At 67.7% G+C, this 110265-nt stretch carries 112 protein-coding genes (2 of these 112 running past the window's edge); 71 read left to right on the top strand and 41 right to left on the bottom strand.

Translation table 11 applies throughout. The features are described from left to right. The 7 genes from IB257_RS13990 to IB257_RS13960 all read left to right on the top strand — a co-directional run. Window positions 1-35, top strand: partial view of an SDR family NAD(P)-dependent oxidoreductase gene (locus IB257_RS13990; RefSeq protein ID WP_054452248.1) — the 3' portion only. Its footprint begins 727 nt before the window's first position; only the last 35 of its 762 coding nucleotides appear in the window; its start codon lies beyond the left edge, outside the window; the stop codon is at window positions 33-35. A 14-nt stretch (window positions 36-49) separates the two neighbouring features. After that, window positions 50-1273 (top strand): acyl-CoA dehydrogenase family protein, encoded by a 1224-nt coding sequence (locus IB257_RS13985; protein ID WP_192354011.1) that lies wholly within the window; start codon window positions 50-52, stop codon window positions 1271-1273. Next, complete coding sequence (locus IB257_RS13980) at window positions 1270-2313, top strand: phosphotransferase (protein ID WP_192492441.1); 1044 nt, start codon at window positions 1270-1272, stop codon at window positions 2311-2313. Before IB257_RS13985 ends, IB257_RS13980 begins: the two co-directional genes overlap by 4 nt. A gap of 124 nt (window positions 2314-2437) precedes the next feature. Continuing rightward, window positions 2438-2902: a GNAT family N-acetyltransferase gene (locus IB257_RS13975; RefSeq protein WP_054451612.1), complete on the top strand. Its 465-nt coding sequence runs from the start codon at window positions 2438-2440 to the stop codon at window positions 2900-2902. A 100-nt stretch (window positions 2903-3002) separates the two neighbouring features. Next, window positions 3003-3371 carry a hypothetical protein gene (locus IB257_RS13970; RefSeq protein WP_054451613.1) on the top strand — a complete coding sequence of 123 codons (369 nt, stop codon included), beginning with the start codon at window positions 3003-3005 and terminating at the stop codon, window positions 3369-3371. A 30-nt stretch (window positions 3372-3401) separates the two neighbouring features. After that, entirely contained in the window at window positions 3402-3914 is a 513-nt protein-coding gene (locus tag IB257_RS13965; protein ID WP_054451614.1) for an RNA polymerase sigma factor, read from the top strand. Between the two features lies 1 nt (window position 3915). Then, complete coding sequence (locus IB257_RS13960) at window positions 3916-4731, top strand: anti-sigma factor (protein WP_192492440.1); 816 nt, start codon at window positions 3916-3918, stop codon at window positions 4729-4731. Here the strand turns inward: IB257_RS13960 and IB257_RS13955 are convergent. The 3 genes from IB257_RS13955 to atzF are packed head-to-tail and all read right to left on the bottom strand — an operon-like array spanning window position 4728 to window position 10975. Next, on the bottom strand, window positions 4728-5477 hold the full coding sequence (locus IB257_RS13955; protein ID WP_119449228.1) for a GntR family transcriptional regulator: 750 nt from the start codon (window positions 5475-5477) through the stop codon (window positions 4728-4730). The two genes, IB257_RS13960 and IB257_RS13955, sit on opposite strands and share 4 nt — an antisense overlap. 2 nt (window positions 5478-5479) lie before the next feature. Next, the gene (uca, locus tag IB257_RS13950; RefSeq protein ID WP_192492439.1) at window positions 5480-9112 is read right to left on the bottom strand and encodes an urea carboxylase; all 3633 of its coding nucleotides are present in this window, start codon (window positions 9110-9112) and stop codon (window positions 5480-5482) included. A gap of 42 nt (window positions 9113-9154) precedes the next feature. Continuing rightward, window positions 9155-10975, bottom strand: coding sequence for an allophanate hydrolase (gene atzF / locus IB257_RS13945; protein WP_192492438.1), 1821 nt, complete (start codon window positions 10973-10975; stop codon window positions 9155-9157). Between the two features lie 367 nt (window positions 10976-11342). Between atzF and urtA the strand changes: the two genes are divergently transcribed. The 10 genes from urtA to IB257_RS13895 all read left to right on the top strand — a co-directional run bounded on the left by urtA (window position 11343) and on the right by IB257_RS13895 (window position 22528). Next, on the top strand, window positions 11343-12596 hold the full coding sequence (gene urtA / locus IB257_RS13940; RefSeq protein ID WP_054451619.1) for an urea ABC transporter substrate-binding protein: 1254 nt from the start codon (window positions 11343-11345) through the stop codon (window positions 12594-12596). 20 nt (window positions 12597-12616) lie between these two features. Further along, a complete protein-coding gene (gene urtB / locus IB257_RS13935) occupies window positions 12617-14248 on the top strand; it encodes an urea ABC transporter permease subunit UrtB (protein WP_175164442.1) in 1632 nt (543 codons plus the stop codon). After that, entirely contained in the window at window positions 14245-15372 is a 1128-nt protein-coding gene (gene urtC / locus IB257_RS13930; protein ID WP_175164444.1) for an urea ABC transporter permease subunit UrtC, read from the top strand. The genes urtB and urtC overlap by 4 nt, the downstream gene beginning before the upstream one ends. After that, window positions 15369-16208 carry an urea ABC transporter ATP-binding protein UrtD gene (gene urtD, locus IB257_RS13925; RefSeq protein WP_054451622.1) on the top strand — a complete coding sequence of 280 codons (840 nt, stop codon included), beginning with the start codon at window positions 15369-15371 and terminating at the stop codon, window positions 16206-16208. The genes urtC and urtD overlap by 4 nt, the downstream gene beginning before the upstream one ends. A 1-nt stretch (window position 16209) precedes the next feature. Continuing rightward, window positions 16210-16908, top strand: coding sequence for an urea ABC transporter ATP-binding subunit UrtE (urtE, locus tag IB257_RS13920; RefSeq protein ID WP_175212488.1), 699 nt, complete (start codon window positions 16210-16212; stop codon window positions 16906-16908). A gap of 75 nt (window positions 16909-16983) precedes the next feature. Then, window positions 16984-17397 (top strand): DUF2946 domain-containing protein, encoded by a 414-nt coding sequence (locus IB257_RS13915; RefSeq protein WP_119449222.1) that lies wholly within the window; start codon window positions 16984-16986, stop codon window positions 17395-17397. A 185-nt stretch (window positions 17398-17582) separates the two neighbouring features. After that, window positions 17583-19784, top strand: a complete 2202-nt coding sequence (locus IB257_RS13910; RefSeq protein ID WP_054451625.1) for a TonB-dependent siderophore receptor — start codon at window positions 17583-17585, stop codon at window positions 19782-19784. Window positions 19785-19807: 23 nt separating this feature from the next. Next, window positions 19808-21337 (top strand): PepSY-associated TM helix domain-containing protein, encoded by a 1530-nt coding sequence (locus IB257_RS13905; RefSeq protein WP_192492437.1) that lies wholly within the window; start codon window positions 19808-19810, stop codon window positions 21335-21337. Between the two features lie 65 nt (window positions 21338-21402). Further along, the gene (gene arsC / locus IB257_RS13900) at window positions 21403-21831 is read left to right on the top strand and encodes an arsenate reductase (glutaredoxin) (protein WP_192492436.1); all 429 of its coding nucleotides are present in this window, start codon (window positions 21403-21405) and stop codon (window positions 21829-21831) included. Between the two features lie 91 nt (window positions 21832-21922). Next, entirely contained in the window at window positions 21923-22528 is a 606-nt protein-coding gene (locus IB257_RS13895; RefSeq protein WP_054451628.1) for a phosphatase PAP2 family protein, read from the top strand. A gap of 13 nt (window positions 22529-22541) precedes the next feature. Here the strand turns inward: IB257_RS13895 and IB257_RS13890 are convergent, their stop codons facing one another. The 4 genes from IB257_RS13890 to ogt all read right to left on the bottom strand — a co-directional run bounded on the left by IB257_RS13890 (window position 22542) and on the right by ogt (window position 26494). Beyond that, window positions 22542-23522 carry a tripartite tricarboxylate transporter substrate binding protein gene (locus IB257_RS13890; RefSeq protein ID WP_119451784.1) on the bottom strand — a complete coding sequence of 327 codons (981 nt, stop codon included), beginning with the start codon at window positions 23520-23522 and terminating at the stop codon, window positions 22542-22544. Between the two features lie 97 nt (window positions 23523-23619). After that, a complete protein-coding gene (locus IB257_RS13885) occupies window positions 23620-24705 on the bottom strand; it encodes a tartrate dehydrogenase (RefSeq protein WP_054451630.1) in 1086 nt (361 codons plus the stop codon). A gap of 201 nt (window positions 24706-24906) precedes the next feature. Further along, on the bottom strand, window positions 24907-25872 hold the full coding sequence (locus IB257_RS13880) for a DUF3829 domain-containing protein (RefSeq protein ID WP_054451631.1): 966 nt from the start codon (window positions 25870-25872) through the stop codon (window positions 24907-24909). A 73-nt stretch (window positions 25873-25945) separates the two neighbouring features. Continuing rightward, window positions 25946-26494 carry a methylated-DNA--[protein]-cysteine S-methyltransferase gene (gene ogt / locus IB257_RS13875; protein ID WP_082400780.1) on the bottom strand — a complete coding sequence of 183 codons (549 nt, stop codon included), beginning with the start codon at window positions 26492-26494 and terminating at the stop codon, window positions 25946-25948. Window positions 26495-26640: 146 nt separating this feature from the next. Between ogt and IB257_RS13870 the strand changes: the two genes are divergently transcribed. Beyond that, entirely contained in the window at window positions 26641-28086 is a 1446-nt protein-coding gene (locus tag IB257_RS13870; protein WP_054451632.1) for an AlkA N-terminal domain-containing protein, read from the top strand. Window positions 28087-28099: 13 nt separating this feature from the next. On the opposite strand, the gene IB257_RS13865 is transcribed toward IB257_RS13870, so the two are convergent. The 9 genes from IB257_RS13865 to IB257_RS13825 form a co-directional block, all read right to left on the bottom strand. After that, a complete protein-coding gene (locus IB257_RS13865) occupies window positions 28100-29005 on the bottom strand; it encodes a LysR family transcriptional regulator (protein ID WP_054451633.1) in 906 nt (301 codons plus the stop codon). 47 nt (window positions 29006-29052) lie between these two features. Next, the gene (locus IB257_RS13860; protein ID WP_054451634.1) at window positions 29053-29535 is read right to left on the bottom strand and encodes a YajQ family cyclic di-GMP-binding protein; all 483 of its coding nucleotides are present in this window, start codon (window positions 29533-29535) and stop codon (window positions 29053-29055) included. Window positions 29536-29614: 79 nt separating this feature from the next. After that, the gene (locus tag IB257_RS13855) at window positions 29615-30403 is read right to left on the bottom strand and encodes a heme ABC transporter ATP-binding protein (RefSeq protein WP_054451635.1); all 789 of its coding nucleotides are present in this window, start codon (window positions 30401-30403) and stop codon (window positions 29615-29617) included. Further along, window positions 30400-31344, bottom strand: coding sequence for an iron ABC transporter permease (locus IB257_RS13850; RefSeq protein WP_119451788.1), 945 nt, complete (start codon window positions 31342-31344; stop codon window positions 30400-30402). Before IB257_RS13850 ends, IB257_RS13855 begins: the two co-directional genes overlap by 4 nt. 37 nt (window positions 31345-31381) lie before the next feature. Then, the gene (locus tag IB257_RS13845; protein WP_175164005.1) at window positions 31382-32215 is read right to left on the bottom strand and encodes a hemin ABC transporter substrate-binding protein; all 834 of its coding nucleotides are present in this window, start codon (window positions 32213-32215) and stop codon (window positions 31382-31384) included. 18 nt (window positions 32216-32233) lie between these two features. Beyond that, on the bottom strand, window positions 32234-33280 hold the full coding sequence (locus IB257_RS13840) for a hemin-degrading factor (protein ID WP_125471911.1): 1047 nt from the start codon (window positions 33278-33280) through the stop codon (window positions 32234-32236). A 79-nt stretch (window positions 33281-33359) separates the two neighbouring features. Continuing rightward, window positions 33360-35912: a TonB-dependent receptor gene (locus IB257_RS13835; protein ID WP_225588901.1), complete on the bottom strand. Its 2553-nt coding sequence runs from the start codon at window positions 35910-35912 to the stop codon at window positions 33360-33362. 175 nt (window positions 35913-36087) lie between these two features. Continuing rightward, window positions 36088-37101, bottom strand: coding sequence for a FecR domain-containing protein (locus tag IB257_RS13830; RefSeq protein ID WP_192353999.1), 1014 nt, complete (start codon window positions 37099-37101; stop codon window positions 36088-36090). Next, window positions 37080-37589 (bottom strand): sigma-70 family RNA polymerase sigma factor, encoded by a 510-nt coding sequence (locus IB257_RS13825; protein WP_054451641.1) that lies wholly within the window; start codon window positions 37587-37589, stop codon window positions 37080-37082. Before IB257_RS13825 ends, IB257_RS13830 begins: the two co-directional genes overlap by 22 nt. Before the next feature lie 136 nt (window positions 37590-37725). Here IB257_RS13825 and IB257_RS13820 point away from each other — a divergent pair, with 136 nt between their 5' ends. Both IB257_RS13820 and IB257_RS13815 read left to right on the top strand, forming a co-directional pair. Continuing rightward, complete coding sequence (locus tag IB257_RS13820) at window positions 37726-38193, top strand: CopD family protein (RefSeq protein WP_054451642.1); 468 nt, start codon at window positions 37726-37728, stop codon at window positions 38191-38193. A 143-nt stretch (window positions 38194-38336) separates the two neighbouring features. Beyond that, window positions 38337-39197 (top strand): hypothetical protein, encoded by an 861-nt coding sequence (locus IB257_RS13815; protein ID WP_192492435.1) that lies wholly within the window; start codon window positions 38337-38339, stop codon window positions 39195-39197. On the opposite strand, the gene IB257_RS13810 is transcribed toward IB257_RS13815, so the two are convergent. Continuing rightward, entirely contained in the window at window positions 39194-40150 is a 957-nt protein-coding gene (locus IB257_RS13810) for a LysR family transcriptional regulator (protein WP_054452252.1), read from the bottom strand. The genes IB257_RS13815 and IB257_RS13810 overlap by 4 nt on opposite strands. 162 nt (window positions 40151-40312) lie before the next feature. Between IB257_RS13810 and IB257_RS13805 the strand changes: the two genes are divergently transcribed. From IB257_RS13805 to IB257_RS13790, 4 genes are all read left to right on the top strand, one after another. Beyond that, window positions 40313-41326, top strand: a complete 1014-nt coding sequence (locus tag IB257_RS13805; RefSeq protein ID WP_192492434.1) for a tripartite tricarboxylate transporter substrate binding protein — start codon at window positions 40313-40315, stop codon at window positions 41324-41326. Continuing rightward, entirely contained in the window at window positions 41323-42294 is a 972-nt protein-coding gene (locus IB257_RS13800) for a hypothetical protein (protein WP_192492433.1), read from the top strand. Before IB257_RS13805 ends, IB257_RS13800 begins: the two co-directional genes overlap by 4 nt. A 76-nt stretch (window positions 42295-42370) precedes the next feature. Further along, on the top strand, window positions 42371-43063 hold the full coding sequence (locus tag IB257_RS13795) for a YafY family protein (RefSeq protein WP_054451644.1): 693 nt from the start codon (window positions 42371-42373) through the stop codon (window positions 43061-43063). A gap of 78 nt (window positions 43064-43141) precedes the next feature. Next, complete coding sequence (locus IB257_RS13790; RefSeq protein ID WP_054451645.1) at window positions 43142-43555, top strand: VOC family protein; 414 nt, start codon at window positions 43142-43144, stop codon at window positions 43553-43555. A gap of 68 nt (window positions 43556-43623) precedes the next feature. Here the strand turns inward: IB257_RS13790 and IB257_RS13785 are convergent, their stop codons facing one another. Continuing rightward, window positions 43624-45030: an amino acid permease gene (locus tag IB257_RS13785; protein WP_054451646.1), complete on the bottom strand. Its 1407-nt coding sequence runs from the start codon at window positions 45028-45030 to the stop codon at window positions 43624-43626. Window positions 45031-45107: 77 nt separating this feature from the next. Further along, on the bottom strand, window positions 45108-46358 hold the full coding sequence (gene kynU, locus IB257_RS13780) for a kynureninase (protein ID WP_054451647.1): 1251 nt from the start codon (window positions 46356-46358) through the stop codon (window positions 45108-45110). 138 nt (window positions 46359-46496) lie between these two features. On the opposite strand from kynU, the gene IB257_RS13775 reads away from it, so the two are divergent. Next, a complete protein-coding gene (locus IB257_RS13775; RefSeq protein WP_054452258.1) occupies window positions 46497-46970 on the top strand; it encodes an Lrp/AsnC family transcriptional regulator in 474 nt (157 codons plus the stop codon). A gap of 19 nt (window positions 46971-46989) precedes the next feature. Here IB257_RS13775 and IB257_RS13770 read toward each other — a convergent pair whose 3' ends face one another. Beyond that, entirely contained in the window at window positions 46990-47619 is a 630-nt protein-coding gene (locus tag IB257_RS13770; protein ID WP_192492432.1) for a hemolysin III family protein, read from the bottom strand. Between the two features lie 85 nt (window positions 47620-47704). Beyond that, window positions 47705-48790, bottom strand: coding sequence for a P1 family peptidase (locus tag IB257_RS13765; protein ID WP_217472147.1), 1086 nt, complete (start codon window positions 48788-48790; stop codon window positions 47705-47707). A gap of 194 nt (window positions 48791-48984) precedes the next feature. Between IB257_RS13765 and IB257_RS13760 the strand changes: the two genes are divergently transcribed. From IB257_RS13760 to IB257_RS13750, 3 genes are all read left to right on the top strand, one after another. Continuing rightward, window positions 48985-49767, top strand: coding sequence for an amino acid ABC transporter substrate-binding protein (locus tag IB257_RS13760; protein ID WP_013395870.1), 783 nt, complete (start codon window positions 48985-48987; stop codon window positions 49765-49767). Between the two features lie 84 nt (window positions 49768-49851). Further along, window positions 49852-50532: an ABC transporter permease subunit gene (locus tag IB257_RS13755; RefSeq protein ID WP_054452260.1), complete on the top strand. Its 681-nt coding sequence runs from the start codon at window positions 49852-49854 to the stop codon at window positions 50530-50532. Further along, window positions 50529-51284, top strand: a complete 756-nt coding sequence (locus IB257_RS13750; RefSeq protein ID WP_054451650.1) for an amino acid ABC transporter ATP-binding protein — start codon at window positions 50529-50531, stop codon at window positions 51282-51284. Before IB257_RS13755 ends, IB257_RS13750 begins: the two co-directional genes overlap by 4 nt. Before the next feature lie 6 nt (window positions 51285-51290). On the opposite strand, the gene IB257_RS13745 is transcribed toward IB257_RS13750, so the two are convergent. After that, window positions 51291-51974 carry a murein hydrolase activator EnvC gene (locus IB257_RS13745; protein ID WP_054451651.1) on the bottom strand — a complete coding sequence of 228 codons (684 nt, stop codon included), beginning with the start codon at window positions 51972-51974 and terminating at the stop codon, window positions 51291-51293. Between the two features lie 207 nt (window positions 51975-52181). On the opposite strand from IB257_RS13745, the gene IB257_RS13740 reads away from it, so the two are divergent. The 11 genes from IB257_RS13740 (at window position 52182) to IB257_RS13690 (ending at window position 61337) form a co-directional block, all read left to right on the top strand. Next, window positions 52182-52607, top strand: coding sequence for a DUF2946 family protein (locus IB257_RS13740; RefSeq protein WP_175212497.1), 426 nt, complete (start codon window positions 52182-52184; stop codon window positions 52605-52607). A gap of 61 nt (window positions 52608-52668) precedes the next feature. Continuing rightward, window positions 52669-53292, top strand: coding sequence for an SCO family protein (locus tag IB257_RS13735; protein WP_054451653.1), 624 nt, complete (start codon window positions 52669-52671; stop codon window positions 53290-53292). Window positions 53293-53322: 30 nt separating this feature from the next. After that, on the top strand, window positions 53323-53817 hold the full coding sequence (locus IB257_RS13730; protein WP_054451654.1) for a copper chaperone PCu(A)C: 495 nt from the start codon (window positions 53323-53325) through the stop codon (window positions 53815-53817). A gap of 245 nt (window positions 53818-54062) precedes the next feature. Next, window positions 54063-54422, top strand: a complete 360-nt coding sequence (locus tag IB257_RS13725) for a DUF4148 domain-containing protein (RefSeq protein WP_054451655.1) — start codon at window positions 54063-54065, stop codon at window positions 54420-54422. A gap of 237 nt (window positions 54423-54659) precedes the next feature. Then, a complete protein-coding gene (locus IB257_RS13720; RefSeq protein WP_054451656.1) occupies window positions 54660-55862 on the top strand; it encodes an ATP-binding protein in 1203 nt (400 codons plus the stop codon). Between the two features lie 5 nt (window positions 55863-55867). Continuing rightward, entirely contained in the window at window positions 55868-56419 is a 552-nt protein-coding gene (locus IB257_RS13715) for a response regulator transcription factor (RefSeq protein ID WP_042794894.1), read from the top strand. A 258-nt stretch (window positions 56420-56677) separates the two neighbouring features. Further along, entirely contained in the window at window positions 56678-57586 is a 909-nt protein-coding gene (cyoA, locus tag IB257_RS13710) for a ubiquinol oxidase subunit II (RefSeq protein ID WP_054451657.1), read from the top strand. A 2-nt stretch (window positions 57587-57588) separates the two neighbouring features. Next, window positions 57589-59565, top strand: coding sequence for a cytochrome o ubiquinol oxidase subunit I (cyoB, locus tag IB257_RS13705; RefSeq protein ID WP_054451658.1), 1977 nt, complete (start codon window positions 57589-57591; stop codon window positions 59563-59565). Window positions 59566-59568: 3 nt separating this feature from the next. Then, window positions 59569-60183, top strand: a complete 615-nt coding sequence (gene cyoC / locus IB257_RS13700) for a cytochrome o ubiquinol oxidase subunit III (RefSeq protein ID WP_042794897.1) — start codon at window positions 59569-59571, stop codon at window positions 60181-60183. Next, complete coding sequence (gene cyoD, locus IB257_RS13695) at window positions 60183-60533, top strand: cytochrome o ubiquinol oxidase subunit IV (protein ID WP_054451659.1); 351 nt, start codon at window positions 60183-60185, stop codon at window positions 60531-60533. Before cyoC ends, cyoD begins: the two co-directional genes overlap by 1 nt. Before the next feature lie 171 nt (window positions 60534-60704). Next, complete coding sequence (locus IB257_RS13690) at window positions 60705-61337, top strand: nitrogen fixation protein NifQ (RefSeq protein WP_175212499.1); 633 nt, start codon at window positions 60705-60707, stop codon at window positions 61335-61337. A 9-nt stretch (window positions 61338-61346) separates the two neighbouring features. Here the strand turns inward: IB257_RS13690 and IB257_RS13685 are convergent, their stop codons facing one another. Continuing rightward, entirely contained in the window at window positions 61347-63446 is a 2100-nt protein-coding gene (locus tag IB257_RS13685; protein WP_192492550.1) for a TonB-dependent receptor, read from the bottom strand. A 78-nt stretch (window positions 63447-63524) separates the two neighbouring features. On the opposite strand from IB257_RS13685, the gene IB257_RS13680 reads away from it, so the two are divergent. The 3 genes from IB257_RS13680 to IB257_RS13670 all read left to right on the top strand — a co-directional run bounded on the left by IB257_RS13680 (window position 63525) and on the right by IB257_RS13670 (window position 65012). After that, a complete protein-coding gene (locus tag IB257_RS13680; RefSeq protein WP_059377677.1) occupies window positions 63525-63740 on the top strand; it encodes a SlyX family protein in 216 nt (71 codons plus the stop codon). Between the two features lie 297 nt (window positions 63741-64037). Continuing rightward, entirely contained in the window at window positions 64038-64394 is a 357-nt protein-coding gene (locus IB257_RS13675) for a DUF4148 domain-containing protein (protein ID WP_054451663.1), read from the top strand. Between the two features lie 237 nt (window positions 64395-64631). Next, entirely contained in the window at window positions 64632-65012 is a 381-nt protein-coding gene (locus IB257_RS13670; RefSeq protein ID WP_054451664.1) for a hypothetical protein, read from the top strand. Between the two features lie 112 nt (window positions 65013-65124). On the opposite strand, the gene IB257_RS13665 is transcribed toward IB257_RS13670, so the two are convergent. Next, window positions 65125-67425: an NADP-dependent malic enzyme gene (locus IB257_RS13665; RefSeq protein WP_054451665.1), complete on the bottom strand. Its 2301-nt coding sequence runs from the start codon at window positions 67423-67425 to the stop codon at window positions 65125-65127. A 107-nt stretch (window positions 67426-67532) separates the two neighbouring features. Here IB257_RS13665 and IB257_RS13660 point away from each other — a divergent pair, with 107 nt between their 5' ends. The 5 genes from IB257_RS13660 (at window position 67533) to IB257_RS13640 (ending at window position 71567) form a co-directional block, all read left to right on the top strand. Continuing rightward, a complete protein-coding gene (locus IB257_RS13660) occupies window positions 67533-68501 on the top strand; it encodes a LysR substrate-binding domain-containing protein (protein WP_054451666.1) in 969 nt (322 codons plus the stop codon). 104 nt (window positions 68502-68605) lie between these two features. Beyond that, window positions 68606-69154 (top strand): hypothetical protein, encoded by a 549-nt coding sequence (locus IB257_RS13655; RefSeq protein WP_125473827.1) that lies wholly within the window; start codon window positions 68606-68608, stop codon window positions 69152-69154. Continuing rightward, window positions 69151-69645, top strand: coding sequence for a hypothetical protein (locus tag IB257_RS13650; RefSeq protein WP_119451074.1), 495 nt, complete (start codon window positions 69151-69153; stop codon window positions 69643-69645). The genes IB257_RS13655 and IB257_RS13650 overlap by 4 nt, the downstream gene beginning before the upstream one ends. A gap of 83 nt (window positions 69646-69728) precedes the next feature. Next, window positions 69729-70535, top strand: coding sequence for an AraC family transcriptional regulator (locus IB257_RS13645; protein WP_192492431.1), 807 nt, complete (start codon window positions 69729-69731; stop codon window positions 70533-70535). Window positions 70536-70616: 81 nt separating this feature from the next. After that, on the top strand, window positions 70617-71567 hold the full coding sequence (locus IB257_RS13640; protein ID WP_192492430.1) for a DMT family transporter: 951 nt from the start codon (window positions 70617-70619) through the stop codon (window positions 71565-71567). Here the strand turns inward: IB257_RS13640 and IB257_RS13635 are convergent. After that, the gene (locus IB257_RS13635) at window positions 71554-72036 is read right to left on the bottom strand and encodes a MarR family winged helix-turn-helix transcriptional regulator (protein ID WP_054451670.1); all 483 of its coding nucleotides are present in this window, start codon (window positions 72034-72036) and stop codon (window positions 71554-71556) included. The genes IB257_RS13640 and IB257_RS13635 overlap by 14 nt on opposite strands. 130 nt (window positions 72037-72166) lie before the next feature. Here IB257_RS13635 and IB257_RS13630 point away from each other — a divergent pair, with 130 nt between their 5' ends. After that, complete coding sequence (locus tag IB257_RS13630) at window positions 72167-73570, top strand: MATE family efflux transporter (protein WP_192352675.1); 1404 nt, start codon at window positions 72167-72169, stop codon at window positions 73568-73570. Here the strand turns inward: IB257_RS13630 and IB257_RS13625 are convergent. Beyond that, window positions 73567-74466: a LysR family transcriptional regulator gene (locus tag IB257_RS13625; protein ID WP_192492429.1), complete on the bottom strand. Its 900-nt coding sequence runs from the start codon at window positions 74464-74466 to the stop codon at window positions 73567-73569. The two genes, IB257_RS13630 and IB257_RS13625, sit on opposite strands and share 4 nt — an antisense overlap. 123 nt (window positions 74467-74589) lie before the next feature. Here IB257_RS13625 and IB257_RS13620 point away from each other — a divergent pair, with 123 nt between their 5' ends. Both IB257_RS13620 and IB257_RS13615 read left to right on the top strand, forming a co-directional pair. After that, entirely contained in the window at window positions 74590-75003 is a 414-nt protein-coding gene (locus IB257_RS13620; RefSeq protein ID WP_054451673.1) for a sel1 repeat family protein, read from the top strand. Further along, entirely contained in the window at window positions 75000-75770 is a 771-nt protein-coding gene (locus IB257_RS13615) for a sulfite exporter TauE/SafE family protein (RefSeq protein WP_054451674.1), read from the top strand. Before IB257_RS13620 ends, IB257_RS13615 begins: the two co-directional genes overlap by 4 nt. A 21-nt stretch (window positions 75771-75791) precedes the next feature. On the opposite strand, the gene IB257_RS13610 is transcribed toward IB257_RS13615, so the two are convergent. Further along, on the bottom strand, window positions 75792-76607 hold the full coding sequence (locus tag IB257_RS13610; RefSeq protein ID WP_119451080.1) for an SDR family NAD(P)-dependent oxidoreductase: 816 nt from the start codon (window positions 76605-76607) through the stop codon (window positions 75792-75794). 182 nt (window positions 76608-76789) lie between these two features. After that, window positions 76790-76939 carry a hypothetical protein gene (locus IB257_RS13605; RefSeq protein ID WP_165867857.1) on the bottom strand — a complete coding sequence of 50 codons (150 nt, stop codon included), beginning with the start codon at window positions 76937-76939 and terminating at the stop codon, window positions 76790-76792. Window positions 76940-77185: 246 nt separating this feature from the next. Between IB257_RS13605 and IB257_RS13600 the strand changes: the two genes are divergently transcribed. Beyond that, entirely contained in the window at window positions 77186-77518 is a 333-nt protein-coding gene (locus tag IB257_RS13600; RefSeq protein ID WP_054451676.1) for a hypothetical protein, read from the top strand. Window positions 77519-77553: 35 nt separating this feature from the next. Here the strand turns inward: IB257_RS13600 and IB257_RS13595 are convergent, their stop codons facing one another. Both IB257_RS13595 and IB257_RS13590 read right to left on the bottom strand, forming a co-directional pair. Next, window positions 77554-78090 (bottom strand): GNAT family N-acetyltransferase, encoded by a 537-nt coding sequence (locus tag IB257_RS13595; protein WP_054451677.1) that lies wholly within the window; start codon window positions 78088-78090, stop codon window positions 77554-77556. A gap of 7 nt (window positions 78091-78097) precedes the next feature. Then, on the bottom strand, window positions 78098-78670 hold the full coding sequence (locus IB257_RS13590) for a helix-turn-helix domain-containing protein (RefSeq protein WP_054451678.1): 573 nt from the start codon (window positions 78668-78670) through the stop codon (window positions 78098-78100). A 99-nt stretch (window positions 78671-78769) separates the two neighbouring features. Between IB257_RS13590 and IB257_RS13585 the strand changes: the two genes are divergently transcribed. From IB257_RS13585 to IB257_RS13560, 6 genes are all read left to right on the top strand, one after another. Continuing rightward, complete coding sequence (locus IB257_RS13585) at window positions 78770-80314, top strand: phospholipase D family protein (RefSeq protein WP_119451081.1); 1545 nt, start codon at window positions 78770-78772, stop codon at window positions 80312-80314. A gap of 6 nt (window positions 80315-80320) precedes the next feature. Further along, entirely contained in the window at window positions 80321-80989 is a 669-nt protein-coding gene (alkB, locus tag IB257_RS13580) for a DNA oxidative demethylase AlkB (protein ID WP_119451082.1), read from the top strand. A gap of 88 nt (window positions 80990-81077) precedes the next feature. After that, a complete protein-coding gene (locus IB257_RS13575; protein WP_175160178.1) occupies window positions 81078-82070 on the top strand; it encodes a formylglycine-generating enzyme family protein in 993 nt (330 codons plus the stop codon). After that, window positions 82067-82861 carry an AraC family transcriptional regulator gene (locus IB257_RS13570; RefSeq protein WP_119451084.1) on the top strand — a complete coding sequence of 265 codons (795 nt, stop codon included), beginning with the start codon at window positions 82067-82069 and terminating at the stop codon, window positions 82859-82861. Before IB257_RS13575 ends, IB257_RS13570 begins: the two co-directional genes overlap by 4 nt. Then, window positions 82837-83325 (top strand): cupin domain-containing protein, encoded by a 489-nt coding sequence (locus tag IB257_RS13565; RefSeq protein ID WP_370540110.1) that lies wholly within the window; start codon window positions 82837-82839, stop codon window positions 83323-83325. Before IB257_RS13570 ends, IB257_RS13565 begins: the two co-directional genes overlap by 25 nt. A gap of 44 nt (window positions 83326-83369) precedes the next feature. Beyond that, window positions 83370-84116 (top strand): SDR family oxidoreductase, encoded by a 747-nt coding sequence (locus IB257_RS13560; RefSeq protein ID WP_054451682.1) that lies wholly within the window; start codon window positions 83370-83372, stop codon window positions 84114-84116. 7 nt (window positions 84117-84123) lie between these two features. Here IB257_RS13560 and IB257_RS13555 read toward each other — a convergent pair whose 3' ends face one another. Further along, window positions 84124-84645, bottom strand: coding sequence for an MgtC/SapB family protein (locus tag IB257_RS13555; RefSeq protein ID WP_054451683.1), 522 nt, complete (start codon window positions 84643-84645; stop codon window positions 84124-84126). Window positions 84646-84797: 152 nt separating this feature from the next. Here IB257_RS13555 and IB257_RS13550 point away from each other — a divergent pair, with 152 nt between their 5' ends. Further along, window positions 84798-85571: an SDR family oxidoreductase gene (locus IB257_RS13550; RefSeq protein WP_119449444.1), complete on the top strand. Its 774-nt coding sequence runs from the start codon at window positions 84798-84800 to the stop codon at window positions 85569-85571. 22 nt (window positions 85572-85593) lie between these two features. On the opposite strand, the gene IB257_RS13545 is transcribed toward IB257_RS13550, so the two are convergent. Further along, on the bottom strand, window positions 85594-86283 hold the full coding sequence (locus IB257_RS13545; protein ID WP_175160182.1) for an HAD family phosphatase: 690 nt from the start codon (window positions 86281-86283) through the stop codon (window positions 85594-85596). 265 nt (window positions 86284-86548) lie between these two features. On the opposite strand from IB257_RS13545, the gene acnA reads away from it, so the two are divergent. Together acnA and IB257_RS13535 are read left to right on the top strand one after the other, a co-directional pair. After that, window positions 86549-89182, top strand: a complete 2634-nt coding sequence (gene acnA / locus IB257_RS13540; protein WP_192492427.1) for an aconitate hydratase AcnA — start codon at window positions 86549-86551, stop codon at window positions 89180-89182. Next, window positions 89179-90075, top strand: coding sequence for a GntR family transcriptional regulator (locus tag IB257_RS13535; RefSeq protein ID WP_192492426.1), 897 nt, complete (start codon window positions 89179-89181; stop codon window positions 90073-90075). The genes acnA and IB257_RS13535 overlap by 4 nt, the downstream gene beginning before the upstream one ends. A gap of 6 nt (window positions 90076-90081) precedes the next feature. On the opposite strand, the gene IB257_RS13530 is transcribed toward IB257_RS13535, so the two are convergent. From IB257_RS13530 to IB257_RS13515, 4 genes are all read right to left on the bottom strand, one after another. Next, window positions 90082-92547, bottom strand: coding sequence for a TonB-dependent receptor (locus IB257_RS13530; RefSeq protein ID WP_175160189.1), 2466 nt, complete (start codon window positions 92545-92547; stop codon window positions 90082-90084). Between the two features lie 96 nt (window positions 92548-92643). Continuing rightward, on the bottom strand, window positions 92644-93633 hold the full coding sequence (locus tag IB257_RS13525; RefSeq protein ID WP_192492425.1) for a FecR domain-containing protein: 990 nt from the start codon (window positions 93631-93633) through the stop codon (window positions 92644-92646). Continuing rightward, entirely contained in the window at window positions 93603-94121 is a 519-nt protein-coding gene (locus tag IB257_RS13520; RefSeq protein ID WP_054451692.1) for a sigma-70 family RNA polymerase sigma factor, read from the bottom strand. Before IB257_RS13520 ends, IB257_RS13525 begins: the two co-directional genes overlap by 31 nt. 143 nt (window positions 94122-94264) lie before the next feature. Then, on the bottom strand, window positions 94265-94507 hold the full coding sequence (locus IB257_RS13515) for a hypothetical protein (RefSeq protein ID WP_054451693.1): 243 nt from the start codon (window positions 94505-94507) through the stop codon (window positions 94265-94267). Between the two features lie 246 nt (window positions 94508-94753). Between IB257_RS13515 and IB257_RS13510 the strand changes: the two genes are divergently transcribed. Beyond that, on the top strand, window positions 94754-96859 hold the full coding sequence (locus tag IB257_RS13510; protein ID WP_054451694.1) for a PTS sugar transporter subunit IIC/EAL domain-containing protein: 2106 nt from the start codon (window positions 94754-94756) through the stop codon (window positions 96857-96859). Here the strand turns inward: IB257_RS13510 and IB257_RS13505 are convergent. Further along, complete coding sequence (locus tag IB257_RS13505) at window positions 96852-97733, bottom strand: prohibitin family protein (protein ID WP_119449450.1); 882 nt, start codon at window positions 97731-97733, stop codon at window positions 96852-96854. The genes IB257_RS13510 and IB257_RS13505 overlap by 8 nt on opposite strands. 290 nt (window positions 97734-98023) lie before the next feature. Here IB257_RS13505 and IB257_RS13500 point away from each other — a divergent pair, with 290 nt between their 5' ends. The 3 genes from IB257_RS13500 (at window position 98024) to IB257_RS13490 (ending at window position 100030) form a co-directional block, all read left to right on the top strand. After that, complete coding sequence (locus IB257_RS13500; protein WP_175160193.1) at window positions 98024-98491, top strand: anti-virulence regulator CigR family protein; 468 nt, start codon at window positions 98024-98026, stop codon at window positions 98489-98491. A gap of 148 nt (window positions 98492-98639) precedes the next feature. Next, complete coding sequence (locus IB257_RS13495) at window positions 98640-99704, top strand: M4 family metallopeptidase (protein WP_054451697.1); 1065 nt, start codon at window positions 98640-98642, stop codon at window positions 99702-99704. Next, complete coding sequence (locus IB257_RS13490; protein WP_175180708.1) at window positions 99701-100030, top strand: protealysin inhibitor emfourin; 330 nt, start codon at window positions 99701-99703, stop codon at window positions 100028-100030. The genes IB257_RS13495 and IB257_RS13490 overlap by 4 nt, the downstream gene beginning before the upstream one ends. Here the strand turns inward: IB257_RS13490 and IB257_RS13485 are convergent. Beyond that, window positions 99954-101240: an MFS transporter gene (locus IB257_RS13485; protein WP_125473155.1), complete on the bottom strand. Its 1287-nt coding sequence runs from the start codon at window positions 101238-101240 to the stop codon at window positions 99954-99956. The two genes, IB257_RS13490 and IB257_RS13485, sit on opposite strands and share 77 nt — an antisense overlap. A gap of 82 nt (window positions 101241-101322) precedes the next feature. On the opposite strand from IB257_RS13485, the gene IB257_RS13480 reads away from it, so the two are divergent. After that, on the top strand, window positions 101323-102120 hold the full coding sequence (locus IB257_RS13480) for a helix-turn-helix domain-containing protein (RefSeq protein WP_054451700.1): 798 nt from the start codon (window positions 101323-101325) through the stop codon (window positions 102118-102120). Here IB257_RS13480 and IB257_RS13475 read toward each other — a convergent pair. Beyond that, window positions 102113-102490, bottom strand: a complete 378-nt coding sequence (locus IB257_RS13475) for a DUF4148 domain-containing protein (RefSeq protein WP_054451701.1) — start codon at window positions 102488-102490, stop codon at window positions 102113-102115. The genes IB257_RS13480 and IB257_RS13475 overlap by 8 nt on opposite strands. Before the next feature lie 270 nt (window positions 102491-102760). Here IB257_RS13475 and IB257_RS13470 point away from each other — a divergent pair, with 270 nt between their 5' ends. From IB257_RS13470 to IB257_RS13460, 3 genes are read left to right on the top strand one after another with little or no spacing between them, the layout of a single operon-like run. Further along, window positions 102761-104278, top strand: coding sequence for an MFS transporter (locus IB257_RS13470; protein ID WP_119449455.1), 1518 nt, complete (start codon window positions 102761-102763; stop codon window positions 104276-104278). A 15-nt stretch (window positions 104279-104293) separates the two neighbouring features. Beyond that, the gene (locus IB257_RS13465) at window positions 104294-105349 is read left to right on the top strand and encodes an HlyD family secretion protein (protein ID WP_082400784.1); all 1056 of its coding nucleotides are present in this window, start codon (window positions 104294-104296) and stop codon (window positions 105347-105349) included. Next, a complete protein-coding gene (locus IB257_RS13460; protein WP_175180707.1) occupies window positions 105346-106812 on the top strand; it encodes an efflux transporter outer membrane subunit in 1467 nt (488 codons plus the stop codon). The genes IB257_RS13465 and IB257_RS13460 overlap by 4 nt, the downstream gene beginning before the upstream one ends. Here the strand turns inward: IB257_RS13460 and tam are convergent. Together tam and IB257_RS13450 are read right to left on the bottom strand one after the other, a co-directional pair. Then, window positions 106787-107560, bottom strand: a complete 774-nt coding sequence (gene tam / locus IB257_RS13455) for a trans-aconitate 2-methyltransferase (protein WP_192492424.1) — start codon at window positions 107558-107560, stop codon at window positions 106787-106789. The two genes, IB257_RS13460 and tam, sit on opposite strands and share 26 nt — an antisense overlap. A 125-nt stretch (window positions 107561-107685) precedes the next feature. Next, window positions 107686-108684 carry a TerC family protein gene (locus tag IB257_RS13450; RefSeq protein ID WP_119449458.1) on the bottom strand — a complete coding sequence of 333 codons (999 nt, stop codon included), beginning with the start codon at window positions 108682-108684 and terminating at the stop codon, window positions 107686-107688. A gap of 107 nt (window positions 108685-108791) precedes the next feature. On the opposite strand from IB257_RS13450, the gene IB257_RS13445 reads away from it, so the two are divergent. From IB257_RS13445 to IB257_RS13435, 3 genes are all read left to right on the top strand, one after another. Continuing rightward, complete coding sequence (locus tag IB257_RS13445) at window positions 108792-109685, top strand: LysR family transcriptional regulator (protein WP_054452273.1); 894 nt, start codon at window positions 108792-108794, stop codon at window positions 109683-109685. Window positions 109686-109769: 84 nt separating this feature from the next. Beyond that, window positions 109770-110168 carry a hypothetical protein gene (locus IB257_RS13440; protein WP_054451706.1) on the top strand — a complete coding sequence of 133 codons (399 nt, stop codon included), beginning with the start codon at window positions 109770-109772 and terminating at the stop codon, window positions 110166-110168. Window positions 110169-110222: 54 nt separating this feature from the next. Beyond that, a protein-coding gene (locus tag IB257_RS13435) for a hypothetical protein (RefSeq protein WP_192492423.1) crosses the window boundary here: on the top strand, window positions 110223-110265 show its 5' end (the start). Its footprint extends 587 nt past the window's final position; 43 of the gene's 630 nt are visible here — the first part of the coding sequence; its start codon is at window positions 110223-110225; its stop codon lies off the right edge, out of view.

The raw sequence follows: 110265 nt of genomic DNA, 5'->3' as shown, positions 1-110265 counted from the left end.
TGGTGGACGGCGGACACCTCATTTCCACGCTTTGAATCCGGGACGCAATATGGACTTCAGCCTCACGCCAGAAATCGAAAGCTACCGCCTGCGCATCAAGGACTTTGTCGAGACGCACATCCTGCCGGTGGAGGCGGATCCGTCCTCCTACGACGAACACGAGAACATCCGCGAGGAAGTCCTGCAGCCGCTGCGCCGCCGCGCGCGCGAAGCCGGTCTGTGGGCCCTGCAGATGCCGCGCGAACGCGGCGGCCAGGGCCTGTCGCGCGTCGGCATGGCGGCCTGCTACGAGGAAATGAACGTGTCGATCTTCGGACCCGTGGTGTTCAACAGCGCGGCGCCCGACGACGGCAACATGATGGTGCTGGAAAAGGTCGCCACCGAGGCGCAGAAGGCGCGCTGGCTGCAACCCATCGTGGACGGCAAGGTGCGCTCCTCGTTCGCCATGACCGAACCGCATCCCGGCAGCGGCTCCGACCCTTCCATGATGCGCACCACCGCCACGCTGCAGGACGGCAAGTGGCGGGTGCATGGCAAGAAATGGTTCATCACCGGCGCCGGCGTGGCGCAGCACTTCATCCTGATGGCCAAGACCTCGGACGATCCGCGCAAGGGCCTGACGGCCTTTCTGTTCGACGCGGACCAGCCCGGCTGGCGCATCGAGCGGCGCATTCCCATCATGGGCCCGGAGGAACACGGCGGCCATTGCGAACTGGTGTTCGACGGACTGGAGATTCCTGACGAAAACCGCCTGCTCGGCGTGGGCGACGGTCTGAAGGTCACGCAGATCCGCCTGGGGCCCGCGCGGCTGACGCATTGCATGCGCTGGCTGGGGCTGGCCCGCCGCTCGCTGGCGATCGCGCGCGAGTACGTGGCGACCCGGCAGAGCTTCGGCACCGCGCTGGCCGAACGCGAAGGCGTGCAATGGATGCTGGGCGAATGCGCCATGGCGATCGAAATCGGCCGCCTGCTGACGATGCGCGCCGCGGTCGCCCTGGACCAGGGCAGCTACGCGCGCAAGGAAGTCTCGATGGCGAAGATCGTCGTCTCCGAAACGCTGCACAAGGCGGTAGACACCGCCATCCAGCTGACCGGCGCGCGCGGCTATTCACGCGATACGGCGCTGGCCTGGATCTACCGCTACGCGCGCCAGGCCCGGCTGGTCGACGGCGCCTCGGAAGTGCACAAGATGGTGCTGGCTCGGTACCTGATGGACGAAGGCGACGACTTCTGGCGTTGGCAGGCGCAGGACGCGGCCGGGGCGCAATCGTGACGGGCGCGGCGGCGGACGCCATCGACGGCCAGGACGCGCTGGCCGCCTACCTGGTGCGCGCAGGGTATGCGGGACGGGCGGAGGAAGTGGCGCTGCGCCGCCTGGCCGGCGGCCAATCGAATCCGACCTACGTCGTGACCACGGACAAAGGCCAGTACGTGCTGCGCAAGCAGCCCGCGGGCAAGCTGCTGCCCTCGGCGCACGCCATCGACCGGGAATTCCAGGTGATGCGGGCGCTGCAGCGCAGCGACGTGCCCGTGCCGCGCATGCTGGACTATTGCGCCGATGACAGCCTGCTCGGCACGCCCTTTTATCTGATGGACTACGTGCAGGGACGCAGCTTCGTCGACCCCGCCCTGCCGGGCCTCGCGCCGGCCGAGCGCGCCGCCATCTACGCGGAAACCAGCCGCGTGCTCGCGGCCCTGCATCAACTGGACTACGCGGCCCTGGGCCTGGAAAGCTATGGCCGTCCAGGCAACTACTACGCGCGCCAGATATCACGCTGGACGCGGCAATACCGCGAAAGCCGGCCGGCGGCCGACCTGCCCGCCATGGAAGCGCTGATCGACTGGCTGCCGCGCAACATTCCCGCCAGCGACGAAACGCGCCTGGTGCATGGCGATTTCAGGCTGGACAACCTGATCTTCCATCCCGCCGAACCCCGCGCGCTGGCCCTGCTGGACTGGGAGCTTTCGACGCTGGGGCACCCGCTGGCGGACCTGGCCTACTACAGCATGTGCTGGCGCGTATCGCCGCAGCTGTGGCGCGGCGTGGCCGGCTCCGACCTCGCCGCGCTGGGCATCCCCGGCGAGGACGAAGTCGTGGCCGCGTATTGCCGGGCGCGCGGGCTTGCGGGGGTGTCCGATTGGGGCTTTTATCTCGCCTACAGCTTCTTCCGCATGGCCGCCATCCTGCAAGGGGTTGCCGCGCGCGCCTCGGGCGGCAATGCCGCAGCCGACGACGCCCGGACCATGGGCGCCAAGGTGGAACCGCTGGCCGAGCTGGGATGGGAGTGCGCGCGCAACGGCAGCGCGGGTTGACGCAACGGCGTCAAGGAGCGGGCTGAAAGCGCCAGGCGGCGGACTGGCGTCCGCGGCGCAACCGCTCTATAACCTGATAATCGCGCCGGCGCGTCAGCCGGCCGCCCCCACTTCCCCCGCATCCATGACCCAGACCTGCTCCCTGGCGCTGCAACCCGCCACCGAAGACGACCTGCCCTTCCTGCTCACCCTGCGCAAGACCACCATGCAGGAACACCTGCAGCGCGCGGGCGCGCCCCTGGATGACGACCACCATCTGGCCCGCATCCGTTACCGTTTCGAGGACGCCCGCATCGTCTGGCTGGACGGCCGGCCCGCCGGCCTGTTCAAGCACGGCCGGGACCCGGCAGGCTGGCGCATCGTGCAGATCCAGATCGATCCCGCCTTCCAGGGCCGCGGGCTGGGCCGTCGCCTGCTGGAGGGCGTGCTGGACGAGGCCGACGCCGAGGGCGTCCCCGTCACCCTGAGCGTGCTCAAGGGCAACCCTGCCCGGCGCCTCTATGAAGCGCTGGGCTTCATCCCCGTGGAGGAAACCGACCTGGAATATGAAATGCGTCACGAACCCGGCGCGGTCCGGCCGGCCGGCTGACCCTTTGCAACTTCTTTCAGCCCGGCTGGAATAAAGCCGGGACCGGCAGCGTCTGTAGGGGGCAGTCTCCCACTTTCCCTATCTACGTACGAGGCACACCATGCGCAAACACATCGCCGCAGCCCTGGCCATCTCCGCCGCCGCCCTGTTTTCGGCCGGCGCCCAGGCCCAGGCCGTCAAGACCCAGGACGGCATGCTGGTCAACAGCGCCGGCATGACGCTTTACACCTTCGACAAGGATGCCGGCGGCAAGAGCGCCTGCAACGACCAGTGCGCCAAGATCTGGCCGCCCGTCATGGCCAGCGCCGACGCCAAGCCCATGGGCGACCTGACCGTCATCACCCGCGACGACGGCAGCAAGCAATGGGCCAGCAAGGGCAAGCCGCTGTACACCTATGCCAAGGACGCCAAGGCGGGCGACAAGACCGGCGACAACTTCAAGGAAGTCTGGCACGTTGCCAAGCCCTGATACGGTGTCCGCCATCACACGCAGCAACCCATGCGCGCCGAAGACGAAGCCCTGATCCTGGCCTGCATCCCCAGCCTGCGGCGCTATGCCCGCGGGCTGACGGGCGATCCCCACCGGGCCGACGACCTGGTCCAGGACACGCTGGAGCGCGCATGGAGCCGCTATTCGCGCTGGCAGCGGCGCGGCGAGCTGCGCGCCTGGATGTTCGGCATCATGCATAACCATTTCATCGACGGCGTGCGCGCCAGCAACCGGCGGGCCGAACAGACCGCCCCGGGCGAACTGCCCGACGCCCCGGTGCGCGCCACGCAGACAGACCACCTGGAGGTGCGCGACCTGGACCGCTGCCTGCAAGCCCTGCCCGCCGAACAGCGGGAAGTGCTGTTGCTGATATGCGTGGAAGACCTGTCCTATCAGGACACCGCCCGGATACTGGACGTGCCGATGGGCACGGTCATGTCGCGCCTGTCGCGCGCCCGCGAAAAACTGGGCGCGCTGATGCAGGCGCGCGACACCGTCAGCAAGCTCCATCGCGTGAAATGACATGAACGAGAAACGCCTCCATGCGGTGCCCGGCGCGGGCACCCCGATTACCGAAGCCGACCTGAATGCCTATGCGGACGGCCAGTTGCCGCCCACGCGCCGCGCCGAGGTCGAAGCATTCCTGGCCTCCCATCCGCAAGACCAGGCCCGCGTCGACGAATGGCGCGACCAACGGCGCCTGCTGCACGCCATGCTGGACCCGGTGCTGGACGAGCCGCTGCCGCTGCGCCTGCCCCTGGCGCGGCCCTCGAACCCCTGGCCCTGGCGGGCCCTGGCCGCCGGCGTGGCGATCGCCGCCATCAGCGCCAGCGCCGCCTGGATCACGCGCGGCGCCATGGACGCCCGCCAGCTGCAGGCCGCACTGGCGACCGCCGCGCCCGAACGCATTGCGGGCGGCTATGCCCAGCGCGCCGCCATCGCCCACGCGGTCTACGCGCCCGACATGGGCCGGCCCGTGGAAGTCGGCGCCGATAACGAAAAAGGCCTGGTGACCTGGCTGACCAAGCGCATGGGCGCGACCATGCGCCCGCCATCCCTGTCGCAGGCCGGCTATGAACTGGTGGGAGGTCGCCTGCTGCCCGGCGGCGCGGGACCGGTCGCGCTGTTCATGTACGGGGCGGCCGACGGCCAGCGCCTGACGCTGTACGTCACCCGCGAAGCCGCGGGCGGGCAGACGGCATTCCAGTTCACCCAGGAAGGCCCGGTGCGGGTGTTCTACTGGGTCGAAGGACAGTTCGGCTATGCGCTGTCCGGCGCAGTCAGCCGCGACGAGCTGCTGCGCGTGTCGCAGGAGGTCTACCAGCAGCTGCAGGGCTAGTCGGGCAGCGCCAGGCCCCGGCCGCCCGCGTGCTCGCGCGCCTGGTGCAGCATGTGCAGCGTAATCTTGCGCACCTCGGCGCGGCTCATGCCGATATGCGAACGCAGCATGCGCGTGGCCTCGTCGGCCCGCCGCGCCAGCACCGCGCGCAGGATGGCGGCGTGCTCATCATAAGTGGCGTCCACGCGGAAATCCTTGGTGAAGTCCAGCCGCCGCACGATGCGTATCTTCTCGGTCACGTCGCGATGGATCTGCGCCATTTCGGGATTGCCGGCAGCGGCCACCAGCGAACAATGAAAAGCCTCGTCCAGTTGCGCCACCAGCCGCCCGTCCAGAATGCGCTGGCGCGGCGGCGCCAGCCACACGTCCTTCAGCGCGCCCAGCATGCCTGCCTCGTCCATGTGCTCGCGCGCGCACAGCCGTTCCACCGCGGCCTGCTCCAGCACCACGCGCACGTCATACAGCGCCTCGAAGCGTTCGAAGTCGAAAGGCCGCACCTGCCAGCCGCTGCGCGGACGGGGCAGCACGTAGCCTTCGCGCTCCAGCCGCGCCAGTCCCAGCCGCACCGGCGTGCGGCTGACGCCCAGCCGCGCCGCCACCTCGGCCTCGGTGAAGCGCTCGCCCGGCAGCACGCGGAAGTCGAACAGGTCGTCTTTCAGCCGCTGATAGACCTGGTCGGCCAGCGAACCGGCCAAGGCCGGCGTCTGGCGGATGGCGGGAGCGGCCAGCGCGGATTCCAGGCGCATGGTCAGGCCACGGGGCAGGTCGCGTCTTCGGCCAGAACGATGAGCGGGTCGCCCGCGTTCACCGGTTTGCCCGGCACGCAGCGGATCGCGACCACGGTCCCCGACGCCGGCGCGATGACGGACAGCTCCATCTTCATGGCCTCGACCACCACCAGCGTGTCCCCCGCCGATACGCTCTGACCCACCTGCACCGGGATCTTCCAGACGTTGCCGCACATGTCGGCGCTGACCAGGCTTTCGCCTTCGCGCAAGGCCGCCTCGGCGTCGGGTTCGGGGTCGGCCGCAACTTGCTCCACCACCGCATCCTCGCTTTTCCACAAGGCCACTTCGGCGTCGAAGGCGCTCTTCTGGCGCGTCTGGAACGCGGCGATGCTGTCGGCCTCTTCCGCCAGGAAGCGCTGGTGCGCGGCAAAGTCGAACACCTCTTCCTCGATGCGGACCGTGGCCCGGCCTTCGCGGAAGTCTTCGCGCAAAGCATCGAGTTCGGCTTCCGTCACCGGATAGAAACGCACCTGGTCGAAAAAGCGCAGCAGCCAGGGCTTGCCGTCCTGGAACACCGGGTTCTTCAGGAATTTGTTCCAGATGGGCAAGGTGCGTCCGACCAGCTGATAGCCGCCAGGCGAATCCATGCCGTAGATGCACATGTAGACCCCCCCTATGCCTACCGTGCCTTCGGCGGTGTAGGTGCGGGCCGGGTTGTACTTGGAAGTCAGCAGGCGGTGGCGCGGATCTATCGGCACCGCGCAGGGCGCGCCCAGGTACACGTCGCCCAGGCCCATGATCAGATAGCTGGCGTCGAACACGATATCGCGGACCTGCTTGCGGCTGGCCAGGCCGTTGATGCGCCGGATGAAGTCCACATTGTTCGGCAGCCACGGCGCACTGGCGCGCACGGTTTCCTGGTAGCGCTGCACTGCGCCCAGCGTGGCCGAATCCTCGAACGCCATGGGCAGGTAGACCACGCGGGTAGGCACCTTGAGCGTGGCCACGTCGGCCAGGCCCGCCTCGATCCGCAACAGGCGTTCTATCAGCGCGCCCTGCAGGATGACGCGGCTGTCGTAGCGGATCTGCAGCGAGCGCACGCCCGGCGACAGCTCCAGCACGCCGGCGATGGGCTCGGCGTTGAGCGCCTCCATCAGCAGATGGATGCGCATGCGCAGCGCGAGGTCCAGCACGTTGTCGCCGTACTCCAACAGCAGGTAGCCATCGCCCGCCTGGCGGTAGGAAACCGAAGGGCGTGCGCCCTCGGCCGGCAGCGCCGCGATGATGGGTTCCGCCACGGTGGCCGGCGCCACAGCCCGCTCTGTCTGCGCGGGCGCCGCCAGTTCGGCCACGCAACGGTCCTGCGCCGCCTCCAGCGCCACCGCCTGCTGATAGTCGATGCGCACGAAGCGGATCCGGTCGCCCGGTTTGACCTGCCCGACCTTCCACAGTTCGGCGCGGGCGATGGTGACGGGGCAGACGAAGCCGCCCAGGCTGGGGCCGTCGCGCGTCAGGATCACGGGGCTGTCGCCGGTGAAGTTGATGCTGCCGATGGCGTATTCGCAATCGTGGATATTGGACGGATGCAGGCCCGCCTCGCCACCGTCCTCGCGCGCCCAAGTTGGTTTGGGGCCGATCAGGCGCACGCCCAGCCGGTTGGAGTTGTAGTGCACTTCCCAGTCCGCGGCGAAGAAGGCCTCAATGGCTTCGGGCCGGAAGAAATCCGGCGCGCCGTGCGGGCCGTAGAGCACGCCGATTTGCCAGGTGTTGCCATAGGCCGGAATCAGCGCGGCGGGCGCGGCCTGGGGTTCGGAAACAGGCGCGGCGGCATCGCTGACCAGTTCCGGCCGAATCCGCGGCAGCATGTCGCCCACGCGCAAGGTGCGGCCGGCATGGCCTCCAAACTGGCCCAACACGAAGGTGGAGCGGCTGCCCAGGTAGACCGGCACGTCCAGGCCGCCGCGCACCGCCAGATAGCTGCGGCAGCCCGACAGCGCGCGGCCGGTCGTCAGCACCTGGCCGGAACGCACGGCCACCGGCGTCCACATGGGCACGGGCTCGCCATCCAGGGTGGCGGCGCAGGCCGCTCCCGTCAGCGCCACGACGGCATCGCCGTGAAAGCGCAAGGTCGGGCCGACCAGCGTGGCCTCGATGCCCGCTGCGTCGGACGCGTTGCCGACGATGCGGTTGGCCATGCGGAAGGCATAGTCGTCCATCGGGCCCGAGGGCGGCACGCCGATGTCCCAGTAGCCCACCCGCCCAGGGTAGTCCTGCACGCTGGTGTAGGTGCCTGCCGCCAGCACCTCGATCGCCGCGGGCCGGTAGGCAAAGGTTTCAAGGAAGCGCGTGGACAGCTCGCCTGCGCGAAAACGCGCGTCATCCACGATCTGCCGCAGATAGTCCAGGTTCGTGGCAATGCCGTGCAGGCGCGTGTGCGCCAACGCGTGTGCCAGCTTGTCCAGCGCGGCCTCGCGCGTATCCGCATGCACGATCAGCTTGGCCAGCATGGGGTCGTAGAACGCCGGCACCTCGGTGCCGGTCGCGACCCAGCCGTCCACCCGCAGGCCTTCCGGAAAGAACACGTCGGTCAACACGCCAGGCGACGGCTGGAACTGGCGCAGCGGATCCTCGGCATACAGGCGCACCTCGATGGATGCGCCTTGCGGCGCGCGCGACATGGCGGCGTAATCCAGCGCTTCGCCCGCGGCCACGCGCAGCATGCATTCCACCAGGTCCAGCCCGGTGACGGCTTCCGTCACGGGATGCTCTACCTGCAAGCGGGTATTGACCTCCAGGAAATAGAAGCTGTCGCGCGCCGGGTCGTAGATGAATTCCACGGTGCCGGCGGAACGGTAGTTGACCGACTCGCCCAGCCGCACGGCGGCAGCGTGCAGCGCCTGGCGCGTGGCGGCGGGCAAAAGCGGCGCGGGCGTCTCTTCGATGACCTTCTGGTTGCGGCGCTGCACCGAGCAATCGCGCTCGCCCAGGGCCAGCACACGGCCGGCGCCGTCGCCGAAGATCTGCACCTCGACATGGCGCGCATTGTCGACGTAGCGCTCGATGAAGGCGCCGCCGTCGCTGAAGAAGTGCTCGCCCATGCGCTGTACGCTATCGAAGGCCGCAGTCAGCTCGGCCTCGTTGTCGCAGCGCGAAAGGCCGATGCCGCCGCCTCCCGCCGTGCTCTTTAGCATCACCGGATAGCCGATGCGCTCGGCCTGCGACAGCGCGGCGCCCAGACTGTCCAGCAGGCCCGTTCCCGGCGTCATCGGCACGCCGGCCTCCGCCGCCAGTTCGCGGGAACGGTGCTTCAGGCCGAACTCGCGGATCTGCAAGGGCGTAGGGCCGACGAACGCAATGCCCGCGTCTTCGCAGGCTTGCGCGAACTCGGCGCTTTCGGACAGGAAGCCGTAGCCGGGATAGATGGCTTGCGCGCCATGCTCGCGCGCGGCGGCCAGCAGCAGGTCCATGCGCAGGTAGCTGTCGGCGGCCTTTTCGCCGCCCAGAGCCACGGCCACGTCGGCCGCGCGCACGTGCGCGGCATTGCGGTCCGGGTCGGAGTAAACGGCCACGCTGCGGATGCCCAGCCGCTTGAGGGTGCGGATGGCGCGGACGGCGATCTCGCCGCGGTTGGCAATCAGAACGGTATCGAACACGGTGCGACTCCCTGGTGTCTTGCGGGTTATCGAAAGCGGAGATCAGGCCAGGCTGGCCAGGTAGGCGCGCCAGCCGCCGAACTCCGTGATGTCGCGCGCGCCCTCCAGGCCGCGCGGCTCGCAGATGAATCCCTTGACCTGGCGGCCGTCCGCCAGCTCCAGCGTGCCGATGCCCAGCGGCGCGGGGATCTCGGCCACGAAGGCGCCGAAGGCGGCCAGCGGTACGTCCCAGAGTTCGACCTCGATGGGCGCGCCGCTCGCGGACTTCACCAGTCCGGGCTTGGGAGGCGTGGTGTTGGCCAGGGCGTACAGGCGGTAATCGCCGGCCGTGCGCGCCGCTTCGACGAACACGGCGCGGCGCGAGGTCAGTTGGTGGTTCAGCGGCATGCCGCGCAGGTGCGCCCCCACGACCGACACGCGCACCGTGTCACGCGCGGGGAGGACCGCATGCTCGGCTGCGGGCAGCGGCGCACCGGTGGCGCCCAGCGGCAGCGCCAGACGCGCCTGCCACTGGCGTCCGAACTGCGCCAGCGCATGGTCCTGCCAAGCCATGCCGATCAGCGTGATGCCCGCGGGCAGGCCGTCGCCGCGCATGCCCGCCGGCAGCGCCAGCGCCGACAGGTCGGCCAGGTTCGTGAAGTTGGTGTAGATCCCCAATCTCGAGTTCAGCGTCACCGGATCGGCTTCGAGCTGGGCGATGGTGTAGATCGAGGGCGTAGTCGGCACCACCAGCGCATCAAAGCCCGCCAACGTCTGATGGATGTCGCGCGTCAGCTCGGCGCGCCGGTACTCGGCTTTGAACGCGTCCAGCGCGCTGTAGTTGGCGGCCTGTTCGACGATGCCGCGCACCACCGGATGGATGGCCTCGGGGTTCTGCTTCCACAACGCTTCCACGGCGGCAAAGCGCTCGGCCACCCAGGGCCCTTGGTACAGCAGCGCCGCCAGCTCGCTGAATGGCGTGAAGTCGATGGGTTCGACCGTTGCGCCGCTGGCCTTCAGGTCGCTCACGGCCTGATCGAACGCCGCCGCGGCCTGCGCATCGCCGAAAAATTCCAGCTGCGCGGGAATCGCCAGCCTGGGTTGCGCCGGCCAAGGATTTGCGCTCCCTACAGGCTGAGCGCGCGAATAGGGGTCGCGCGCGTCCCAACCCGCCGCGATGTCGGCTACCAGTTCGGCGTCGTCCACCGTCAGCGCGAACACCGACACGCAGTCCTGCGTGCGGCATGCCGGCACCACGCCTGCCGCGCTGAGCCGCCCCTTGGTGGGCTTGAGGCCCACGATGTTGTTGAACCCCGCCGGCACGCGGCCCGAGCCCGCAGTGTCGGTGCCCAACGAGAAAGCGGCCAGGCCGCGCGCCACCACGGAAGCCGAGCCCGAACTGGAGCCGCCGCTGACGTAGTCCGGATTGAACGTATTGGGCACCGCGCCCAGCGGCGAACGCGTGCCCACCAGTCCGGTGGCGAACTGGTCCAGGTTGGTCTTGCCCACCAGGATGGCGCCGGCCGCGCGCAGGCGGGCGACCACGGTCGCATCTTCCTCGGGCGTGTATGCGAATTCCGAGCAGGCCGCCGAGGTGGGCCAGCCGGCGGCGTCGATATTGTCCTTGATGGCAAACGGCACGCCGTAAAGCGGCAGCCGCGTCAGGTCGCCGTTGGCCGCTTCCAGCAGCCCTTGCAGAGCGTCGAGCTGCCGCGCCAGCATGGCGCCGTCCACGCGCTTGATCCAGGCATTGTCTGGCGCGTTGCCGCGTTCGGCCCAGGCGGCCAACAAGGTCTCGGGCGTGGCGCCCTCATTGCGATAGGCGGCCTGCCACTGCGCGATCGTCCAGGCGACGGGGCCTTTGTGCGTTGCTACGGCGTTCATGCTGGAATCCTTTCTTGTATACAAGTACGGATTCCCAAGCAATCGGCGTGCCATGTCGGACGCCGCCCCGCGCCTGCCCCGATTCCCTGCGGCAAGGGGCCGCCTGCGGCACGAAGCCATCGCCGCGGCGCCACATGCGCGCACCGCCAGCGGGCGGCGCGCGCACCCATGTTGTGCACGCGGCACCAGATCGGCCCGTGCCGCCTGGCGCGCCGTCATCCGTGGCGCGCCCTTCGTCTACCCCTTTCATATAGCGGACTGCACGTGCCCGCGCGGTTGGCATGCCTTTTGCTTTTAGGTCCTCGTTGTCGTGTGTTTTCAGATCGTTCTCGCCGGCACGGCCGGCACATTCCAATCAGGAGTCACCATGAAACGCAGACTAGCCCTTAAGCAACTGACCGCCGTGAGCCTGTTGGCCATGTCCGGATGGATGCCGCAGGTACTCGCCGCCGAGGACACCATCAAGGTCGGCATCCTGCATTCGCTGTCGGGCACGATGGCGATCTCGGAAACGTCGCTCAAGGACGTGGCCCTGATGACCATCGACGAGATCAACGCCAATGGCGGCGTGATGGGCAAGAAGCTCGAAGCCGTGGTGGTGGACCCGGCGTCGAACTGGCCGCTGTTTGCCGAGAAGTCGCGCCAGCTGCTGTCCCAGGACAAGGTGGCGGTTGTCTTCGGCTGCTGGACCTCGGTGTCGCGCAAGTCCGTGCTGCCGGTGTTCAAGGAACTCAACGGCCTGCTCTTCTACCCCGTGCAATACGAGGGCGAGGAGCTCGAGAAGAACGTGTTCTACACCGGCGCAGCGCCCAACCAGCAGGCCATACCCGCCGTCGAATACCTGATGAGCGAAGACGGCGGCGGCGCCAAGCGCTTCGTGCTGCTGGGCACCGACTACGTCTACCCGCGCACCACCAACAAGATCCTGCGCGCCTTCCTGCATTCCAAGGGCGTCAAGGACAGCGACATCGACGAGGTCTACACGCCTTTCGGCCATTCCGACTACCAGACCATCGTCGCCAACATCAAGAAGTTCGCCACGGGCGGCAAGACAGCCGTCATCTCCACCATCAATGGCGACTCCAACGTGCCCTTCTACAAGGAGCTGGGCAATGCCGGCCTGAAGGCCACCGACGTGCCGGTGGTGGCGTTCTCGGTGGGCGAAGAGGAATTGCGCGGCGTGGATACCAAGCCGCTGGTGGGCCACCTGGCCGCGTGGAACTACTTCCAGTCGGTCAAGAACCCGGTGAACGACGCCTTCATCCAGAAATGGAAGGCCTATGCCAAGGCCAAGAACCTGCCCAACGCGAATACGGTGGTGACCAACGACCCGATGGAAGCCACCTACATCGGCATCCATATGTGGAAGCAGGCGGTGGAGCAGGCCAAGACCACTGACGTGGACAAGGTGATCGCAGCCATGGGCGGCCAGAAATTCAACGCGCCCGACGGCTACACCATCGAGATGGACAAGACCAACCACCACCTGCACAAGCCGGTCTACATCGGCGAAATCAAGGCGGATGGCCAGTTCAGCGTGGTGTGGAAGAGCAAGGGTCCGATCCGCGCCCAGCCCTGGAGCCCGTACATCCCGGGCAACGAAGGCAAGCAAGGTCTCTAACGCACCGGGAACAAGCAGCCATGCGCATCGCGGCAATCGCACTCTACTTGCGTCGTTTCCTGCTGGCATGGCTGGTGTCCCTGCCGCTCGCGGCCGCCCCGGCGGCGGCAAGCGGCGTGGACCCGGCCTTGCTTGCGCCGCTGGCCGGCGACGACACGGACGCCAGGCTCCAGGCGATTGCCGCGCTGGGCCAGCTCCCCGAACCCGAGGCGGCAGCGGTGCTGCAGGCGCTGGGCGAGGACCGGCTCTACGCCGCCGATGACGGCCGCGTGCTGATCGGCAACGGCGGTGCGCGCGCCATCGATGCGGCGACGGGCGCCGCCGCCGAGCTGCCCCCAGGCGCAGGCGCCATCGGCATCAATAACCGCCTGCGGCGCGCCATCGAGGCGGCGCTGGCGGGTTCGCGCCTGTATTCCGAGCAGCCCGCCGAGCGCCTGGCTGCGGCGCGCCGTCTGCAGCAGACCGGAGACCCGGCGCGCCTGCCCATGCTGGAAAAGGCATTGGCGTCCGAAAAGAACGAAGCCGTACGCGACGCGCTGCTGATTGCGCAGGCCAACCTGGAATTGAAAAGCGGCGATCCCGCCAAGCGTCGCCATGCGGTCGAGGTGCTGGGCGCCACCCGCAACGCCGCATTCCGTCCCACCCTGGCCGCGCTGGCCGAGGAGCGCGACGGCGCCTATGCGGAACCCGACGCCGGCGTGCGTGAGGCCGCGGGCCACGCGCTCAAGCAGATCGACCGCCACCTGGCCACCATCGAATGGGCCGGCAACCTGTTCTACGGCATCAGCCTGGGCAGCGTGCTGCTGCTGGCGGCGCTGGGCCTGGCCATCACCTTCGGGTTGATGGGCGTCATCAACATGGCGCATGGCGAACTGCTGATGATAGGCGCCTATGTGACCTACGTAGTGCAGACGGCGTTCCGCGCCTGGCTGCCGGGCTGGCTGGACTGGTATGTGCTGGCCGCGTTGCCGCTGGCCTTCGCCGTGACGGCGCTGGTCGGCATGGCGCTGGAACGCACCGTCATACGCTGGCTCTATGGCCGGCCGCTGGAAACGCTGCTGGCCACCTGGGGCATCAGCCTGATCCTGATGCAGGGCGTGCGCACGCTGTTCGGCGCGCAGAACGTGGAGGTGAGCAATCCCGGCTGGATGTCCGGCGGCGTCACGGTACTGGGCGGACTGGTGCTGAGCTACAACCGCCTGGTCATCATCGGCTTCGCCTTCTTCGTGGTGTTCCTGGTCTGGGCGCTGCTGAACCATACCCGCCTGGGCCTGTTCGTGCGCGCCATCACGCAGAACCGCCGCATGGCCGACTGCGTGGGCGTGCCCACCGGCCGCGTCGACATGCTGGCCTTCGGCCTGGGCTCCGGCATCGCCGGGCTGGCTGGGGTGGCGCTGTCGCAGCTGGGCAACGTGGGGCCGGACCTGGGCCGCGGCTACATCGTCGATTCGTTCATGGTGGTGGTGCTGGGCGGCGTGGGCCAGCTCGCCGGCACCGTCATCGCCGCGCTGGGCCTGGGCGGCGTCAACAAGTTCCTGGAGCCCTATGCCGGAGCCGTCATGGCCAAGATCACCATCCTGGCGCTCATCGTGCTGTTCGTCCAAAAGCGGCCGCAAGGCCTGTTCGCCCCTCGCGGCCGGAGCGTCGAATGAAACAGAACGCGCTGACTGACCTGAATCTGCTGACCCGCCGCCCGCTGTACTCGGGGCGGGTGTGGGCGGCCCTGGCCGCGGCAGTGGCTCTCCTGGCGCTGCTGCCCTTGCTGAATCTCGCTTTCCCTCCCGGCCATGCGCTGCATGTGTCGGCCTATGCCGTGGCGCTGCTGGGCAAGTTCATGTGCTACGCAATGGCGGCGCTGGCGCTGGACCTGGTGTGGGGCTATGCGGGCATCCTGTCCTTGGGCCATGGCCTGTTCTTCGCGCTGGGCGGCTATGCGCACGGCATGTACCTGATGCGCGCCATCGGCCGCGACGGCGTCTACCAGAGCGACCTGCCCGACTTCATGGTGTTCCTGGACTGGAAGAGCTACCCCTGGTACTGGTCCTTTACCGAGCACTTCTGGTACGCCATGCTGCTGGTCGTGCTGGTGCCGGGCGTGCTGGCCTTCGTGTTCGGCTACTTCGCCTTCCGCTCGCGCATCAAGGGCGTGTACTTTTCCATCATCACGCAGGCGCTGACCTTCGCCGCGATGCTGCTCTTTTTCCGCAACGACACGGGCTTCGGCGGCAACAACGGTTTCACCGACTTCAAGCGCATCCTGGGTTTCGACATCACCGCGCCCGGCACGCGCGCCGCGCTGTACTGGATCACGCTGGCCGCGCTGGCAGGCGCGCTGGTCCTTGCGCGCGCGGTCACGCAGAGCAAACTGGGCCGCGTGCTCACCGCCGTGCGCGATGCCGAGAGCCGCCTGCGCTTCATCGGCTACGACCCGCTGGGCTTCAAGCTCTTCGTCTGGACCCTGTCCGCGGTGCTCTGCGGCATCGCTGGCGCGCTCTACGTGCCGCAGGTCGGCATCATCAACCCCAGCGAGATGTCCACAGAGACCTCGATTGAAATGGTGATCTGGGTCGCCACCGGCGGACGCGGCACGCTGGTCGGCCCCATCATCGGCGCGGGCGCCGTCAACGGCCTGAAGACCTGGTTCACCAGCGTGCTGCCGGAATTCTGGCTGTACGCGCTGGGCTTGATCTTCGTGCTGGTGACGCTGTTCCTGCCCACCGGCATCGTCGGCCTGGCGCGCCGCATCTGCGCCCGCATCCAGGGGAACAAGGCATGAGCAGCACGCACATCGAATCCGCCGCGCTCGACGGCGGCCCCAGCGGCGATGCCGGCTACGGCCGCGTCAGCCCCAAGGGCCTGGACACCAGCCACGGCGCCATCCTTTACCTGGAAGGCATCACGGTCAGCTTCGACGGCTTCAAGGCCTTGAACGACCTGACGCTGGACATAGGCGTGGGCGAACTGCGCTGCATCATCGGCCCCAACGGCGCTGGCAAGACCACCATGATGGACGTCATCACCGGCAAGACCCGGCCCACTTCGGGCACGGCCTACTTCGGCCAGAGCATAGACCTCACCACGCTGAACGAAGCGCAGATCGCGCATGCCGGCATCGGCCGCAAGTTCCAGCGGCCCACGGTGTTCGAGCAGCACAGCGTGTTCGAAAACCTGGAGCTGGCGATGAAGACCGACAAGCGCGTGCGGCCCACGCTGTTCGCGCGATTGAGCGGCGAACAGGCCGACAAGATCGGCGAGACGCTGGACCTGATCCGGTTGCGGCCCGAAGCGGCGTTGCCCGCGGGGCTGCTGTCGCACGGTCAGAAGCAGTGGCTGGAGATCGGCATGCTGCTGATGCAGGAGCCGCAATTGTTGCTGCTGGACGAGCCGGTGGCGGGCATGACCGATGCCGAGACCGAACGCACCGGCGAGCTGCTCAACGAATTGCGCGGACGCCATTCGCTGATGGTGGTGGAGCACGACATGGATTTCGTCAATCAGATCGCGGGCGACGGCAAGGTCACGGTGCTGCACGAAGGCTCGGTGCTGGCCGAAGGGCCGATGAGCAAGGTGCAGGCCGATCCGCGGGTCATCGAAGTCTATCTGGGGCGCTGAGATGCTGGACGTGAACACGATCGACCAATACTACGGCGGCAGCCATACGCTGCGCGGCGTGTCGCTGTCCGTGCGCCAGGGCGAATGCCTGGCGCTCTTGGGACGCAATGGCGTGGGCAAGACCACATTGCTCAAATGCGTGATGGGCGTGCTGCCGGTGACGCGCGGCGACATCGCCTTCGACGGCGCGGACGTCACGCGCCTGGCGCCGCACCAGCGCGCGGCGCGCGGCATGGCCTATGTACCCCAGGGCCGTGACATCTTCGCCCGCTTGACGGTGGAAGAGAACATCCTGATGGGCATGGCGACCAAGCCGGCGGCGCGCGCGCGCCGCATCAAGGAAGAGGTGTACGAGCTGTTCCCCGTGCTGCGGACCATGCTGTCGCGCCGCGGCGGCGACCTGTCCGGCGGACAGCAGCAACAGCTGGCCATCGCCCGCGCTCTGGTGGCCGAGCCCAAGCTCATCATCCTGGACGAGCCCACCGAAGGCATACAGCCGTCCATCATCAAGGACATCGCCCGAGTCATTCACATGCTGCGCCAGCGCGGCGACATCGCCATCCTGCTGTGCGAACAGTACTTCGACTTCGCTCGCGAACTGGCGGATCAGTTCGTGGTGCTGTCGCGCGGCGTCGTGGTGGCGCGCGGCGACCGCGACGCCATCGACGGCGAGGATGTGCGGCGGCATCTGTCGGTTTAGGGTCTGCGCCGGACCTCGATTATTCCTGGCAAACGCTGGACGGCAGCCCCATCTGCTCCGATATAATCGGGCGCCATGTGCTCCGCTGCCTACCTGACCCGCCCCGCCGTCTGGATCGCGCTCGTCGCGATCCTGTGGGCGTCGTTGGCGCCGTCGCTGGCGCATGCACTGAGCCTGTCTCCGGCCAGCCACAACGCCCATCGCATCAGCGTCGACTTCTGCACCAGCGAAGGCGCGGGGCAAGCATCCCTGACCCTGGAGGTGCCGGGCGGCAGCAATGACGGCACCCAGGCGGACGATCACGGCGACAGCCATCATTGCCCGCTTTGCCGCAACCCCAACGCTGACGTGGGCATTCTGCCCGCGCCCGTTCCCGTCGTGCCAGCCCCTCTCGGCCGCGCCATCACGTATCCGCCGCTGTTCTTCCTCGCGGCCCATCCTCTTCATGCCTGGAGCGCGGCCCAGCCGCGCGCACCGCCCGCGGTCTGAGCCGGCGCGCCCCGCCGCCTGACGGCGGCCGGTTTGCGTCCACCGCTGTTATCCCGCCGCCACGTTCCGTCCGCGCCTCCCGGCGCGCCCGGATGCGTGCCGTCATTCAGGCTCATGCGTCCCGGCCAGCCCCGCCCGCTTTGCGAGGGCCGCCGAGCGCGCGGGCCGGACCACCGGTTCCAGACATGAAGAAGACCACGACCTACACCCTGCTGCTGGGCGCGCTCGCCAGCGGCTCCGCCCAGGCCCTGACCACGGAACCCGCCGTGCCCACCCTGGCGCCCACCACCGTGCACGGCGCAGCCTCCGAAGAGCCCGCGCCCAACGGCCCCATCGACCTGAACGTGCGCGACAGCACGGGCAGCCGGCTGGGCCTGACCCTGCGTGAAACGCCAGCCAGCGTCACCGTGATCTCGCGCGAACAGATCGAGGCGCGCGGATCCTTGAATACGCAGGAGATCGCCCGCGGCATCCCCGGCGTGGACAACGCCTCGCCCCCAGGCAACGCGGGCGCGGTCAGCTACCGCGGATTCTCCGGCGGCCAGGTCTCGCAACTGTTTAACGGCATTTCCGTGCAGTACGACTCGATCGCGGCGCGGCCGGTGGATAGCTGGATCTACGACCGGGTCGAAGCGATCGGCGGTCCCTCCACCTTCCTGTTCGGCGCGGGCGCGGTCGGCGGCGCCATCAACTACGTCACCAAGCTGCCCGAACGCGACACCTTCTACGACGGCCAGCTGCGCGTGGGTTCGTTCGACAGCCGCCAACTGTCGGTGGGGCTGAACCAGCAACTGGCGGGCGAGCCCGGCGGCCGCGGCCACTATCTGCGCATCGATGCCAACACCGGCTCCAGCCACGGCTGGGTCGACGGCAACCATTCCCGCGCCAGCCAGGTGGCCGCCTCGCTACTGTCCGATCTGGGCGCCGACGTGACCCAGACCTTTGCCTTCGAGTACCAGCGCGAACAGGTGGACCGGCCCTACTGGGGCACGCCGCTGAAAACCGACGCCAACGGCGTGGTGCAAGGCACGGGCCGCATCCTGGATGGCACGCGCTTCAAGAACTACAACGTCAACGATGGCCTGTACGAGCAGTCGGTGCTGTGGGCGCGGTCCCTGACCGAATGGCGCGCCGGCTCCAATCTGACCTTCAAGAACACGCTCTACTACTATCGCGCCGAGCGCGATTACCGCAATCTGGAGAACTACCGCCTGAACGCGGGCAACAGCCTGGTGCTGCGTTCCGGAGCGCTGTTGCAACGGCACGAACAAAGCCTGATAGGCAACCGCGTCGAGGGCCTGTACCGCTCCACCCTGGCCGGCCTGCCCAGCGACTGGTCCTTCGGCGTGGACGTCAGCCAGAACAAGATCACGCGCTATCCGACCAGCCTGCCCGGCCAGGTCGACGCAGTGGATCCCTACGACTTTTCGGCCGGCGATTTCTACGACATCCCCGGCATGAAGCGCGGCCACGTCGCCGACCGCGACAACCGCATCCGCACGCTGGCGCTGACGATGGAGAACCGCACCACGGTGCTGCCGGGCGTGGCCATCGTGTCGGCATTGCGCAAGGACTTCATCGACATGGACCTGACCAATCGCCGCGCCGTCACCGCCGCCTCGCCCGCCAGCGCGCAGCGCAGCTACTCGCCGCTGACCGGACGGCTGGGCGTGAACTGGGAGCTGAGTCCGGAGGCCTCGCTGTACGCGCAGTACGCCACCGCGGCCGATCCTCCCTCGGGCATCCTGGCCACCGCCTCGTTCGCCGACGTGCTGAACAATGACAAGCTCACCACCGGCAGGCAGGCCGAGGTGGGCGGCAAGTTCAACTTCTGGGACGGCCGCGGTTCAGCCACCGTGGCGCTCTATGAGATCAAGCGCAAGAACATGGCGACCTCGGACCCCAACAATCCCGGCGTCAGCGTGCCCGTGGGCGCGCAATCGGCGCGCGGCATCGAGCTTGCCGGCGGCCTGCAGCTGACCTCCCAGCTATCCCTGCAGGGCAATGTCGCCTTCGTCGATCCCAAGTACGACGACTTCTCGCAGTCCGTGGGCGGCGTGGCGGTCTCGCGCAACGGCAACGTGCCCACCAACACTCCGCGCCGCCTGGCCAACGTCTGGCTGGACTATGCCTTCCTGCCCGACTGGACCGCCAGCATGGCCGCGCGCTACGTGGGCCGCATGTACGCGGATGCCGCCAACACCGTTTGGACGCCGTCCTACACCGTGTTCGACGCGGCGCTATCGCACCGGATCAACCGCAACCTCAGCGTGACGGCGCGCGTGCGCAACCTGACCGACAAGGTCTATGCCGCGAACGCGACGCCGACCATGTACTACCTGGGCGCGCCCCGCTCGTTCGAGCTCACCTTGCAGGCCCGCTTCTGAGCGGCGCGCCAGGACAGACCGCCATGAACACGACGCTACCCTCCTCCGCCCGCCATCGCGCCGGGCCGCCGCTGTCGGCGCGCGCCAAGCGCTGGCTGTACCTGATCCATCGCTGGGCGGGCATCGTGCTGTGCCTGTTCTTCGCCATGTGGTTCATCTCCGGCGTGGTGATGATGTACGTGGGCTATCCCAAGCTCACGCCGCAGGAACGCCTGACGCACTTGCCCGCGCTGGATTCCGGGGCGATCAGTGTCACACCCGCGCAGGCGCTGGCGGCGGCGGGAGCCAAGGACGCCGCCGGCATGGCGCTGGCCGCCGCCCGCGGCGGCGCGCCGGTCTACGTGATTCCCGGCGAGGCGCGCCGCGCGCCCAGGATGGTGGACGCCGCCAGCGGCGCTCTGTTGCCCCCGGCCGATGCCGCGACCGCGCTGGCCACGGCCCGTGCCTGGTCGGCAGGCCAGTATGCCGCCCGCTACCTGGGTACCGTGGACGAAGACGCCTACACCCATTCACGCGCGCTCGGCCCCGACCGGCCGCTGCACCGGGTGGACCTGGACGATCCCGCGCATACGCGGCTCTACATCTCGTCCGCCACGGGCATGGTGGTGCTGGACGCCACCCGCGCCGAACGCGTCTGGAACTACGCGGGCGCCTGGATCCACTGGCTGTATCCGTTCCGCGGCAATGCGTTGGACGGTTGGTGGCACGACATCGTGGTGTGGCTGTCGGTCGCAGGCGTGCTGCTGGCCGTGACGGGCACGGTGGTCGGCATCCTGCGCTGGCGCTTTTCGCGGCCCTATGCCAGCGGCAGCCGTTCGCCCTACCGCGAAAACATGATGCGCTGGCACCACCTGAGCGGCCTGCTGTTCGCGGCCATCACCATCACCTGGATCTTCAGCGGACTGATGTCGATGAATCCGTGGAAGCTGTTCAGCAGCGGAGCGCCGCCCTTGGCCCAGGGAGCCTATGCCGGCGCGCCGGGGAACACGCTGGCCACGCTCCGGGAACTGATCGCAGCCCTGCCCGCCGCCCCGCGCGAATTGCGCTGGGCCCGCGCCGACGGCCAGGACGTGGTGCTGGCGCGCAGCGCCGCAGGCGCCCCGCTGGTGCTGTCGGCCGGCAACGCGCAGCCCTACACGTTCGACCCGGCGGCCCTGCGCGCCGCCGCCGCCCGGCTGGTCCCCGGCGCCCGGCTCGCCAGCGCCGAAACGCTGCAGGCCTATGACTTCTATTACTACGCCCGCGACGAGCACGCGATGCTTGGCCATGTCGAGAAGCCGCTACCCGTATGGCGGCTGACCTATGACGATCCGCAGGCGACCTGGGTCTATCTGGACCCGCGCACGGGACAGATCGTGAGCCGGCAGGACAGCGGTTCGCGCACCAGCCGCTGGCTGTTTGCCTTTCTGCATAGCTGGGACTGGACCGGCCTCTTGTCGCGCCGTCCGCTGTGGGACGCCCTCCTGGTGTTCCTGAGCCTGGGCGGCGCGGCGCTCAGCCTGACCGGCGCGGTGATAGGCTGGCGGCGGCTGGGCAAGAAGCTGCGGGCCTGAAGCGCCGGCGCGGATGCACTATGCTCACAGCCTTGCATGACGATCTACCGGAAAGAGGAGCTTCCATGTCCGACGTAACCATCTATCACAACCCCAAGTGCGGCACCTCGCGCAACACCCTGGCCATGATCCGCAACGCCGGCATCGAACCGGAGGTCGTGCTGTACCTGGAAACGCCGCCCTCGCGCGCCACCTTGAAGGCACTCTTCAAGAAGGCCGGCGTCAGCGTGCGCGAGGCCCTGCGCGAGAAAGGCACGCCTTACCTGGAACTGGGCCTGGATGACGCTTCCCTCTCGGACGACGCGCTGCTGGACGCGATCGAGCAGCACCCCATCCTGCTGAACCGCCCCTTTGTCGTTACGCCGCTGGGCGCGCGCCTGTGCCGCCCGTCGGAACTGGTGCTGGACATCCTGCCCGCCCCGCAGCAAGGCGCCTTCGCCAAGGAAGACGGCGAAGCCGTGATCGACGCGCAGGGCAAACGCATCCAGAAGTAAAAGGACGCAGTCCGCGGCCTTTTGTAAGCGGACTGACGGCTGGGATCATTACCATCGCGGCAATCGTTTCATTACGCCGCGATGACAAGTCATGAATTCCCTTGAAAGCCTCAACCAGTCCCTTTTTCTCTCGATCAACGCCGACCCGGCCACTCCGGTTTGGCAGATCCACGCCGCCATGCTGGTGGCGAACCGGCTGATCCTGCTGGTGCCGGTCGTGTTGGCCGCCCTGTGGCTGTGGGGCGGCCGGCCGCAGCGCGAGGTCGCGCTGAAGGCGCTGGCCAGCATCGCCGTGGCGCTGTTCGCAAGCTACCTGTGCGGCGCGCTGTGGCCGCATGCGCGGCCCTTCGTCATCGGCCTGGGACACGCCTTCTTCCCGCACAAGGCGACGTCGTCGTTTCCCAGCAACCACACCATCATCATCGCCACGCTGGCGTTCGCGCTGATCTATGACCGGCGCTGGGCCGGCTGGGGCTGGCTGGCGCTGGCCGCGGCCGTGCTGGTGGGCGCTTCCCGCGTCTACCTGGGCGTGCATTTCCCGCTGGACATCCTGGGCGGACTCCTGCTGGCGCCGGTGGCCGCCGCGCTGACCGCAATGGCGTGGCGCCGCTGCGGCGAACCTCTAACGGGCCTGACGCAGGGGCTGTACCGCAAGGTCCTGGCCCTGCCGATCGCGCGCGGCTGGATCCGCGCCTGAACGAACGCCGCGCTCAGTTGATCGCGACCTTGGCGTCCTTGACCAGCTTGGCGTAGTTCTCGGTATCCGTGCCGATGCGCGCCTTCATCTCGGCTGGCGTATCGCCGATAGGCACAGCGCCGATCTCGGCCATCCGCCGCGAGAAGTCGGGCGAACGGATGATCTTGACCATCTCGGCATTCAGGCGCCCGACCACGTCCGCAGGCGTGGCCGCCGGCGCCAGCACGCCAAACCAGGTCCCCATGTTGAAGGGCTTCAGACCGGCCTCCTCCATGGTCGGCACATCGGGCAACGCGGCCGAACGCTGATTGGTGGTGACAGCCAGCGCGCGCAGCTTGCCACTCTGGATGTGTGCCAGCACCGGCGTCACCGTGTCGAAGGACATGTCGATCTGGCCGCCCAGCAGGTCGGTGGTGAGCGGCCCGCTGCCCTTGTAGGGCACGTGCAGCAACTGCACATGCCCTTCCTTTTCGAACTGCGCGCCAATCAGGTGTTGCCCCGTGCCCATGCCGTTCGAGCCATAGGTCAGCTTGCCCGGCTGGCCTTGCGCCAGTTTCAGCAAGGACTTCACGTCCTGCGCCGGCAGCTTGGGATTGACCACCAGCACGTTGGGCACCAAGGCCACCGTGGTCACCGGCGCGAAATCCTTCTGGAAGTCGTAATGCAGGCTCTTGTAGACGCTGGTCGCAATGGTGTGGTGCACGGCACCCATCAGCAGCGTGTAGCCGTCGGGCGCGGCCTTGGCCACGTAGTCCGCGCCCAGGGTCGAGCCCGCGCCTGGCTTGTTCTCCACCACCACCGGCTGGCCCAGGCTCTTGGCCAGCTCCTGGCCCAGCGCGCGCGCCAGCACGTCGGTGGTGCCGCCGGCCGGAAACGGCACGACCAGGTTCACGGGCCGGGCCGGATAGCCCTGCGCCTGCGCGCCGCCGGCGAAGGACAGGCCCGCCAGGCAGGCCAGCGCCAGGATGCGCGCAGGGTTCGTTCTCTTGTGCATGCTTGTCTCCTCGGTACGAATGGAATTCGCTTGTTCTCGTGGATCCCGCAGCGGGCCTGGGGTCTTGCGCCCCGATCCCGCTTCGGGTTTGCTTCGCCTATGCGGCCTTGGCCCTGTCCGCAGCCGCCAGCTTCGCGCACACGGCCGCCGTGACTTGCTCCGTGGTGGCGGTTCCGCCCAGGTCGCCCGTGTGCAGAGAAGGATCGGCAGTCACGCTTTCGATCGCCTGCATCAGCCGCGCGGCGGCCTGCGTTTCGCCCAGGTGCTCCAGCAGCATGACCACGGACCAGAAGGTGCCGACCGGGTTCGCCAGGCCCTTGCCCATGATGTCGAAAGCCGATCCGTGGATGGGTTCGAACATGGAGGGATAGCGGCGTTCCGGGTCGATGTTGCCGGTGGGCGCGATACCCAGGCTGCCGGCCAGCGCCGCCGCCAGGTCGCTCAGGATGTCGGCGTGCAGGTTGGTGGCGACGATGGTGTCCAGCGAGGCGGGGCGGTTCACCATGCGGGCGGTGGCCGCGTCGACCAGTTCCTTGTCCCAGGTCACGTCCGGGAACTCGCGGCTCACCTCCATGGCGATCTCATCCCACATGACCATGGCGTGGCGCTGCGCATTGGACTTGGTGACTACCGTCAGCAACTTGCGCGGACGGGATTGCGCCAGCTTGAAGGCGAAGCGCAGAATGCGTTCGACGCCCGCGCGGGTCATGATGGACACGTCGGTCGCGGCTTCCAGCGGATGGCCCTGGTGGACCCGGCCGCCCACGCCGGAGTATTCGCCTTCGGAGTTCTCGCGCACGATGACCCAATCCAGCTGTCCCGGCGCGCAGCGCTTGAGCGGCGCGTCGATGCCCGGCAGGATGCGCGTCGGACGCACGTTGGCGTACTGGTCGAAGCCCTGGCAAATCTTCAGCCGCAAGCCCCACAGGGTGATGTGGTCGGGGATGTGCGGATCACCGGCAGAACCAAACAGGATGGCGTCCTTGCCGCGCAGCGCATCCAGGCCGTCGGCCGGCATCATCACGCCGTGCTTGCGGTAGTAGTCGCCGCCCCAGTCGAAATCCTCGAACTCGAAACTCAGGCCGCCGTCCCGGGCCAGTTCCTGCATGATGCGCTGTCCGGCGGGTATTACTTCCTTGCCGATGCCGTCGCCGGGGATGGTTGCGATGCGATAGGTCTTCATGTGCCGACTGGGCTCCTTGCTGGTGAGATGCTGTCGGCACTGTACTGAGGCCCGCGGCCTGCGGGCGCCGTGGAATTCACAACATCTTTTACCTGGAGTTGAAGGTGGCAGACGGAGAAACCGGACGCACATGAAAAAACAGCGCCCGCATGGGGCGCTGTGTCAGGTTGCGGCCATGAACCAGCCGCGGGCGCGCTGCGATCAGCAGCGGCCGATGTTCAGGTCGGAGATCAGGTTGTTGAAGTTCTGGCGCAGGCTGTTGGCGTCGTCTTCGATGGTGGGACGCATCATCTTGAACGCGCCGGTGCGCGCGGCGTCTTCCTTGTAGCGGCCATTGTTGGTGTGTTCCAGGATCTTGCGGCCGGAGGCCAGGAAGCCGTTGACGTTCATCATCATGCCGGAGCAGCCCTTGGCGTCGGCTTCACGCGTCTTCTTGTCGAAGCCCAGCGCCATTTCGTTCATCTTGTCCAGCTCCTGCTTGAACGCGTCCTGGTCGGCGCCCAGGCCCTTGCCCTCAAACACGCCCGAGGCCTTGTCCATCGTGGCCTTGCCGTAATAGACCATGCCGGCGCGGTAGTAGGCGACCGTGTCCTTCTTGGCTTTCTCGAAGGCTTCCTTGGTGTTGGCCGTGTCCTTGATGGAGATGCCGCGGTAGAAGCCGTTCTCCGCCTTCACGACTTCGGTCAGCGCCGCGACATAGGCCGGACTCTTCTCGCGCGCCAGCGCGCCGTTGTCGGACAGGAAGGTCTTGGCTGCGGCATAGTTCTGCAGTTCGTGGCTCAGCGGCGCCAGCTTGCCCAACGCATCCGAGAATTCCTTGGCCGGCCCGTCGATCTCGGCGATGGGCGTCGTCATCGCCAGCGCGCGGTCGAGCTTCTCCTTGGTGCGCTGGATCGTCGAATCATTGCTGATGACAAAATCCTTGAGCGGCTTGCCTTCCTTCAGCGCCGGGACGGCATAGGCCTCGTAGCGTTCCAGCGCCTGCTCGAAAGTCGTGGAAATACTGTTGGCGGTGTCGACGTACTGGTTGTACTTGGTGATCTCGGCCTGGGCGGTGGCCGCCTCGGGCGCTTTCGCTTCCTTCTTGGCGCTATCGTCGCCGCACGCGGCGAGCGCCAGCGTGACGGCCAGAACTGCGGACATGCGCAAGGGGCGCGGCATAAACATCTTTGTTTCCTGTTGCGGGTTGCTCTGAAGGGGACGCATGATATGCCCATCAGATGCTTAACAAGCTACAAATCTATTCAACCCTGTCACAAGAATTTTCAAGCCATCTCTGCTCGTGATCCAGCAGCCAGCGCTTGCGGTGCAGTCCGCCGCCGTAACCGGTCAGGGCGGCGTCAGCGCCCACGATGCGGTGGCAAGGCACGACGATGCCTATGGGATTCGCCCCATTGGCCGCGCCCACCGCTCGCACGGCTGCGGGACGCGCAATGCGATGCGCCAGCGCGCCATAGCTGATCGACTGGCCGCCCGACACTTCGCGCAACGCCCGCCACACTTCCCGCTGGAAGTCCGTGCCGCCCGTGGCCACATCCAGCGCGTCGATGGCGCGCACGTCGCCGTCGAAGTAATCCAGCAGCGCGCGCCGCGCGGGCGAGGCCTGGGCCGCATCGCGCAGCGCCACGTTCTGATGGCGGTACTGCCTGCGCAGCAACAGATGCATGCGCGCTTCGTAGTCCTCCCAGTCGACCGCCCGCAGGCGCCGCTGCTCGTCGCTCAGGACCAGCATCAGGCCGATGGGCGTGGGTACGCGTTCAAGCAGAAATGTCTGGGTACGGGCTGGCATGGGATGGCCTCCTGCGATGATCGACGCAAACAATATAGGCGGGGGAGCGAGCCATGCGCTGGCGGTTTTCGGACAGGAATGCCGCATCCACAACACTGTCCGAAAACCGCTAGATCCGACGCCCGCCGCGGCGTTAGCATGATTCCATGGACCTGAACCACGACGCCTGCTACAGCGCCATCCAAGTGCGCGACTCCCGTTACGACGGCCGCTTCTTCACGGCAGTGAAGACCACGCGCATCTATTGCCGCCCGGTCTGCCCCGCGCGCACGCCATTGTCGAAGAACGTCACGTTCTACGCCACCGCGGCGGCGGCGCAGGAAGCCGGCTATCACCCCTGCCTGCGCTGCCGACCCGAGACCGCGCCGGAAGTCGGACCCGGGCATGAACTGCCCGACAGCGTGGCGCGCGCGCTGCAACTGATCGAACTGGGCGCGCTGGACGAGGACGGGGTGGACGCGCTGGCGCAGCGCCTGGGCGTGGGCGAACGCCAGTTGCGGCGCCAGTTCCGCCAGCACCTGGGCGCCTCGCCCGTGGCCGTGGCCCAGACGCGGCGCGTGCTGCTGGCCAAGCAGCTGATCCACGAAACCCGGCTGCCGATGGCGGAGATCGCTTTCGCGTCGGGCTTTGGCAGCATCCGCCGCTTCAACGAGATCTTCCATGACCTGTTCGCGCGCGCCCCGGGCGAGCTGCGGCGCTCCGGCAAGCCGGAAGTTTCCGCGGCGCAGGAAGGCGAGATCAAGTTGCTGCTGCGCTACCGTCCGCCCTACGACTGGGACGCCATGCTGGCTTTCCTGCGGCTGCGCGCGATTCCCGGCATCGAACACGTCACGGACGACAGCTATGCGCGCACTGTCCTGCTGGACGGCTGCCAGGGCACGGTGACGGTGCGCCCGGGCCGCGGCGATGCGCTCGAGGCCACGGTGCGCTTTCCCCGGCTGCAAGCGCTGCCGGCCATCATCGCGCGCCTGCGCCGCGTCTTCGATCTGGCCAGCGATCCGGTCGCCATCGCCGCGCAGTTCGCCAGCGATCCCGTCATGACCGAACTGATCCGCGCGCGGCCCGGCCTGCGCGTGCCTGGCGCCTGGGACGGCTTCGAGCTGGCCATGCGCGCCGTGCTCGGGCAGCAGATCACGGTGGCTGCGGCCATACGCCTGGCCGGCAAGCTGGTGGCCGCGCACGGCGCCGCCATGACCCGTCCCGAAGGCGCGCTGACGCATGTGTTCCCCTTGCCTGAAGCCGTGGCGCCGGCCGAGCTTGCGTCGCTGGGCATGCCGCGCAGCCGCGCGGCCACCTTGTCGGCGGTCGCCGCGGCGGCAGTGGCGGACAAGCATCTGTTCGATGCCGCCGGCGGCCTGGAAGACGCAGTGCGCCGGCTGCGCACGATACGCGGCGTGGGCGAATGGACGGCGCAATACATCGCGCTGCGCCAGTTGCGCGAGCCGGACGCGTTTCCGTCCGCCGACATCGGCCTGATCCGCGGACTCGAAAGACTGGAAGCGCGGACCTATACCCCGGCGCAATTGCTGGCCCGCGCCGAAACCTGGCGGCCTTGGCGCGCATACGCGGCGCAGCACCTGTGGACGGCCTGAGCGCGGCCCGGGTTCACCACTGGTCTTCCGCGCCCTTGCGGAAATACGCCACCAGGAAGTCCACGAACACGCGCACCTTGGCCGACAGGTGGTGCCGTTCCGGAAAGACAGCGTAGATGTCGGCTTGCGGCAAGGCGTAGTCTTCCAGCACCTGCACCAGCCTGCCGCTGCGCAGATAGCGCGCCAGATCCCATTCGGCGCGCTGCAGGATGCCCAGGCCGGCCAGGCCCCAGGTCAGCGTCACTTCCCCGTCATTGCTGCTGAGGTTGCCGCGCACCTTCACGGTCTCGCTGCGGCGTCCCTTGGTGAAACGCCACAGGCCGTACGCGGCTTCATTCTGCCGCAGCACGATGCACTGGTGCCGCGCCAGGTCGTGCGGCGTGGCAGGCACTCCGTGGGCCTTCAGGTAGCCCGGCGACGCGCAGACCAGGCGCCGGTTAGGCGCGATCTTGCGGGCGATGAGGCGGGTGTCGGGCAGGTCGCCGAAGCGCACGGCCACATCGACGGCGTCCTGCACGAAGTCGGCCGGGCTGTCGGTCAGCTGCAATTGCAGCGACACCTCGGGATATTTCCGAGCGAACTCCGCAATCGCGGGCGCGATGTAGCTGCGGCCGAAACCCAGCGGCGCGTTGATCTTGAGCAGGCCGCGCGGACTGTCCTGGCGGCTGGCGATCAACTGGTCCAGGTCTTCGATCTCGCCCAGGATGCGGCGGGCGTTCTCCAGGTAGACCTCGCCTTCCGCGGTCAGGCTCAGGCGTCGCGTGCTGCGATTGACCAGCCGCACGCCCAGCCGCGCCTCGATCTGGGCCAGCCGCTTGCTGACCGCGGCCGGCGTGACGCCCAGCTCGCGGGCGGCGGCGGACATGCCGCCGGCGCGCACCAGTTCGACGACCAGCTGCAACTCGTTGGAATGTCCCATGGCCCCTCCAGGTCCGCAGGGTGCGCGGCACCCTGGCGCGGGGCGGATCAGTCGCGGAAGTTTTCGAACTGCAGCGGCAGGTCGACGTCGGTCTTCTTCAGCAGCGCGATGGCGGTCTGCAGGTCGTCGCGCTTCTTGCCACTGATGCGCAGCTTGTCGCCGTTGATCTGCGATTCCACCTTGAGCTTGGCGTTCTTGATGGCGGCGATGAGCTTCTTGGCCACCGGCTGCTCGATGCCTTGCTTGATGGTGACCTTCTGGCGGGCGCCACCCAGGTTTTCAAGGGGATCGGCCACGTCCAGGCAGCGCACATCGATGCCGCGGGCCGACAGGCGGCCGCGCAGGATGTCCAGCATCTGCTTGAGCTGGAAGGCGCTGGAAGCGACCTGGGTCACGACAAATTCGTCGAGCTCGAACTTGGCGTCGGTGCCCTTGAAATCGAAGCGGGTGGCCAGTTCGCGGTTGGCTTGATCGACAGCGTTGGAGAGTTCGTGTTTGTCGACTTCGGAGACGACGTCAAAAGTAGGCATGACACGGGGTCCTGTTGGGTAAATGTTGAAAAAGGCGAATACCAGCGTAACGCCTATTTTACCGGCCCCACAGCCCGAGTCACGCCATCAGCACCAGCAGGCGGCCGGCCTGCAGGGGATGCGCGATCACCTGCGCGTCGATACCGTAGGCCAGATACAGATTGGCCGGCGTCAGGACCTCTGCCGGCGTCCCCTGGGCGATGCCGCGTCCGCCGCTGAGCAGCAGCAGGCGGTCGCACCAGCGGGCGGCCAGATTCATGTCGTGCAGGATCACCAGTACACCCGTATTGCCGGCATGGGCCAGCTCCCAGGAGCGCCGCAGCAGGTCGCCCTGGTGCTTGGGATCCAGGCTGGCGGTGGGTTCGTCCAGCAAGAGGTAGCGCGGCTCGTCGCGTTCGCGCGCGGCATGGCATTGAACCAGTACGCGGGCGAACTGGACGCGCTGCTGTTCGCCGCCGGACAGCTCGGGATAGCGCCGCCCGGCAAGATGCGCGGCGTCGGCCTCGCCCAGCGTTTGCGTCACCAGCGCGTCCACCACGGATGGCGCCAACTCCGGGAACGGATAGGCGCCCATGGCGACCACCTCGCGCACGCTCAGGTCGAAGGTCAGCCCCGGCTTTTGCGGCAGCACGGCGCGGCGGCGCGCCTGCTGCCGGTGCGGCATGGCGGCAAGCGAGGTTTCGCCCAGACTCAGCTGGCCCGCATCGGCAGGCAATTCCGCTGACAACACGCCCAGCAAGGTGGATTTGCCGGCGCCGTTGGCCCCCAGCAGGCCCACGACTTCTCCCGGACGAATGTCCAGCGATACATCGGTGAGAATGCGCACTGCGCCGCGATTCACCGTCACGTTTTGCGCGGTTAGCGTCATCCTATCCTCCGTCCGCGCGCCAGTAGCCACAGAAAGAACGGCCCGCCCACCAGGCCCGTCACCAGGCCGATAGGCAGCTCCGCCGGCACCACCACGGTACGCGCCAGCCAATCCGCGAGGATCAGCGCCAGGCCGCCGGCCAGGATGGTCGCAGGCAGCAGCCAGCGGTGATTGGCGCCCAGTGTCATGCGCACCAGGTGCGGCACCACCAGGCCGACGAAGACAATGGTGCCCGTGGCGGCGACCAGGGGCCCGACGATGAGCGCGCTGGCCAGCACCAGCCTGGCCCGCACGCGCTTGAGCGTGTAGCCCAGATGCTGGGCCTCGCGCTCGCCCAGCAGCAGCGCGTTCATGACGCGCCACTGGCTCATCAGCCACAGGCTTACCAGCAGCACCCAGGGTCCCAGGAAGGCCAGCACCTTCCAGTTCGCGCCGCCCAGGCTGCCCATGTTCCAGAACGTCAGGTCGCGCAGCTGCGCGTCGGTGGCGACGAAGGTGAACAGGCCGATCAGGCTGAACGCCATGGCCGTGATGGCCACGCCTGCCAGCAACAGGCCCGCCACGCCCGGCACGCGCCGGCCCACCGCGTAGGCGCAAAGCGTGGCCAGCAGGCTGCCGGCGAAGGCGGCAGGCGCGGTGATCCAGAAGCCGCCGGACGTCAGCACGATGGCGGCCACCGCCCCCAGCGCGCCGCCCGCCGAGATGCCGATCAGGCCGGGTTCGGCCAGCGGATTGCGGAACAGCGCCTGCATGGCCGCGCCGGACACCGCCAGGCCCGCGCCCGCCACCAGCGCGAACAGCACGCGCGGCAAGCGGATGTCGATCAGCACATTGCGCCACAGGGCAGTCTCCGGCGTGGGCGCGCCCCACAGCAGGGACGGCAGCTCGCGCAAGGGGATCGCCACCGCGCCGTTGGCGGTGGCGGCCACCACGGCCAGCATCAGGGCCGCTGCCAGCAGGCCCAACGCCAGCGGCGCGCTAACGCGCCATGACATGCGCAACCTCCTGCTTGAGCTGGGTCAGCGCCAGCGGCAGGCGCGGTCCCATGCCCAGGATGAGCAGGTCGTCCATCACGACGACGCGCCGCTTCGCGGCCGCCTGGGTGGATGCGATGCCCGGCATGCGCAGGAAGGCGTCCATGCCGCCGCCGGCGTCCAGCGATGCCTGCGTCACGATGATCAGGTCGGGCGCCAGCGCCCCCATGGCCTCGGCCGACAAGGGCTTGTAGCCATGCTGGTCTTGCAGCACGTTCACCAGCCCCGCCAGGTGCATGACTTCGTTGGCGGCGGTGTCGCGGCCGGCGCCTTGCGGCGAGCCTGTGCGATTGATCAGCAGCAGCGCCCGCGCGCGCGTCGCGGGTACCGCCTCGGCGCGCGCGAGCTCGCGCGTGACGTCTTCCACCATGCGTTCGCCCGCCGGCGCCACGCCCAGCGCATCGGCAATGCTGCGGATGCGCGACTTGAGCGAATCCACCGACGGCGCGTCCGACACGGTGACGACGCGCACGCCGACATCCGCCAGGCGCTTGAGCGCGTCCGGCGGTCCGGCCTGCTCGGAAGCCAGCACCAGATCGGGCTTGAGCGACAAGACGCCTTCCACCGGTACCGAACGGTAGTAGCCGACGCGCGGCAGCTTGGTCGCGGCCTCGGGATAGAGGCTGGAGAGATCGTCTCCCACCAGCTTGTCGCCCTGCCCCAGCTGATACACGATCTCGGTCACGGTGCCGCCCAGGGTCACCACCCGGGCGGGCGGCGCCGCGTACGCGCCGAGCGCGATTGCCCAGCCCGCCGCCATTGCCAACCATTTTTTCATCGCTACGTCCTTATGGGCTCAGGCGGCCAGCGGCACGCTGCACAGGCTGATCATCAGTTCGCGCCATTGCGCCAGCTCCGGCTTGCCGGGCTTGCGCTCGCCGAAGAACTGCGCGATCAGGTCGCCGGTGGCGGAATACAGCTCCAGCGAGGTGACCCAGCCGTCCGTGGTCGGCTTGTTCACCACCCAGGCGGACGCGATGGCGGTCGTGTCCAGGTGCAGGTTGAACTTGGGGTCCAGCACGTTGTACCAGGGGCCGGTGCGGCGCAATTGCTGCACCGGGCCGGTATGGATCTGGATCATGCCGCGGTTGCCCACGAAGCACATGATGGACAGCCCGGACTGCGCCGCGGATTCCAGCATGCGTTCGACGGCATCGGCCGGCACCTGCTGCGCCAGGTCCTCGCCCGCGGCCGCCAGGGCGGCCAGGCGCGACACCTTGAACTTGCGCAGCAGGGGGAAGAATTCGTGCGTGTCCTGCATGCCCAGCCAGGCCTCGCGCCACTGCGCGCCGTCCTCGACCCGGTCGGCGTCGGCGGCGGGCGCATAGGGCTGGGTCTCGGGCCATTGCGCCTCGCCCGCGAACTTGGCGACCAGGGCATCGTAGGCGGAGGCATCGGTGGCGTCGGTGCGGTAGACCTTGTGCACCGCCACCCCCGCGCCGTCGAAGAACTGCAGGCTGTGGCGGCCGTCCTGCTCGACCGCCCAGGCCGACTTCCAGGCCGTGAAGAAAACGCGCAGGTCGATGTCCGGCCCCAGCACCAGGCCTACCGGACCGTCGGCCTGGATGTCCTCATACACGCCGTGACGCTCGTGCACACACCAGTCGTTGCGCGTCAGCGCCATGACCGGGCCCAGCGTGCCCAGTTCGCGGAAGATCTCCTGGGGCGTGCCGTGCAGGGCGGTGGCCTTCAGGCCGCTGCATTCGGCCGCGACCCACTCGGCTTCGGACACTCCCAGCGATTGCGCCAGGTTGCGGGCGCGCAGCTTGGGTTGCGAGGCGGCCAGGGCCTCGTTGCGAGCGCGCAGTTCCTGGGCGCGGGACATGAAATCGGTGTTGCTCATCGTGGGCCCTCCGGCCGTTGCTAAGGTTTGCGTAGACCGCCGCCGTCCCGGCATTGCCCGGACCGGCGGCGGGTCAGGATCAATACTGGTATGTCAGTGAGACGCGCAGGCTGCGTCCCGGTTCCGTGTACCAATCGACCGGCCGCGGAATGGCGATGGCGCCGGCGGTCGGCACGTTGATGGCCTCCCAATACTTCTTGTCGAACAGATTGAAAACGCCTGCCTGCACCTGCAGCCCCTTCACCGCGGCCGGACGCCAATAGCCCATCAGGTCCACCACGCCGTAGCCGGGCGCCTGGAAATCGGGATTGCGCGCCGTGGCCGTGGCCTCGGGATACTCGACCTTGTCGCGCTTCAGGGCGGTAGTCAGCATGGCGTCCACGCCCCACACGTCGCGGCCGTAGCCCAGGCCCAGCACCGCCTTCAGCGGCGCCACCGAGTTCAGGTACTGCCCCGTGCTCTCGTCCTTGCCCACGGCCCACGCCAGCGAGCCCCAGGTGCGCCAGCCTGGCGAAAACTTCCAGTGCGCGCTGGCTTCGGCGCCATAGATGCGCACCTTGGCGCGATTGACGTTGCCGGTCACGCCCAAGGGATACTGTCCGGCCCAGCCCGGCTGCCACTGGGGCGAGGACGCGTTCAGCGGCACGTCGCCATCGATGAAGTTCTGGTAGCGGTTGTCGAACAACGATACCGCGCCGCCCAGGGAATCGGAACCGATCTTGGCGCCCAGCTCCCAGCCCTTGCTGGTTTCGGGCTTCAGATAGGGATTGCCCACGCGCAGGTAGGTGCCGGGGCCGCCGTAGTTGGTGTAGAGCTGGGTCGGGCTGGGCGCCTTGAAACCGTAGGCGTATTGCGCGTAGAGGCTCAGCTCATCCGCGGCCTTCCAGGTGGCCAGCAGCTTGGGCGAGAAACGGCTGCCGCTGTTGGACGGCGGCAGCGCGCCTGCGTTCGGGTTGCTTTCGTAGCTGGCCGTGGACTGCGGCTTCTGTTCGTAGTGGTCGTAGCGCAGCGCCGGCATGATGGTGTAGCGGCCGTCGGCGAAGCTGAATTCGTCCTGCACCCACAGGGCCCATTGATTGCCCTTGGATTGCGGCACATCGGCCTGGTTGGTGTGCAGCATGTCGCACAGGCGCGGGCCCATGGGCGCCGGCGTGCCCGGCCGGATCACCGGGCAATTGTCGTAGCCGCTTGAGTACTGCTCGGTCTTGTTGCCATACCACTCCCCGCCTACGGTCCACAACTGCGACACCGAGGCGCCCGCCAGGCGCTTGGTGACTTCGGCATTGGCGCCGAACATGGTCTGCCGGATGGAGTTGCTGCGGCCGTAAGGCCCGCTGGGATAGCCGTAACGGAACGGATCGCCCGGTATGGCGTAGGCCCGGGAATCGACGCTGCGCACGCCGCTCAGCGAGCTGTCCAGCTGCAGGCGCTGCCAGTAGACGACCGCGGTGGCCGTGTCGATCAGGCTGTCCGCACCGGGCGCCTTGTACGAGTAATCGAGCGACACCCGTTGGCGCTCGGTTTCCTTGCGGGTGCTGTTCTCGCCGTACAGATAGCTGGTGCCCGCGCCCTGCTCGAACATATTGTCGATGTCGGCGTTGCGCTTGAAGTATTCGCCGGTCAGGCCGAAGCGGTGGCCGCCTTCGACGCGCTGCTGCAGCTTCAGCAGGAAGCTGCGCTGGTCGTAGTCTTCCGGGCTGGGTTCGCTGCGCTTGGGTCCGTAGCCGCCCACGTCGCCGCGGTTGTCCAGGGCATGGCCGTTGCGTACGCCCGCCTGCACCAGCCAGAACGTATTGCTGTGGATCTGGCCCGCCAGGGCGGCGTTGGCGCCCCAGCTGCTGTCGGCCGTGTCGTAGTCGGTCTTGGCCAGCGCGCCGAAGGTCTTGCCGTCTGTCAGCAGGTCCGACGGTTGCAGCGTGTACAGGTCGGCAGTGCCGGAAATCGCGCCGGAACCGCCGCCGCTGGCGTCGGCGCCGCGCACGATGTCCAGCCGCGACAGGCTGTTGAAATCTACCGCTTCCAGCCCGCCCTTCAGGCCGCGCGCGCCGTCGTCCAGCCACGGCAGGCGGATGCCGTCCACGCGTGTCAGCACGCGATCCTGATCCAGGCCGCGGATGTTGATGCTGTTGGTCGTGCGGTTGAAGCTCACGCCGGGCTCGGCGCGCTTGCCGAAATCGCTCCAGTTCTTGACCTGCAGTTCGTCCAGGCGCTTGCGGTCGGTGCTGGTTTCCCAGGCCGGCGCGACCGGCGCGCCCTCGCCTTCCACCTGGACGGGCGCCAACTGCGTCACATCCGCGGGCATTGCCTGCAACACGTAGACGCGGGCGCTGCGCTCCTGCACGCCCAGGCCGCTGCCCGCCAGCAAGCGCGCAAAGCCCTCATTCACGGAATAAACCCCATCGAGCCCCGCCGTGCGGCGCTGGCCCACCAGCGCCGCGTCGAACAGCACCGTCACGCCCGCGCTGTCGGCAAAGCGCGGCAACGCCTCGGCCAGCGTGCCCGCGGGAATTCGATAGCCGCGCGCCTGCGTCTGCTGCGCGGATTGCGCCCACGCGGCGCTTGCGGGCAGCAAGGCGGCGGACAGCGCGGACAGCGCCAGGGCGGCCTGCACGGCGGCGGCTAGATGCGTCATGCGGCATTGCAGGCCTCGGGCTGGTCGGGAGCCGCTTGCGCGGCCGGCGGGGAGATAAGCCATGGTCGTCCTTTCGATCCAAAAGGTGTCGGCATTCGTTTGCCTCTACAGACCATGACCCTCGTGAAATCCGAATCGGACAGCTGGCCCTCCACTTTTTTGTAACAGCGCGGGTTCAGGCCTCGGCTGCCGCGCGCAAGGTGATCGTCACCCAGTAAGGCGTGCGATAGCGCACCTGCACCGGCAAGGTCGCGGGCAGTGCCGCCAGGACCGCATCGGTGTCGCGCACCTGGAACGCGCCTGAGATGCGCAAATGCGCCGCCTCGGGATCGCAACGCAGGATGCCGGAACGGTAGCGGCCCAGTTCGGCGGCAAAGGCGTCCAACCGCATGCGGTTGGCGTACAGCACGCCGCGCTGCCAGTCGCTGGCATGCGGGTCCGCGGGGGATGGCGGCGATGCGCCCTCGTCCGTCAGGCTGCTCTGTTGGCCAGCTTCCAGGCTGATCAGGCTGCGCGGATGCGCGGCGCTGCCGACGCGGACCCGCCCTTCCTGCACGCTGACGCGGCACAGGCCGCCTTCCTGGCGCACGCAGAAACGCGAGGACTGCGCCTCGATGTCTCCCTGGCTCGTGCGCACCACGAAGGGCCGCGGCGCAGGCGCCGTGTCGGCCACGGCATGCACCGCGATCTCGCCGGCGCGCAGGCGCACCAGGCGAGCCGTGGAGCTGTACATCACGTCGACGGCGCTGGCTGTGTTCAGCAGCAGCGTGGATCCATCCGCCAGCGCCACTTCGCGCCGCTCGCCCGGCGCGCTGCGGTAGTCCGCGGTCCAGTCGAGCGGATCGGCGCGCCAGGCGGCCCAGCCGACAGGACCGGCCACCACCAGCGCAATCAGTGTCTTGAGCGCGGCGCGGCGGCTTCTGAGCTCGGGCCGGTTCAAGGTCGCCATACCCAGCGCCGCCGGGATCAGGCCGAAGCGTTCGTTCACGCGCTGCGCGCGCTGCCAGGCGTGCTCGTGCTCGGCCTTGCTGGCGCGCCACAGTTCACAGGCCCGCTGGTCGGCGTCGGTGGCGCGGCCCGAACTCAGCCGCAGCAGCCAGCGCGCGGCCTCGCGCGCCACGCTGCGTTCGACGGCGGGCAGTTCGGACGCCGCCTCGGCCTGGGCGCTCAGATCGACGCCATGATGCATTGTTCGAATCCCTTGGCGATGTAACGGTGCACGGTACGCAGCGACACGTTGAGGCGGGCGGCGATTTCGCCATGGCTCAGTCCTTCCAGCTGCGCCATCAGGAAGGCCTGGCGGGCCGGCAGGGACAGGCCAGCCAGCATCTCGTCGATTTCCTGCAGTGTTTCCAGGATGATCAGGCGCTGTTCGGCCGAGGGCGCCAGCGCCTCTGGCATCAGGGCCAGGGCTTCCAGATAGGCCTGCTCCACCGAGCGCCGCCGGTGGTGATTCAGCAGCAGGCGCTTGGCGATGGTGGTGAGATAGGCGCGCGGTTCGCGCAGGGCGTCCAGTTCATGGCGGTGGCGCAGCACCCGCACGAAGGTGTCCTGCGCCAGATCGGCCGCGTCGAAGCTGTTGCCCAGCTTGGCGCGCAGCCAGCCATGCAGCCATCCGTGATGAGCGCGGTACAGCAGTTGGACGTTGTCGCTGGCGGCGACCGCGGGATTCGGCACGGGTGGCTCCCTGAACTTTCAATCACAAATAGAAATCAATCTCATTCTAAATGCAAAACCATGATTCCGGTCAAGTCCGCGCGCCGCGCTTGACGGCGATATGATGGGGACGGATTCCTCCCTACAGGCCTGCCCCATGCTCTATGCCGCGCTCAAATTCATCCACCTGATGGCCGTGATCCTCTGGGTCGGGGGCATGCTGTTCGCGCACTGTTTCCTGCGGCCGGCGGCCGCGCAACTGGAACCGCCGGTCCGGCTGCGGCTGATGGCGTCGGTGCTGGGGCCATTCCTGAATGCCGTGCTGGCGGCCATCGTGCTGATCCTGTTTTCGGGCGCGCTCATGATCGGCCAGGAAGCGAGCCAGGCCGCGCAGACGGGCGGCTCCTTCTTCATGCCGCGCAGCTGGACCCTCATGGCCTCGGGCGGCCTGGTCATGACGGCCATCTACGCCTACATCCGCTTCGTGCTCTACCCGCAGTTGCGAGCGGCGGTCGCCGCATCCGACTGGCCCCAGGGCGGCCAGGCCATGGGCGGCATACGCCGCTGGGTCGGCATCAACCTGCTGCTGGGCATCGCCATCGTGGCCATCGTCTTTTTTGCGTAGGCGGATATCAGCCGGCGCCCGCCAGCTATCGGGCATGCGCAGGCTGGTATCGGAATTCTTTTGCTTGGTGCAATACGCATTACATCCGCGCTGGCCACACTGCGGATGACTCTCGCGGGCCTACACAAACAAAAGGAATCTCCATGATCAAGCGTGTCTTCCAGCTGGCCGCCCTCGGCCTGTTCGTATCCGCCTCGGCCGCGCATGCCGCCGCCCCCATCGACAACAGCGCCCTGGACCAGACCGGGTTTCGAGAACACAAGGCAACTTATGGCGTGGTCTACCGTCTGCCACAGGACGTCAACGCCATCCTGGACGCCAAGATCAATGGCACGCTGAAAGCCGACCTGCTCAAGCTGGGCCTTAAGACCGAGGCCGAAACGCCCAACATGCCGCACGTGACGGTGGTGCACATCCACAGCGCCGACCCGCAAACGCCCGCCCGCATGCTCAAGGCCCTGCCCAAGCCGCCGGCCCCGCTGCAGGTCACGCTGAAGAACTTCTATCCCACCGAAGCCGCCAAGGGCGCGGGCCATCCGTGGTGGCTGGACCTGGGCGTGGTCAAGAGCGGCCAGGGCTTCGAGGACATGATGCGCTACAACACCGTCACCACCGCCGCCCTGGCGCCGCTGCGCGACGGCCCCTTGCCGCGCGTCACCGGCCCGGTCTACGCCAAGATGGGCGACGCCGGGAAAGACCTGGTCAAGACCATGGGCGTGAGCGGCGTGAACATCATGCAGGACGGCAAGGAAGTGCGCGCGCACAATCCGCACACCACCCTGGTCTACAGCATGGCGATGTACGACACGCGCCTGCAGGACGCCATGAAGCAGGAGTCCGACAAGTTCAACGCCGTGCTGCCGGACGGCATCAACACCACCTTCAAGGACGTGTCCATCGTCGAGATCGGCTTCGCCGGCAACGTGGTGCGCGAGATCTACCGCGTCAGCCTGGAAGACGGCTCGGCCATCGACGTGGCGACTGGCAAGAAGGTCGGTTCCTAAGCCGCACTGGCTGCGGGAGCGTCCACGCGTTCCCGCAGCACCTCGCGGATCTGCCCGCGCAGCCAGGCCTGCAACGGCGACGTATGCAGGCGCCGCGGCCACACCATCACCAGTTCGATCTTGCGCAGGCTGGCAGGCAGTTCCAGCGTCGCCAGCGGGAAATGCCGGCCATGCACCTGCGCCACGCTGGCCGGCATGGTGGTGGCGTAATCAGTGTCCAGCAGCACATAGGGCGTGATGCCGAAGCCGGACAGGTAGGCCGAAAATTCCAGCCGGCTGGCATCCGGCTTAAGCGCGCGGTCGAAGTTGGTTTCCCGGCCATACATGTGCGCGAAGGCGAACCACTTGATGGACGGCAGATCCGCCAGCGCCAGCGCGCGCTTGCCTGCCCAGGGATGCCGCGCCGACACCACGCACACGCGCCGGTCCTTCAGCAGCGTATCCCGATGAAAACGCGCCGGCACCTTGCCGAACAGGCCGATGGCCATGTCCAACCGCTCCGCGTCCAGATCGTCCGGCACGAAGTCTCCGTGCACCGACTGGAAGCGCAGTGTGATGCCTGGCGCGGCGCGGTGCAGACGTTCGATCAGCGGCGCTGCCAGCAGGATCTCGCTATGCGCGCCGGTGCCGATATTGACCACGCCGCTGGCCTTGGCCGGGTCGAAAGCCTCGGCCGGACGCAGCGCCGCTTCGATCTGCGCCAGCGCGTCATGCACCGCCGAATGCAGTTCCAGCGCCCGCTCCGTCGGAATGAATCGGCCCTTCACCACCACCAGCAAGGGATCTTCCAGCCGGCGGCGCAGGCGCGCCAGGTCACGGCTGATGGCGGGCTGCGTCTTATGCAGCAGGGCTGAACTGGCGGTGGCGCTGCGAGTGCGCATCAGGACGTCGAACGTCAGCAGCAGGTTCATGTCCAGCCGGCGCAGATAGGGCAGGGATTGGGCGTCGCTCATGCCGCCCATACTATGCCTGAAATGCATGCATTGAAAATTCCATACCGTTTTCGACATATACAGCTTGCGCAGCCAGCATTGGGCAAGGCGGTCAGCCTTGGCTACAGTCCGCGGCAGATCGGGGCCTTCCGCACCCGACCCGACTTTCCGGAGACTGCCGCAATGATCCCCCTGGGCCCCACCGCCGCGCGCTGGCGCGCTTCCCCCCGCCGCTGGATGGCGGCCGCGCTCACCGGAGCTGCGCTGCTACTGGGCGCCGCACAGCCGGCCGCTGCGGCGGGCTTTCCCGAACGTCCCGTGACGCTGGTGGTGCCCTTCCCCGCCGGCGGCACGCCCGACATCCTGGCCCGCATCCTCAGCGACAGCCTGGCCAAGCGTCTGGGCCAGCCTCTGATCGTGGAAAACCGCGCCGGCGCCGGCGGCAATATCGGCGCGCAGGCGGTGGCGCGCGCCGCGCCCGACGGCTACACATTGCTGATGTGCGCCTTCGGCTGCACGGTCGCGCCCTCGCTCTACCAGCCCGCTCCCTACGACATCGTCAAGGACTTCGCGCCCGTCGCCATGGTCGGGACGGTGCCCAGCGTGCTGGTCGTCAATCCCAAGGTGCCAGCGCAGACCGTGGCCGAGCTGCTGGCCTACGCCCGCGCCCATCCGGGCAAGCTGAACTCGGCCTCGTCGGGCGTGGGCGGCTCGGCCCACCTGGCCACCGAATTGCTGAAGCTGCGCACCGGCATCGATGTGGCGCACATTCCCTACAAGGGCGCCGGGCAGGTCGCGGCCGACCTGCTGGGCGGCCAGGTCGACATGTATTTCGACAACCTGCCGGCTTCGCTGGCGAACATCCGCGCGGGCAAGCTGCGGGCGCTGGCCGTGGCCAGCGCCAAGCGCGCGCCGGCCATTCCAGACGTGCCGACCTTCGCCGAAGCCGGCGTGGCCGATTTCCTGATCACGCCCTGGTTCGGCATCATGGCGCCGGCCGGCACGCCGGACGCCACGCTGGCCGCGCTGCACCAAGCCTTCAACGACGCCTTGCAGGCGCCGGAGGTCGCCGCCAAGATGCGCGAATTGGGCGTGGAGACTGCCGCCGGGCCGCGCCAGGCGCTGGGCGACTTTGTGGTGGCCGAGACCGCGCGCTGGAAAGACGTGATCCAGGCCAACCGCATCCGGGCCGAATGATGACGGACGAACCCGGCCGCGACGCATCGGACGCGCTCGCGCCGATCCGGCTGCGCGACATGGGCGCCTTCCACGTGGGCGGACGCGAGGTCAGCCTGTCGGGCCTGCCGCGGCGCGAGGTGGTGATGGCCGAAGGCGGCCAGCCCGTCGCGCTGGACCCCAACGGCACCTACCGCGTCGAGCAGATGTATGCGCAGTACTTCCTGGCCGAGCCGGCCAGTGGCCGCCCGCCGCTGGCCTTCTGGCATGGCGGCGGCATGACCGGCGCGGCGTGGGAGACCACGCCCGATGGCCGCCAGGGCTGGCTCCATGCCTTCCTGCGCCGCGGCTGGGACGCCTATCTGTGCGATGCCGTGGAACGCGGCCGCTCAGGCTACGCGCCGGTCCCCGAGATCTGGACGGAAGGGCCCATCGTGCAGGCGCAGGAAGACTGCTACACGCGCTTTCGCATCGGCCGCCCGGGCACGCGCCCCGGCCCCGGCAGCGCCTATGGCAACACGCAGTTCCCGGTGCAAGCCTTCGGCGAGCTGGCCGCGCAGATGGTGCCGCGCTGGGTGCATACCGACGCCGCCGTCCTGCGCGGCTATCTGGCCTTGCTGGAGCGGGTCGGCCGCATGATCGTCATCTGCCATTCGCAGGCGGGCGTATTCGGCATCCGCGCGGCCGCCGCCCGGCCCGATCTGGTGCGCGCCGTGGTGGCGCTGGAGCCGGCCAGCATCCCGCAACTGGACGCCGGCTACCGCACGCCCACGCTGGTCCTCATGGGCGACAACATGGACACGGACCCGCGCTGGCCGCGCATGCGCGAGCGGGTGCGCGATTTCGCGCGGCGGCATCCCTGCGTCACCTTGCTGTCGCTGCCCGAGCTGGGCATCGCCGGCAATTCGCACATGCTGATGATGGACCGCAACAGCCTGGACCTGGCCGCGCGCGTGCACGAGTGGCTGATGGCCCTGCCGCCGGCCTGAAATCCCGTTGCGGACGGAGCCCCGCCTGCTGACATTTCGTGGCAGCATTATGGATCCTCCATCCCCGCCCGCCCCCATGTCCCGCACCGAACGCCTCCTGGGCCTGATGCAGACCTTGCGCTGCCATCGCCGCCCCGTCAGCGGCCGCCAACTGGCCGCCGACCTCGGCGTCAGCATACGCACGCTCTACCGCGACATCGCCACCCTGCAATCGCAGGGCGCCGAGATCGAGGGCGAACCGGGCGTGGGCTACGTGCTGCGGCCCGGTTTCATGCTGCCGCCGCTGATGTTCAGCACCGAGGAGATCGAGGCGCTGGTGCTGGGCACGCGCTGGGTCGCGGACCGGGCCGACCCGCGCCTGGCGCAGGCGGCGAGCAACGCGCTGGCCAAGATCGGCGCGGTGCTGCCGGCGGAAATGCGCGACGGGCTGGATGCGATACCGCTGCTGGTCGGGCCCAGCGCGATGCAGGTGGTGGACCGCGTGGACCTGTCGCTGATCCGCCACGCCATACGCTGCGAACAGAAGATCGACATCACGTACCGCGACGACAAGGGCGCCGATTCCGCGCGGGTGATCTGGCCGTTCGCGCTGGGGTTTTTCGACAGCGTGCGCATCGTCATGGCCTGGTGCGAACTGCGCCAGGACTTCCGCCATTTCCGCACCGATCGCATCGCCACGCTGACGCCCGGTGAGCGTTATCCCAAGCGCCGCCATGCGCTGCTGAAGGAGTGGCGCGCGATCGACCGATCGCCCAAGCAATGCGGATGAAAATGCAGATAAAAGCTACTGCCAAAAACTGACAGTACCCCTGTCTAAGATGAGCGCGTCTACCACCCGGAGCGCATCATGTCAGACACCAATTTCGTGATTTTCTACGTCGAAAAGCCCGCCGCCAGCGCCGCATTCTACAGCGCCCTGCTGCAGCGTCCGCCCCTCGAAAGCTCCCCCACCTTCGCACTGTTCAGGCTGGATTCCGGCCTGATGCTGGGCCTGTGGTCGCGCTATACCGTGGAGCCGGCCGCTGCCGGCCGCGGCGGCGCGACCGAACTCGCCTTTACCGTTTCGGACGCGCAGGCGCTGGACCGCCGCCACCTGGACTGGAGCCTGCGCGGCCTGCCCATCCTGCAAGCGCCCACCGATATGGATTTCGGTCGCACCTTCGTGGCGCTGGATCCCGACGGCCACCGGCTGCGCGTGTTCGCGCCGGCGCCGCAGGAACAGGCTGCGCAGCAGCCTGCGCCCGCCTTGGCCAGCGCCTGAAGCCCGGCCATGAAATACGGGCCTGAGGCTTGCGCCTCAGGCCCGCGTCTGAACCGGGCGCAGCTATGTCAGGAACGCTGGCCGCGCGGGGTCAGCGCAACGGCTTCGCCGCGCCGACGGAACAGCAGCTGATAAAGCACGGCCAGCACCAGCAGGAAAGGCACACCGAACACCAGCGTCATCTTGAAGACGCTGGTGAAGTAGGTGGTGGCCAGGATCGCCAGCATCGCGCCCGCGCCCAGCAGGGTCAGCACCGGAAAGCCCGGCATGCGGAACGACAATTTACCGCCCCCTTCGCGCGCCCAGCGGCGGCGGAAGCAGTAGTGGGTGACGAAGATCATCATCCACGTAAACAGCGCGCCGAACATCGAAATCGCCATCATCAGCGTGAACGAGGTCTCGGGGTACAGCACGTTCAGCACCGCGGCGATGGCAATGCCGCTGGTCGACAGCAGCAGCGCGTTCAGCGGCGTGCCGCTGCGCGTCAGCTTGCCGAACGCGGACGGCGCATGGCCGGCGCGCGACAGGCTGAACATCATGCGCGTGGTGATGTAAAGCTGGCTGTTCATGGCCGACAGCGCCGCCACCAGCACGATGAAGTTGATGACGCCCGCCGCCCCCGGAATCTCCAGCGCCTGCATCACCTTGACGAAGGGACTGCCGCCCTTGCCGGCCTCGTCCCAGGGCACGATGGCCAGGATCAGCGCCAGCGTCAGCAGGTAGAACACCACCAGCCGGACGATGGTGGCGCGGAACGCCTGCTTGACCGCGCGTTCGGGGTCTTCGGCCTCGCCCGCGGCCACCGCAATCATCTCCACGCTGAGGTAGCTGAAGATCGAAATGACCACGGCGATCCACATGCCCCAGACGCCGTTCGGGAAGAACCCGCCGTGCGAGGTGTACAGGGCGGTGCCGTACTGCGGATTGCCCCAGACCACGTAGGCGCCCAGGATGATGAAGGCGACGATGGCGGTGATCTTGATCGTGGAGAACCAGTATTCGACCGTGCCGAAAGTCTTGACGCTCATGGCGTTGATGAAGATCAGCACGGCCGAGAACAGGCAGACCCACTGCCAGCCGGGCACGTCCGGAAACCAGAACTTCATGTACTCGGCCACGGCGGTAACTTCGGTGCCTACCGCCAGCACCACGCAGGACCAGTACGCGTAGCGCACCAGAAACCCCGCCAGCGGGCCGACGTAGTGCTCGGCATAGGCGCCGAAGGAACCCGAGGTGGAATGCGCCACCGTCATTTCCGCCAGGCAGCCCATCAGCAGCAGCGTGATCAGGCCGCCGATGGCGTAGCTGATGATCACGCTGGGTCCGGCAAAGCCGATGGCGAACTTGCTGCCCAGGAACAGGCCCGTGCCGATGGCGCCGCCGATGGCGATCATGCTCATCTGCCCCGACGTCAGCCGCCGCTTCAGGCCCTGCTCGCGTTCGGCGATCTGGCCGAATCCTTTTTGTTGTTGCATTGTCTCCTCCAGGTCCTGCGCTCTCTTTGTGGATGTAGGGCCGGTTTGGCCCGCGCAATGGGGTTGTGTTGCGGCGCTCAGGTCACGGCGGCGCGGTGCTTGAATTCCGGCTTGTCCCAGGAACGCGTGTCCAGCACGTCCTTCAGGATATCCACGGCATCCCAGACGTCGGCGTAGCCGAAGTACAGCGGCGTCAGGCCGAAGCGCAGAACCTCGGGTTCGCGATAGTCGCCGATCACGCCGCGCGCGATCAGGGCCTGCATCACTTCGAAGCCGTTGGGGTGGCGGAAACTGACATGGCTGCCGCGGTCGGCGTGCTTGCGCGGCGTCACCAGCGTGAGCGGATGGCCGGCGCAACGCTCTTCGACCAGCGCGATGAACAGGTCGCCCAGCGCCAGGGATTTCTTGCGCACCTCGGCCATGTCGGCGGCGTGCGCCACGTCCAGGCCGCATTCCACCAGCGACAGCGACACGATGGGCTGGGTGCCGCACAGGTAGCGGCGCACGCCGCCGGCCGGCTCGTAGGCCACGGTCATATCGAATGGCCGCGTGTGGCCCCACCAGCCGGACAGCGGCTGCCAGAAGTCCTTGGTGTGGCGCGGCGCCACCCAGATGAAGGCGGGCGAACCGGGGCCGCCGTTCAGGTACTTATAGGTGCAGCCCACGGCGAAGTCGGCGTCGGCGCCGTTCAGGTCCACCGGCACCGCGCCCGCGGCGTGCGCCAGGTCCCAGATCGCCAGCGCGCCGCGCTCGTGCGCCAGCGCGGTCACGGCGGCCATGTCGTGCATCTGGCCGCTGCGGTAATTCACGTGCGACAGCAGCATCACCGCCACGGACTCGTCCAGCGCCTTTTCCAGCGGCAGTTCATCGTCGATCAGGCGCATTTCATAGCCCTGCTGCAGCAGGTCGATCATGCCCTGGATCATGTAGAGATCGGTGGGGAAGTTGTCGCGTTCGGACAGGATGACGCGGCGCTTGGGGTGCTGGTGCTGCTGGATGCGCAGGGCGGCGGCCAGCGCCTTGAAGATGTTCAGCGAGGTCGTGTCGGTCACGACCAGTTCGCCTTCGCGCGCGCCCAGCAGGCGGCCCAGCTTGTCGCCCAGGCGGGTGGGCAGTTCGAACCAGCCCGCGGTATTCCAGCTGCGGATCAGGCCCGCGCCCCATTCCTGGCCGATCACGGCGGCGGCACGGCCGGCGGCCTCCTTGGGCAGCACGCCCAGGGAATTGCCGTCCATGTAGAGGACGCCGGGCGGCAGGTCGAAACGGTCCTTCAGGGGCGCCAGGGGGTCCTGGCGATCGGCATTTACGCAGGCTTCACGGGTGTTCATTTTGTGCTCCGGGGGGCTATATTCTGGATACATACTATCAGCGCGATCAGGCTGATAAATTGCAAATTCAGGCGCGGATTACCCTAGGTTTCCGCATTGAATTGCACATAATCAACTTTTTTGGAATTTGATTGCACCATGCAGATCGACGCCATAGACCAGCGAATTCTTTACCGGCTGCAAGAGAACGGCCACCTCAGCAACCAGGACCTGGCCGAGCAGGTGGCGCTGTCGCCCTCGGCCTGCCTGCGGCGGGTGCGCGCGCTGGAAGAAAGCGGACTGATCCGCAACTATCGCGCCGTGCTGGACGCCGAAAAACTGGGTTTCGAGCTGGAGGCCATCGTCCACGTGTCGCTGGACCAGTCGCGTCCGGGCTGGCATGAAGAATTCCTGGCCGGCATCGCCCTGCATGACGAGATCACCGAGGCAAGCATCGTGACTGGCGCCTCCAACTACATCCTGACGGTGTGCACGCGCAACCTGAAGGCGTTCTCGCAGTTCGTCGAAGACAAGCTCAGCAAGATCCCGGGCGTGCGGAACCTGTCCTCGCATATCGTCATGCGCAAAGTGAAGAACCGCGGCGGCATGCTGCCGCTGGCAAGCTGGCGCTAGCGGCCCGCTGAAGCCCCGCTCAGGCCGGGCTCAGCCGCAGGAAGCCGAACACCGTCACGAAGTGGCAGGCGGTGCCGCCCATGACGAACAGGTGCCAGATGCCATGGGCATGCGGCCAGCGCTGGTCGTTGGCGTAGAACAGCGTGCCGGCGGTGTAGACCGCCGCGCCCGCCAGCAGCCAGGCCAGTCCGGCCGCGGACAAGGCGCCCGCGATCGGCGCGGCGAACATCACGCCCAGCCAGCCCATCGCCAGATACAACGGCAGGGCCGGCGCCGCGCCGCGCGCCCACCACAGCTCGCGGCTGATGCCCACCGCCGCCAACAGCCAGATCGCCACGCCCATGGCCGCGCCCCAGCCGTGCTCCACCGGCCCGTAGGCCAGCGGCGTGTAGGTGCCGGCGATAAGCAGGTAGATCGCGCAATGGTCGGCCTTGGCCCACCAGGCCTTGCGGCGGCCGCGCGAGCAATGGAACAGCACCGACGAGGCATAGACGGCGATCATCGAAGCGGCGAACACGGCGCAGGCGATGACCTGCCGCGTATCCACCTTGAGTTCCGCGGCGCGGGCGATCAGGGCGCTCGATGCGGCCACCGCCAGCGCCAGGCCGGCCAGGTGCGTCGCGCCGTTGAATCGTTCGCCCTTGTACATGCACGCCCTCCGCCAGCCGGCCACGCGCCGGCGCCATCCATGATGGCGCCCTTGTGTGACAGGCCGAGGTCAGGCCACGCGGCCATCAGGAAACGAAGTCCACCGCCGCCGGATAGCCCTCCAGCGCGCGCGCCGACAGGATGGCGCGCTGCACCGCGATCGCCATCGCCTCGGCCGCCATCACGCCCAGCAGCATGACGTTGCCTGGCTTGCCGGACGTGCCCGTGCCCAGCGCAAAGATGGTGTCGCCATCCAGCATGGTGTGGATGGGATTGATGGTGCGTGCCAGGCCATCGTGCGCCATGCCGGCGATCTTCTGCGCCTGCGCCTTGGTGAGCTTGGCGTCGGTGGCGACCAGTCCTATGGTGGTGGCGGTGCCCGGGCGCATGGACTTGGGCAGATCGCCCGCCAGGATCGCCGCGCGGGTATCCAGCAACATCTTGCCGTCGGCAGTGCGCGCGCCAGCCAGGACGCGCCCGGTGGCCGGGTCCACCACGTCGCCCACCGCATTGACCGCGACGATGGCGCCCACCGTCACGCCCGCCACGGTCAGCGAGGCGCTGCCGATGCCGCCCTTCATGGCGCGCTTGGGACCGTACAGCTTGCCCACCGTCGCGCCCGCCCCCGCGCCCACGTTGCCTTCCTGTGGCGCGGCGTCCGTGGCCGACTTGCAGGCCTGGTAGCCCGCGGCCGCGTCAGGCCGGATCGAGGCGTCGCCCACGCCCAGGTCGAACAGGATGGCCGAAGGCACGATGGGCACGTGCGCCACGCCCACGTCGAAGCCGATCTTCTTTTCCTCCAGATAGCGCATGACGCCCGAGGCCGCATCCAGGCCGAAGGCGCTGCCGCCGGACAGCACCACGGCATGCACTTTCTCCACCATGTTGACGGGATTGAGCAGGTCGGTCTCGCGCGTGCCCGGCGCCGCGCCGCGCACGTCGACCCCGGCGGTCGCGCCAGCCTCGGCGATGATGACCGTACAGCCCGTGGGCCGGCGCGTATCGGTGTAGTGCCCCACCCGCAAGCCCGCCACCTGCGTGATGCTGCCGCTGCCCGGCATCAGCCGCGTACCGTCCGCGGCCTGGGCAGGCATTGCACTTGCTGCTGCCGCGCCGGCGGCCGCCATCATGAAAGCCCGCCTGTTCCATTGCTGTTCCACACCGATCTCCACTGAAGTCCTGCCTGGATGGACCCCGGCGGCACGCGCCGGAGCGAGGGTATCGCCATATGACTTGCCGCTATATTTTTACTATTCCTTATGCTTTGTGGAAAAATAGACGCGTTGTTAGAGTGCGGCTACGCCGGAGGGCATTGCAGGCACGGATGCTCTCCACCCGAGATATCTGCCATCCGTGGAGCACCGCCATGAAACTCTTCCGTACGCTGTTCGTCGCCGGCCTCGTCCAGGTCGCCGCGTTGTCCGCGGCCCATGCCCAATCCGGACTGGACCAGATCAAATCCGCCGGCGTGTTCAAGATCGGCACCGAAGGCACCTACGCCCCCTTCACTTTCCATGACGCATCCGGCCAGCTTACCGGGTTTGACGTGGACATCGGCCGCGCCATCGCCGAACGCCTGGGCGTCAAGGCGCAATTCGTCGAAGGCAAATGGGACGGCCTGATCGCCGGCCTGGACGCCAAGCGCTACGACGCGGTGATCAACCAGGTCGGCATCACCGACGCGCGCCGCGCCAAGTACGACTTCTCGGATCCCTACATCTCGTCGGCCGCCGTGCTGATCGTGCGCGACGACAACACCAGCATCAAATCCTTCGACGACCTGAAGGGCAAGAAATCCGCCAACACGCTGACCAGCAACTTCGGCAAGCTGGCGCAACAGCATGGCGCGGAAGTGATTGCTGTGCAGGGCTTCAACGAAGCCATCGACCTGCTGACCTCGGGCCGCGTCGAAGCCACGGTGAACGACAACCTGTCGTTCCTGGACTTCAAGAAGCAGAAGCCCAATGCCAAGGTGAAGATTGCCGCCACGGACAAGACCGCCGAGTTCAGCAATTCGGGCGTGCTGATCCGCAAGGGCAACCCCGAGCTGCAGGCCGCTATCAACAAGGCGCTGGCCGACATCAAGGCGGACGGCACCTACAAGACCATCTCGGTCAAGTATTTCGGCACGGACCTGTCGGCGCAATAAGCGAGCGGAGCGCACATGACGCTACCCCCCTGGCTGCAATCCGTCCTGCCCGACTGGCTGCTGGCGCAACTTGGCAATTGGGCGGTGCCGGCCTGGGTGCAGCTGATGCTGGACTCGTTCTGGCCGCTGCTGCACGCGGGGCTGATGTTCACGGTTCCGCTGACGCTGATGTCGTTCGCGCTGGGCCTGGCGCTGGCCTTCGTGGTCGCGCTGATCAGGCTGTTCGGTCCGGCGCCGCTGGTGGCCGTGGTGCGTTTCTACGTCTGGCTGATCCGCGGCACGCCGCTGCTGGTGCAGCTGTTCGTGATCTTCTACGGCCTGCCCAGTGTCGGCATCGTGCTGGATCCGCTGCCGGCCGCGCTCATCGGCTTCACTCTCAACGTGGGCGCGTACAACTCGGAAGTGATCCGCGGCGCCATCGAGTCCATCACCAAGGGCCAGTGGGAAGCGGCGTACTCGCTGAGCATGACGCGGGCGCAGGCGCTGCGCCGGACCATCCTGCCGCAAGCGGCGCGGGTGGCGGTGCCGCCCCTGTCCAATTCCTTCATCGCGCTGGTCAAGGACACTTCGCTGGCGGCGGTGCTGACCGTGCCCGAGATATTCCAGGCGGCGCAGCGCATTGCCGCCGTGACCTATGAACCGCTGATCCTGTACACCGAGGCGGCGCTGATCTACCTGGTGTTCAGTTCCGTCCTGTCCGCCGCGCAGGTGCGCCTGGAACGGCGCTTCGGCCAGCACGCGGTCTTTACCGAGAAAAACCGATGATCCGCCTGGAAAAGATAGAAAAGGCGTTCGGCGGCAATCCCGTGCTCAAGCAGGTGGACGTGAGCATCGCCGAAGGCAGCGTCACCGCCCTGATCGGCCCGTCCGGCAGCGGCAAGAGCACCTTGCTGCGCTGCGTGAACCTGCTGGAAGTGCCGGACCGCGGCACGCTGGAGATCGGCCCGGAAACGGTGCATTTCGAACCCGGCCACAAGCTCTCGCGCGATCAGGTCCAGCGCGTGCGCAAGCAGACCGGCATGGTGTTCCAGAACTTCCAGCTGTTCCCGCATCAGACCGTGATCGGCAATGTCATGGAAGGCCTGCTGACCGTGCAGAAGTGGCCGCAGGACCGCGCGCGCGCCCGCGCCGAGGAACTGCTGCGCAAGGTCGGCATGCTGGAAAAGCGCGACGCCTGGCCCGCCAACCTGTCGGGCGGACAGCAGCAGCGCGTGGCCATCGCCCGCGCGCTGGCGCCCGCGCCGCGCGTGCTGCTGTGCGACGAACCGACCTCGGCGCTGGATCCGGGCCTGGCCGCCGAAGTGGTGGACGTGCTGCGCCAGCTCGCCGCCGAAGGCATGACCATGCTGATGGCCACCCACGACCTGCGGCTGGCGGCCAGCGTGTCGCGCGAGGTGGTATTTCTGCTGGACGGCACGGTGGTCGAATCCGGCGATTCGCGCACGCTGTTCAGCCAGCCGGCCGACCCGCGCACGGCGGCGTTCATCTCGACGTTGACGCAGGAAGCCGCGCTGTAGATCAGGCTACTTCGGCGGCAGAGACCCCGCCGGATCGACCGCCTGGCCGTCATAGCGCAGCTCGAAATACAGCCCGACCTGCTTGCTGTCGCTATTGCCCATTTCAGCGATCTTCTGTCCCTGGCTGACGCGCTGCCCTTCCTTGACCAGCAGCTTGCTGTTGTGGGCGTAGATGCTCAGGAAGCTGGCGTTGTGCTTGACGATGACCAGGTGGCCATAGCCGCGCAGGCCGCTGCCGGAATAGGCCACCGTGCCCGGTGCCGCGGCCACCACCGGCGTGCCGGAGGAATTGCTGATGACGATGCCGTTGGAACCCGATCCGTCGTAGCCGCGCGTGACCTTGCCCTGGGCGGGCCAGACCAGCGAGATTGCGCCCGGCGGCGCGGTGCGGCGCTTGGCGGTCGAGGTCGACGACTTGGGCGAAGGCGCAGGCTTGCCGCGCGCCTTGCTGGGCGCGGTGGACGTGCTGGCCTGCCCGGCCGGCGGCTCGACCCGCAGCAATTGTCCGACTTCGATGGAATTGGAATTCGACAGCTTGTTCCAGCGCACCAGATTGCTCACGCTGGTGCCCTGCTTGCGCGCGATCTGGGTCAGCGTGTCGCCCGATTGCACGCGGTAGTAGCCGGGCTGGACCTTGGTGGTGCCGCAGGCGGACAGCAGGGCCAGCAGCGCCACGGCCAGCACGCACATCCACAGGCGGAAGGACGGCCTGCCCTGGCGGACGACGGCGGGCAACGTGGGAAGAGGCAGGGTCTGGGCGGACGAGGAAAGCACTGAAACCTGGGGCACTGAGTGGGATGTCGGGGATTTGAGTGCGTTCAAGGGTACCAAGATTTTGGCGCGCCATGGGCGCTGGCGTCAGATGCTTGCGCCCGTCGCGCGGGATAGAATGCCGCCATGACCCGCCTGATCCGCCTCCAGCACCTCGGCAGCGCCGCACGCGCGCGGGGCGTGCTGTGGCTGGCGCTTCTGGCCCTGGCGCTGCGCGCGCTGGTGCCGGCGGGCTACATGCCCGACGCCCGGGCGCTGCACGACGGCCGGCTTGAAGTCACGTTCTGCTCGGCCGCCGGCGATGTCTCGACGCTGGCGCTGGCGTTGTCGCCCGAAGACAAGGGCAAGGCCGGCCACGACACCGCCGATGCCGGTGCGCTCTGCCCCTTCGGCCTGCTGGCGCACGTGGCGCCCGCACCCGCCCCCGCGCTCACTCCCCTGCTGCTGGCCGCTGGCCGGCACGCACTGCCCGCGCCCGCCAGCGCCACCCCGCCCGCGCCCGCCGCCGCGGGTCCGCCGCTGGGTTCGCGCGCCCCGCCACGCCTCGTCTGACTCCGCCACAACGCGCGGCTCCGCCGCGCCCCTGGACGAACCGTCAAGCGACGAGGTTTTCATGCATTCCCCCCTTCTGCGCGCGCCCGCCGGCGCGGCGCGCTCCCATGCGCCCGATCCGCGGCGCCGCCTGCTGCTGTCCTCTTTCGCCCTGCTGGCCCTGGCAGGCTGCGGCCCCGATGCGCCCAAGCTGCACGGCATGGATCTTTCTGGCATGCCGTCCGGCGACTTCCAGCTGCAGGACACCGAGGGCCGCGAACGCAAGCTGGCCGACTACGCCGGCCAGCCGATCATGCTGTTCTTCGGCTTCACGCAATGCCCGGACATCTGCCCCACGGCGCTCACCCGCGCCGTCGAGATCAAGAGCCTGCTGGGCGCGGACGCCAAGAAGCTGCGCGTCCTTTTCATCACCGTCGATCCTGAGCGAGACACGCCGGAAATCCTGCGCGCCTATACCCAGGCCTTCGACCCGGACTTCGTCGGCCTGCGCGGCGATGCCGAACAGACGCGCGCCGCCGCACAGTCATTCAAGGTCTTCTACCAGAAGGTCGCCACCGGTTCGTCCTACACCATGGACCACACCGCGCTGACCTACGTCATCGACGCCAGCGGCAAGCTGCGCATCGCCCTGCGCCATCAGCAAAGCGCGCAGGAATGCGTGGACGACCTGCGCACCGTGCTCTGACCTGAATCCATATATAGAGAGGCAACCCTCATGAAAAACACCGCGATCAAATCCCTGGCGGCCGCCGCCTTGGCCTTCTGCGCCCTGGCCGGCGCCAGCCCCGCCGCATTGGCCCAGGACGCCGCCCTGAAGGTGGACGACGCCTGGGTGCGCTCCACCGTGCCCAGCCAGCACGCCACCGGCGTCTTCATGCGCCTGACCTCCGTCTCCGGCGGCCGCCTGGTCGGCGTGGAATCGCAGGCGGCCAAACACGTGGAAATCCATGAAATGGCGATGCAGGACAACGTCATGAAGATGCGCCAGGTACCGGGCATCGCCCTGCCCGCGGGCCAGGCCGTGGAGCTCAAGCCCGGTGGCTATCACGTGATGCTGATCGACCTGGCCGGCCAGATCTCGCCCGGCGAGCACGTCGCCCTGACGCTCATCGTCGAGGATGCCGACAAACGCCAGCGGCGCGTGCCGGTGGACGCGGTGGCGCGTCCGCTGAACGCGGCAGCCGCCCCGGCCGCCGGCCACGGCCACTGAGCCCGCGGCGTCCCCATGAAAGTGGCTTGACAGCTGTGCTGCACGCCTGAAACAGCTTCCTTGCAACAAGGCCGTCCTGCGTGCAACGCCGCGCCGCGCGCCGGGTCGAATTGGAAAAGGCCCGGCGCGCGCCATCGCGGCGCGCCGGGCCAGGCTTTCCCGCATCCAGGAATCGCCCGCGGACAGCATCGCGGGCGTAGGCGCGGCCCGCAACGGCCGCAAGCTTTGATTGCCAGGAGCGTTTCATGAAGACCCTCAGCAAGACCTTATTGCTATGCGCCGGCATTGCAGCCGCCGGGGCCGTCCAGGCCCAGACCACGCAGTACACCCACGACCTCTATGGCGACTGGCGCGTCACCTATGCCGCCCCCGCCGCCAAGACGGCGGACCAGGTCAGCGCCGAACTGGCCCAGGCCAAGGCCAACGGCCAGTACACGTTCGGCGACGAGGACTATCCCCCCCCCGTCATGTCGCACCAGTCTGAAACCCGCGCCCAGGTTGAACAGGAGTTGCAGCAGGCGCAGATCCAGGGGCAGATGGCATCCGACCAGGAAGACTACCCTCCTCCCGCGATGGCCCACAGCGGCACCTCTGACATCCATTAATACAGAGGCTGCAACCGCGGCGGATCCGGGCGTCGCGCCCAAATATCAGGGACACACCAATTCCCCGCCGACCGGCGGCGGCGCCTGATTCGCCATACAATGCCTGCACATCCACCGCCGGCCAGCCTGAAGGCGCGGCGGGGCAGCCGGCCTCCCAGCGCCGCGCCCCGGATGCCAGCGTTCCGCGCAGCCGGGCGCGTACCCGCCGGCAGCCTGCCGGCACCTCTGTGTCTGGATATGCCCGGTAGTTCCGCCTTTTCATTCCTGCGTACCCTCTGCAGCCTGCGCTGGCTCGCCATCGCGGGCCAGGCCGCCACCATCCTGCTGGCCAGCAGCGTCCTGGGCCTGGCCCTGCCGCTGGAGCCGCTGTGGATCGGCGTAGGCGCCCTGATCGGCTTCAACGTCTACGCCAGCCTGCGCCTGCGCCACCGCCGCGACCTGTCCCACGCCACCGCCTTCGGCCACCTGTTCGTGGACATGGCGGTGCTGGCCTGGATGGTGGGCTGGAGCGGCGGCATCAGCAATCCCTTCGGCATGATGTTCCTGATCCTGACCGCGCTGGCGGCTCTGGCGCTGCCGCGCAACTGGGCGCTGGCCGCGGCGGTGGCAGGCATCTCGGGCTACGTGGCGGCCGCGATCTTCGGCCAGCCCCTGCGCGGCGACGTCGACACCCATACCCTGCTGCTGTGGGGCATGGGCGCCAACTTCCTGATTTCGGTGGTGGTGGTGCTGGTGTTTTCGACCCGCCTGGCCTCGGACCTGCGCGACCGCGAGCGCGAATTGGCACGGTTGCGCGAACGCTTCACCCGCAACGAAGGCATCGTCGCCCTGGCCACCCACGCGGCGGCCATGGCGCATGAACTTAACACCCCGCTGGCGACCATGACCCTGCTGGCCGACGAGATCGCCGCCGAGGTCAAGGACGAAGACCTGCGCGCCGACGTTTCCACGCTCAGCCAACTGTTGGCCCTGTGCCGGGAACGTATCCGCAATCTGGCGGTCCCAACCGCGGTGGACCTGGTCCGCGTGGTGGGGCAATGGCGTCTGATCCGGCCGACCATCGATCTGCAGCGCTCGGGCACCCTGCCCGGCAGCCTGCGGGTCGATCCGGCCATCGCCCACTTGCTGCAGGCCCTGCTGAACAACGCGGCGGACGCCGGCGAAGCCGCCGATGTCCCGCGCGTGGACCTGCATCTGGAATACGGTTATGGCGCCCTGCGCGGCGAAGTCAGGGACTACGGACGGGGTTTCGATCCCGACCAGACCCTGCTGCCGGCGACCAGCCTGTTCAACAGCGGCAAGCCGGGAGGGCTGGGCGTGGGCCTGGCGCTGTCGCACGCCACGGTGGAACAGATGGGCGGCGAAATGACCATGACCGCCGCCGAAGACGGCGGCACGCGTATCCGCTTTTACCTCCCGCTGGGGAGTACCGGGACTTGAGTGCAATGAACCCAACCGATCTTGGCCTGCTGATCGACGACGACGAGCTGTATGTGCGCACCTTGCAGCGCAGCCTGTCGCGTCGCGGCCTGGAAACCCGAACCGCCACCGGCATCGCCGAGGCGCTGCGCGTGGCCGAGGAAATCCGCCCCGCCTTCGCCCTGGTGGACCTGCGCCTGGGCGAAGACTCCGGCCTGACCCTGATCCGCCCGCTGCGCGCCCTGCGCGCCGACATGCGGATCCTGCTGGTCACCGGCTACGCCAGCGTGGCCACCGCGGTCGAGGCCATCAAGCGCGGCGCGGACGACTACCTGCCCAAGCCCGCCACCGCGCCAATGATCCTGCGCACCCTCGGCCTGGTGAAGCCGGAAAACGTTACGATCGAAACCACCATGACGCCGTTGCACCGCCTGGAATGGGAGCACATCCACCAGGCCCTGCACGAAACCGGCGGCAACGTTTCGGCGGCGGCGCGCCTGTTGGGCATGCACCGGCGCTCCCTGCAGCGTAAACTGGCCAAAAAACCGGGGCCGGAACGCGAAGTCCTCATCGACTGATTTGTGCAGATGCGACAAATCGTCGCATACCTTGCATGTGCGGGTGCGACATATCGTCGCACCCTGGAACCTTGCAGCAAGCCCCTGCCCCCCTAGGAAAACCCTGTATCTGCTCCCCTTGGGGCGGAATCCTCCCAGGCAATGCGACCATTCGTCGCATGCTTGACCCATATCAAGCCGATAGGATGGACGTTGCTGCCTAGCAGCATTCCAGTCTGCTGCTATGCAGCATTTTCCACCTTCCATCCAAGGCTGTACGTGAAACACCCCCTCCTTGCGACCCTTACGCGCATTCTCAGCGTCGGCGCGGTCATGCTGCTTGGCGGCTGCAACATGGAAATCCTCTCCCCCAAGGGAGATATTGGCATCCAGGAAAGGACTTTGCTGTTCACGACGACCGGGCTCATGCTCATCGTCGTGATTCCGGTCATCGTCATGATCCTGGTTTTTGCCTGGAAATACCGCGCATCCAACACCAAAGCTGACTACCAGCCCAAGTGGGCCCACTCCACGGCGATCGAAATCGTGGTCTGGACCGTCCCTTGTATCATCGTGGCCATCCTGGCCGTGATCACCTGGCGCTCGACGCACGCGCTGGATCCCTACAAGCCGCTCGTGTCCGAACACAAGCCGGTGACCATCGAGGTGGTTTCGCTGGATTGGAAGTGGCTGTTCATCTACCCCGAGTACGACATCGCCACGGTCAACGAGATCGCCTTCCCGGTCGATGTTCCGGTCAATTTCCGGATCACCTCGGCCACGGTCATGAACTCGTTCTTCATCCCCCAGCTGGGCAGCCAGATCTACTCGATGGCCGGCATGGAGACCAAGCTGCACCTGAACGCGCGCGAAGCCGGCACCTACGCCGGCATCTCGGCCAACTACAGCGGCGCCGGCTTCTCCGGCATGCGCTTCAAGGCCATCGCGATGTCCCAGGACGGGTTCGACAACTGGGTCAAGGAAGCCAAGGCTGCCCCGACCGCGCTGACCCCCGAGGTCTATGCAGAGCTGACCAAGCGCAGCGAGCACAACCCGGTCGTCAAGTACTCCTCGGCGCCCCCCGCCATGTTTGATTTCATTCTTGGCAGCACCATGACCAAGATGGCCGGCGTGGACTCCGCCACGTGCACCCCCACGTCGAACAATCTGATCGCAGGAATTAACTAACAATGCTCGGGAAACTCACCCTCGAGGCCATTCCGTACCATGAACCCATCGTCATGGTTACGCTGGCCGCCGTGTGCCTGGGAGGCCTAGCGGTCTTCGGCGCCATCACCTACTTCCAGAAGTGGAAGTACCTCTGGACGGAATGGCTGACCACCGTCGACCACAAGCGCATTGGCGTGATGTACATCATCGTCGCCCTGATCATGCTGCTGCGCGGCTTCGCCGACGCCATCATGATGCGTACCCAGCTGGCGGTCGCATCCGCCGACTCGGCCGGCTTCCTGCCGCCGCATCACTACGACCAGATCTTCACCGCCCACGGCGTCATCATGATTTTCTTCATGGCGATGCCCTTCATCACCGGGCTGATGAACCTCGTGGTGCCGCTGCAGATCGGCGCCCGCGACGTGGCGTACCCGTTCCTGAACTCGCTGAGCTTCTGGCTGTTCGGCGCCGGCGTCGCGCTGATGATGATCTCGCTGTTCGTGGGTGAATTCGCCGCGACCGGCTGGCTCGCCTATCCGCCGCTCTCCGGACTGGACTACAGCCCGAGCGTGGGGGTGGACTACTACATCTGGGCACTGCAGATATCCGGGCTGGGCACCACGCTTAGCGGCATCAACTTCATCGTGACCATCCTGCGCATGCGCGCGCCGGGCATGAGCCTGATGAAGATGCCGATCTTCACCTGGACCTCGCTGGTCACCAACGTCCTGATCGTCGCCGCCTTCCCCGTGCTGGCTGCAACGCTCGCGCTGCTGACGATGGACCGCTACCTGGGCACGCACTTCTTCACGAACGACATGGGCGGCAACGTCATGATGTACGTGAACCTGATCTGGATCTGGGGCCACCCCGAGGTCTACATCCTGGTGCTGCCGGCGTTTGGCGTGTATTCGGAAATCGTCGCCACCTTCGCCCGCAAGACCCTGTTCGGCTACAAGTCCATGGTCTACGCCACGGCCGCCATTGGCGTGCTGTCGTTCCTGGTCTGGCTGCACCACTTCTTCACCATGGGCGCGGGAGCCAACGTCAATGCCTTCTTCGGCATAGCGACAATGATCATCTCGATCCCGACGGGCGCGAAGATCTTCAACTGGCTGTTCACCATCTACCGCGGCCGCCTGCGCATCACCACGCCGGTGCTGTGGACGCTGGGCTTCATGATCGTGTTCGTCATCGGCGGCATGACCGGCGTGATGCTGGCCATCCCCGGCGTGTCGTTCGTGCTGCACAACAGCCTGTTCCTGATCGCCCACTTCCACAACACCATCATCGGTGGCGTGGTGTTCGGCTGCATTGCCGGCATGACCTACTGGTTCCCCAAGGCCTTCGGCTTCAAGCTGAATGAGCGCCTGGGCCGCTACTCGTTCTATTGCTGGTTCGTCGGCTTCTTCCTGGCCTTCATGCCCCTGTACATCCTGGGCTTCAAGGGCATGACGCGTCGCCTGAACCACTACGACAACCCCGAATGGCAGCCGTACCTGCTGGTCGCCCTGGCTGGCGCCGCGCTGATCATGCTGGGCATCTGGTTCCTGCTGCAGCAAGTGTTCGTCTCGATCCGCCAGCGCAAGCAGAACCAGGACATCACGGGCGACCCCTGGGATGGCCGCACGCTGGAATGGGCCATCTCTTCGCCCGCTCCTTTCTACAACTTCGCCCACGTGCCGCACGTTGACTCGCTGGACCAGTTCTGGGAAGACAAGCAGAACGGCAAGGCCTACAAGCGCCCGGCCAAGTACGAAGACATCCACATGCCGAAGAACACCGCCGCCGGCGTATTCATCGGCGCCTTTGGCCTGGTCATGTGCTTCGCGCTGATCTGGCACATCTGGTGGCTGTCCATCGTCGGTTTCGTCGGCATGATCGGTTCGTTCATCGTCCGCGCCTATGACCGCGACGTCGACTACTGGGTCCCGGCCGCGGAAGTCGAACGCATCGAAAACGCTCACTTTGACAAAATGCAGAAGGCCGCCTGAGCCATGATTCAAGCCGTAGCCACTCACCCCCACGCGGGTCACGACGATCACGCGCATCATGACGATGGATCCAAGACCGTATTCGGTTTCTGGGTCTATCTGATGAGCGACTTGCTGATCTTCTCGGTGCTGTTCGCCACGTTCGCGGTGTTGTTCAACGCCACCGCGGGCGGCCCGACGGGCAAGGAACTGTTCGATCTGAAGTTCGTGCTGGTCGAAACGCTGTTGCTGCTGTTCTCCAGCTTCACTTTCGGCATGGCCAACCTGAACGTGCACGCCAACAACAAGAGCCGCGCAATGGGCTGGTTGATGGTGACGTTCCTGTTCGGCGCGGGCTTCATCGCGATGGAAGTCTATGAATTCCATCACCTGATCTCGATCGGCGCCGGCCCGGGCCGCAGCGCGTACCTGTCGGCATTCTTCACGCTGATCGGCACGCACGGCCTGCACGTCACCTTCGGCCTGATCTGGATCATCGTCCTGCTGGACATGATCCGCCGCCATGGCCTGGACTCGATCAACAAGCGTCGTCTGGCGTGCCTGAGCCTGTTCTGGCACTTCCTGGACATCGTCTGGATCTGCGTCTTCACCTTCGTCTATCTCATGGGAGCCATCTGATGTCGCACTCCGCTGCGGCCGCACACGGCCACGACGATCACGCCGCCGACCACGGCAGCCTGAAGTCCTACATCATCGGTTTCGTGCTTTCGCTGCTTCTCACCTTCGGCTCCTTCGGCCTGGTGATGAACGGCGGACTGTCCCACGCCATCACCATCGCCGGCGTGGTTGCGCTGTGCGTGCTCCAGTTGCTGGTGCAACTGGTGTACTTCCTGCACATGGGCGCATCGAAGTCGGCCCGCGACAACCTGGCCACGTTTGTCTTCACCGTAATGATCATCGCCATCATCGTCGGCGGTTCGGCATGGGTGCTGTACAACATGAACGTCAACATGGGCCACGCCATGTAATGACGGCTTGCCGTTGAAGCAAAGACAGGCGCCTGCGGGCGCCTGTCTTTTTTTGTGCGCCGGCCTGTGGGGCCAGTCTTGCGGCCAGGCAAGGATTGCGGAGGCATTTCGTTATATATTCAACACCATAACGATTTCATTAACAGTTTAATTACTGCTCCTGGCCCAACCATGCACGTCGTTTCCATCGCCACCGCAGCCCCCTCGGCCGACAGCGCCGGTCCCACTTTGCGGTTCGCCGGCGCGCTGCTGCGCCATGCGCCGCCCGGTCATCCCGACGCGGGATTCTTCGCCACGGTCATCGGCAAGAGCCTGGCCTGCGGGGACCTGGGACGCTGCGGCCTGTCATCCCGGGAACTGGAAGGCCTGATCGCGCGCCTCTTTCCCGGCGCGCTGACGGGCCATGACCCCGCGCTCGCCGCCTTGCGCGAGCAAGCCGCCATCTACCCGGCCCGCGCCATGGATGCGGCTCAAACCGAATTCACGCGCCTGCTGCGCGCGCTGCTGGACACCTGGGCCGCTCCCGGCGCGGGGACCACGCCCTGGGTCAGCAGCGTGCTGACCCAGGCCTGTCTGCGGCCCGACCATCTGTGGCGGGACCTGGGTTTGTCCGGCCGCGAGGACGTGACTTTCCTGCTGGCGCGCCACTATCCGGGACTGGTGGTGCGCAATGTGCGCAACCTGCGCTGGAAGCAGTTCCTGGCCTATTCCGCCTGTGAACAGGCGGGCCTGCCGCCGGCCGCCGCACCGGGCTGTCCGGCCTGCGAGGACCATGGCATCTGCTATCCGGAAATGCCCGACTGAAGTCCGGCTTCAGAACCGGTACGTCGCGCCCAGGCCCGCTCCCAGGCTGCGCCCTGCCGCCGGTTCGTAGTAGCGCCCATTGGTCTCGTTGACGATCACGGAGCCGGCGTAGCGGCGGTCGAACAGGTTGTCCACGCGCCCATAGGCGTTCAGTTCCCAGGCCCCCGCCTTGAACACATAGCCCGCGCTCAATGCGGCCACGAAGTAGGCGGGCGCATCGCCGTCGTTGGCGTCGTTCACGTAGATCTTGCTGAGGAAACGCCCTTCCACCGTGGCCTGCCAGCCCTCGGGCGGCGCCCAGGCCAGCGAGGCGAAGGCGGCCTGGGCTGCGATGCCGGGGATCTTGTTGCCGGCGCGGATGTCGCCGGGTCCGTCATCGGCGTAACGCGCATTCAGCCATGTATAGGCGAACTGCGCACGGCCGTGACGGGCGAATTCGCCGGACCAACCCAGTTCCACGCCGTCGCGCCGCGTGCGGCCGGCGTTCTGGTACGTGGTCCTTCCGCCCGAGCTGCCCGCGGACACGATTTCATCGTCGGTGCCGGTATGGAACACCGCGGCCGTCAGCAGGCCGCCAGCCAGGTTCGCCTTTACGCCGGCTTCCAGGTTGGTGCTGAGCGCGGGCGCCAGCCCGAAATTCAGGCCGGGCTGGCCGCCGGGCCGATACGAGATCTCGTTGAGCGTCGGCGTCTCGAAGCCCCGGCCATATGAAGCGTAGAAGCTCAGGCCGGCGTTCGGCGCATAGCGGATGGCCGCCACCGGCAATGCCTTGCGATAGCGCGCGTCGCCGCTGTCGTCGGCATTGCCCGGCGCGATGTAGTGGTCGCTGGAATCGAAGCTGACGGTGCTATAGCGCAGGCCCGCATCCAGCGTCCAGCGTTGCGACACCTGCCAGGAAGCCTGCAGATAAGGATCGGCGTTGTAGACGGTATTGGTTTCGTCGCGCCGCAGCGCCCCCTGCACGCCCAGTTGGCGGCTGGCGCCCGTGCCGGTGTAGTTCTGGTAGCCCTTGCGGTCTTCGCGCATGGAATCGTAGGCAAAGCCGCCGATCAGGGTCAGCGGCCGGCCTGCCGCCGCCAGCTCGGAGGTCCAGCGCAGATCCGCGCCGCCGTACTGGCGCTTCAGGTCGATGACCCCGCCGGCCTGGGTGGGCGCCATCTGCGCGGCAGGGGGAATCGCCTGGTACTGCGTGGTATCGCGCTGGCCGTAATAGACCATCACCCGCAAGCTATTGCGGCTATCGACCTGGCGCTCGTAGATCGCGCCGCCCTGGGTCTGCCTGACCGTCTTGCGGGTGTCGTACTGCTCGGCCAGCGGCGCCGCGCGCGGGTCGTCCTGGAACTGTTGATAGGTCAGGCCCAGCGGATCCTGCGCCTTGAGGTCCACGCTGTTGGCCACGAGGGTCAGCCGGCTGGCGTCGTCCAGCTGCAGGCCAAGCTTGGCGTTGCCCAGGTTCTTGCGGGCGGCGCTGTGGTCGCGGTAGCCGTCGGTGGTGAAGCGGGTCAGGTCCAGCACGTAGTCCAGTCCGCCGCTGGCGCCATTGGCGCGGGCGCCATTGGCGCGGGCGCCGTAGCGCCAGGTGCCATAGCTGGCGCCCCAGCCGCTGGCCGTGAGCGACGGCGGCGCCACGCCATCCTCGGTCGACACCTGGATCACGCCGCCCGAGGAATTGCCGTACAGCGCTGAAAACGGCCCCCGCAGCACTTCGACGCTGCCGATGGAGCCTATGTCGATGTTCGAGGTCTGTCCCTGGCCGTCCGGCATGGTGGCCGGAATGCCGTCCACGTACAGCCGCACGCCGCGCACGCCGAAGGTGGAACGCGCGCCAAAGCCGCGGCTGGAGATCTGCAAATCCTGCGCGTAGTTCTGGCGGTTCTGGATCTGCAGGCCGGGCACGCCGGCCAGGCCCTCCGACAGGTTGATGCCCGGCTGCTGCAGGCGCATGGCCGCGCCCTCCACCACATTGACCGAAGCGGGCGTGTCCAGCACCGCGGTGCCCAGGCGCGTGCCGGTCACCACTACCGCAGGCAAGAGCGGCTCAGCCTCCTGGGCCCAGGCAGTTCCGGCCGGAAACGACGCCAGCAGGCCATGCACGGCCCAATGCCCCACGCCCGTACGCCACCATCGCCGCTGCGTCAAACACGCCTCCTGTAGGGGCCGCGGCGGGAATCGGTTCTAATACCCGCCATGGATAACTTGCAAGACATCGAACGCCGCCTGCTGGAGCTGGAGGTCAAGGCCAGCTTCTCGGACGACATGCTGGAACAGCTCAACCAGATCATCGTGCGCCAGCAACAGCAGATAGACCGGCTGATGCGCGAAGTGGCCGACCTGCGACAGCAGGCGCCCGAGGGCGGCGCGCCCTTCCGCAGCCTGCGCGACGAAATACCGCCGCACTACTGACGCTGCGCCTGCGGTACTGGCGGCGCATCCACGCTGCCCTTCTCTCCAAGCCCCCAAACCGCATGGAATCGCCGTATTCCAGGCTTGCGCACGCCTGATAGTCCGTCCCCAGTTCCATCAATGGAAAATATATCCTAAGAAATTCGCTATCTTTCCACTGATGGGAATATCTTTTACCAATATACGGGTTTATCCCTAGTCCGATTCAGCGCACTATTGAGCCATCGGGAAACAGCAACGAACCAGACGGATAGGCCGCCGATTCGCTCCCAAAGCTCTTGAAATCGGAGATTTACCATGAAGACCCTCGCTACCGCTTTGATGATGTCCCTGGCCGCGCTAAGCGCCGGCGCCTACGCCGCCTCGCCCAACATCGAACCCAACAACGTCCCGTTCCAAGGCGTCTACGGCACCCCTTATGAAGGCCCGACCCGCGCCCAGGTGCAGGCTGAACTGGCCGCCGCCAAGGCTGCCGGCCAGATGGCTGAAGTGGAACCGAACAATGTGCCTTTCCAAGGCGTCTACGGCACGCCCCACACCGGCAAGACCCGCGCTGAAGTGCGCGCCGAACTGGCCGCCGCCCGCGCCGCCGGCCAGATGGCCGATGTGGAACCGAACAACGTGCCCTTCCAAGGCGTCTACCACGGCAACTAAGCGCACGCAGATTTACCCCTCCCCTTGTTGTACCTTGGCCGCCAGTGTCTGGCGGCTTTTTTTCGCCTGTGCGGAAAGCGCCGGCCGCGCTTCATATGGCGGGACGCTCCGGGCTCAAGTGTGGCCTCAGGGTAAAAACCGCGAGTTTCAACGCCCCCCGCAAAGCACTGTTCCATCCGTTCGCGTACTATCGCCCCAAGATCAGGCATAACACTACGACTCAACAGGGAGCCCATCTTGAAACACACCCGCGTTCTCGCCTCTTTGCTGGTGGCTTGCGGCATCGCCGCGCCGGCCTTTGCCGCGCCTCCGGTGATGCTGAACAATGCCATCATCACGCAGATCCCCAAGGCCGATCAGCCCTCCTTCCATGAAGCCGTGGCACAGTCGCTGAACAGCTCGGCCGACGGCCAGCGCACCCAGTGGAGCAGCACGCACCAGCCGCGCAAGGCGCCGCCCATCACGGTGCAGCTGACCCCCACGCAAACCAGCAAGGTCAAGGACGACCGCGTCTGCCGCTTCCTGGTTGGAGATTTCGCCCGCGGCGCCACCACGGAAAAATGGCAGTTCTGGTTCTGCAAGCAGCCGGACGGCACCTGGAAGGCCAGCAGCAACTAAGCGCGCCGGATTCCAGCGCCCGAGCGCATAAAAAACGCGCCGCTCCATCCCGGGATGGAGCGGCGCGTTTTTTCTCGCCTTGTCTGCGCGCCGCAACGGCGCGCAAGCTGGATCAGGCCGAGGCTTCGACGCGGTTGGCGTCCAGCACGGTCATCGCGGTCATGTTGATGATGCGGCGCACGGTGGAGCTGGAGGTCAGGATGTGCACCGGCGCGTTGGCGCCCAGCAGGAACGGACCCACTGCAACGTTGCCGCCAGCGGCGGTCTTCAACAGGTTGTAGGCGATGTTGCCCGAGTCCACGTTCGGGCACACCAACAGGTTGGCCTCGCCCTTGAGCGAAGACGAAGGCAGGATGCGCATGCGCAGCGCTTCGTCCAGCGCGCAGTCGCCGTGCATTTCGCCGTCGATCTCGAGTTCCGGCGCGGCCTGGCGCACCAGTTCCAGCGCGCGGCGCATCTTCGCGCCCGAGGCCGAACTGCCCGAACCGAAATTCGAGCGCGACAGCAGCGCGACCTTGGGCGCCAGGTTCATGCGGGCCATTTCCTGCGCCGCCATCACCGTGAACTCGGCGATCTGCTCGGCCGAAGGTTCATCGTTGACGTGCGTGTCCACCAGCACCACCGTGCGCTCGTTGAGCAGCAGGATGTTCATGGCGGCATACACGTTGTGGCCGGGACGGCGGCCGATAACCTCGTCCACGAAGCGCAGGTGGTCGTGGTACGCGCCCACCGTGCCGCAGACCATGCCGTCGGCGTCGCCCAGGTGCACCATCATCGCGCCGATCAGGGTCAGGCGGCGGCGCATTTCCACGCGCGCCATTTCCTTGGTGATACCGCGACGGCACATCAGTTCCCAGTACGTGGTCCAGTACTGGTGGAAGCGTTCGTCATATTCCGGGTTGGTGACTTCGACGTCCTCGCCCAGGCGCAGGCGCAGGCCGAACTTCTCGATGCGCGACAGCAGGACCGCGGGACGGCCCACCAGGATGGGACGGGCCAGGCCTTCATCGACGATCACCTGCACCGCGCGCAGCACGCGCTCGTCTTCGCCTTCCGTGAACACGATGCGAGACTTGCCGCCTTCGCGCACGATGCGCTTGGCCGCCGAGAACAGCGGCTTCATGAAGGCGCCCGAGTGGTACACGAACTGCTGCAGCTGCTCTTCGTAGGCTTCCAGGTCCGCCAGCGGACGCGTCGCCACGCCGCCTTCCATCGCGGCCTTGGCCACCGCCGGCGCAATGCGCACGATCAGGCGCGGATCGAAAGGCTTGGGGATCAGGTATTCAGGGCCGAACGAAATGTCGTAGGTGCCATAGGCCGCCGCCACGACTTCGTTCTGCTCTTCTTCCGCCAGCTCGGCGATGGCGTACACCGCCGCTTTTTCCATTTCACGGGTGATGGTGGTGGCGCCCACGTCCAGCGCGCCGCGGAAAATGTACGGGAAGCACAGCACGTTGTTGACCTGGTTCGGATAGTCCGAACGGCCGGTCGCCATGACCACGTCGTCGCGCACCGACTGCGCCACTTCCGGCAGGATCTCGGGCGTGGGGTTGGCCAGCGCCAAAATCAGCGGGCGCGGACCCATCGCCGCGACCATTTCGGGCTTGAGCACGCCGCCCGCCGACAGGCCCAGGAACACGTCGGCACCCTGGATCACTTCGGCCAGCTTGCGGGCGTCGGTCTTTTGCGCGAAGCGCGCCTTGTCCGGATCCATCAGCACCGTGCGGCCTTCATAGACCACGCCTTCGATGTCGGTGACCCAGACGTTTTCCAGCGGCAGGCCCAGGTCCACCATCAGGTCCAGGCAGGCCAGCGCGGCCGCGCCTGCGCCCGAGGTCACCACCTTGACCTGCTTGATGTCCTTGCCCACGACCTTCAGGCCGTTAATGAAGGCGGCCGAAACGGTGATGGCCGTGCCGTGCTGGTCGTCATGGAAGACGGGGATCTTCATGCGCTCGCGCAGCTTGCGCTCGACGGTGAAGCACTCCGGGGCCTTGATGTCTTCGAGGTTGATGCCGCCGAAGGTGGCTTCCAGGCCCGCGATGATCTCGACCAGTTTGTCCGGGTCGGTCTCGTTGATTTCGATGTCGTACACGTCCAGGCCGGCGAACTTCTTGAACAGCACCGCCTTGCCTTCCATCACCGGCTTGGAGGCCAGCGCGCCGATGTTGCCCAGGCCCAGCACCGCGGTGCCGTTGGTGATCACGCCCACCAGGTTGCCGCGGCCGGTGTACCGGTACACATTGGCCGGATCGGCCACGATTTCTTCACAGGCCGCCGCCACGCCAGGCGAGTACGCCAGGGCCAGGTCGCGCTGGTTGACCAGCGGCTTGGACGCCACGACGGAGATCTTCCCCGGAGTGGGGAACTCGTGATAGTCCAGTGCTGCCTGGCGATCCGATTGCGTATTCATGGGGCTGAGCCTCCTAGTCTTGATATAGGAAAAATTCTAGGCTCCAATACATAAGCAGATCATTCAACTTTAATATCGTCCCATAATCTTTACCTTATGCATCGCCTATGACAGCCTTTGATCCGGACCTGGTTATCCGGAAACTGACCTCGCGGCTGAAGATGCGCCACCTGGTGCTGCTGCTGCAGATCGAGCAGCACGGCTCGCTGACCCGGGTGGCCGAGCACATGGCCACCAGCCAGCCAGCCGTGACCAATGCCCTGGCCGAACTGGAAAGCATGTTCGACGTGCCCCTGTTCGAACGCTCGGTGCGCGGCATGACGCCCACGCCGCTGGGCGCGGTGGTGCTGGCCCGCGCCCGCGCCCTGGTCCACGACCTGGGGCATCTGGTCCAGGAAATGGAGGCCGTGGCGGCCGGCCACGCCGCCCATCTGCACATCGGCGTCATCCCCTTCGTGTCCGGCCAGATGCTGTCGTCCGCCATCAGCCGCACCCTGCCCCAAGGCCGCCGCATCACCGCCACCATCCACGAAGGCCAGGGGCCGGCGCTGCTGCGCCAGCTGCGCGACCATACGCTGGATATGGTGGTGGGCTGGGCCACTCCCTCGGTGGACATGGACAACCTGGGCTTCGAGGTGCTGTACCACCAGCAGCCGCGCCTGATCGCCAGCCGCAGATTGGCGGCCCGCCTGGGCCGCTCGCGGCTGGAATGGAACCGGCTGGCCGACCTGGACTGGATCCTGGGCACGCCGGACAGCCCGATCCGCGAACAGGTGTCCGAGATCTTCCTGCGCGCCGGGCTGGCGCCCCCGACGCCGTCGGTGCAAAGCGACTCGTCCAAGCTGATCGGCGAAATGATCGTGGCCAGCGACCGCGCCGTCGCCATCCTGCCCGCAGACATCGCCGACGAGCTGGTGCGCATCGCCGGCGCCGCCATCGTGCCGTATTCCTTCGACTGGACCCTGCCGCCGATCGCGCTGTTCACGCGCGCCGAGGGCCTGCGCCGCAACGTCGACGCGCTGTTCGCCGCCGCGCTGCGCGAGGCCTACACCAAGGGCGCGCGCCTGCCCGCCTGATCCGCGCGGCAGGAAAATTGCCAACAAATGCAAATACGCTCGCGCCGCGGCGGCGCGCCCTCCTATACTTCCCGCGCCAAGCAACAAGCAGGAGGGCACGCAGTTTGTTCACACTTCCGCCTATCAACCCGGGCCGCGGCGCAATCGCCCTCCTCACCCTCGCCGCGCTTGCCGGATTGTCCGGCTGCAATTCGCTGCTGAACGAAGGCACGGGCGCCGCGGCCGGTATCGCCGGCACCGCCATCGCCAACAAGGTCACTGACAACGCCACCGTCGCCACCGGCATCGGCCTGGGCGTGCAGGCCGGCGCCAAGGCCGCGCTGGCCTACGCCCAGCGCAAGACGCGCGGCGAAGAACAGGACGCCATCGCCATGGCCGCCGGTCCGCTCGCGGTGGGCAAGGTGGCCAACTGGCAGGTCAAGCACCAGCTGCCCATCGAAAGCGACGCGCAGGGCCAGGTCACGGTCAGCCGGCTGATCGGCGGCGTGAACCTGGAATGCAAGGAAGTGGTCTTCTCCATAGACACGCCGGCCGACAAGGCTGGCGTCGATCCGCAACGCGAGTTCTACGTCACCACCGTGTGCCGCGACGGCGAGCACTGGCGCTGGGCCAGCGCCGAGCCCGCCACGGCCCGCTGGGGCTCGCTGCAGTGAGGCGCGCCGCAAGCCTGCTGGCGCTGGCCGCCTGCCTGGGCCTGGCCGGCTGCCAGAGCTCCTCGATCGGCGGCGCGGCGGGCGCCGTGGTCGGCACCGTCAGCGGCGCAGCCACCGCCAATCCGGTGGCGGGCTACGCCATTGGCGTCACGGTCCAGGCGGCGGTGGATGCCACGGTGAAATACGTGCTGCGCGAGTGGAAGAACGACCAGCAGAACGTCATGGCCAACGCGGCGGGCGCCCTGCCCATCGGCCAGGTGCGCCAGTGGGAAATCCGCCAACCGCTGTCCATAGGCAACGAGCGCGGCGGCATCCAGGTGGTGCGCGACATTGCCACGCCGCTGACCCATTGCCGCGAGGTGCTGTTCACGGTGGAGCAGAAGGACGCACCCGCGCCCGCCTACTCCAGCATGATCTGCCAGCAGCCTGGCGGCCAGTGGAAGTGGGCCGCGGCCGAGCCCGCGGTGGCACGCTGGAACGGGCTGCAATAGCCTGAGCGCCGGGCCGCTGGCCTCTTGATCGCGCCGGGGCGGGCGGGTGATACTGCCTGCAAGCCCCTTGCCCCAGACTCCCCATGAACTCAGGCCAGTTCGTCATGCAGCGCAGCGCCCTCGCCGGCGTGCAGGCCGTGGCCGCGCACAGCCGGCATGCGTTCGCGCGCCACACGCACGAGCAGTTCGGCATCGGCGTCATGCGCCAGGGCGCCCAGGTCTCGCATAGCGGCCGCGGCCAGGTCGAGGCCGGCCCCGGCCACGTCATCACGGTGAACCCCGGCGAAGTGCATGACGGCGCCCCCATCGGCAATGGCGAACGCGCCTGGCAGATGCTGTATCTGGACCCCGATGTGGTGGCACAGGCCGCAGCCGAACTGGACGCAAGCGGCCTCGGCTACGAATTCGAGCACCCAGCACAGGACCGCCCCGCGCTGGCGCGGGACGTGCTGGCGTTGTATGCCCAGGCCACTGCCGGCGCGGCGCCGCTGGCCTGCGATGCGCTGCTGCTGCGCATCCTGGCGCAGGCGCGCGACCGCGATGCCGAGCGTCTGGCCCGGCCCGCGCGCGCCGCCCCAGACGCCATCCGCCATGCCCGCGCGCTGATCGACGACGACCCGGCGGCCTCGCTGTCGCTGGCCGACCTGGCCGCGGCCAGCGGCCTGAGCCGCTACCAGGTGCTGCGGGCGTTCGCCCGCGACACCGGCCTCACGCCCCACGCCTACCAGGTGCAGCGGCGCTTGCTGCTGGCGCGCAGCCTGATCCGGCAAGGCTCGGCCCTGGCCGATGCCGCGGCCGCGGTCGGCTTTGCCGACCAGAGCCACATGACCCGGCTGTTCGTGCGCGCCTACGGCGTATCGCCGCGCCGCTACGCGCTGGCCGCAAGCTGAGCCCTGCAATTTCGTTCAAGACCCGGCCACGCCCGGCCGCTTAGCCTGGGCGCCTCTCTCTGAACAGGCGTGGGTCGGGTAATGAACAATCGGATGCAGGGCTATTGCTATCTGGCGGCCGCCATGGCGCTGGTGGGCAGCACGGTAGCCGCCAGCAAGATCATCGGCACGGGCTTGCCGCCCTTCACCGCGACGGCCTTGCGCTTCGCCATCGCACTGCCCTGCTTCGCCCTGCTAATGGCGTTGACCGGCGCGCGCCTGCCGCGGCTGGCGCCGCGCGACTGGCTGCTGCTGGCCGTCCAGGCCATCGCCGGCAGCGTCGGCTACACCGCGCTGCTGATCGCCGGGCTGCAACGTGCGTCGGCGGTGGACGGCGGCATCATCCTGGGCACCTTGCCGCTGGTCTCGGCTGCCATCGCCATCCTGCTGCTGGGCGAACGCCCGCGCAAGGCCACGCTGGCCGCCATCGTCGCCGCGGCCTTCGGCGTCTGGCTGATGATGCGCCATTCGGCCGATCAAGGCGGCGCGCGCTCGCTGGCGGGCAACGCGCTGATCCTGGGCGCGGTGCTGTGCGAAGGATTATTCATCCTGTTGAACAAGCGGCTGCGCCAGCCGGTGGCGCCGCTGGCGCTATCGACGCTCATGACGGGCTTTGGCCTGGCATTCTCGGCCGTGGCATGCGTGGCGGAAGCGCCGTGGGATCTGAACTTGCCCGCTTCGGCGGTGGCCGCGGTGGCCTACTACGCGCTGGTGCCCACCGTGGGCGGCTTCCTGCTCTGGTATGCGGGCGCGGCCCGCGTCAACGGCGCCGAAGCCGCCTTGTTCACCGCGCTGGCGCCGGTATCGGCGGTAGCGCTGGCCGCCGGACTGCTGGGCGAATCCTTGGCTCCCGCGCAGCTGGCCGGCATGGCTTGCGTGCTGGGCGCGGTGCTGGCGCTGGGCGGGTCCGGGCTGCGCTCGCGCGGCCAGCGGCTACCCGCTGGACCCGCAGCCGCTGCCGACGACGCCCCCAGCGGCCCTAGCCGCGGCTGAAGGCCAGCGCAAACTCGTCGGAAAAAATATCGGCCAGCGAGCGCCGCAACGCGGCGGCGCGTTCGGCCCCGTAGGCCGCCTCGAAGCGGCGCTGCGCGTCTTTCCACAGACGCTTGGACTCCGCCAGCTTGGCGCGTCCCGCGTCAGTCAACGCCACGCGGCGGCTGCGCCCGTCCAGCGGGTCGCGCGACATCTGCACGTAGCCGTCGCGCTCCAGCGGCTTGAGATTGTGCGCCAGCGCCGACCGGTCCAGCACCATGTTGCGCGCCAGGTCGGTCATCGACGGCGTGCCCGCGCGCGCGATATGCACCAGGATGGAATGCTGCGACACCTTCAGGCCGCAGGGAGCCAGCACCGTGTCGTACAGCTGCGAAACGCGCCGGGTCGCCTTGCGCAGCGCCGCGCCGTTGCAGATGAGCGGATCGGGTGCAACGGAAGCGGCGGAAACGGAAGGCTGTTCGTCGGGCATGGCAGGCGCAAGAAGTGGAGGACGGCGAGGACTCAACGCTACCGCCGGCGTGGAATCGAGTCTAGCGCAATCTTGACTTTTATTGGCATATGCACGTAAATATTCGAACGCCACCCAAGGGTTCCTTCCCATGTCCGCGCCACCGCCGCCCCGTCCCGCCAATGCGCGCCTGCAGGCCATGCTGCATGCGCCCATCGCCCCCACGCTGGCGCGCCTGGCGTGGCCGAACATCCTGATGATGCTGGCGCAGTCCTCCACCGGATTGATCGAGACCTGGTTCCTGGCGCGCTTGGGCACGCCGGTGCTGGCGGGCGTGGCATTGGTGGTGCCGGTGCTGATGCTGATGCAGAACATGTCGCAAGGCGCGATGGGCGGCGGCATCTCGGCCGCGGTCGCAAGATCGCTGGGCGGCGGCCGGCAGCGCGAGGCGGACCAGTTGGTGCTGCACGCCGTGGTGCTCAACGGCCTGCTGGGCCTGGCGTTTTGCGCACTGCTGCTGCTTGGCGGCCCGTGGCTTTACCGCGCGCTGGGCGCCGAGGGAGAGGCGCTAGAGGCCGCCCTGGCCTATTCCGACGTCATCTTCGGCGGCATCGTCCTGATGTGGCTGATGAACGCGTTCGCCAGCGCCATCCGCGGCACGGGCAACATGCTGGTGCCTGGCGCCGTGATCTGCGGCGGCGCCCTGCTGCTGATCCCGCTGTCTCCGTGCCTGATCTTCGGCTGGGGGCCTTTTCCCGCGCTGGGCGTGGCCGGCGGCGGCTGGGCGCTGGTGATCTACTACGCCCTGGGCGCGCTGATCCTGGGGCTGTACTGCGCCAGCGGACGCAACGCGGCGCGGCTGGTGCCCAGCCGCCTCTATCCGGGCCTGATGCGCAATATCCTCAGCGTGGGCGCCCTGGCCACCATCAATCCCCTCCTGACCAATGCCCTGGTGGCGCTGACGGCGGCCCTGGTCGGCGCCTATGCCGGCACCGCAGCGGTCGCCGGCTATGGCATCGCCGTGCGCCTGGAGTACCTGCTGATGCCCATCGCCTTCGGCTTGGGCGCGCCCATGGTGGCAATGGTGGGGTCCAACATCGGCGCGGGCCAGCCCGAACGCGCGCTGCGCATCGCCCTGACCGGCGGCGCGATGGCCTTTGTGCTGGCGGAGGCCATCGGACTGGCGGCGGCGTTCTTCCCCGAGGCCTGGCTGCGCCTGTTCGGCGCGCAGGACCATATGCTGGAAGCCGGCGCCAGCTATCTGCGCACCGTCGGCCCGGTCTACGGCTTCTTCGCCCTGGGTTTCTCGATGTACTTCGCTTCGCAGGGCGCCGGCCGCCTGAAATGGCCGCTGATCGCGGGATTCCTGCGTCTGCTGCTCGGCATCGGCGCCGGCGCCATTGTCTTGCGCCTGACGGGATCGCTGAGCCTGTTCTTCGCCATCGCGGCGCTGGCGATGTGCGTCTATGGCCTGGTCATCCTGGGCGCCGTCGCGTCGGGCTCCTGGTTCGACCGCCCGGTCCAGGGCTGGCGCCGGCTGTTCGCGCGCTCCTAGCGGTCCGGGCGCGCAGGCGCGTCGCGCAGCGCGTATTCCACCAGCGCTGCCGCGTAGGCCGGCAGCGTGTCGCGCACGCATAGCACCAGGTCGCGCGCGGCCCAATCGTCGGCCAACGCCACGCGCCGCACGCCCGCGGCCCGGCCATAACGCGCCGCCGCCACGCGCGGCACGATGGCAATGCCCACACCCTGCCCCACCATCCGGCACACGGCATCGAAACTGCGCAGCCGCACGCGGTACGACAAGGCCTTGCCGCCACGCCGCGCGTGATGGGCGATGTGTTCCTGCAAGGCGCTGCCCTCGACCAGCCCGACGAATGCCTGGTCGGCCACGTCGGCCAGCAGCACCGACTGGCGGCCGGCCAGCGCGTGGTCCGGCGGCACGATCAGCGTCAGGGGATCATGCCGGAAGGTCTGCGTATGCAGGCCGTGCAGATCGGCCGAATCGGCCAGCACGCCGATGTCGCAGGCGCCTGCCCGCAACGCGTCGGCGATCTCGTGGCTCAAGCGTTCTTCCAGGTCCACCGAGACGCGGGGATGGTCCTTGAGAAATGCGCCCAGCACCGGCGGCAGGTATTCGCTCAGGGCCGTGGTGTTGCACAGCACGCGCACCAACCCTTTCAGCCCCAGGCCGTAATGGTCCAGCTCGCCGCGCATGCGATCCATCTGCGCCAGCACCACGCGCGCATGGTGCGCCAGCGTGCGGCCCGCCGGCGTGGGCTCGACCCCGCGCGGCTCGCGCAGCAGCAGCGGCACGCCCAGCGTATCCTCCATGCCGCGGATGCGTTCGCTGGCCGATGCCAGCGTCATGTGGGAGCGCTTGGCCCCCGCGGTGATGGAGCCGGTTTCCTGTACGTTGAGGAACAGCCGCAGATCGGTGAGGTCGAATCGCATGCAAAAAGCGTAGCACGGCAAGCCTCAGGCTGTGCCATAGGACAACTACGCGAGATCCCGATGCAAGATCCAAGGCGCTGCGGATGACAATGAACTCCCGCCCTTCCAATCCAGGGAAATTCCATGAAAACCATCATATCGCGGCGCCCCCGGGTCCATTGGCCCGCTCTTGCCCTGCTGGCCCTGAGCCTGCAAGGCTCAGGTTTGGCCGTAGCCGCCAGCCTGGACCCTCACACCACGCCAGCGCAGAAATACGCGCTGGCGCTGGAAGCCCAGACCCAGGGCGACTATGCCGCCATGACGCAGTGGCTGCGCGCGGCCGCCAGCGACGGCCACGCGCCCGCGCAGCGCATGCTGGGCATCGCCCTGCTGGGCGGCCCGACGCTCTACGGTGAGTCCCTGCGCGCCGACCTGTGCGAGGGACGGCGGTGGCTGCTGCGCGCCGCCCGCCAGGACGGCAAGGGCGCGGACGACGTCGCCTACGCCCTGTTCGGCCGTCCGCGCGACGGCCTCACCGTCCGCTGCGAGCCCGCATGAACCTCCTGGACCTGTTTCCCGGCGGCACGCCCGTGCTGCTTGCCGTCACCGTATCGGTGTTCATCCTGGCCGGCGTGGTCAAGGGCGTCGTGGGGCTGGGACTGCCCACCATCTCCATGGCCATGCTGGCGCTGGTCATGGCTCCCGCCCAGGCCGCGGCATTGCTGATCGTGCCGTCCCTCATCACCAACCTCTGGCAGGCCCGGCCTTGGGTCACGCTGCCCCAGGTGCTGCGCCGCATCGGCGCGATGCAGGCCGGCGTCTGCGCGGGCACGATAGGCGGCGCGTTGTGGCTGGGTCCGCCTTCGGGACACTGGGCCAGCGTGTGCCTGGGGCTGGCCCTGGTGGCCTATGCCGCCTGGGGCCTGTTCGGCTCGCCGCCCAGGGCGCCGCAGCGCCATCAAGGGCTGGTGGGCGTATCGGTCGGCGCCATTACCGGGGTCATCACCGCGGCGACCGGCGTATTCGTCATCCCGGCGGTGCCTTATCTGCAAGCCCTGAACCTGGGCAAGGACGGCTTGATCCAGGCCATGGGCATCTCGTTCACGGTGTCCACTGTGGCGTTGGCGATCGGCCTGGGCGTCACCGGCGGCTACACGCCCGAAGCCGCCGGCGCATCCCTGCTGATGTTGCTGCCGGCGCTGGCCGGCATGGCGCTGGGCACATGGCTGCGCGGCAGGATGTCGGCGCAGGCCTTCAAGCGCTGCTTCATGGTGAGCCTGGCGCTGTTGGGCGCCTACCAGGCGGTGCAGGGCTGGACGGCCTGAGCCCGGCTCTCAGCCGGAGCTTCAGGCGGCCATCCGCCTTTCGTCCACGAAGCCGATGGACACGGACATCTCGCGCCAGCGCGCCAGTTCCTGCTGCACCGACTGGATCTTGGCGCGCGCCTGGTCGAAGGCGTCGCGCCCCAGGAACAGGTGCAGGGGCGCATATTGCGCCTGCGCCGCGTTGATCAGCGTGCGCGCCATCTTGGCCGGATCGCCGTCCGCGTCGCGCGCCTGCGCATTGCGCGCCGCCAGTTCGGGCGCTTGCTCGCCGTCCGCCGTGCGCAACGCGCCCGGGTAGACCAGCGACACCCGGATGCCGAACGGCGCGGCCTCGGCGGCCAGGGCTTCGGTCAGGCCGCTGACGGCGAACTTGGCGGCGCTATAGGCGCCCCAATCGGCCCTGCCGCCATCGAAGCCCAGGATCGACGAGATGTTGAAGACGTGCCCGCTGCGCTGCGCGCGCATGCGCGGCAGGACCGCGCGGATCACGTTCAGCGTGGCAAACACATTGATGTCGAAGGTGCCTCTCAGGTCCTCGTCCGGCAGGCTATCCAGCGCGCCGCGCAGGCCATGGCCCGCGTTGTTCACCACCACGTCCAGGCCGCCGAAGGCGGCCACCGTGGCATCCACCGCGCGCTGCACCTTGCGCTCGTCGGCCAGGTCCACCGTCAGTGGCAGGAACTGCCCCTCCAGCTTGGCGCCCACCGCGTCCAGCAGCGCATCGCCGTCCTGCGAGGTCGCCGCAACCTTGTGGCCCAAGTCCAGCAGCATCTTCACCAGGACCAGGCCCAGCCCCGCGGATGCGTCCGTCACCAACCAGATTTTTTCGGTATTCATGCGATTCCCTTCCCTTGCGTGTGCTGCCGGCAATGCGCCCGGCAGCGTGGCAGAGCCAGCGCATCCGCATTGGACACGCCGTCTCGACCCTGGAAGAGATGGTAAGAATCGCGAGCCTGCGCGTACAGGCTCGTTCTTGCGTGAATCCTGCCTATTCCTGCAACGGTGTGTTCCGCTGGCGCTCAGCCCAGCGCGCTGCGGTAGTGCTCGCTGTCGAATGCGGGCGCGCTTGCCGCCTGCGGCGCTGCTGACGGTTCCTGCGCCGCGCCAGGCGTCTCGACGCCGAAGAGAGAGAGTTCCGCGTTGACCAATGCCAGTATGAAATTTGCCATGATGACTCCTAGGATTTCGCGTCCGGACCGGCGCGGGCCGCGCAGGTCTTATAGAGGACATGGGTGTCATGGTGCGGGCCTGGCCGCGCGCCGTCCATTTGCTTTGTTCAATGGCGCCGATTGACGGCATGCAAGCCTGGAAGCGCCCGCAGCTGGAATGACGGATAATTCGGGTGTTTCCTGCGGCGCCGCGGGGAACGGCACAGTTTTTCCGGGCCACGTGCCCGCCCGCATTCGGAGTCAGTCATGCATCGCGGTATCGAGGCGATCGAAAAATTCATGGAATCCGTCGGCCTGGCCTGGCGCCCCGGCTCGACCGAGCGCGCCGAACTCAAAGTCAGCTACCGCATCGGCAATACCCGCCCGCTGGGCATAGACCGCACGCTGGTCGAGTTCCACTGCGATCCCAAGCGCGCCAAGGTCTGGGTGCCGGAATTCTCGCGCACCAGCTTTCACCAGTGGTTCGAGGTTCCGTACCAGGAATTCGAATTCACCCCCGGCGGCTCGATGCTGAAGATCAAGGCCCCGGCGCGCGGCAATGCCCCGCCTTACAGCGTGGGCATCAAGCCCCTGGGCTAAAGCCCTGCCGCTGCCGCCCGCGGCGGCAGCGTCCGCTACAGCTGCTTGTACATGATGGTGGTGCCGTCCAGCTTGGCGGCATCATGCGGATCGCGGCTGAATCCCGGTATCACTCCCACGGTCTGATAGCCCTGCGACGCGTACAGCGGCTCGGCGCTATCGCCCGTGCGCGTGTCCAGCGTAATCAGGCTGCGTCCCTGGCGCCGCGCCATGGCTTCCGCTTCGGCAAGCAAGGCGCGGGCCAGGCCGCGGCGGCGGAAGTCCGGATGCACCAGCAGCTTGCGCACCTCGGCGCGGTGCGGCTGATTGGGCGGCGTGTCCCAATCCAGCTGCACCGATCCCGCGACGCGTCCGTCCTGCCGCGCCACCCACAGCGCCGACTTGCCGCCGGCGACCGCCGGCAACACCTTGGCCCGCCAGAACGCCTGCGCGTCGTCCGACGAATACGGCAGCACGAAGCTGACGCTGGCGCCGCCTTGCACGCAGGCGCGCAGCAGTTCGCCCAGCTCGGGCACGAGAGCGTCGGCGGCATCCGCTGACAGCAGGATCAATTCAGGATTCGGATGGGACATGGCAGGCTCAGACGATGAAGAGCAGATAACGGGCGCCGCAATGCGGCGGGGTTGAAAATTCGCTCGCGCCGAATAGCTGGTAGCGCAGGCAGTCGCCCTGGGAAAGGCGGTGCGCCTGCCCATCGACGGTGATGGCCAGCTCGCCGTCCAGCATCAGCAGGTGGTGTTCAAGCCCTGGCCGGGGCGACCGCTCGTAGGCGATGCGCGTACCAGGCTCCAGCTCGCACGCCAGCACCTCGCCCGCCAATTGCTGCGCGGGCGGGGACACAGAGCGGCGGCGGAATCCCGCGCTGCCGTCCACCCACACGGCCTGCGCCTGCTGCGGCACCAGCGGCACGAAGTCATCCTCGACCATCAGCATCAGGCGCGACATGGTCAGACCATAGGCCGCGCACAACTTGCCCAGCGCGCTGGCGGTCGGGCTGACTTCGGCGTTTTCCAGGCGGGACAGGGTGGCGCGGCTGAGACCGGCGCGGGCGGCCAGCTCGTCCAGCGACCAGTTACGCTCCTGGCGCAACGCCTTGAGCCGGGCGGCGATGCGGCCGTCCAGATCGGCCTCGGCGGTGATGTTGTTTTCCATATAAGAGAATTTCTCTCAAATACGGAAAATCGTCAAGCTTCCCAGGGGAAGGTGGCTGCCGGAACCGGCCCGCGCCGCGATTTCGGCACAATACGGGTCATGTACCTGGCCAAACCCTTGATGATGACTGCCCTTTGCCTGAGCCTGCTGAGCGGCTGCGGCTTGCCGCCGCTGGATAACCGCAGCGAATCCCATGCGCTGACGCCGGAGGCATCGCAGGACACCCCGCTGGGCCGGGCCATCGCGCCGCTTGCTGCCCAGCACCCGGGCAAGTCCGGCATCCACCCGTTGCCCGACGCCTATGACGCCTTCGCCGCCCGCATGCTGCTGGCGCGCGCCGCCGAACGCAGCCTGGATGTGCAGTACTACATCTGGCACAAGGACATGACGGGCACCATGCTGCTGGAGGCCCTGCACGAAGCCGCCGACCGCGGCGTGCGGGTGCGGCTGCTGCTGGACGACAACGGCACCTCGGGGTTGGACGAGGAGCTGTCCGCCCTGGACGCGCATCCCAACATCGAAGTGCGGCTGTACAACCCCTTCGTGCTGCGCTGGCCCAAGCCCCTGGGCTACGTGACGGACTTCAGCCGCCTGAACCGCCGCATGCACAACAAGTCCTTCACCGCCGACAACCAGGCCACCATCATCGGCGGGCGCAACGTCGGCGACGAGTACTTCGGCGCGGCCAGCGGCGTGCTCTTCACCGACCTGGACGTGCTGGCCATCGGCGCCGCGGTCAATGACGTGTCGACGGATTTCGACCGCTACTGGGCCAGCGACTCGGCCTACCCGGTCGACCGGCTGCTTAAGAAAACCGACCCCGGCGAACTGGACGAACTGGAACAGGCCGCCGCCCGGGTCGAGCGCTCTCCCGAAGCCGCCGCCTATGCCGACGCCATGCGCAAGCTGCCCTTCATCCAGCAGCTGCTGCGCGGCGAGCTGACGCTGGAATGGGCCGACACGCGCATGGTCAGCGACGATCCGCGCAAGACGCTGGGCACCGCGCCGCCCGAGGCAATGCTGCCGCATCAGCTGCATGAAATCATCGGCACCCCCACCACCGATCTCGAACTGGTGTCGCCCTATTTCGTGCCTACCGCCGTCGGCACCGAGTCCTTCGGACAAATGGCGCGCAGCGGCGTCAAGGTCAAGGTCCTCACCAATGCGCTCGAAGCCACGGACGTCGCCGTGGTGCATTCCGGCTACGCCAAGCGCCGCAAGGATCTGCTGGCCAGCGGCGTGGAACTTTACGAAATGAAGCGCATGGGCGCCGAAGTCGAGCGCAACAAGAGCATGGGCCCCTTCGGCAGCTCGGGCTCGAGCCTGCACGCCAAGACCTTCGCCGTCGACGGCAGGCGCATCTTCGTCGGCTCCTTCAACTTCGACCCGCGCTCGGCCAAGCTCAACACCGAGCTGGGCTTCGTCATAGACAGCCCCACGCTGGCGCGCCACATCGCCGACGCCTTCGACAAGGACATCCCCAAAGCCGCCTACCGCGTCTGCCTGGACGACAAGGGCCAGCTCTATTGGCTGGAACAGCGCAACGGCGACACCATCCGCCACGACACGGAGCCCGGCACGACCGTGTGGCAACGCCTGTCGGTCTGGTTCGTGTCGCTGCTGCCGCTGGAACCGCTGCTGTAGGCCGGCATGGCTACCAACCTGAACCTGTTTGGGGAGGACGGCGACGACGGCGCCGCGCAAGGCGGACGCGTCGCGCTCGGCCCGCAATCCGTGGTGCTGCGCGGTTTTGCCCTGCCGTTGGTGGACGCGCTCCTCGCGGGAGTCGATGCCGTGACCGCGCAGGCGCCCTTCCGGCACATGGAAACCCCCGGCGGCTACACCATGTCGGTGGCGCTGACCAATTGCGGACAGCTGGGCTGGACCAGCGATGCGCGCGGCTACCGCTATGCGCGCATCGATCCGCTCTCCGGCCAGCCCTGGCCCGCCATGCCCCAGGCCTTCATGCAGCTGGCGCAGGCCGCCGCGGCCGAAGCCGGCTTTCCCGGCTTCGAGCCAGACGCCTGCCTGGTCAACCGCTACGAGCCAGGCTCGCGGCTGTCGCTGCACCAGGACAGGAACGAACGCGACTACGGCGCGCCCATCGTCTCCGTATCGCTGGGCATGCCCGCCATGTTCCTCTTCGGCGGCGACCAGCGCGCGGACAAGGCCAGCCGCACGCCGCTGTTCCATGGCGACGTGGTCGTGTGGGGCGGGGTCGACCGGCTGCGCTACCACGGCATCATGCCCATCAAGGACCTGCCGCATCCGCGGCTGGGCAGCCAGCGCATCAACTTCACCATCCGCCGCGCCGGCTGAGCGCGGCATGAGGGTTCCCCGCGTCTGGCCGGGCGCAAGCGGCGGCTCTACTATTGCGCACCCCTCACGCTCCGCCTACCGGATTCCCATGCGCACACGCACCGCCCTGGCTTTGCTCTGCACCCTCGTATCGGCGCCTTCCTGGTCGGGTGAAGCGCCCGCCCTGATCGAAAATTCGCTGGGCATGACCTTTGTCCGCGTGCCGGCCGGCAGCTTCCAGATGGGCAGTGACGAGACGCCCGAGGCGCTGGCGCGCGACTATCCGCTGTACCCGCCGGACCGCTACGCTCAGCTGTTCGATGAAGCGCCGGTGCATACGGTGCGCATCACCCGTCCGTTCTACCTGGAACGCACGGAAGTCACCGTGGGCCAGTTCCGCCGCTTCATCGAGGCGTCCGGCTACGTGCCGGAGTCGGAGGCCGACGGCACCGGCGGCTATGGCTACAACCCGCAGTACGACCCCGACAAATCCGAGCGCGGCGACGCCTTCGAAGGCCGCGACCGCCGCTATTCCTGGCGCAATCCAGGCTTCGCGCAAGGCGATGACCATCCCGTGGTCAACATCAGCTGGAACGACGCCACGGCGCTGGCCCGCTGGCTGACCCAGACCGAAGGCAAGGTCTACCGCTTGCCCACCGAAGCCGAATGGGAATACGCCTGCCGCGCCGGCGCGCGCACCCGCTACCAGAACGGCGACGATCCCGCCGCCATGCCCGACGTCGGCAACGGCTTCGACGCCGACGCCGCGCCGCTCTGGCCCAAATGGCAGGCGCATGCCTCCGCCCGCGCCGACGGCAACGCCTTCACCGCCCCGGTCGCCAGCTATGCGCCCAATGCCTTCGGCCTGTACGACATGCACGGCAACGCCTGGGAATGGGTCTCGGACTGGTATGGCGAGGACTACTACGCGCATTCACCCGTGGACGACCCGCAAGGCCCCGCCAGCGGCAACGTGCGCGTACGGCGCGGCGGCTCCTGGCATACCTGGGCGTTGTACACGCGCGCCTCCTACCGCAACTGGAACACGCAGGAAACGCGCTATCCTCTGGTGGGATTGAGGCTGCTGCGGGAGGCGGATTGAAACAAGACTGGATATTGCGAGCCGCGCCCTCGGGCCAGCTGGAGCGCATCGAAGCCTATTTCGGCGGTCCAGGCTACGGCATGCACCGCCACGACACCTACGCCATCGGCCGCACGCTGTCAGGCGTGCAGAGCTTCCACTACCGCCGCGGGCTGCGGCACAGCCTGCCCGGCGGCACCATTGTGCTGCATCCCGACGAAGTCCACGACGGCCAGGCCGGCACCGAAGCCGGTTTCCACTACCGCATGATCTACGTCGAGCCGGCGCTCATCCAGCAGATCCTGGGCGGACGGCCGCTGCCATTCATCCCGGGCGGCATCTCCGCCGATCCACGCCTGTACGCCGCCAGCGCCAGCCTGCTGCAGGACACGCATGATCCGATCGACCCGCTGCAGGAAGACGACGCGCTGTACGAGCTGAGCCATGCCCTGTGCGCCGCGGCTGGCGGCAAGCCCGGCCGCCGCAGCGCCGACTACGCCGCGGCCGAGCGCGCCCGCCAATACATCCACGCCTCGCTCGAACGGTCCATCACCCTGGAACAGCTGTCAGCGGCCGCGGGCACGGACCGCTGGAGCCTGTCGCGCGACTTCCGCGCGCTGTTCGGCACCAGCCCCTACCGCTACGTAATGCTGCGCCGCCTGGACCAGGCCCGGCGCCTGATCGCCGCGGGCATGCCGCTGGCGCAAGCGGCCGCCGCGTCGGGCTTCACCGACCAGAGCCACCTGACGCGCCGCCACGTACAGACCTACGGCATGGCGCCCGACCGCTGGCGGCGCATGCTGCGCCGCTGAACGCGGATTCGCGCAAAGCTGCTCGATCGTACAAGACGGCGTCGGCGCAGCCTTCTATGCTGGGGTTTGCTCAACCCTATGCGACAGTCCTCCCCATGCCCGAAATCCGCACCATCAACTTCGCCGACAAACTGGCGCTGATCTCCGAACACTGGATGCCCAAAGTCGTCGCCGAGATGAACGACTACCAGTTCAAGCTGGTGAAAATACAGGGCGAATTCGTGTGGCACAGCCATGCCGACACCGACGAGACCTTCATCGTCATCGAGGGCCGTCTGCGCATCCAGCTGCGCGACGGCCACATCGACCTGGGCCCTGGCGAAATGGCCGTGGTCCCCAAGGGCGTGGAGCACAAGTCCTGTGCGCCCGAGGAAGTCAAAATGCTGCTGATCGAGCCGCGCGGCGTGCGCAACACCGGCGACCAGGGCGGCGAGCGCAGCGCTCCCAACGACGTCTGGATCTGAGCCCGCCGCCATCTGCTAAGGTGTAATCCCATCAGGAGCAAGCCATGTCAAAGATCATGCTCGTCACCGGCGGCGGCCGCGGCATCGGCGCCGCCGTCGCCAGGCTGGCTGCCCGCCGCGGCTACGCGGTAGGCGTCAACTACCATTCCAATGCCGACGCCGCGCGCGCGGTGGTCGAGGAAATCGTGCGGGGCGGCGGCCGCGCCGTCGCGCTGCAGGCCGACGTCTCGCAAGAGGACCAGGTGCTGCGCATGTACGGCGAACTGGACCAGCAGCTGGGCCGCATCGACGCGCTGGTCAACAACGCCGGCATCCTGGAGCAGCAGATGCGCGTGGACCAGATGAGCGCCGACCGCCTGCTGCGCGTGCTGTCCACCAATGTGGTCGGCGCCTTCCTGTGCGCCCGCGAGGCAGTGCGCCGCATGTCGACGCGCCATGGCGGCCAGGGCGGCGCCATCGTCAACGTCTCGTCCGTGGCCGCCCGGCTGGGCTCGCCCAACGAGTATGTGGACTACGCCGCCTCCAAGGGCGCCATGGACACGATGACCATCGGCCTGTCCAAGGAAGTCGCGCCTGAAGGCATCCGCGTCAACGGCGTACGTCCCGGCACCATCTACACCGACATGCACGCCAGCGGCGGCGAACCCGGCCGCGTCGACCGCCTGAAGGGCGCGATTCCGCTGCGTCGCGGCGGCACGGTCGAAGAAGTCGCAGGCGCCGTGATGTGGCTGTTCTCGGATGAGGCCGGCTACACCAGCGGTTCGTTCATCGAGGTGTCCGGCGGCAATTGAAACGCCGCTACGGCTTGGCGTCGGAAGCAATGACCTTGTGCTCGTGCCTGGCGGCGATGCGCGCCTCGACGCGCCGCAGCACTGCCAGCACGAACAGCGCCATCACGGTGCTGACCACGGCAGTGGCTTCGCGTCCCATGCCCGCCGCCACCCCGATCGCCGCCGTCATCCAGATGCCTGCCGACGTGGTCAGCCCGCGGATCTCGCGCTCGTCGCTCAGCTTGATGATGGCGCCCGCCCCCAGGAAGCCGATGCCGGCGATCACGCCCTGCAGCACGCGGCTCAGGTCGCCGACTTCCATGCCGCCTTGCAGCGGCACCAGCACGAAGATCGCCGCCCCCAGCGCCACCAGCATATGGGTGCGCAAGCCGGCGTCCTTGCCGCTGCGCTCCCGCTCATAACCCAACAGGCCGCCCAGCAGCATGGCCATGCCCAGGCGCAGCACGATGCGGGTCGCCTCGCCCACATCGGGGATGTCGGCGAATTCGCTGCGCACGGTGGACCAGATTTCCAGCCAGATTTCCGTCATCGCCGTCCCCTCATGGGAAATGGTCGGACCAGCATAGCAGGCGCCGCGCGACGGCTGCCATGCTGCGCACGCACTGGCACATGTGGGCACAACTGGTTTACAACCGACCTGGCGTCGCGCGGCATCGCGGACGGAAACGACCGGAGGGTTACATGGATTTGCAGCTAGACGGTAAACGCGTGCTCATCACGGGCGCATCCAAGGGCATAGGCCTGGCCTGCGCGCTGGCCTTCGCCCGCGAAGGCGCCGAACCGATACTGGTGGCGCGCGACGACGCGGCGCTGCGCACGGCGGCCGAGGCCATACGCGATGCGACCGGGAAGCAGGCGCGGGCCGTCACGCTGGACCTGGCCCAATCCGGCGCGGCGCAACGCCTGAGCCAGGAAGCGGGCGATATCGACATCCTGGTGAACAACGCCGGCGCGGTGCCGGGCGGCGCGCTGGACCAGGTGCAGGACGAGCGCTGGCGCGCGGGCTGGGAACTGAAAGTCCACGGCTACATCGACCTGGCCCGCCACTACTACCCGCGCATGCGCGACGCCGGCGCGGGCGTCATCGCCAACATCATCGGCATGGCGGGCTCCGCGCCGCGCGCCGACTACATCTGCGGCGCGGCAGGCAATGCCTCGCTCATCGCCTTCACTCGCGCCCTGGGCGGGGATGCGCCGCGCCACGGCGTGCGCGTCTTCGGCGTGAATCCTTCGCGCACCCGCACCGACCGCGTGCTGACGCTGGCCAAGCAGCGCGCCCAGGCGCGCTGGGGCGACGAAAACCGCTGGCAGGAGACGCTGTCGGACCTGCCTTTCGGACGCCTGATGGAACCCGGTGAGGTGGCCGACATGATCGTCTTCGGCGCCTCGCCGCGCGCGGGCTACCTGAGCGGCACGGTGATAGACCTGGACGGCGGCGAGCAGTACGCGCGTTGAAGCCCGTCCCGCATGTCTGGCCCTAGGCGGCCTGGCGCCAGCCCGCCAGCAGACCGGGCAAGGCGGCCATGTCGGTGAACACGTGGGCCACGCCCACGCCGCGCAAGGCTTCGGCGCCGCTATGCCCATTGGCATCGGGGCTGTAGCCGAACACAGTAGCGCCGGCGGCCACCCCAGCCGTGGCGCCGGTCACCGTGTCTTCCACGATGGCGCAACGCCGAGGGTCCACGCCCAGCGCCTGCGCAGCGGCCAGGTACACGTCCGGATAGGGCTTGCTGCGCGGCATTTCGTGGCCGCTGAAGACCCGCTCGCGAAAGCAGTCGGCAATGCCGACCTTGGCCAGCTGCAGCTCCACCTTGCGGCGGTCCGCGCCCGAGGCCACGGCGATGCGGCCGTCCAAGGCCACGTGCAAAGCCCGCACCGCGTCCGGCGCGCCGGGGATCTCGACCAGGTCGCGGTCCAGCGCGGCATTGCGGCGCTGGCGGAACTGATCGAACCAATCCGGCGTGATCGTGGCGCCCGTGCGCGATTCGATCAGCGGCAGTTCGTCCCTGACGGCCTTGCCCGTGAAGATCTGCATGGTTTCCGCATGCGTGATGCCCCAGCCCAACTCATTGAGCATGTCGGTCAGCACGCGGCTGGTGATGGGTTCGGAATCGACCAGGACGCCGTCGCAGTCGAACAGCACGGCATCGAAGGGAAAATCAGTCATTGCAGCAACGTCGGGAATGTCCATGAAGCCGGTAAGCATACTGCAGGCCTCCTGCGCGACGCAGGAGGCTCGCCTGGCATCAAATTCCGACAGACCTGATCCGCAACGGCGGGCCATGATCCCGCCGGCGCCGAGCGCACTGGACGCCGTCATGCGCTGAGCCCGCGACGGACGGGCTCCAGGCGACTTCGGCGCGGAACCTCAAACCATCCGTCCCAGTTTTCTATAATTGCATTTTGACAACTCAATATGCAAAATGACGGTCATGCATATCCCTGCCGTCACGCCCCGCCACGCCGCCTTCACCCTCAATGGCGTCCTCCATACCTGCCTGGACCTGCCCGGCATGTACGGCGCCCAGTACTTCCGCCTGCCCGTAGTGCTGCGGCTGCTGCTGGAAAACGCGCTGCGCAACATGCACGACGCGGAGCGCGACGTGGCCGCCGCGGCGCTGTTCGGCTGGCTGGAGCACGGCACCAGCGAAGCCGAGATCGCCTTCCAGCCCGGACGCGTGCTGATGCACGACACCACCAGCACCCCGGCCCTGGTCGACATCGCCGCGATGCGCGATGCGCTGGCCGAGGCCGGCGTGGATCCTTCCGCGCTGAATCCCGTGCTGCCCGTGGACGTGTCGGTAGACCATTCGCTGGCGGTGCTGTCCTATGCGCGCGCCGACGCCGCGGAATTGAATCTGGACCTGGAGCTGCGCCGCAACGCCGAGCGCTACCGCTTCCTGCGCTGGGCATCCAAGGCCCTGTCCAATGTGCGCATCCATCCGCCAGGCACCGGCATCATGCACACCATCAACCTGGAACAGCTGGCGACCGTGGTTTGCGGGCAGGAAGAGGCCGACGGCATCGCGCTGCATCCGGACATGATGATAGGTACCGACAGCCACACGCCCATGGTCAACGGCATCGGCGTGCTGGGCTGGGGCGTGGGCGGCCTGGAGGCGCAGACGGTGATGTTCGGCATGCCCACGCTGCTGCGCATTCCGGACGTGATCGGCGTGCGGCTGACCGGCGCGCTGAGCGCGGGAGTCAGCGCGACCGACCTGGCGCTGACCGTGACGCAGCGCCTGCGCGAGATCCAGGTGTCCGGCGAATTCGTGGAGTTCTTCGGACCCGGCGTGGCCACGCTGCCGGCCGGCAGCCGCTGCGTGGTGGCCAACATGGCGCCCGAGTACGGCGCCACCACGGGCTACTTCCCCATCGACAGGCAGACGCTGGCCTATCTGCGCCAGACGGGCCGGCCCGAGACGCTGATCGCGCAGGTACAGGCCTACGCCGAGCGCGCCGGCATCGCCTATGACCCCGCTGCCGCGCCGCGCTACACCCGCGTCGTCGACATCGCGCTGGACCGCGTGCAGATGCATGTGGCCGGGCCGCGTCGGCCGCAGGATCTGCATCCCTACGGACACACCAAGGCCATCCTGGCCGGCTTGGCGGACGCGCCGGCGGTCCCTGCGCGCGGCCTGCCCCGCTACGCCGTGGCGATCGCAGCCATCACCAGCTGCACCAATACCTCGGATCCACGGCTGCTGTCCGCAGCTGGCCTGCTGGCCCGCAAGGCGCGCCAGGCCGGCCTGCGCGTGCCCGCCTGGGTGAAAACCTCATTGGCTCCCGGCTCGCCCGCGGCGGCGGCGTATCTCGCGCGCGCCGGGCTGCTGGAAGATCTGGCCGCCGTGGGCTTCGACATCGTGGGCTACGGCTGCACCACCTGCATCGGCAATTCCGGCCCCCTCCCCGAGCCCGTGCGCGCGGCCATGGCGGCGGGCGCGGTCCATCCCGTGGCGGTGCTGTCCGGCAACCGCAATTTCGCTGGCCGCATCCATCCGGACCTGGACCTGGGCTTTCTCATGTCGCCGGCGCTGGTCATCGCCTACGCGTTGGCGGGCGACGCCGAACGCGACCTGAGCCGCGAACCCGTGCAGACCGCCCCCGACGGCCGCGCCATCCATCTGCGCGAGCTCTGGCCTGACGACGCGGAGATAGACGCCGCGCTGGCCGCCGGCCAGCAGCCCGCCGATTACCGCCAGGCCTTCCGGATCGCCAGCGCCAACCCGGCATGGCATGCGCTGCAATCGCCGGACTCGGCGCGCTTTCCCTGGGACCCCGCCTCCACCGCGCTGCGCCGCCCGCCGTTCGCCAGCACCGAAGCGGCCGGCCAGTTGGGCCGCTACACCGCGCATCCCCTGCTGGTGCTGGGCGACGACGTGACCACCGATCACCTGTCGCCCGCCAGCGCCATTCCGCCGGACAGCCTGATCGCCGACTTCCTGGTCGAACGCGGCGACGACCGCAACGACCTGAACGTCTTCGCATCGCGCCGCGGCAACTGGCAGGTCATGCTGCGCGCCGCGTTCTACAGCAAGAGCCTCGTCAATCTGCTCATACCCGAAGCGCCGGTTGGCCACACCCTGCATGCGCCCAGCGGCCGGGTGGAGCCGATCTGGGAGGCCGCCGGCCGCTACGCCCGGGCCGGCCAGCCCGTGGTCCTGGTGGCAGGCGAACGCTATGGCACGGGTTCCTCGCGCGACTGGGCCGCCAAAGGACAGCGCCTGCTGGGCATCCGCTGCGTGCTGGCGGTCAGCTTCGAACGCATCCACCGCTCCAACCTGATCGGCATGGGCATCCTGCCCTTGCGCCTGCCCGCCGGCGTCACGCCAGCAACGCTGCGCATCCGGCCCGGCGACCGGATCGAGATCGATGCCCCGGCCGCCGCGCTGACGCCGCGCATGCCCGTGGCCGTGCGCCTCTTGCGCGCCGGCGGCACCGCCGAGACGCTACAGGCGACGGCGGCGGTCGAGACCCGGCTGGAAGTCAGGCTGCTGCGCATGGGCGGCGTCATTCCCGCTATCCTCTCGGACACCATCCATTCCGCCGTCCGCAACACATGAGCGCCCAATCCAATACCGCCGCGAAAATCCTGGCGCTGATCCAGGCAGACCGCCTGCCCGCGGGCGCGCACCTGACCGCGCAGAAGATCGCCGACCGGCTGCGCCTGTCGCGCTCGCCGGTCAACGACGCGCTGGGCATCCTGGAGCAACGCGGCATCGTCTCGCGCAAGCCCAACCGCGGCTACTTCCTGGAACGGGATCACGCCGCGCTGGCGGACTTGCACGGGGACCTGGCGCCGCCCTCCGTCGACGACATCGTCACGCACAGCTACTTCAAGCTGGCCGATGAACTGCTGCGCGGCGAACTGCCCGTGCAATGCAGCGAAGCGCTGCTGCGCGCCCGCTATGGCCTGACGGCGGCGCAGACCCAAGCCCTGCTGGGCCGCATCGCGCAGGAAGGCTGGGCAGAGCGGCGGCCCGGCTATGGCTGGGAATTTTCATCCATGATGACCACCCCTGACAGCCTGCTGCAGTCCTACCGCCTGCGGCTGGCGCTGGAACCGGCCGCGCTGCTCGAACCGGGATTTCACATCGACAAACAGGTGCTGGCGCGTTGCCGCGCGGCCGAAAAGCACCTGCTGGACGGCGGCATCGCCACCGACACCGCCGACCAGCTGCACGAGCGCGGCGTACGCTTCCATGAATCTCTGGTGGAGGCCTCGGGCAATCCCTTCTTCATCGACGCGATCAAGCGGGTGAACCGCGTGCGCCGGCTGCTTTCGTACCGATCCATGCAAGACCGCAGCCGCTACAAGCAGCATTGCGAACAGCACCTGGCCATCCTGGACCTGCTGGAACACGAACGCAACGAAGAGGCCGCGGCGCAGCTGGCGGAGCACCTGCGCAGCACGCTGGACAACCTGGCCCGAATCAGCGGGCTGCTGGCGTCCTAGCGCCGATCAGAAGTCCATCGACGCGGATAGCATCAACGTGCGCGGCACCCCTTGGGAGATCGTGCCATACGAGGCCACGCCCGACCAGTAAGCCTTGTTGAACACGTTCACCACGTTGGCCCGCAGCGTGAGGTCCTTGCCATAGACCTTGGTGGCATAGCGTGCGCCCAGATCGAAGGTGGTCCACGATGGCACCGACTGGGTATTGGCCTGATTGATGTATTCGCTGCCGGTGTGCATCACGCTGCCGGTCAGGGTCAGGCCCGCGACCCAAGGCGTATCCCATTCCGCGCCCAGGTTCACCGACACCTTGGGCACGCCCACCGGCCGGTTGCCGACCAAAGCACTATTGCCGGCGCGCGTCAGCTCCGCGTCCAGCCAGGTCACGCCGCCCAGCAGGCGCAGGCCGCGCCACGGTTCGCCGGCCAGGTTCAGTTCCAGGCCCCGATTGCGCTGCTCGCTGTCCGCGCCGTACACGCCGTTGGTCAACTGGCCGCTGGGCTTGGTGATCTCGAACGCGCTCAGGGTCAGCATGGCGCTGTCCAGGTCCACCTTCACGCCCACTTCCTTCTGCCGGGCCTTGTAGGGCTTGAACACCTGGCCGGCGTTGGAGGCGGTGGCCGGCGCCACGTCGCCCTTGCTCAGGCCTTCGATGTAGTTGGCATACAGCGAGACATTGCTCCAGGGCTTGATGACGATGCCCGCCAGCGGCGTGGTCGCGCTTTCGTCATAGCTGACGGTGCGCGCGCCGGTCGTGGCATTGAAATTGCGGGATTGGATGCGCTGCTGGCGCACGCCCAGCGTAAGCTGCGCGCGCTCGTCCAGGATGCTGAGCGTATCGGCCAGCGCCAGGCCGGAAAGATCGGACGAGGAAATCTTGGGCACGTTGGCCGGCGCCGGGATATCTTGCTGCGGCCGCGTGATCGGATGGTAGATGTTCGACGTGAGCGGCGTACCCGTCACGCTGGCCTGCGAATTCCGGTCGCTGTACAGGCTGCCCATGAAGCTGATGGCATGGCGCACCGGGCCTGTGTCCAGCTTGGCGCGCAGGCCTGCGTTGTAGGTGCTGCGGTTGACTTCGAACCTGAAGTTGTTCGGCGTGACCACCGTGTCCCCCGCCGCGTTGACGATGGTGGGCGTCTGGTCCGACAGGCGCGCCACGTTCGTGTCCGAGCCGCCCGCGTCGGCGAATACCGTCAAGCGGTCGCTGATGTCGTACTCGACCCGCAGCAGGGCCGATTGCCCGTCTGACTTCCACCAGCCCCAGGGCTGGGTGGCGTTGCGCCGTCCATCTGCCGCATGCGGCACGTCGATGCCGGCGGCCACCAGGAACGGCCGCGTGGGCGCGTCGATCTTTTCATTCTGCGTCAGCAGGTCCAGCGAGGCGCGCAGCCGCTCGCCCTGGTAGTCCAGCGACAGCGCGCCGATGTCGGTGCGCGAATACAGATTGTCCAGCGGCGTATCGCCCTGGCGGTGCATGCCGTTGACGCGCACGCCCCATTCCCCGTCCTTGCCGAAGCGACGGCTCAGGTCCGCGCGCGCGCCGAATTGCGAGTCGCCCACATAGTCGGCGGACACGCGGCTCAGGTCCTGCGGCAGCGCGCGCTTGGGCACCATGTTGATCACGCCGCCCACGCCGCTGTTGGGCGACATGCCGTACAGCAGCGCGGCCGGCCCTTTCAGCACTTCGACCCGCTCGATGTAGTCGGTGAAGACGTGATAGTTGGGCGCCACGCCATAAACCCCGTCAAAGGCGATTTCGCCCAAGTTGCCTTCGCCGATGGGAAAGCCCCGGATGTAGAACGAGTCGGTCACGCCGCCGATCTGTCCGGTGAAACGCACCGAGGGTTCAACGTTCAGCGCGTCGGCCAGCGTGACCGCCTGACGGTTCGCCAACAGGTCCGAGGTGTAGTTGGTGACGTTGAACGGCGTATCCATCACGTCGCGGTTGCCCAGCAGGCCCAGGCGTCCGCCCCTGGCCACCTGGCCGCCCTCGTACTCCGCCGGCAGCGCGAAGGGAGCCGCAGCGGCGCCGGCGACGGTGACCGCGGGCAGCACGGTGGCCGACTCGTCGGACCCCGACGGCAGCTTGCGCAGCGAATAGGCGCCGCCGCCCTGCTCCGACAAGCCATAGCCCGACCCCGACAGCAAACGGGAAAAGCCTTCCTTCACGGTGTAGTCGCCGTCCAGTCCGTTGCTGTGCAGTCCCGCCACCATGGCCGGATCGAACGACAGCGGCACGCCCGCGACGGCGGCGAACCGGGCCAGCGCATCGCCCAGCGGGCCTGCCGGGATCGCGTAGGACTTGCGCGCCGCCGCGCTGACGGCGTCGGCGGCCAGCGCTGGCGGCGTGGTCCCCGCCCCAGCCAGCAGGGCCAAGCCCATGCCGGCGGCCCGCAGCAGCGCCGCCAGCGGCGGCAGGACAGCTGTTCCACGGGCCGGGCATGGCGGACGGGAGATTCGGGAAACCATGAAGCTATCCTTCGTAAGGGTCTGGGTGGCGCGCGATACGCGGCGGTTCACCCGGTACACCGGACGAAGCGGAAAAAAGGTTCAGCCCGACTGCGATTAATTTGTAACGCCGGCACGGGCGGCAACCGTGGTCCAGTACGGCGTGATCCGGCTCACTCTCACGGGCAGGGTCTTTTCCAGCAACCGCAAGCTGGCATCGGTGTCGTTCAAGGGAAATGCCCCCGATACCCGCAGCCCTGCCACCGCCGGATCACAGCGCAACACGCCGCGGCGATACCGGCCCAGCTCATCCACCAGGTCCGCCAGGCGCCAGTCGCGCACGGCGAGCATGCCCTGCTCCCATGAGGCGGCCGTGGCGTCCACCGCCGCCTGGGGCCGCACCTCGCGCCCATTGAAGACGGTCTGCTGCCCGGCCGGCAGCACCATGGCGCCGGCCCCCGCCGACTTGGGCCGGATCTCCACTGCGCCCTCGAACACCGCCACGCGCACGGCGTCGCCTTCGTCGCGCACCAGGAAGCGCGTGCCCAGCGCGCGTATCGCGCCTTGCGCGGTCTGGACGACAAAGGGCCGCTGCAGCTGTGGCGAGTCGCGGCCCGTGGTCAACAGGATTTCGCCCGCCCGTAGCCACAACGTGCGCTGCCTGGCGGTGTATTCGATATCGACCGCGCTGGCCGTGTTGAGCACCAGCTGCGTGCCGTCGGTCAGGTTCATGCGGCGCTGTTCGCCCGTCGCAGTGCGCGCATCCGCGCTCCATTCGCGCCAGGGCAGCTCGCGTCCGGCCAGCCAGGCCGCCGGTCCCAGCACCAGCAGGCCAGCCAACGCCCGCAGCGCCTGCCGGCGTCGCGGGCGATCCAGCCGCCGCAAGGTATCGGCGGCGACACGCGGCGGCACCTGGCCGAATCCGCGCAGCATTTCTTCGGCACGCTGCCAGGCCGCGGCGTGCGCGGCGCTACGGCCGCGCCAGCGGTCGAAGGACTCGCAGTCCGCCGGCGACAAGGTCTCGGATTGGAAGCGCACCAGCCAGCCGGCCGCTTCCTTCAGGATGGCGGGATCGATCACGCGTCGGCCTGGCTTGCGATCAGGCATGCGGCCAGCGCCGCCTGCACATGGCGCTTGACCGTGGACAGCGACACGCCCAGGCTTTGCGCGATCGCGTCGTAGCCCATGCCGTCGAACTGCGACATCAGGAAGATCTCGCGCGTTTTGGCGGACAGCGTCCGCAACGCCGTATCGATGGCGCGCAAGGTTTCCAAAATCAGGGCGCGCGCTTCGGGCGAAGGCGCCTGCTGCTCGGGCAATTGCGCCAGCGCGGCCAGATAGGCCTCTTCCAGCGCCCGCCGGCGCCAGTGGTCCACCACCAAGCCCTTCGCAATGTGGGTCAGCAACGCGCGCGGCTCGGCGCCCACGTCCGTCCTGCGCCGCCCGGCCATCAGCCGCACGAAGGTATCGTGGGCCAGATCCGCCGCGTCGAAAGAGTTGCCCAGCTTCCTGCGCAACCAGACCGACAGCCAGCCGTGGTGGTCACGATAGAGTTGCGCGACGGGATCGGCGGGCGGCGAGTCGGACGTAGGCAAGGCGCACCTGGCTATAGAATCTAAATAGGAACTATTTATATTCTAGCGTGTCCCCCCGCCCGCCATGGACACGCCCGCGGCTACAGCGGCATGCCAGGCGCCGCACGGGTAATGCTTGGTAGCGGACAGGCCTGCCTATCCCGTCAGTAATCCATGGGAACGTGGCTTTGCGCCTCTCGCAGTTCCTGGATGTGGCGTTCGGCTTCCTGTCTTTCGACGGCTGGCGGCAAAGGGCGCCAGCTCACCATGTTGCCGGGCGTTTTCACCGGCATCCAACCCAGCACGCTGTACAGCGTGATGGCCGTGCATCCTGTGTCGTATCGCGTTTCGTAGTACCCCTGCCGGTCCGGCTTGGTATCGCCGGACGTCCAATCCAACTGAGACATCCACGTCTCCTCTTTCTGAAGCTTGTAGTCCCGCCACCGGGCGAACGACGCTTGATCGTATAGCGTCCCCGTGTACCTGTGCTGCCACCTTGCGCCCGCTTTGCAATTCTTGATAGAGGGGAATCCCTGACATTCTGTTAGGCGTCGATTGCTAAACCGGGAAAAGCGGGGCTAGGATGTAGCAAAATATTCTTACAAACACGGGAGCGGGGGTCTTCGCTTGCACGGACTATTGGGCGAACCGCCATGCCGAAACTGGCCCTGATGCGTTATCCAAAAGATCGGCTGGCTGCGCTGGCGGGCGCGAGCGCGCTGCGCGCCATACGCGAGGGCCTGCTCTGGACCCTGCCGTGCCTGCTGGTCACGGCGCTGTTCCTGGTGCTGTCCGTCGTCGCCCGGCAACTGGGCCTGCCAGCCACCGTCGTGGAACTGCTGACCGCCGTCCACGACAAGCTGACGAACCTCATGCCTATCCTGGCCGGCACATCCATCGGCTACATGCTGTCGTTCCGCCACCGGGTGCCGCATCTGCCCACCGCGTTCCTGTGCCTGTCCTACGTGATGATCGCCGACGGCCTGATGGCGCCCTACCCCCAGGCCGCCGCCACCCTGGTTCTGTTCATCGCCATCGTTTCGCCCTTGTTGACCGTGCCATTGATGGCGTGGCTGCACCGCCGCCGCTGGACCCAGCTGGCGCCCGACGGCGTTATCAGCGAAAACGTCCGCGACACGCTGAACATGGTCGTGCCGGGCCTGCTTACGGCCACCCTGGTCGTGCTGGCGTTGTCCGCCGCGCTGCAGATTCCCGCCGTGGCGCAATTCAACATCCCCTTGAGCCTGGCCTCGCTGGACAGCCCCTTCACCTCGGGCGCGCTGGTCGCCGGCCTGAATTCCCTGCTGTGGTTCTTCGGCATACACGGCTACCACGCGCTGGCTCCCCTGATGAGCGTCATGGACCAGGCGGTCATGCTGAATGCCGCCACCCAGTCCGCCGGCTACGAAGGCATGTATGCCTTGAACAGCACCCTTCTGGGCGCTTTCGTCTTCATCGGCGGATCGGGCGCGACGCTGTCGCTGGCGGTGGCCATGCTGGTGTTTGCGCGCGGCGAATCGCTGCGCCTGCTGGCGCTGGCCAGCCTGCCAGTGGCGCTGCTGAACGTGAATGAAATCCTGCTGTTCGGGCTGCCCCTGATCCTGAATCCGCGCCTGCTGGCGCCGTTCATCCTGGCGCCGGTGACCAACGCCATCCTCGCTTTGGCCGTCGTGCAGCTGGGCTGGCTGCCTTCCGCGACGACGACCCTGCCGCTGACCTCGCCGGTGCTGTTCAACGCCTACATCGCGGCCGGCGGCAGCCTGGGCGGCGTGGCGCTGCAGCTGGTGCTGGTGGCGCTGGGCGCGTGTTTGTACGCGCCCTTTGTCGTCGCGCTGGAGCGACAGCGCCAGGAAAGCGCCACCGTCTACTTCAAATCACTGGACACGACCTTCACCCGGTTGCAAGAAGAATCGCTGCTGTACGCGCACGATCCCGTGGTGCAGACCTACGCCGACCGCGCGCGCCGCAACGCCGAAAACACCCGCATCCGCGCCATCAGCCAATACGACTTCCATCTGGAGTTCCAGCCGCAGGTGTCATTGCGCAGTGGCCTGTGCACGGGCTGCGAAGCGCTGCTGCGCGCCACCGGCCCCGACGGCGCGCGGCAAACGCCGGTGGAATTCCTGCGCTGGCTGGCGCAGGCCGACCTGATGCGGGAGGTGGACCTGTGGGTGGCCAGGCAGGCCGTGCAGCAATGCCTGCAATGGCGCAAGCGCGACTTCGCCTTGCCGATGACCATCAACGTCACGGCCGGCACGCTGACGTCCGGCGACTACCTGGAGAAACTGATCAAGGTGCTGGCGCAGGCTGGCGGCCAGGTCTCGGTCGAGCTGACCGAGGACGCGCTGGTGGAGGACACGCAGGCGCTGCACACCGCCTTCGACCGCCTGCACGCGATAGGCGCCCGTATCTACATCGATGATTTCGGCACCGGCTATTCCGCCCTGAGCTATCTGCACCAGTTCGAAATCGACGCGGTCAAGATCGACCGCAGCTTCGTCGTGGCGCAAGACAGCGCCCGCGGCGCGCTGGTCCTGAACGGCCTGCTGCGCTTTTGCGAAGCGCTGAACCTGCAGATCGTGGTGGAAGGCGTGGAAACGGACCAGCAGCTGATGGCGCTGGAATCCCCCGCCGAGATCGTCGTGCAGGGGTGGTACTACAGCAAGGCATTGTCGGGCGACAGCCTCATGGACTACGCGCGGCAGCGTCAGGCTGCACCGCCGCTGCGGGCGCAGCCTGCGCCCGCGGCGCCTACTTGATGCCGATGAACGGCAGGGCCGCGTTCGGCACCTGCGTGGTCGGCAGCACGCCGTCCCACTTCTCCACCGCGTTCAAGCTCACAAGATTGGTGTTGGCGGCCAGGGCCTCGGCCTTGGCGCGGATCGCGGCCGCTTCGGCGTCGCCGCGCATGCGGATGCCGTCGGCCTCGGCCGTGAACTGCTGGCGGCGCGCGTCGGCTTCCGCCTTGGCCTTCACCACCTGGATTTCGGCGTTGATCATCGCCGTTTCCTTCTGCTGGCGGGTCGTCTCGATCTGCACCTGCGCCAGCATGCGCTGTTCGATCGAATGCTCATAGGCCTGCGAGAAGCCGACTTCCTCGATCTGCACGCCCACCACCTGCACCGGCGCGCCTTCCATCGTCTTGAGCACGGCAGTGTTCACGTCCTGGCCCAGCTTCTGGCGTTCCTGGATGGCGCGCACCGCGGTGTACTGGCCGAACACGTTCTTCACCGAATCCGGCGTCTTGCGCTCCAGCACGCGCATCTGCAGATTGCTGATGGTGCCGTACTCCGAGTACAGCTCGGCCACGTGCTCGGGCGGCACGCGATAGGTCACCGACACGCGTAGCGTGGCCGGCTGTTGGTCATAGCTGTAGGCTTCCAGCTTTTCAAACACGAACGTGTGGTCGCGCACCGACACCGTCATCACGTTGTCGATGAACGGCGTCTTGAAGTCCAGGCCCGGCTCCGACACGCGCACCAGCTTGCCGTTGCGCAGCACCACGCCGCGCTCGCCCTGATCGACCTGGAACCAGGAATCGAAAGCCAGGAACAGGATCAGCAAAAACAACACCGCCGTGATCAACGCGATCTTGAAACTACGCGGCTTTACGGCACCAATCGTCTTGACCATCTGGATATCTGTCGGCTTCACTTCGAATCCCTTTCTGATTTTGAACGTTTACGGTCCGAGAGCACGGCGGCGATGCCGCGCGCCAGCAAATAAGCGACCACGGCCGCCCCAACCAAGATCAGGAAATACCTCATCGTGCGTTCCCCCCCGGAAAATAAGCAGGGGATTCTATCGCGAGTGGAACATCAAACGAATTGTGGCGATTGTTGCGATGGCGACGGCAACAGACAGTGGCGCGAGTCCAACGACAGCGCTACGCTAGGCACCTCTACACTGCAGGAGCCGCAACCATGCACCGCACACCCTCAATGATCATTGCCATCCTTGCCTGTGCCGCCGCGCTCGGCGCGCCAGCCCAGGCCGCGCCGCCCGAGGGCAAAGGCAAGCCGGATCACGCGGGCCAAGGCAATGGCAACGGTAACGGCAATGGCAATGGCAAGAACAAGGGCCAGCAGAGCCAGGACGGCGGGGTCAGCGTCACGCTCAGCACCGCGGGCATCACCGTTTCCACCGCGCGCGGCTATGCCGTGCAGGCCGGGGCGACGGGCTATGGCTCGCTGCCGCCGGGCATACGCAAGAACCTGGCGCGCGGCAAGCCCCTGCCTCCGGGCATCGCCAAGAAGATGGTGCCCGGCCCCATGCTGGCGCGCCTGCCCGTGCACCCGGGCTACGAATGGCGCGTCGCGGGCAGCGACCTGATCCTCGTGGCCATCGCCACCGCCGTCGTCGCGGACGTCCTCACGGGCGTGTTCAACTAGGCTCCGCGCGTCATGGACGCCGCCACGCGGCGTCCATAGTTCCTAGCATCAGGCCGCACACTGTTACGTCCCTGCCGCGGATCTATCTGCTACCGTTGAATCGCCTCGCGCCGCGGCCCTGGCCCGGCGCCCACGACGGAGACCGCGCATGCCACGTCCTTCCGAGTCCGCGCCGCTGATCGGCGTGATCCCCCCCTACATGCTCGATCGCCTGGCGCAACACGCCGACGCGCGGGTCAGCATGCCCGCGGTCAAGACGCTGATCATCGACCAGCAGCAGCGCAGCCTGCGCGAGATGGCGGTGCAGCCGCCGCGCGCCAAGCCAGCCCGCCCCAAGAAGGCGGCGCCCGCCGGCACACCCCAGCGCGCCGTGCACGACGCCGCCAACACCACCACGCTGCCTGGCAAGCTGGTGCGCGCCGAAGGTGCCCCCGCCAGCGGCGACGTGGCAGTGGACGAAGCCTATGAACATCTGGGCTCGACCTACAAGCTGTTCTGGGATGTCTACAAGCGCCACTCCATCGACGGCCTGGGCCTGCCGCTGGTGGGCACCGTGCATTACGGCGAAGACTACGACAACGCCTTCTGGAACGGCGCGCAGATGGTATTCGGCGATGGCGACGGCGAAGTGTTCAACCGCTTCACGGTGGCGGTGGACATCATCGGCCATGAGCTCACCCATGGCGTGATCGACGCCGAGGCCGCCCTGCTCTACCAGGGCCAGTCCGGCGCCCTGAACGAATCCCTGTGCGACGTCTTCGGCGCGCTGGTCAAGCAGCACACGCTGGGCCAGGACGCGCGCGACGCCGATTGGCTGGTGGGCGCCGGGCTGTTCAAGCCCAGGATCCGCGCTCGCGCGCTGCGCTCCATGGCGGAGCCCGGCAGCGCCTACGACGATCCCCTGCTGGGCAAGGATCCGCAGCCCGCGCACATGCGCGACTACGTGGACACGCCAAACGACAACGGCGGCGTGCACATCAATTCCGGCATTCCCAATCGCGCCTTCTATCTGGCGGCCACAGCGCTGGAAGGCCCCGCGTGGGCCGGCGCGGGCCGCGTCTGGTACGACGCGCTGTGCGACAAGCGCCTGCGCCACGACGCCGACTTCGTGCAGTTCGCGAAACTGACACTGGCCGTCGCGGCGGAACGCCATGAGGCCGCCGTGCGCGACGCCGTCGCCCGGGCGTGGGCCGGCGTGGGAGTCCAGACATGATCGAGCTGCCGTCCCTGGACCTTGCCATGCTGGTGCGCCTGACCCGCGAAGGCGGGCTGGCCTATGTGCCCGCATTGGCGCAGCCTCGCAGCATCGACCTCGTCACCTGCCCGCCGGACCTGCGGCAGGAGGTCTGCGACGCCCTGCAACGCGCCGCGCCGGTGGCCGTTCCGCGCTGCGCACCGGCGGGCGGCGACCAGCGCTACTTCCACGTCGAGGTCGTGTACGAAGGCGACGGCGTCGCGGACGTCAGCTTCGACGTGCCGGAGACCGACGCGCCCGAGCCGCTGGTGCGCTTGTGGAAAAGCCGGGCCGGACAGCCTTGAGCGCGGCGTCCCGGTATTGCCCGATCTGGATGGCGCGGCCCGCGTAAAGACCGGTAGCCGCCATCGCCAGGCACAAGACCGCGCACAGGGCCAGCGCCAGGCTCCAGTCTCCCTGCGTGTCATGCAGCGTGCCCGCCAGCGCAGGGCCGCTTGCCGCGAACAGATAGCCCACGCATTGCGCCATGCCCGACAGCGCCGCCGCCTGCTGCGCATGGCTAGCGCGCAGGCCCACGAATGCAAGGCCGAGGATGATGCCGCCGCCCGTGCCCAGTCCCATCAGGACGATCCATAGCGTCGCCCAGCCAGGCGCGACGATCAGGCCGGCAAACGCGACAAACGAGGCCGCGGCCGAGCAGAACGCCGCGCCGCGCTGGTCCTTCAGACGCCGCACCACCGGAGCCAGGAACAGGGCCGGGACGGCCGACATGAGCTGCAGCAGGCCATGCAGCGCGCCGGCGCGTTCCGCCGTGTAGCCGGCATCGCGCAAAATGGCCGGCAGCCAGCTTACGCCCACATAGAACACGAAGGAATTGATGCCCAGGAACAGCGTCACCTGCCACGCCAGCGCAGAACGCCACAAGCGGGGGCCGTGCGGCGCATGCGCCGTGGATGCCGCAGGCGCGGTGTGGTTGGCCAGTTGCGGCAGCCATAGCAAGGCGCTGAGCACGGGCACCACCAGCAGGCAGCCCGAGGAAAAGCGCCAGGTCGCGTCGGACAGGCCGGCCAGCGGGATGGCGATGGCGGACGCCAGCCCCGCGGCCAGGCTCATGGTCAGCACGTAGGCCGAGGTCAGGCCCGCGACCTGCTGCGGGAAATCGCGCTTCAAGAGGCTGGGCAACAGCACGTTGCCGATGGCGATGCCCGCGCCGATGACCACGGTGCCCAGGAACAGGCTCCAGGCCGGCCCCAGCGTGCGCACGACGATGCCCGCCGCGACCAGCAGCATGGCGGCAAACAAGCTGCGCTCCAGCCCGTGGCGGCGCGCCAGGCCCGCGGCGAACAGCGACACCACGGCAAAGGCCAGCAGGGGCAAGGTGATCAGCATGCCCGCGGCGGTGGCGCTCAGCCCCAGCTGCTCGCGGATCATGCCGGTCAGCGGCGGCACGCCGGTAATGGGCGCGCGCAGCGCCATGGACATGCAAAGAATGCCGGCGATCAGCAACACGGGATGGCCGGCGGGACGTTTGGAAGTAAGGGGATGCGAATTCATGCCATCAGCTTAAGCATCGCCGCCTTCGCCGAATTTCGACATAATGACAAATTATCCCTAAATTCGGTCAAGGTGATATTCAATGCACCGCCTGGACGATCCCGCCCCGTTCTTCAACCCCGATATCGACTCGCAATGGACCTATGCCATGCGCGTGCACGCGGACGAGAACGATCAGGAATCCCCGCCGCACCGGCACGCAATGGGACAGCTGGTGCTGTCCTTGCAGGGCGGGGTGACCTGCTCCGTGCCGCAAGGCCTGTGGATGGTGCCGCCGCAATGCGGCGTCTGGATTCCTGGCGGCGTGCCGCACAGCAACCGCGTCACGCAGAACGGCCGGGTGTGTTTCCTGTTCGTACCGCCAGACGCCGCGGGCCTGCCTGGACAGTGCTGCACGTTGGCGATCTCGCCGCTGGTGCGCGAACTGGTCGCCTATCTGGCCGACCTGGCTCCGCAGGACACCGCCACGCCTTCCAACCGGAAGCTGGCTGAAGTGCTGGTCGAGCAGTTGGCGCGCATGCCGGCCGAACAACTGCACCTGCCCATTTCGGAACACCCGCGCCTGCGTGAAATCGCCGATGCCCTGCACGCCGATCCCGCCGACCGCAGCACGGTGGCGCAATGGGGCAGGCGCGTCGCGATGAGCGAGCGCACGCTGGCGCGGCTGGTGCAGCAAGAACTCGGCATGAGCTTCGGCCGCTGGCGCCAGCAGATGCACATCATCCAGGCCTTGCAGCGCCTGTCCGCGGGCATCTCGGTGCAGCGCACGGCGGAAGACCTGGGCTACGAGTCCGTCAGCGCCTTCATCACCATGTTCCGCAAGACGCTGGGCAAGACGCCTGCCCGCTACTTCGCGGACAAGGCCGACGGTATCAATTGACGGCGGGCGGATAGTCCAGTTCGCCCGATTTCATCTGGCCGCGCAGGCGCGCCTCGCGCAGTTCCGCGACCGTCTGGTCCCGGGTCTTGTCCGATTGCGACGGCAGCGCGGGCGGATAATCCTGTTCGCCATACGTGACCAGGCCGGCAGCGCGCGCGGCGTCGAGTTCTTCGCGCACCTGCTGGCGGGTCTTGGTGCTGACATGAGGCAGATCCACCGGGTATTGCTGTTCGCCGTAAGTCACCAGGCCGGCGGCCTTGGCTTCCATCAGTTCTGCACGCACCTGTTCACGCGTCTTGCCTTCGGCATGCGCGGCGGCGCCCACGAGCGCCATGCTCAGCGCCAGGACGGAGAGTCGAAATGTATTCATGAAATCCTCTGCGGTTAACGAGTGCTGCAATATTCGTTCGCCTGCCCGCCGGGATAAATCCCGCGCGGCGCAATCGAAGGTTGCCCGCCGCGCAAGCCTCGCCGCACGCCCGCGCAGCACCCCGCGCACCCTTGCGTCGGGCGCAAGGGTGGGTTGATCCAGGGATGGTTTTTCCGCCCCCCGCATCTACCTAGACTGAATAGCTCCTGTTATCCAAGGACGCTATTCCATGTTGTCTTCCTCATCTCCGGGCAGGGGCGGCCCACGATCATGACGGCCGCCGCTCCCCCCACCCCGCCCGCCGCGGCGGCCTTCGGCTGGCGCATCCTGACCGGATTGCTCGGCGTGCTGCTGGCAGTGATCCTCGCCGGGCTCAACGAAAACGTGACCAAGATGGCGCTGCCCGACATCCGCGGCGCGCTGGGCATCAGCTACGACCAGGGCACCTGGTTCGTCGCCGTCTACGCCGCGGCGTCGGTATGCGCCATGGCGTTCGCGCCCTGGTGCTCGGTCACGTTTTCATTGCGCCGCTTCACGGTCACGGCGCTGGCCGCCTTCGCGCTGTTCGGCGCGCTCTGCCCGTTTGCGCCCAACCTGCCCGTGCTGCTGTTCCTGCGCACGCTGCAAGGCCTCGCGGGCGGCGCGCTGCCGCCCATGCTCATGACGGTGGCGCTGCGCTTCCTGCCGCCAGGCATCAAGCTCTACGGCTTGGGCGGCTACGCCCTCACGGCCACCTTCGCGCCCAGCCTGGGCATACCGCTGGCGGCCTTCTGCACCGAGGTGCTGGGTTGGCGCTGGGCCTTCTGGCTGATCGTCGCTCCCGCGGCGCTCGCCGCATGGGCCGTCTGGCGCGGACTGCCCCAGGATCCGCTCAAGCTCGAGCGCTTGCGCTTGTTCGACTGGCGCGGCCTGCTGCTGGGCGCCCCGGCGCTGTCCATGCTGGTCATCGGCCTGTTGCAGGGCGACCGGCTGGACTGGCTCAACTCGCCGCTGATCTCCGTGCTGCTGGGCGGCGGCGGCGTGCTGATGGTGCTGTTCATGGTCAACGAATGGTCGCATCCCCTGCCGTTCTTCAAGATCCAGCTCCTGCGCCACCGCAATCTCAGCCATGCCTTGCTGACGCTGGGCGGCGTGCTGATCGTGCTACTGGGCGTGATCCTGATTCCCTCGTCGTTCCTAGCGCAATTGCGCGGCTACCGGCCGCTGGAAACGGCGCCGGTGCTGCTCACCATGGGCCTGCCGCAGCTGATCGCGCTGCCGCTGGTCGCGGCGCTGTGCAACCTGCGCCAGGTGGATTGCCGCTGGGTGCTGGCCTCGGGCCTCGGGCTGCTGGCCGTGTCGTGCCTGCTGGGGTCGCAACTGACGCCCGTCTGGTCGCGCGAGCAGTTCTATCTGCTCGAAGCCGTGCAGATCTTCGCCCAGCCCATGGCCGTGATCCCGCTGCTGATGCTGGCCACGGGCGGCCTGGCGCCGCAGGACGGCCCCTGGGCCTCATCGTGGTTCAACACCATCAAGGGTTTTGCCGCGGTGGCCGCCACCGGCCTGCTGGACGCGCTGACCACCTCGCGCCGCAATTACCACTCCGGCATGCTGGCCGACCAGCTGGGCAACTTTCCGCTGAGCACGGCCGGCGAAAACGCTGCGGCGCTGTCCCGCCGCATCCAGGAGCAGGCCGCCGTGCTGACCTCCGCCGACCTCTATCTGTGCATGGCCGGCGTGGCCGTGCTCCTCATCCTGCTCATCCCCTTCGTCGCGACCCGGATCTACCCTCCGCGCGCCGCGGCCTGAAATCGAGTCCATATCATGCCATTCCCTCTTTTGACTTCTCCCCTTCCCCGCGCCGGCGCCCTCGGCGCCCTGGTCCTCCTGGCCTATGCGGGCTGGTCATGGTCCGCCACCGGCGCCGCTGAATCCACCGACGACGCCACCGTCGTCGCCGATCACACCATCGTCGCGCCGCAGGTGTCCGGCTTCATCGACGCCGTGCTGGTCGAAGACAACCAGGCCGTCAAGCAGGGCCAACTGCTTGCCCGCATCGACGACCGCGACCATCAGGCCGCGCTGGCTGCCGCAAGCGCCGAGCTCGCGGTGGCGGCGGCGCGCCTCTCGGACGCGGCCGCCACCCTGGAACGCCAGCAGGCCGTGATCGAGCAGGCCGTCGCCGTCACGCGCGCCGACCTGGCGGACATCCGCTATGCCGAAAGCGAGGCCCAACGCCACCGCAGGCTGGCCAGCGAGGGCGCGGGCACCCAGCAAGCCTATGAACAGGCCCGCAGCCGGCTGGACATGGCGCAGGCTCGGCAAGCCGAACATACAGCCACCTTGCAAGCCGCTCGCAAGCAACGCGACGTGCTGGAAGCCAACCGCGAGGCGGCACAGGCCGGGCTGCTGCGCGCGCAGGCCCTGAAGGACCGCGCGGAACTCAATCTGTCGCATACCCAGGTCGTCTCCCCTATCGATGGCATCGTCGGCCGGCGCTCGCTGCGCGTGGGCGCCTACGTCAGCCCGGGCACGCCCATCCTCGCAGTGGTGCCGCTGCAGCAAGCCTATGTGGTGGCCAACTTCCGCGAAAAGCAGTTGACCCGCATGCGTCCGGGCCAGCTCGCAACCATCACGGTCGACGCCTATCCGGATACGCCGCTGCGCGGCCGCGTCCAGAGCATCGCGCCAGCCACGGGCCTGAGCTTTTCACCGGTAGTCCCCAGCAATGCCACCGGTAACTTCACCAAGGTCGCGCAGCGCCTGCCCGTCAAGATCGTGCTGGATGCGCCGGCCGAAGGCGCGCCGCCGCTGCGCGCCGGCATGTCCGTCGAAGCCGTGGTCGATACCGGCGCCGCGGCAGAGGAGTCCACACAATGATCCCGCGCCGCTTGATCAATGCCATGCTGGCCTGCACACTTTCCGCCTTGGCAGGCTGCGCCGTGGGCCCCGACTTTCAGGCTCCCCAGGCGCAATTGCCCGCGCAGTGGCGAGTACCCGACGCCTCCGCCGCGGACAGCGTCCCCGTGCCGCAAGATGTGAACACGTCCTGGTGGGACAGCTTCGGCGATCCCACCCTGAGCGCCTTGATCGCCGAAGCGACCGAGGCCAACCTGGACATACGTATCGCCCACGAACGCCTGCTGCAAAGCCGCGCGGCCTTGCGCGTGACCGAAGCCGACGGCCTGCCCGCCGTCGGTGCGGGCGCAAGCTACAAGCGCGGCCAGAACAGCGAGGTCGGCCTGGCCGACCCTTCGGGCCACGGCGGCAAGTCCTCATTCAACCTGTGGCAAGCGGGCGTGGACGCCAGCTGGGAACTGGACCTGTGGGGTCGCGTGCGGCGCGAAGTCGAACAGGCCGGCGCCCAATCCCAGGCGGCGCTGGAGGCGCAGCGCGGCGTGGTCCTGGCCATCCGCGCCGAAACGGCGCGCAACTACATCCTGCTGCGCGGCACGCAGAACCAGCTGGACGTGCTGCGCCAAACGCTCGCCAATGCCGAACGCAACCTGGCGCTGACCCGCCTGCGCCAGCGCGAAGGCGTCGCCACCGAACTGGACGTTTCACAAGCCGATGCGCAGGCCGCCTCCATCGAAGCCGGCGTGCCGCCGCTCGTGCTGCGCATCGAACAGCTGATGAATGCGCTGGCGCTGCTGCTGGAGCAACCGCCCGGCGCGCTGCAACCGCGCCTGGCGGCGGTGGGCCCGATACCGGGCGGTCCGCTGCAAGTCCCCGTCGGGCTGCCGAGCGAACTGGCCGAACGCAGGCCCGACATCCGCCGCGCCCAGGCCAATCTGCATGCGGCCGTCGCAGCCATCGGCGTGGCCGAGGGCGATTTCTATCCGCGCATCACGCTATCGGGCAACCTCGGCCTGCAAGCCCTGCAGTTGCGAGACCTGGACTCCGACAATGCCGGCGTCTTCGGCGTCGGCCCCGCGTTGCAGATTCCCATTTTCCAGGGCGGCCGGCTGCGAGGCCGGCTGCGGCTGCGCGAATCGCAAGCTCAGGAAGCCGCGCTGCTGTACCAGAAGACCGTGTTGAATGCCTGGCATGAAGTCGACAACGCCATGACCGCCTACCAGGCGCAGCAACTGACCCGGGTGAGTCTGGAGCGCGCCTCCGAGAGCGCCCGCCAGGCGTTGCTCAACGCGCAACGCCAATATGCCGCGGGCGCGTCGGACTTCGTGAACGTGCTCAGCGCGCAGAACGCGGTGCTGGCCAGCGACCAGGCCCGCGTGTCGACCCAGGCCGCGGTGTCGCTGGTGCTGGTGGATCTGTACCGCTCGCTGGGCGGCGGCTGGGAACCGCCCGCTGCGGGTCTCAGCCCTGCTTCGGCCCCGCGATGATGAACAGCCGCGGGAACGGCAGCAGCACCGTGCCGTCGGCCAGCGCCGGATAGGCCTCTTCGATCAGCGATTGGTAGCGGGCCAGGAAACTGGCCTGCCCGGCAGCGTCCAACCGGTCCAGATAGGGCCGCAACGCCGTGCCCTTGAACCACTCCACGACCGCCGCCGCGCCTGCCAGCGGGTGATGGTAGGTCGTTCGCCACACGTCCAGCAGGCCGCAATGCGGCTTGAGCAGTTCGTAGTACCAGGCCGCGCTGTACCGCGGCGGATGCTTGAATCCGCCGATGGCGGCGGCCCAGGGCGCTTCGCCTGCCACCTGGCGCGCCAGGCGGTGGGCCGGCTCCTCCAGGTTATCCGGCGTCTGCACCGCCAGGCTGCCGCCCGGGGCCAGCTTGCCGACCAGGCGCGGATACAGCGTCGCGTGGTCCGGCACCCATTGCAGCGCGGCGTTCGCCAGGATCACGTCGTAGGTCTCGGGCGGATTCCACGTGGCGATGTCGGCCAGTTCAAATTGCAGCCCCGGCAGGCGCTTTCGCGCCGACTGCAGCATGTCCTCCGAGCTGTCCATGCCGCTGATTTCGGCGTCGGGGTAGCGGCTGGCGAGCACTTCGGTGGAGTTGCCGGGGCCGCAGCCCAGGTCCACGGCGCGCTTCACGTCCTGGTTGGGCAAGGCGGCGACCAGGTCCCGCACCGGACGGGTGCGTTCGTTTTCAAAGGCGGAATACTGTTTGGCGGACCAGCTGGTCATGACGGCTCCTTGCGGCTTTTGGACTGTCCAGCACTCTACGCCCGCCGCACAGGCGCGACAAATCCCAAAAAATGCGCCCGCCATATCCGTTGGATATGGCGGGCGCTTTGCCTCTGGTCGCGGGATTATTCAGCCGCGAGTTCCTGCTTGGAGGCGTCCGAGCGGGTTTTCCACAGCGAGAACAACACGCCGCCAGCAATCAGGCCGAAGGTTACCGACAGGGACAAGGCAGCCGGCACCTTGCCGATGAAACCGACCAGGAAGATCTTGCCGCCAATGAAGACCAGGACCAGAGCCAGGGCGTACTTCAGGTAATGGAAGCGGTGGATCATCGCAGCCAGCGCAAAGTACAGCGCACGCAGGCCCAGGATGGCGAAGATGTTGCTGGTGTAGACGATGAACGGGTCAGTGGTGATGGCGAAGATCGCCGGCACGGAGTCCACCGCGAACAACAGGTCCACAAACTCGATCAACACCAGCGCCAGCAACAGCGGCGTAGCCCAACGCACCTTCTTCGACGTGGCGGGATCGGTCTCCATCACCCAGAACGCGTTGCCGCGCAGCCCTTCCGTGACGCGCATGCGGCGCTTCAGGAACTTCAGGATCGGATTGGACGCGATATCCGGCGTCTGGTCCGCAATCATCCACATCTTGATGCCGGTGAACACCAGGAATGCGCCGAACAGATACAGCAGCCAGCCAAAGTTGCTGACCAGCGCCGCGCCCAGGCCTATCATGATGGCGCGCAGCACGATCACGCCGAGGATGCCCCAGAACAGCACGCGGTGCTGGTACTGGCGCGGAATCGCGAAGAAACTGAAGATCAGCGCGATCACGAAGACGTTGTCCATCGACAGCGACTTCTCGATCATGAAGCCCGTGTAGTAGGCCATGCCGCTGGCGGAACCCATCTGCCACCAGACCCAGGCGCCGAACAGCAGCGCCGCGGTGATGTAGCCAGCCGAAAGCAACAGGCTCTCGCGCACGCCGATCTCACGGTCTTCCTTGTGCAGCACGCCCAGGTCAAAGGCCAGCAAGGCGACCACGATACCGATGAATAGCAGCCAGCTCCAGGCCGGGGTGCCGAAGAAATCGGCGGAGAGTAAGGTGAGCAAGGTGTCCATGATGTTCCCGCTTGTGTTCGAAGGGGCTCATGATCCGGATCCGGGGCCGATGGAGAAATCAGCCTGAAAGTGAGTTAAGGTTCGAAAAAACCGAAGTGATTCCTGCCATGCTCAATTATCGACACCTGTATTACTTCTGGATGGTCGCCAAGGAAGGCGGCTTTTCCCGCGCCGCCGAAAGGCTGGACATGGCCATCCAGACCATCAGCGCGCAAGTGCGCGAACTGGAAAAAAACCTGGGCCACCAGCTGCTCAAGCCGGCCGGGCGCGGCGTGGCGCTGACCGACGCGGGCGAGGCCGCCTTCGCCCGCGCCGAAGAGATCTTCCAGATCGGCCAGATGCTGCCCCAGGAAGTCCGCGCGGCCGCCACCAAGCCCGTCATACGCCTGTCGGTGGGCCTGTCGGACGGCATTTCGAAGCTGGCCGCGCAGGCCCTGCTGGGCCCGGTGCTGCACACGCCGGACCTGCGCCTGACCTGCCACGAAGGCGAGGTCGAGGAACTGCTGGGCGAACTTGCCCAGCATCACCTGGACCTGGTGCTGGCCGGCCAGGGCGCGCCCGCCAACCCCAACCTGCGCCTCACCAGCGACCGCCTGGTCTCGTCGCCAGTGGACTGGTACGGTCCCGCCAAGCTGGTGCGCAAGGCCGACACCCTGGACTTTCCACGCTGCCTGGAACGCCTGCCGGTGCTGCTGCCCACCGGCCATTCCGTGCTGCGCCAGACGCTGGACCGCTGGTTTTCCGAACAAGGCATCTATCCCAACGTGGTCGGCGAATTCGAGGACAGCGCCCTGATGTCGGTATTCGCCGCCCGCGGCCTGGGCGTGTTTCCGCTCAGCCGCCTGGGCGGCGGCGATATCGGTGTGCTGCGGGGCTTGCGTCCCCTGGCCCGCTGCGACGACGTGCACGAGGAAATCCACGCCATCCGCAATCGCCGGGGGCAGCACCATCCGCTGGTCCAGATCGTGCTCGCCAAGGCAAAAACTTCGGTTTTTTCTTAATGTTTGTCACAACCACGCTGGTTTTTCAGAAATAGAATCCGCCTTATCGTGGACCCTCTTTTGAAACATCGGAGTACCACCTCAATGAAAAAGATCATCTGGCTCGCCTTCGCCGTGCTTGCAGCACTCTGGACCGGGCTGGTTGCGCTGACGCTGCAGCTGACCAACTGGGTCCTGTCGACCATCGCCACGACCCAGGTTCCCGGCACGGCGCTGGATACCTCGCAATGGGTTCCGCCCGCCTGGGCGGCGGCCTGGGTCGACCCCGCCTGGCTGCAGACGCTGCAGGGCGGCCTGGTCTGGGCCGCACAGGGCCTGAACCAGATGCTGCCCTTCGCCGGCAGCCTCGGCACGCTGATCTCCGTACTGGCCTGGATCTTCTGGGGCTTCATCATCGTCGGCCTGCTGGTGCTGGCGCTGATCCTCCACTGGCTGGCCGGCAAGCGCGAGCAAGCCGCGGCGCCCGGCCGCCAAGTGGTGTAATAGGGCAGGCAACGCGGCAACCCGGCGCGCTGCCCCTTACAAGAGGAGCGTGCCGTGCCCACCGTTCATTCCCCTGCCCCGAAGCTGTTGCTGGCGG

It is taken from the genome of Achromobacter sp. ACM03 (genome assembly GCF_014851665.1).
GTDB classification, from domain to species: Bacteria; Pseudomonadota; Gammaproteobacteria; order Burkholderiales; family Burkholderiaceae_B; genus Achromobacter; species Achromobacter aegrifaciens.
This window is presented reverse-complemented; position numbering and strand designations above follow the sequence as displayed.

Excerpts from the sequence above, each read along its gene's own strand:
- IB257_RS13985 (WP_192354011.1), top strand. The coding sequence starts at position 50 with ATGGACTTCAGCCTCACGCCAGAAATCGAAAGCTACCGCCTGCGCATC.
- IB257_RS13975 (WP_054451612.1), top strand. The coding sequence starts at position 2,438 with ATGACCCAGACCTGCTCCCTGGCGCTGCAACCCGCCACCGAAGACGAC.
- IB257_RS13970 (WP_054451613.1), top strand. The coding sequence starts at position 3,003 with ATGCGCAAACACATCGCCGCAGCCCTGGCCATCTCCGCCGCCGCCCTG.
- IB257_RS13965 (WP_054451614.1), top strand. The coding sequence starts at position 3,402 with ATGCGCGCCGAAGACGAAGCCCTGATCCTGGCCTGCATCCCCAGCCTG.
- IB257_RS13960 (WP_192492440.1), top strand. The coding sequence starts at position 3,916 with ATGAACGAGAAACGCCTCCATGCGGTGCCCGGCGCGGGCACCCCGATT.
- IB257_RS13955 (WP_119449228.1), bottom strand. The coding sequence starts at position 5,477 with ATGCGCCTGGAATCCGCGCTGGCCGCTCCCGCCATCCGCCAGACGCCG.
- atzF (WP_192492438.1), bottom strand. The coding sequence starts at position 10,975 with ATGAACGCCGTAGCAACGCACAAAGGCCCCGTCGCCTGGACGATCGCG.
- urtA (WP_054451619.1), top strand. The coding sequence starts at position 11,343 with ATGAAACGCAGACTAGCCCTTAAGCAACTGACCGCCGTGAGCCTGTTG.
- urtB (WP_175164442.1), top strand. The coding sequence starts at position 12,617 with ATGCGCATCGCGGCAATCGCACTCTACTTGCGTCGTTTCCTGCTGGCA.
- urtC (WP_175164444.1), top strand. The coding sequence starts at position 14,245 with ATGAAACAGAACGCGCTGACTGACCTGAATCTGCTGACCCGCCGCCCG.
- urtD (WP_054451622.1), top strand. The coding sequence starts at position 15,369 with ATGAGCAGCACGCACATCGAATCCGCCGCGCTCGACGGCGGCCCCAGC.
- urtE (WP_175212488.1), top strand. The coding sequence starts at position 16,210 with ATGCTGGACGTGAACACGATCGACCAATACTACGGCGGCAGCCATACG.
- IB257_RS13915 (WP_119449222.1), top strand. The coding sequence starts at position 16,984 with ATGTGCTCCGCTGCCTACCTGACCCGCCCCGCCGTCTGGATCGCGCTC.
- IB257_RS13910 (WP_054451625.1), top strand. The coding sequence starts at position 17,583 with ATGAAGAAGACCACGACCTACACCCTGCTGCTGGGCGCGCTCGCCAGC.
- IB257_RS13905 (WP_192492437.1), top strand. The coding sequence starts at position 19,808 with ATGAACACGACGCTACCCTCCTCCGCCCGCCATCGCGCCGGGCCGCCG.
- arsC (WP_192492436.1), top strand. The coding sequence starts at position 21,403 with ATGTCCGACGTAACCATCTATCACAACCCCAAGTGCGGCACCTCGCGC.
- IB257_RS13895 (WP_054451628.1), top strand. The coding sequence starts at position 21,923 with ATGAATTCCCTTGAAAGCCTCAACCAGTCCCTTTTTCTCTCGATCAAC.
- IB257_RS13890 (WP_119451784.1), bottom strand. The coding sequence starts at position 23,522 with ATGCACAAGAGAACGAACCCTGCGCGCATCCTGGCGCTGGCCTGCCTG.
- IB257_RS13885 (WP_054451630.1), bottom strand. The coding sequence starts at position 24,705 with ATGAAGACCTATCGCATCGCAACCATCCCCGGCGACGGCATCGGCAAG.
- IB257_RS13880 (WP_054451631.1), bottom strand. The coding sequence starts at position 25,872 with ATGTTTATGCCGCGCCCCTTGCGCATGTCCGCAGTTCTGGCCGTCACG.
- ogt (WP_082400780.1), bottom strand. The coding sequence starts at position 26,494 with ATGCCAGCCCGTACCCAGACATTTCTGCTTGAACGCGTACCCACGCCC.
- IB257_RS13870 (WP_054451632.1), top strand. The coding sequence starts at position 26,641 with ATGGACCTGAACCACGACGCCTGCTACAGCGCCATCCAAGTGCGCGAC.
- IB257_RS13865 (WP_054451633.1), bottom strand. The coding sequence starts at position 29,005 with ATGGGACATTCCAACGAGTTGCAGCTGGTCGTCGAACTGGTGCGCGCC.
- IB257_RS13860 (WP_054451634.1), bottom strand. The coding sequence starts at position 29,535 with ATGCCTACTTTTGACGTCGTCTCCGAAGTCGACAAACACGAACTCTCC.
- IB257_RS13855 (WP_054451635.1), bottom strand. The coding sequence starts at position 30,403 with ATGACGCTAACCGCGCAAAACGTGACGGTGAATCGCGGCGCAGTGCGC.
- IB257_RS13850 (WP_119451788.1), bottom strand. The coding sequence starts at position 31,344 with ATGCTGGCCGTGGTGGCCGCCACCGCCAACGGCGCGGTGGCGATCCCC.
- IB257_RS13845 (WP_175164005.1), bottom strand. The coding sequence starts at position 32,215 with ATGAAAAAATGGTTGGCAATGGCGGCGGGCTGGGCAATCGCGCTCGGC.
- IB257_RS13840 (WP_125471911.1), bottom strand. The coding sequence starts at position 33,280 with ATGAGCAACACCGATTTCATGTCCCGCGCCCAGGAACTGCGCGCTCGC.
- IB257_RS13835 (WP_225588901.1), bottom strand. The coding sequence starts at position 35,912 with ATGACGCATCTAGCCGCCGCCGTGCAGGCCGCCCTGGCGCTGTCCGCG.
- IB257_RS13830 (WP_192353999.1), bottom strand. The coding sequence starts at position 37,101 with ATGCATCATGGCGTCGATCTGAGCGCCCAGGCCGAGGCGGCGTCCGAA.
- IB257_RS13820 (WP_054451642.1), top strand. The coding sequence starts at position 37,726 with ATGCTCTATGCCGCGCTCAAATTCATCCACCTGATGGCCGTGATCCTC.
- IB257_RS13815 (WP_192492435.1), top strand. The coding sequence starts at position 38,337 with ATGATCAAGCGTGTCTTCCAGCTGGCCGCCCTCGGCCTGTTCGTATCC.
- IB257_RS13810 (WP_054452252.1), bottom strand. The coding sequence starts at position 40,150 with ATGAGCGACGCCCAATCCCTGCCCTATCTGCGCCGGCTGGACATGAAC.
- IB257_RS13805 (WP_192492434.1), top strand. The coding sequence starts at position 40,313 with ATGATCCCCCTGGGCCCCACCGCCGCGCGCTGGCGCGCTTCCCCCCGC.
- IB257_RS13800 (WP_192492433.1), top strand. The coding sequence starts at position 41,323 with ATGATGACGGACGAACCCGGCCGCGACGCATCGGACGCGCTCGCGCCG.
- IB257_RS13795 (WP_054451644.1), top strand. The coding sequence starts at position 42,371 with ATGTCCCGCACCGAACGCCTCCTGGGCCTGATGCAGACCTTGCGCTGC.
- IB257_RS13790 (WP_054451645.1), top strand. The coding sequence starts at position 43,142 with ATGTCAGACACCAATTTCGTGATTTTCTACGTCGAAAAGCCCGCCGCC.
- IB257_RS13785 (WP_054451646.1), bottom strand. The coding sequence starts at position 45,030 with ATGCAACAACAAAAAGGATTCGGCCAGATCGCCGAACGCGAGCAGGGC.
- kynU (WP_054451647.1), bottom strand. The coding sequence starts at position 46,358 with ATGAACACCCGTGAAGCCTGCGTAAATGCCGATCGCCAGGACCCCCTG.
- IB257_RS13775 (WP_054452258.1), top strand. The coding sequence starts at position 46,497 with ATGCAGATCGACGCCATAGACCAGCGAATTCTTTACCGGCTGCAAGAG.
- IB257_RS13770 (WP_192492432.1), bottom strand. The coding sequence starts at position 47,619 with ATGTACAAGGGCGAACGATTCAACGGCGCGACGCACCTGGCCGGCCTG.
- IB257_RS13760 (WP_013395870.1), top strand. The coding sequence starts at position 48,985 with ATGAAACTCTTCCGTACGCTGTTCGTCGCCGGCCTCGTCCAGGTCGCC.
- IB257_RS13750 (WP_054451650.1), top strand. The coding sequence starts at position 50,529 with ATGATCCGCCTGGAAAAGATAGAAAAGGCGTTCGGCGGCAATCCCGTG.
- IB257_RS13745 (WP_054451651.1), bottom strand. The coding sequence starts at position 51,974 with ATGTGCGTGCTGGCCGTGGCGCTGCTGGCCCTGCTGTCCGCCTGCGGC.
- IB257_RS13740 (WP_175212497.1), top strand. The coding sequence starts at position 52,182 with ATGACCCGCCTGATCCGCCTCCAGCACCTCGGCAGCGCCGCACGCGCG.
- IB257_RS13735 (WP_054451653.1), top strand. The coding sequence starts at position 52,669 with ATGCATTCCCCCCTTCTGCGCGCGCCCGCCGGCGCGGCGCGCTCCCAT.
- IB257_RS13730 (WP_054451654.1), top strand. The coding sequence starts at position 53,323 with ATGAAAAACACCGCGATCAAATCCCTGGCGGCCGCCGCCTTGGCCTTC.
- IB257_RS13725 (WP_054451655.1), top strand. The coding sequence starts at position 54,063 with ATGAAGACCCTCAGCAAGACCTTATTGCTATGCGCCGGCATTGCAGCC.
- IB257_RS13720 (WP_054451656.1), top strand. The coding sequence starts at position 54,660 with ATGCCCGGTAGTTCCGCCTTTTCATTCCTGCGTACCCTCTGCAGCCTG.
- IB257_RS13715 (WP_042794894.1), top strand. The coding sequence starts at position 55,868 with ATGAACCCAACCGATCTTGGCCTGCTGATCGACGACGACGAGCTGTAT.
- cyoB (WP_054451658.1), top strand. The coding sequence starts at position 57,589 with ATGCTCGGGAAACTCACCCTCGAGGCCATTCCGTACCATGAACCCATC.
- cyoC (WP_042794897.1), top strand. The coding sequence starts at position 59,569 with ATGATTCAAGCCGTAGCCACTCACCCCCACGCGGGTCACGACGATCAC.
- cyoD (WP_054451659.1), top strand. The coding sequence starts at position 60,183 with ATGTCGCACTCCGCTGCGGCCGCACACGGCCACGACGATCACGCCGCC.
- IB257_RS13690 (WP_175212499.1), top strand. The coding sequence starts at position 60,705 with ATGCACGTCGTTTCCATCGCCACCGCAGCCCCCTCGGCCGACAGCGCC.
- IB257_RS13680 (WP_059377677.1), top strand. The coding sequence starts at position 63,525 with ATGGATAACTTGCAAGACATCGAACGCCGCCTGCTGGAGCTGGAGGTC.
- IB257_RS13675 (WP_054451663.1), top strand. The coding sequence starts at position 64,038 with ATGAAGACCCTCGCTACCGCTTTGATGATGTCCCTGGCCGCGCTAAGC.
- IB257_RS13665 (WP_054451665.1), bottom strand. The coding sequence starts at position 67,425 with ATGAATACGCAATCGGATCGCCAGGCAGCACTGGACTATCACGAGTTC.
- IB257_RS13660 (WP_054451666.1), top strand. The coding sequence starts at position 67,533 with ATGACAGCCTTTGATCCGGACCTGGTTATCCGGAAACTGACCTCGCGG.
- IB257_RS13645 (WP_192492431.1), top strand. The coding sequence starts at position 69,729 with ATGAACTCAGGCCAGTTCGTCATGCAGCGCAGCGCCCTCGCCGGCGTG.
- IB257_RS13640 (WP_192492430.1), top strand. The coding sequence starts at position 70,617 with ATGAACAATCGGATGCAGGGCTATTGCTATCTGGCGGCCGCCATGGCG.
- IB257_RS13635 (WP_054451670.1), bottom strand. The coding sequence starts at position 72,036 with ATGCCCGACGAACAGCCTTCCGTTTCCGCCGCTTCCGTTGCACCCGAT.
- IB257_RS13630 (WP_192352675.1), top strand. The coding sequence starts at position 72,167 with ATGTCCGCGCCACCGCCGCCCCGTCCCGCCAATGCGCGCCTGCAGGCC.
- IB257_RS13625 (WP_192492429.1), bottom strand. The coding sequence starts at position 74,466 with ATGCGATTCGACCTCACCGATCTGCGGCTGTTCCTCAACGTACAGGAA.
- IB257_RS13620 (WP_054451673.1), top strand. The coding sequence starts at position 74,590 with ATGAAAACCATCATATCGCGGCGCCCCCGGGTCCATTGGCCCGCTCTT.
- IB257_RS13615 (WP_054451674.1), top strand. The coding sequence starts at position 75,000 with ATGAACCTCCTGGACCTGTTTCCCGGCGGCACGCCCGTGCTGCTTGCC.
- IB257_RS13610 (WP_119451080.1), bottom strand. The coding sequence starts at position 76,607 with ATGAATACCGAAAAAATCTGGTTGGTGACGGACGCATCCGCGGGGCTG.
- IB257_RS13605 (WP_165867857.1), bottom strand. The coding sequence starts at position 76,939 with ATGGCAAATTTCATACTGGCATTGGTCAACGCGGAACTCTCTCTCTTC.
- IB257_RS13600 (WP_054451676.1), top strand. The coding sequence starts at position 77,186 with ATGCATCGCGGTATCGAGGCGATCGAAAAATTCATGGAATCCGTCGGC.
- IB257_RS13595 (WP_054451677.1), bottom strand. The coding sequence starts at position 78,090 with ATGTCCCATCCGAATCCTGAATTGATCCTGCTGTCAGCGGATGCCGCC.
- IB257_RS13590 (WP_054451678.1), bottom strand. The coding sequence starts at position 78,670 with ATGGAAAACAACATCACCGCCGAGGCCGATCTGGACGGCCGCATCGCC.
- IB257_RS13585 (WP_119451081.1), top strand. The coding sequence starts at position 78,770 with ATGTACCTGGCCAAACCCTTGATGATGACTGCCCTTTGCCTGAGCCTG.
- alkB (WP_119451082.1), top strand. The coding sequence starts at position 80,321 with ATGGCTACCAACCTGAACCTGTTTGGGGAGGACGGCGACGACGGCGCC.
- IB257_RS13575 (WP_175160178.1), top strand. The coding sequence starts at position 81,078 with ATGCGCACACGCACCGCCCTGGCTTTGCTCTGCACCCTCGTATCGGCG.
- IB257_RS13560 (WP_054451682.1), top strand. The coding sequence starts at position 83,370 with ATGTCAAAGATCATGCTCGTCACCGGCGGCGGCCGCGGCATCGGCGCC.
- IB257_RS13555 (WP_054451683.1), bottom strand. The coding sequence starts at position 84,645 with ATGACGGAAATCTGGCTGGAAATCTGGTCCACCGTGCGCAGCGAATTC.
- IB257_RS13550 (WP_119449444.1), top strand. The coding sequence starts at position 84,798 with ATGGATTTGCAGCTAGACGGTAAACGCGTGCTCATCACGGGCGCATCC.
- IB257_RS13545 (WP_175160182.1), bottom strand. The coding sequence starts at position 86,283 with ATGACTGATTTTCCCTTCGATGCCGTGCTGTTCGACTGCGACGGCGTC.
- acnA (WP_192492427.1), top strand. The coding sequence starts at position 86,549 with ATGCATATCCCTGCCGTCACGCCCCGCCACGCCGCCTTCACCCTCAAT.
- IB257_RS13535 (WP_192492426.1), top strand. The coding sequence starts at position 89,179 with ATGAGCGCCCAATCCAATACCGCCGCGAAAATCCTGGCGCTGATCCAG.
- IB257_RS13530 (WP_175160189.1), bottom strand. The coding sequence starts at position 92,547 with ATGGTTTCCCGAATCTCCCGTCCGCCATGCCCGGCCCGTGGAACAGCT.
- IB257_RS13525 (WP_192492425.1), bottom strand. The coding sequence starts at position 93,633 with ATGCCTGATCGCAAGCCAGGCCGACGCGTGATCGATCCCGCCATCCTG.
- IB257_RS13515 (WP_054451693.1), bottom strand. The coding sequence starts at position 94,507 with ATGTCTCAGTTGGATTGGACGTCCGGCGATACCAAGCCGGACCGGCAG.
- IB257_RS13510 (WP_054451694.1), top strand. The coding sequence starts at position 94,754 with ATGCCGAAACTGGCCCTGATGCGTTATCCAAAAGATCGGCTGGCTGCG.
- IB257_RS13505 (WP_119449450.1), bottom strand. The coding sequence starts at position 97,733 with ATGGTCAAGACGATTGGTGCCGTAAAGCCGCGTAGTTTCAAGATCGCG.
- IB257_RS13500 (WP_175160193.1), top strand. The coding sequence starts at position 98,024 with ATGCACCGCACACCCTCAATGATCATTGCCATCCTTGCCTGTGCCGCC.
- IB257_RS13495 (WP_054451697.1), top strand. The coding sequence starts at position 98,640 with ATGCCACGTCCTTCCGAGTCCGCGCCGCTGATCGGCGTGATCCCCCCC.
- IB257_RS13490 (WP_175180708.1), top strand. The coding sequence starts at position 99,701 with ATGATCGAGCTGCCGTCCCTGGACCTTGCCATGCTGGTGCGCCTGACC.
- IB257_RS13485 (WP_125473155.1), bottom strand. The coding sequence starts at position 101,240 with ATGAATTCGCATCCCCTTACTTCCAAACGTCCCGCCGGCCATCCCGTG.
- IB257_RS13480 (WP_054451700.1), top strand. The coding sequence starts at position 101,323 with ATGCACCGCCTGGACGATCCCGCCCCGTTCTTCAACCCCGATATCGAC.
- IB257_RS13475 (WP_054451701.1), bottom strand. The coding sequence starts at position 102,490 with ATGAATACATTTCGACTCTCCGTCCTGGCGCTGAGCATGGCGCTCGTG.
- IB257_RS13470 (WP_119449455.1), top strand. The coding sequence starts at position 102,761 with ATGACGGCCGCCGCTCCCCCCACCCCGCCCGCCGCGGCGGCCTTCGGC.
- IB257_RS13465 (WP_082400784.1), top strand. The coding sequence starts at position 104,294 with ATGCCATTCCCTCTTTTGACTTCTCCCCTTCCCCGCGCCGGCGCCCTC.
- IB257_RS13460 (WP_175180707.1), top strand. The coding sequence starts at position 105,346 with ATGATCCCGCGCCGCTTGATCAATGCCATGCTGGCCTGCACACTTTCC.
- tam (WP_192492424.1), bottom strand. The coding sequence starts at position 107,560 with ATGACCAGCTGGTCCGCCAAACAGTATTCCGCCTTTGAAAACGAACGC.
- IB257_RS13450 (WP_119449458.1), bottom strand. The coding sequence starts at position 108,684 with ATGGACACCTTGCTCACCTTACTCTCCGCCGATTTCTTCGGCACCCCG.
- IB257_RS13445 (WP_054452273.1), top strand. The coding sequence starts at position 108,792 with ATGCTCAATTATCGACACCTGTATTACTTCTGGATGGTCGCCAAGGAA.
- IB257_RS13440 (WP_054451706.1), top strand. The coding sequence starts at position 109,770 with ATGAAAAAGATCATCTGGCTCGCCTTCGCCGTGCTTGCAGCACTCTGG.